The organism is Ramlibacter rhizophilus (assembly GCF_004681965.1).
GTDB lineage: Bacteria > Pseudomonadota > Gammaproteobacteria > Burkholderiales > Burkholderiaceae_C > Ramlibacter > Ramlibacter rhizophilus.
Genome location: NZ_SMLL01000007.1, coordinates 279,849 through 375,012 on the forward strand (window position 1 = coordinate 279,849; position 95,164 = coordinate 375,012).

91 protein-coding genes and 3 tRNA genes (1 of these 94 running past the window's edge) are annotated in these 95,164 nt (G+C 69.4%); 46 read left to right on the forward strand and 48 right to left on the reverse strand.

What is annotated here, in order from left to right:
* Both EZ242_RS18225 and EZ242_RS18230 read right to left on the reverse strand, forming a co-directional pair.
* A protein-coding gene (locus EZ242_RS18225) for a response regulator (RefSeq protein WP_135286625.1) crosses the window boundary here: on the reverse strand, positions 1 to 303 show its start. The gene continues 381 nt to the left of window position 1, outside the view; only the first 303 of its 684 coding nucleotides appear in the window; the start codon lies at positions 301 to 303; its stop codon lies off the left edge, out of view.
* Between the two features lie 55 nt (positions 304 to 358).
* Positions 359 to 1,045, reverse strand: a complete 687-nt coding sequence (locus EZ242_RS18230) for an alpha/beta hydrolase family protein (protein WP_135286626.1) — start codon at positions 1,043 to 1,045, stop codon at positions 359 to 361.
* Positions 1,046 to 1,228: 183 nt separating this feature from the next.
* On the opposite strand from EZ242_RS18230, the gene nadE reads away from it, so the two are divergent.
* Entirely contained in the window at positions 1,229 to 2,062 is an 834-nt protein-coding gene (gene nadE, locus EZ242_RS18235) for an ammonia-dependent NAD(+) synthetase (RefSeq protein WP_135286627.1), read from the forward strand.
* 5 nt (positions 2,063 to 2,067) lie between these two features.
* A complete protein-coding gene (locus tag EZ242_RS18240; protein ID WP_135286628.1) occupies positions 2,068 to 4,533 on the forward strand; it encodes a vitamin K epoxide reductase family protein in 2,466 nt (821 codons plus the stop codon).
* Here EZ242_RS18240 and EZ242_RS18245 read toward each other — a convergent pair whose 3' ends face one another.
* The gene (locus tag EZ242_RS18245; RefSeq protein ID WP_135286629.1) at positions 4,534 to 4,752 is read right to left on the reverse strand and encodes a hypervirulence associated TUDOR domain-containing protein; all 219 of its coding nucleotides are present in this window, start codon (positions 4,750 to 4,752) and stop codon (positions 4,534 to 4,536) included.
* A 198-nt stretch (positions 4,753 to 4,950) separates the two neighbouring features.
* Here EZ242_RS18245 and EZ242_RS18250 point away from each other — a divergent pair, with 198 nt between their 5' ends.
* On the forward strand, positions 4,951 to 5,925 hold the full coding sequence (locus EZ242_RS18250) for a Bug family tripartite tricarboxylate transporter substrate binding protein (RefSeq protein WP_135286630.1): 975 nt from the start codon (positions 4,951 to 4,953) through the stop codon (positions 5,923 to 5,925).
* Positions 5,922 to 6,473, forward strand: a complete 552-nt coding sequence (locus EZ242_RS18255; RefSeq protein WP_240787149.1) for a cupin domain-containing protein — start codon at positions 5,922 to 5,924, stop codon at positions 6,471 to 6,473. The genes EZ242_RS18250 and EZ242_RS18255 overlap by 4 nt, the downstream gene beginning before the upstream one ends.
* A gap of 38 nt (positions 6,474 to 6,511) precedes the next feature.
* Here the strand turns inward: EZ242_RS18255 and EZ242_RS18260 are convergent, their stop codons facing one another.
* A complete protein-coding gene (locus EZ242_RS18260) occupies positions 6,512 to 7,258 on the reverse strand; it encodes a ZIP family metal transporter (RefSeq protein WP_135286631.1) in 747 nt (248 codons plus the stop codon).
* 234 nt (positions 7,259 to 7,492) lie between these two features.
* Positions 7,493 to 9,133 carry an adenylate/guanylate cyclase domain-containing protein gene (locus EZ242_RS18265; RefSeq protein WP_240787150.1) on the reverse strand — a complete coding sequence of 547 codons (1,641 nt, stop codon included), beginning with the start codon at positions 9,131 to 9,133 and terminating at the stop codon, positions 7,493 to 7,495.
* A gap of 2 nt (positions 9,134 to 9,135) precedes the next feature.
* On the opposite strand from EZ242_RS18265, the gene EZ242_RS18270 reads away from it, so the two are divergent.
* The 4 genes from EZ242_RS18270 to EZ242_RS18285 all read left to right on the forward strand — a co-directional run bounded on the left by EZ242_RS18270 (position 9,136) and on the right by EZ242_RS18285 (position 11,901).
* Positions 9,136 to 9,840, forward strand: a complete 705-nt coding sequence (locus EZ242_RS18270; RefSeq protein ID WP_135286633.1) for a Crp/Fnr family transcriptional regulator — start codon at positions 9,136 to 9,138, stop codon at positions 9,838 to 9,840.
* 117 nt (positions 9,841 to 9,957) lie between these two features.
* Complete coding sequence (locus EZ242_RS18275) at positions 9,958 to 10,317, forward strand: DUF4148 domain-containing protein (RefSeq protein ID WP_135286634.1); 360 nt, start codon at positions 9,958 to 9,960, stop codon at positions 10,315 to 10,317.
* A 104-nt stretch (positions 10,318 to 10,421) separates the two neighbouring features.
* Positions 10,422 to 11,030, forward strand: a complete 609-nt coding sequence (locus tag EZ242_RS18280) for a YceI family protein (RefSeq protein WP_167784847.1) — start codon at positions 10,422 to 10,424, stop codon at positions 11,028 to 11,030.
* Positions 11,031 to 11,046: 16 nt separating this feature from the next.
* Complete coding sequence (locus EZ242_RS18285; RefSeq protein ID WP_135286636.1) at positions 11,047 to 11,901, forward strand: hypothetical protein; 855 nt, start codon at positions 11,047 to 11,049, stop codon at positions 11,899 to 11,901.
* 727 nt (positions 11,902 to 12,628) lie between these two features.
* Here EZ242_RS18285 and EZ242_RS18290 read toward each other — a convergent pair.
* The 9 genes from EZ242_RS18290 to EZ242_RS18330 all read right to left on the reverse strand — a co-directional run bounded on the left by EZ242_RS18290 (position 12,629) and on the right by EZ242_RS18330 (position 23,154).
* Entirely contained in the window at positions 12,629 to 13,108 is a 480-nt protein-coding gene (locus EZ242_RS18290; RefSeq protein ID WP_240787157.1) for a MarR family winged helix-turn-helix transcriptional regulator, read from the reverse strand.
* A 212-nt stretch (positions 13,109 to 13,320) separates the two neighbouring features.
* A complete protein-coding gene (locus EZ242_RS18295; RefSeq protein ID WP_135286638.1) occupies positions 13,321 to 14,133 on the reverse strand; it encodes an alpha/beta fold hydrolase in 813 nt (270 codons plus the stop codon).
* Positions 14,130 to 14,903, reverse strand: a complete 774-nt coding sequence (locus EZ242_RS18300) for a maleate cis-trans isomerase family protein (RefSeq protein WP_135286639.1) — start codon at positions 14,901 to 14,903, stop codon at positions 14,130 to 14,132. Before EZ242_RS18300 ends, EZ242_RS18295 begins: the two co-directional genes overlap by 4 nt.
* Positions 14,904 to 14,952: 49 nt before the next feature.
* Positions 14,953 to 16,722 (reverse strand): TRAP transporter large permease, encoded by a 1,770-nt coding sequence (locus EZ242_RS18305; RefSeq protein ID WP_135286640.1) that lies wholly within the window; start codon positions 16,720 to 16,722, stop codon positions 14,953 to 14,955.
* The gene (locus tag EZ242_RS18310; protein WP_135286641.1) at positions 16,722 to 17,357 is read right to left on the reverse strand and encodes a TRAP transporter small permease subunit; all 636 of its coding nucleotides are present in this window, start codon (positions 17,355 to 17,357) and stop codon (positions 16,722 to 16,724) included. Before EZ242_RS18310 ends, EZ242_RS18305 begins: the two co-directional genes overlap by 1 nt.
* Positions 17,358 to 17,486: 129 nt before the next feature.
* Complete coding sequence (locus EZ242_RS18315; RefSeq protein WP_135286642.1) at positions 17,487 to 18,782, reverse strand: xanthine dehydrogenase family Fe-S subunit; 1,296 nt, start codon at positions 18,780 to 18,782, stop codon at positions 17,487 to 17,489.
* Positions 18,779 to 19,639, reverse strand: coding sequence for an FAD binding domain-containing protein (locus EZ242_RS18320; protein WP_135286643.1), 861 nt, complete (start codon positions 19,637 to 19,639; stop codon positions 18,779 to 18,781). Before EZ242_RS18320 ends, EZ242_RS18315 begins: the two co-directional genes overlap by 4 nt.
* Positions 19,636 to 22,017: a xanthine dehydrogenase family protein molybdopterin-binding subunit gene (locus tag EZ242_RS18325; protein ID WP_135286644.1), complete on the reverse strand. Its 2,382-nt coding sequence runs from the start codon at positions 22,015 to 22,017 to the stop codon at positions 19,636 to 19,638. The genes EZ242_RS18320 and EZ242_RS18325 overlap by 4 nt, the downstream gene beginning before the upstream one ends.
* Positions 22,018 to 22,044: 27 nt before the next feature.
* A complete protein-coding gene (locus EZ242_RS18330) occupies positions 22,045 to 23,154 on the reverse strand; it encodes a TRAP transporter substrate-binding protein (RefSeq protein WP_135286645.1) in 1,110 nt (369 codons plus the stop codon).
* Positions 23,155 to 23,550: 396 nt separating this feature from the next.
* Between EZ242_RS18330 and EZ242_RS18335 the strand changes: the two genes are divergently transcribed.
* From EZ242_RS18335 to EZ242_RS18385, 11 genes are read left to right on the forward strand one after another with little or no spacing between them, the layout of a single operon-like run.
* The gene (locus EZ242_RS18335) at positions 23,551 to 23,868 is read left to right on the forward strand and encodes a non-heme iron oxygenase ferredoxin subunit (protein WP_135286646.1); all 318 of its coding nucleotides are present in this window, start codon (positions 23,551 to 23,553) and stop codon (positions 23,866 to 23,868) included.
* The gene (locus EZ242_RS18340) at positions 23,865 to 25,121 is read left to right on the forward strand and encodes an NAD(P)/FAD-dependent oxidoreductase (protein WP_135286647.1); all 1,257 of its coding nucleotides are present in this window, start codon (positions 23,865 to 23,867) and stop codon (positions 25,119 to 25,121) included. The genes EZ242_RS18335 and EZ242_RS18340 overlap by 4 nt, the downstream gene beginning before the upstream one ends.
* A gap of 27 nt (positions 25,122 to 25,148) precedes the next feature.
* Positions 25,149 to 26,459 (forward strand): aromatic ring-hydroxylating dioxygenase subunit alpha, encoded by a 1,311-nt coding sequence (locus EZ242_RS18345; RefSeq protein WP_135286648.1) that lies wholly within the window; start codon positions 25,149 to 25,151, stop codon positions 26,457 to 26,459.
* Complete coding sequence (locus EZ242_RS18350; protein WP_135286649.1) at positions 26,456 to 26,971, forward strand: aromatic-ring-hydroxylating dioxygenase subunit beta; 516 nt, start codon at positions 26,456 to 26,458, stop codon at positions 26,969 to 26,971. The genes EZ242_RS18345 and EZ242_RS18350 overlap by 4 nt, the downstream gene beginning before the upstream one ends.
* Before the next feature lie 19 nt (positions 26,972 to 26,990).
* Positions 26,991 to 27,968: an amidohydrolase family protein gene (locus tag EZ242_RS18355; RefSeq protein WP_135286650.1), complete on the forward strand. Its 978-nt coding sequence runs from the start codon at positions 26,991 to 26,993 to the stop codon at positions 27,966 to 27,968.
* A 42-nt stretch (positions 27,969 to 28,010) separates the two neighbouring features.
* Entirely contained in the window at positions 28,011 to 29,054 is a 1,044-nt protein-coding gene (locus tag EZ242_RS18360) for a 2,5-dihydroxypyridine 5,6-dioxygenase NicX family protein (RefSeq protein ID WP_135286651.1), read from the forward strand.
* The gene (locus EZ242_RS18365) at positions 29,051 to 29,692 is read left to right on the forward strand and encodes an isochorismatase family protein (protein WP_135286652.1); all 642 of its coding nucleotides are present in this window, start codon (positions 29,051 to 29,053) and stop codon (positions 29,690 to 29,692) included. Before EZ242_RS18360 ends, EZ242_RS18365 begins: the two co-directional genes overlap by 4 nt.
* Positions 29,693 to 29,738: 46 nt before the next feature.
* Positions 29,739 to 30,764, forward strand: coding sequence for an ABC transporter substrate-binding protein (locus tag EZ242_RS18370; RefSeq protein WP_135286653.1), 1,026 nt, complete (start codon positions 29,739 to 29,741; stop codon positions 30,762 to 30,764).
* Entirely contained in the window at positions 30,761 to 31,567 is an 807-nt protein-coding gene (locus tag EZ242_RS18375) for an ABC transporter ATP-binding protein (RefSeq protein WP_135286654.1), read from the forward strand. Before EZ242_RS18370 ends, EZ242_RS18375 begins: the two co-directional genes overlap by 4 nt.
* Positions 31,564 to 32,331, forward strand: coding sequence for an ABC transporter permease (locus EZ242_RS18380; RefSeq protein WP_135286655.1), 768 nt, complete (start codon positions 31,564 to 31,566; stop codon positions 32,329 to 32,331). Before EZ242_RS18375 ends, EZ242_RS18380 begins: the two co-directional genes overlap by 4 nt.
* Positions 32,332 to 32,367: 36 nt before the next feature.
* Complete coding sequence (locus tag EZ242_RS18385) at positions 32,368 to 33,069, forward strand: SDR family oxidoreductase (protein WP_135286656.1); 702 nt, start codon at positions 32,368 to 32,370, stop codon at positions 33,067 to 33,069.
* 45 nt (positions 33,070 to 33,114) lie between these two features.
* On the opposite strand, the gene EZ242_RS18390 is transcribed toward EZ242_RS18385, so the two are convergent.
* Positions 33,115 to 33,540 (reverse strand): MarR family winged helix-turn-helix transcriptional regulator, encoded by a 426-nt coding sequence (locus EZ242_RS18390; RefSeq protein ID WP_240787158.1) that lies wholly within the window; start codon positions 33,538 to 33,540, stop codon positions 33,115 to 33,117.
* Positions 33,541 to 33,917: 377 nt separating this feature from the next.
* On the opposite strand from EZ242_RS18390, the gene EZ242_RS18395 reads away from it, so the two are divergent.
* The 3 genes from EZ242_RS18395 to EZ242_RS18405 are packed head-to-tail and all read left to right on the forward strand — an operon-like array spanning position 33,918 to position 37,224.
* The gene (locus EZ242_RS18395) at positions 33,918 to 35,003 is read left to right on the forward strand and encodes a dihydroorotate dehydrogenase (protein ID WP_135286658.1); all 1,086 of its coding nucleotides are present in this window, start codon (positions 33,918 to 33,920) and stop codon (positions 35,001 to 35,003) included.
* On the forward strand, positions 35,000 to 35,983 hold the full coding sequence (locus EZ242_RS18400; RefSeq protein WP_135286659.1) for a Bug family tripartite tricarboxylate transporter substrate binding protein: 984 nt from the start codon (positions 35,000 to 35,002) through the stop codon (positions 35,981 to 35,983). Before EZ242_RS18395 ends, EZ242_RS18400 begins: the two co-directional genes overlap by 4 nt.
* Positions 35,984 to 36,033: 50 nt before the next feature.
* A complete protein-coding gene (locus tag EZ242_RS18405) occupies positions 36,034 to 37,224 on the forward strand; it encodes an MFS transporter (RefSeq protein WP_135286660.1) in 1,191 nt (396 codons plus the stop codon).
* A 343-nt stretch (positions 37,225 to 37,567) separates the two neighbouring features.
* On the opposite strand, the gene EZ242_RS18410 is transcribed toward EZ242_RS18405, so the two are convergent.
* From EZ242_RS18410 to EZ242_RS18425, 4 genes are all read right to left on the reverse strand, one after another.
* Positions 37,568 to 37,900, reverse strand: coding sequence for a substrate-binding domain-containing protein (locus EZ242_RS18410; RefSeq protein WP_135286661.1), 333 nt, complete (start codon positions 37,898 to 37,900; stop codon positions 37,568 to 37,570).
* 5 nt (positions 37,901 to 37,905) lie between these two features.
* Entirely contained in the window at positions 37,906 to 38,088 is a 183-nt protein-coding gene (locus EZ242_RS18415; RefSeq protein ID WP_167784851.1) for a hypothetical protein, read from the reverse strand.
* A 280-nt stretch (positions 38,089 to 38,368) separates the two neighbouring features.
* Positions 38,369 to 38,445 (reverse strand) — tRNA-Met (locus EZ242_RS18420).
* A gap of 44 nt (positions 38,446 to 38,489) precedes the next feature.
* Entirely contained in the window at positions 38,490 to 39,269 is a 780-nt protein-coding gene (locus EZ242_RS18425) for an enoyl-CoA hydratase (RefSeq protein WP_135286663.1), read from the reverse strand.
* A 373-nt stretch (positions 39,270 to 39,642) separates the two neighbouring features.
* On the opposite strand from EZ242_RS18425, the gene EZ242_RS18430 reads away from it, so the two are divergent.
* From EZ242_RS18430 to paaK, 3 genes are read left to right on the forward strand one after another with little or no spacing between them, the layout of a single operon-like run.
* A complete protein-coding gene (locus EZ242_RS18430) occupies positions 39,643 to 40,446 on the forward strand; it encodes an enoyl-CoA hydratase-related protein (protein WP_135286664.1) in 804 nt (267 codons plus the stop codon).
* The gene (paaI, locus tag EZ242_RS18435; protein WP_135286665.1) at positions 40,446 to 40,889 is read left to right on the forward strand and encodes a hydroxyphenylacetyl-CoA thioesterase PaaI; all 444 of its coding nucleotides are present in this window, start codon (positions 40,446 to 40,448) and stop codon (positions 40,887 to 40,889) included. The genes EZ242_RS18430 and paaI overlap by 1 nt, the downstream gene beginning before the upstream one ends.
* On the forward strand, positions 40,886 to 42,181 hold the full coding sequence (gene paaK / locus EZ242_RS18440) for a phenylacetate--CoA ligase PaaK (RefSeq protein WP_135286666.1): 1,296 nt from the start codon (positions 40,886 to 40,888) through the stop codon (positions 42,179 to 42,181). Before paaI ends, paaK begins: the two co-directional genes overlap by 4 nt.
* 16 nt (positions 42,182 to 42,197) lie before the next feature.
* Here the strand turns inward: paaK and EZ242_RS18445 are convergent, their stop codons facing one another.
* From EZ242_RS18445 to EZ242_RS18460, 4 genes are read right to left on the reverse strand one after another with little or no spacing between them, the layout of a single operon-like run.
* Positions 42,198 to 43,460 carry a DUF3108 domain-containing protein gene (locus tag EZ242_RS18445; RefSeq protein ID WP_135286667.1) on the reverse strand — a complete coding sequence of 421 codons (1,263 nt, stop codon included), beginning with the start codon at positions 43,458 to 43,460 and terminating at the stop codon, positions 42,198 to 42,200.
* The gene (locus tag EZ242_RS18450) at positions 43,433 to 45,190 is read right to left on the reverse strand and encodes a M61 family metallopeptidase (protein ID WP_240787151.1); all 1,758 of its coding nucleotides are present in this window, start codon (positions 45,188 to 45,190) and stop codon (positions 43,433 to 43,435) included. The genes EZ242_RS18445 and EZ242_RS18450 overlap by 28 nt, the downstream gene beginning before the upstream one ends.
* Positions 45,187 to 45,912: a DsbC family protein gene (locus EZ242_RS18455; RefSeq protein WP_135286668.1), complete on the reverse strand. Its 726-nt coding sequence runs from the start codon at positions 45,910 to 45,912 to the stop codon at positions 45,187 to 45,189. The genes EZ242_RS18450 and EZ242_RS18455 overlap by 4 nt, the downstream gene beginning before the upstream one ends.
* Positions 45,913 to 45,937: 25 nt before the next feature.
* Entirely contained in the window at positions 45,938 to 47,035 is a 1,098-nt protein-coding gene (locus tag EZ242_RS18460; RefSeq protein WP_135286669.1) for an FAD-dependent monooxygenase, read from the reverse strand.
* A 65-nt stretch (positions 47,036 to 47,100) separates the two neighbouring features.
* Here EZ242_RS18460 and EZ242_RS18465 point away from each other — a divergent pair, with 65 nt between their 5' ends.
* Positions 47,101 to 47,973 carry an MOSC domain-containing protein gene (locus EZ242_RS18465; protein ID WP_135286670.1) on the forward strand — a complete coding sequence of 291 codons (873 nt, stop codon included), beginning with the start codon at positions 47,101 to 47,103 and terminating at the stop codon, positions 47,971 to 47,973.
* A gap of 160 nt (positions 47,974 to 48,133) precedes the next feature.
* Here EZ242_RS18465 and EZ242_RS18470 read toward each other — a convergent pair whose 3' ends face one another.
* The gene (locus EZ242_RS18470) at positions 48,134 to 49,555 is read right to left on the reverse strand and encodes a hypothetical protein (RefSeq protein WP_135286671.1); all 1,422 of its coding nucleotides are present in this window, start codon (positions 49,553 to 49,555) and stop codon (positions 48,134 to 48,136) included.
* Positions 49,556 to 49,710: 155 nt separating this feature from the next.
* On the opposite strand from EZ242_RS18470, the gene EZ242_RS18475 reads away from it, so the two are divergent.
* Positions 49,711 to 50,538, forward strand: coding sequence for a GNAT family N-acetyltransferase (locus EZ242_RS18475; RefSeq protein ID WP_135286672.1), 828 nt, complete (start codon positions 49,711 to 49,713; stop codon positions 50,536 to 50,538).
* A 15-nt stretch (positions 50,539 to 50,553) separates the two neighbouring features.
* On the opposite strand, the gene EZ242_RS18480 is transcribed toward EZ242_RS18475, so the two are convergent.
* Together EZ242_RS18480 and EZ242_RS18485 are read right to left on the reverse strand one after the other, a co-directional pair.
* Positions 50,554 to 51,480, reverse strand: a complete 927-nt coding sequence (locus EZ242_RS18480; protein ID WP_135286673.1) for a ketopantoate reductase family protein — start codon at positions 51,478 to 51,480, stop codon at positions 50,554 to 50,556.
* 24 nt (positions 51,481 to 51,504) lie between these two features.
* Complete coding sequence (locus EZ242_RS18485) at positions 51,505 to 52,491, reverse strand: Bug family tripartite tricarboxylate transporter substrate binding protein (RefSeq protein WP_167784853.1); 987 nt, start codon at positions 52,489 to 52,491, stop codon at positions 51,505 to 51,507.
* Positions 52,492 to 52,705: 214 nt separating this feature from the next.
* Here EZ242_RS18485 and EZ242_RS18490 point away from each other — a divergent pair, with 214 nt between their 5' ends.
* The 3 genes from EZ242_RS18490 to EZ242_RS18500 are packed head-to-tail and all read left to right on the forward strand — an operon-like array spanning position 52,706 to position 53,969.
* Positions 52,706 to 52,978: a hypothetical protein gene (locus EZ242_RS18490; protein ID WP_135286675.1), complete on the forward strand. Its 273-nt coding sequence runs from the start codon at positions 52,706 to 52,708 to the stop codon at positions 52,976 to 52,978.
* A 54-nt stretch (positions 52,979 to 53,032) separates the two neighbouring features.
* Positions 53,033 to 53,461 carry a hypothetical protein gene (locus tag EZ242_RS18495; protein ID WP_135286676.1) on the forward strand — a complete coding sequence of 143 codons (429 nt, stop codon included), beginning with the start codon at positions 53,033 to 53,035 and terminating at the stop codon, positions 53,459 to 53,461.
* A gap of 37 nt (positions 53,462 to 53,498) precedes the next feature.
* A complete protein-coding gene (locus tag EZ242_RS18500) occupies positions 53,499 to 53,969 on the forward strand; it encodes an AAC(3)-I family aminoglycoside N-acetyltransferase (RefSeq protein ID WP_135286677.1) in 471 nt (156 codons plus the stop codon).
* Positions 53,970 to 53,987: 18 nt separating this feature from the next.
* Here the strand turns inward: EZ242_RS18500 and EZ242_RS18505 are convergent, their stop codons facing one another.
* Positions 53,988 to 55,217, reverse strand: a complete 1,230-nt coding sequence (locus tag EZ242_RS18505) for a response regulator (RefSeq protein WP_167784855.1) — start codon at positions 55,215 to 55,217, stop codon at positions 53,988 to 53,990.
* A 173-nt stretch (positions 55,218 to 55,390) separates the two neighbouring features.
* Between EZ242_RS18505 and EZ242_RS18510 the strand changes: the two genes are divergently transcribed.
* Positions 55,391 to 55,466, forward strand: a tRNA-Lys gene (locus EZ242_RS18510).
* 309 nt (positions 55,467 to 55,775) lie between these two features.
* Positions 55,776 to 55,970, forward strand: coding sequence for an ATP-binding domain-containing protein (locus EZ242_RS22680; protein WP_205960680.1), 195 nt, complete (start codon positions 55,776 to 55,778; stop codon positions 55,968 to 55,970).
* A gap of 150 nt (positions 55,971 to 56,120) precedes the next feature.
* Here EZ242_RS22680 and EZ242_RS18520 read toward each other — a convergent pair whose 3' ends face one another.
* The gene (locus EZ242_RS18520; protein ID WP_135286679.1) at positions 56,121 to 56,492 is read right to left on the reverse strand and encodes a YybH family protein; all 372 of its coding nucleotides are present in this window, start codon (positions 56,490 to 56,492) and stop codon (positions 56,121 to 56,123) included.
* 1,934 nt (positions 56,493 to 58,426) lie between these two features.
* On the opposite strand from EZ242_RS18520, the gene EZ242_RS18525 reads away from it, so the two are divergent.
* Positions 58,427 to 58,819 carry a response regulator gene (locus EZ242_RS18525; protein WP_135286680.1) on the forward strand — a complete coding sequence of 131 codons (393 nt, stop codon included), beginning with the start codon at positions 58,427 to 58,429 and terminating at the stop codon, positions 58,817 to 58,819.
* A gap of 12 nt (positions 58,820 to 58,831) precedes the next feature.
* Here the strand turns inward: EZ242_RS18525 and EZ242_RS18530 are convergent, their stop codons facing one another.
* Positions 58,832 to 59,248, reverse strand: coding sequence for a response regulator (locus EZ242_RS18530; protein ID WP_135286681.1), 417 nt, complete (start codon positions 59,246 to 59,248; stop codon positions 58,832 to 58,834).
* A gap of 466 nt (positions 59,249 to 59,714) precedes the next feature.
* Here EZ242_RS18530 and EZ242_RS18535 point away from each other — a divergent pair, with 466 nt between their 5' ends.
* Positions 59,715 to 59,906: a hypothetical protein gene (locus tag EZ242_RS18535; protein WP_135286682.1), complete on the forward strand. Its 192-nt coding sequence runs from the start codon at positions 59,715 to 59,717 to the stop codon at positions 59,904 to 59,906.
* Positions 59,907 to 60,042: 136 nt separating this feature from the next.
* Positions 60,043 to 60,116 (forward strand) — tRNA-His (locus EZ242_RS18540).
* Positions 60,117 to 60,205: 89 nt separating this feature from the next.
* Here the strand turns inward: EZ242_RS18540 and EZ242_RS18545 are convergent.
* The 4 genes from EZ242_RS18545 to EZ242_RS18560 all read right to left on the reverse strand — a co-directional run bounded on the left by EZ242_RS18545 (position 60,206) and on the right by EZ242_RS18560 (position 62,062).
* Positions 60,206 to 60,613 (reverse strand): hypothetical protein, encoded by a 408-nt coding sequence (locus EZ242_RS18545; RefSeq protein WP_135286683.1) that lies wholly within the window; start codon positions 60,611 to 60,613, stop codon positions 60,206 to 60,208.
* On the reverse strand, positions 60,610 to 60,825 hold the full coding sequence (locus EZ242_RS18550; protein ID WP_135286684.1) for a hypothetical protein: 216 nt from the start codon (positions 60,823 to 60,825) through the stop codon (positions 60,610 to 60,612). Before EZ242_RS18550 ends, EZ242_RS18545 begins: the two co-directional genes overlap by 4 nt.
* Positions 60,825 to 61,571 carry a coiled-coil domain-containing protein gene (locus tag EZ242_RS18555; protein ID WP_135286685.1) on the reverse strand — a complete coding sequence of 249 codons (747 nt, stop codon included), beginning with the start codon at positions 61,569 to 61,571 and terminating at the stop codon, positions 60,825 to 60,827. The genes EZ242_RS18550 and EZ242_RS18555 overlap by 1 nt, the downstream gene beginning before the upstream one ends.
* A gap of 221 nt (positions 61,572 to 61,792) precedes the next feature.
* Positions 61,793 to 62,062, reverse strand: coding sequence for a DUF4242 domain-containing protein (locus tag EZ242_RS18560; protein ID WP_135286686.1), 270 nt, complete (start codon positions 62,060 to 62,062; stop codon positions 61,793 to 61,795).
* A gap of 264 nt (positions 62,063 to 62,326) precedes the next feature.
* On the opposite strand from EZ242_RS18560, the gene EZ242_RS18565 reads away from it, so the two are divergent.
* The gene (locus tag EZ242_RS18565; RefSeq protein WP_135286687.1) at positions 62,327 to 63,028 is read left to right on the forward strand and encodes a class I SAM-dependent methyltransferase; all 702 of its coding nucleotides are present in this window, start codon (positions 62,327 to 62,329) and stop codon (positions 63,026 to 63,028) included.
* Here EZ242_RS18565 and EZ242_RS18570 read toward each other — a convergent pair.
* From EZ242_RS18570 to EZ242_RS18590, 5 genes are all read right to left on the reverse strand, one after another.
* On the reverse strand, positions 63,006 to 63,974 hold the full coding sequence (locus EZ242_RS18570; RefSeq protein WP_167784856.1) for a polyprenyl synthetase family protein: 969 nt from the start codon (positions 63,972 to 63,974) through the stop codon (positions 63,006 to 63,008). The genes EZ242_RS18565 and EZ242_RS18570 overlap by 23 nt on opposite strands.
* The gene (locus tag EZ242_RS18575) at positions 63,971 to 64,594 is read right to left on the reverse strand and encodes a hypothetical protein (RefSeq protein WP_205960681.1); all 624 of its coding nucleotides are present in this window, start codon (positions 64,592 to 64,594) and stop codon (positions 63,971 to 63,973) included. The genes EZ242_RS18570 and EZ242_RS18575 overlap by 4 nt, the downstream gene beginning before the upstream one ends.
* A gap of 198 nt (positions 64,595 to 64,792) precedes the next feature.
* Positions 64,793 to 65,050, reverse strand: a complete 258-nt coding sequence (locus tag EZ242_RS18580; protein ID WP_135286690.1) for a DUF5985 family protein — start codon at positions 65,048 to 65,050, stop codon at positions 64,793 to 64,795.
* A 4-nt stretch (positions 65,051 to 65,054) separates the two neighbouring features.
* Positions 65,055 to 65,312: a DUF5985 family protein gene (locus EZ242_RS18585; protein ID WP_135286691.1), complete on the reverse strand. Its 258-nt coding sequence runs from the start codon at positions 65,310 to 65,312 to the stop codon at positions 65,055 to 65,057.
* Positions 65,312 to 65,641 (reverse strand): hypothetical protein, encoded by a 330-nt coding sequence (locus EZ242_RS18590; RefSeq protein WP_240787152.1) that lies wholly within the window; start codon positions 65,639 to 65,641, stop codon positions 65,312 to 65,314. Before EZ242_RS18590 ends, EZ242_RS18585 begins: the two co-directional genes overlap by 1 nt.
* Before the next feature lie 682 nt (positions 65,642 to 66,323).
* On the opposite strand from EZ242_RS18590, the gene EZ242_RS18595 reads away from it, so the two are divergent.
* Positions 66,324 to 72,623: a HAMP domain-containing protein gene (locus tag EZ242_RS18595; RefSeq protein ID WP_476705494.1), complete on the forward strand. Its 6,300-nt coding sequence runs from the start codon at positions 66,324 to 66,326 to the stop codon at positions 72,621 to 72,623.
* Positions 72,624 to 72,628: 5 nt separating this feature from the next.
* Positions 72,629 to 73,975, forward strand: coding sequence for a hybrid sensor histidine kinase/response regulator (locus EZ242_RS18600; protein WP_135286694.1), 1,347 nt, complete (start codon positions 72,629 to 72,631; stop codon positions 73,973 to 73,975).
* Here EZ242_RS18600 and EZ242_RS18605 read toward each other — a convergent pair.
* The 3 genes from EZ242_RS18605 to EZ242_RS18615 all read right to left on the reverse strand — a co-directional run bounded on the left by EZ242_RS18605 (position 73,902) and on the right by EZ242_RS18615 (position 76,720).
* Complete coding sequence (locus EZ242_RS18605) at positions 73,902 to 74,252, reverse strand: DUF3147 family protein (protein ID WP_135286695.1); 351 nt, start codon at positions 74,250 to 74,252, stop codon at positions 73,902 to 73,904. The genes EZ242_RS18600 and EZ242_RS18605 overlap by 74 nt on opposite strands.
* A 20-nt stretch (positions 74,253 to 74,272) precedes the next feature.
* Positions 74,273 to 75,463, reverse strand: coding sequence for an MFS transporter (locus EZ242_RS18610; RefSeq protein WP_135286696.1), 1,191 nt, complete (start codon positions 75,461 to 75,463; stop codon positions 74,273 to 74,275).
* A gap of 348 nt (positions 75,464 to 75,811) precedes the next feature.
* Positions 75,812 to 76,720: a LysR family transcriptional regulator gene (locus EZ242_RS18615; protein WP_167784858.1), complete on the reverse strand. Its 909-nt coding sequence runs from the start codon at positions 76,718 to 76,720 to the stop codon at positions 75,812 to 75,814.
* Positions 76,721 to 76,812: 92 nt separating this feature from the next.
* Between EZ242_RS18615 and EZ242_RS18620 the strand changes: the two genes are divergently transcribed.
* Together EZ242_RS18620 and ychF are read left to right on the forward strand one after the other, a co-directional pair.
* Positions 76,813 to 77,676, forward strand: a complete 864-nt coding sequence (locus EZ242_RS18620; protein ID WP_135286698.1) for a class I SAM-dependent methyltransferase — start codon at positions 76,813 to 76,815, stop codon at positions 77,674 to 77,676.
* Between the two features lie 126 nt (positions 77,677 to 77,802).
* Positions 77,803 to 78,897: a redox-regulated ATPase YchF gene (gene ychF, locus EZ242_RS18625; protein WP_135286699.1), complete on the forward strand. Its 1,095-nt coding sequence runs from the start codon at positions 77,803 to 77,805 to the stop codon at positions 78,895 to 78,897.
* Positions 78,898 to 79,250: 353 nt separating this feature from the next.
* Here ychF and EZ242_RS18630 read toward each other — a convergent pair whose 3' ends face one another.
* A complete protein-coding gene (locus EZ242_RS18630; RefSeq protein WP_135286700.1) occupies positions 79,251 to 80,177 on the reverse strand; it encodes an isopenicillin N synthase family dioxygenase in 927 nt (308 codons plus the stop codon).
* A gap of 117 nt (positions 80,178 to 80,294) precedes the next feature.
* Between EZ242_RS18630 and EZ242_RS18635 the strand changes: the two genes are divergently transcribed.
* Both EZ242_RS18635 and EZ242_RS18640 read left to right on the forward strand, forming a co-directional pair.
* On the forward strand, positions 80,295 to 81,275 hold the full coding sequence (locus EZ242_RS18635; protein ID WP_135286701.1) for a ribokinase: 981 nt from the start codon (positions 80,295 to 80,297) through the stop codon (positions 81,273 to 81,275).
* Positions 81,262 to 83,673 carry a glycoside hydrolase family 65 protein gene (locus tag EZ242_RS18640; RefSeq protein ID WP_135286702.1) on the forward strand — a complete coding sequence of 804 codons (2,412 nt, stop codon included), beginning with the start codon at positions 81,262 to 81,264 and terminating at the stop codon, positions 83,671 to 83,673. Before EZ242_RS18635 ends, EZ242_RS18640 begins: the two co-directional genes overlap by 14 nt.
* 164 nt (positions 83,674 to 83,837) lie before the next feature.
* On the opposite strand, the gene EZ242_RS18645 is transcribed toward EZ242_RS18640, so the two are convergent.
* Positions 83,838 to 84,110 (reverse strand): YkvA family protein, encoded by a 273-nt coding sequence (locus EZ242_RS18645; RefSeq protein ID WP_135286703.1) that lies wholly within the window; start codon positions 84,108 to 84,110, stop codon positions 83,838 to 83,840.
* A gap of 161 nt (positions 84,111 to 84,271) precedes the next feature.
* Between EZ242_RS18645 and EZ242_RS18650 the strand changes: the two genes are divergently transcribed.
* Positions 84,272 to 85,990 carry a long-chain fatty acid--CoA ligase gene (locus EZ242_RS18650; protein ID WP_135286731.1) on the forward strand — a complete coding sequence of 573 codons (1,719 nt, stop codon included), beginning with the start codon at positions 84,272 to 84,274 and terminating at the stop codon, positions 85,988 to 85,990.
* Entirely contained in the window at positions 85,987 to 87,537 is a 1,551-nt protein-coding gene (locus tag EZ242_RS18655) for a class I adenylate-forming enzyme family protein (RefSeq protein ID WP_135286704.1), read from the forward strand. The genes EZ242_RS18650 and EZ242_RS18655 overlap by 4 nt, the downstream gene beginning before the upstream one ends.
* A 100-nt stretch (positions 87,538 to 87,637) precedes the next feature.
* On the opposite strand, the gene EZ242_RS18660 is transcribed toward EZ242_RS18655, so the two are convergent.
* Genes EZ242_RS18660 through EZ242_RS18670 form a run of 3 tightly spaced genes read right to left on the reverse strand, consistent with a single transcriptional unit; the run spans position 87,638 to position 91,148 of the window.
* Positions 87,638 to 88,267: an ATP-binding cassette domain-containing protein gene (locus EZ242_RS18660; RefSeq protein WP_135286705.1), complete on the reverse strand. Its 630-nt coding sequence runs from the start codon at positions 88,265 to 88,267 to the stop codon at positions 87,638 to 87,640.
* Entirely contained in the window at positions 88,264 to 89,934 is a 1,671-nt protein-coding gene (locus tag EZ242_RS18665) for an ABC transporter permease family protein (protein WP_205960682.1), read from the reverse strand. The genes EZ242_RS18660 and EZ242_RS18665 overlap by 4 nt, the downstream gene beginning before the upstream one ends.
* Positions 89,931 to 91,148 (reverse strand): ABC transporter substrate-binding protein, encoded by a 1,218-nt coding sequence (locus EZ242_RS18670; protein ID WP_135286706.1) that lies wholly within the window; start codon positions 91,146 to 91,148, stop codon positions 89,931 to 89,933. The genes EZ242_RS18665 and EZ242_RS18670 overlap by 4 nt, the downstream gene beginning before the upstream one ends.
* Positions 91,149 to 91,260: 112 nt before the next feature.
* On the opposite strand from EZ242_RS18670, the gene EZ242_RS18675 reads away from it, so the two are divergent.
* A complete protein-coding gene (locus EZ242_RS18675; RefSeq protein WP_135286707.1) occupies positions 91,261 to 91,824 on the forward strand; it encodes a sigma-70 family RNA polymerase sigma factor in 564 nt (187 codons plus the stop codon).
* 43 nt (positions 91,825 to 91,867) lie between these two features.
* Here EZ242_RS18675 and EZ242_RS18680 read toward each other — a convergent pair whose 3' ends face one another.
* Complete coding sequence (locus EZ242_RS18680) at positions 91,868 to 93,061, reverse strand: aromatic ring-hydroxylating dioxygenase subunit alpha (RefSeq protein ID WP_135286708.1); 1,194 nt, start codon at positions 93,059 to 93,061, stop codon at positions 91,868 to 91,870.
* Positions 93,058 to 94,041, reverse strand: coding sequence for a Bug family tripartite tricarboxylate transporter substrate binding protein (locus EZ242_RS18685; RefSeq protein ID WP_135286709.1), 984 nt, complete (start codon positions 94,039 to 94,041; stop codon positions 93,058 to 93,060). The genes EZ242_RS18680 and EZ242_RS18685 overlap by 4 nt, the downstream gene beginning before the upstream one ends.
* Positions 94,042 to 94,131: 90 nt before the next feature.
* On the opposite strand from EZ242_RS18685, the gene EZ242_RS18690 reads away from it, so the two are divergent.
* Positions 94,132 to 95,052 carry a LysR family transcriptional regulator gene (locus EZ242_RS18690; RefSeq protein ID WP_135286710.1) on the forward strand — a complete coding sequence of 307 codons (921 nt, stop codon included), beginning with the start codon at positions 94,132 to 94,134 and terminating at the stop codon, positions 95,050 to 95,052.
* Positions 95,053 to 95,164 lie beyond the last annotated feature (112 nt).

Below are 95,164 nucleotides of genomic sequence, written 5' to 3' on the forward strand. Positions count from 1 at the left end.
CTTGACCAGGTAGTCGTCGGCGCCGCCGTCCAGGCCCGTGATGCGGTCGTCCAGCCCGTCGCGGGCGGTCAGCACCAGCACCGGCGTGCGGTCGCCCTTCTCGCGCGCGATGCGCAGGAACTCGATGCCGTCGCGCTTGGGCAGGCCCAGGTCGAGCAGCACGCAGGCGTAGTCGCCGTCGGCCAGCGCGCTCTGGGCGAGCAGGCCATCCTTGACCCAGTCCACCGACCAGCCGTTGGCGGCCAGGGCCGGTTTGAGGCTCTGGCCGATCATCTCGTCGTCTTCAACCAGCAGGACTCTCATGGCATCGCAAGGGGCGTGGGCGTGGAGGGGGTGCGGCCATCTTAGAGCGCGTGTCTTAGGCCGGCGTTAGCGCCTGCATCCATCGCGCCGCTTGCGCGGCCAGCCCCTCGAGCACCTGCGCGTCCGTGCGCCCGGAGCGCACCGGCACGTGGAAGGCATGGTCGGCGCCCTCGGTCTCCTGCAGCGTGGCAAGCGGACCCAGCCGGCGCGCGACCTGCCGCATCAGGTCCTGCTGGGCCAGCGCGTCACGGGTGCCCTGGAGGAAGAGCATGGGCAGGTGCACGGCGGCCAGGTGATCGGCGCGCTGGGTCCCCGGCTTTCCGGCCGGGTGCAGCGGGAACCCGAAGAAGACCAGGCCGTGCACGCCTACGAGCGGCTGCTGCGCCTGCGCCTGCGAACCCATGCGGGCGCCGAAGGACTTGCCGCCGCAGAAGAGGGGAAGCTCGGGCCACAGGGCCTGGGCCTGCGCCACGGCAGCGCGCACGGCGGCCTGCGCGACAGCCGGGGCGTCGGGCCGGCGCGAGCCCGTTTCCATGAAGGGGAACTGGAAGCGCAGCGTGGCGATGCCCTGCGCGGCGAGCGCTGTCGCGAGCGCCTCCATGAAGGGGTGCTGCATGCCCGCGCCGGCGCCGTGGGCCAGGACCAGCGCGGCGGTGCAGCGCGTGGGCCGCATCGCGAGTGCGGACACCGAGGCTGCACCTGCCAGTGCGATGCGAAGCGGCGTGGACGGGGCGGGCTGCATGCAGGGGGAGTCTGCCAAAGAAGAGCGCGGGCGGCCGCCACCCCAGCCCTCGACCGGAGGGGGAGGGGGCGCCTACAACCCGACACGGGAGTGTCCGACCACCTGCAGGCCGTGCCCGAGCTAGCGTGACCTGCAGCCGGCCGGACCACGCGGGCCCGGCTTTCGTCCAGACCCAAGCCCGACATGCCCCACGACTTCAATGCCGAAACGATCGCCGCCGAGCTGCTGGTGTCGCCTCAGTTCGACGCCGCCACGGAGGCGCAGCGGCGCATCGACTTCCTCTCTTCCTACCTCGCGACGGCCGGCATGGACAGCCTGGTGCTGGGCATCAGCGGCGGCGTCGATTCGACCACGGCCGGGCGGCTGTGCCAGCTCGCGGTGGAGCGCCTGCGCTCGCAGGGCCGAAGCGCGCGCTTCATCGCCATGCGGCTGCCCTACGGCGAGCAGCGCGACGAGGACGATGCGCAGCTCGCCCTGCAGTTCATCCAGCCCGACGAGACGCTGTTCGTGGACATCCTGCCGGCGGTCCAGGGCCTCGCCGCCGGGCTGCGCGCCGGGCCGCTGGCCTTCGACAGCCCCGCGCAGGAAGACTTCGTCATGGGCAACATCAAGGCGCGCCAGCGCATGGTGGCTCAGTACGCGGTGGCCGGGGCGCGCCGCGGGCTGGTGGTCGGCACCGACCACGCGGCCGAGGCGGTAATGGGCTTTTTCACCAAGTACGGCGACGGCGCCTGCGACGTGGCACCGCTCACCGGGCTCAACAAGCGGCGGGTGCGCGCCATCGCCGCGCACCTGGGCGCACCGCAGGGCCTGGTCGAGAAGGTCCCCACGGCCGACCTGGAGGAGCTGCGCCCGCAGCTGCCCGACGAGGCGGCCTACGGCATCAGCTACGGGCAGATCGACGACTTCCTGGAAGGCAAGCCGGTCCCGCAGAACGTGGTGGACGTGATCCGACGCTTCTACATGGCCAGCCGCCACAAGCGAGCCCTGCCGGCGCATCCGCCGGCGCAGTCCTGAGCGGCATGGACGCCGCAGCCAAGCCCCTCGTCCTGATCACCGGCGCGGCCGGTGACATCGGCTCCACGCTGGCCGAGGCGCTGGGCCAGGACTACACCGTGGTCGGGCTGGACCGCGCCGGCAAGAGCGCCGCCGTCCCGCTGTTCGAGGTGGACCTGGGCTCCGAGGCCTCCGTGCGCGAGGCGCTGCGGCAGCTGCGCGAGCGCCATGGAAGCCGCATCGCCAGCGTGATCCACCTGGCGGCTTACTTCGATTTCACGGGCGAGGACAAGCCGCTGTACGACAAGGTCAACGTGCAGGGCACGCGGGCCCTGCTGCGGGCGCTGCAGGACTTCGAGGTCGAGCAGTTCATCTATGCCGGCACCATGCTGGTCCACGAGGCCACCTCGCCCGGCGAGCGCATCGACGAGAGCCAGCCCATCGCGCCGCGCTGGGCCTATCCCCGGTCCAAGGCCGCCGCCGAGGAGGTGATCCGCCAGGAGCGCGGCCGCATCCCCGTCGTCCTGTTCCACCTCGCCGGCGTGTACGACGAGGCGCGCTGCGTGCCCACGCTGGCCTTCCAGATCGAGCAGATCTACACCCGCGGCTTCCAGAGCCACCTGTACTCGGGCGATCCGCGCGTGGGCCAGTCGCTGCTGCACAAGGAGGACATGGCCGACGCCTTCCGGCGCGCGGTGGACCGGCGCGCCTCGCTGGGCGAGGAGACGGTGCTGCTGATCGGCGAGCCCGATCCCATGGGCTACGACGAGCTGCAGGACGCCATCGGACAGCTGGTGCACGGCGACAAGGAGTGGACGACGCTGCGCATCCCCAAGCCCGCGGCGAAGCTCGGCGCGGCGCTGCAGCAGTCGCTGGAGCCGGTGATCCCCGACGCGGTGGACCATGGCAGGAAGCCCTTCATCCGGCCCTTCATGATCACGCTGTCCGACGACCACTACGCGCTGGACATCGGCCGCGCCCGGGCGCTCCTGGGCTGGGAGCCGCGCCACCGCATCCGCCGGACGCTGCCGCGCCTGATCGCCACGCTCAAGCGCGACCCGCCGGGCTGGATCAAGGCCCACGGCCTGGAGCCGCCCGAGTGGCTGGAGGACGCCGAGGAGGTGGGCCTCGCGCCCGACGCGCTGCGCAGCGAACACGAGGCGCTGGTTCGCGAGCAGCACGGCCGCTACCTCTGGACGCACTTCTTCAACATCGGCCTGGGCTTCTGGCTGCTCACCGGGCCGCCGGCCCTGGGCCTGCAGTCGCTCCCCCTGGCGGTGAGCGACGCGGTCGCGGGCGTGCTGCTGGTGGTGTTCGCTTCCTTGTCCCTGTCCTGGCGCCTGGGCTGGGCCCGCTACGTGTGCGCCTTCATCGGGCTGTGGCTGCTCGCGGCGCCGCTGGTCTTCTGGGCGCCCACCGCGGCGGGCTACCTCAACGACACGCTGGTCGGCATGCTCGTCATGGGCTTCGCCGTGCTCGGCCTGCCGACGCCCGGGGTGTCGCCGGTGGCCCAGCTGCGCGGGCCGGACACGCCGCCGGGCTGGAGCTTCAATCCCTCCAGCTGGACGCAGCGCCTGCCGATCATCGGGCTGGCGCTGGTGGGCCTGCTCATCTCGCGCTATCTCACCGCCTACCAGCTTGGGCACATCGACTCGGTGTGGGACCCCTTCTTCGCCGGCGGGCCCGACCCGAAGAACGGCACCGAGGAAATCATCACCTCCAGCGTCTCCGAGGCCTGGCCCGTGCCGGACGCGGGTCTCGGGGCGCTCACCTACGCGCTGGAGATCCTCACCGGGGTCATCGGCGCGCGCCACCGCTGGCGCAGCATGCCCTGGCTGGTGCTGCTGTTCGGGATGATGATCGTGCCGCTGGGGGCGGTCTCGATCTTCTTCATCATCATCCAGCCGATCTGGATCGGCACCTGGTGCACGCTGTGCCTGATCGGCGCCGCGGCCATGGTGGTGCAGATCCCGTATTCGCTCGACGAGATCGTGGCGACGCTGCAGTTCCTCAGGCGGCGTCGCCGCGCGGGCAAGAGCGTGCTGCTGGTGCTGCTGCGCGGCGACACGGACGAGGGCAGCGCGCCCGTCGAGGCGCCGCGCGAATTCGAGCGCTCGCCGCGCGAGGTCGTGTACGACATGCTGCATGGCGGCGCGGGCCTGCCCTGGTCGCTGGCCGCCTGCATCGCCATCGGCGCCTGGCTCATGTTCAGCCGCGTCGCGCTGGGTGCGGACGGCATGCAGGCGAATGCGGACCACCTGGTCGGCGCCCTGGTCATCACCTTCGCCGTGACGGCCTGCGCCGAGGTCGCGCGGCCGGTGCGCTGGGTCAACGCCGTGCTCGGCATCGCCCTGGTGGGCAGCGGCATCGCCTGGGGCGAGACGACGGCGCAGCTCGCCTCCTCGGTCATCTGCGGCCTCGCGCTGGTGGCGCTGAGCGCGCCGCGCGGGCCGGTGCGGGAGCGCTACGGCGGCTTCCCGGGCACCGCCTGATCAGGACGTCTTTTTCTTCTTGAGCGCCTGGGGCTTGTGCGCGGCCTGCGCGCCGGTCTTGTCGCTTTGCACCAGGTACTGCGGATCGTCGGCGCTGGCCGCCACGTGGTGGGTCTTGATGTCGGTCGGGTGGGTGAGCTTCTTCTTCACCGTGCCGGAGGTGCGGCCCTGGGAGGTGTTCCAGCTGACCTTGTCGCCGCTCTTGAAGGGATCGGGCATGGCTCGTGTTCCTTTGCGTCGGGAAGGCGCGATTGTGGCCAGCCGTGGCGGTTCCCCGGCGTCAGCGGGTTCGCCGCCAGGGCGTCAGGTCGGCCTGACGTGCAGGCCTGCCAACCGCCCGATGGGGTAAGGTGCGGCGTGGCCCGCGGGAGAACCCACCGCAGCGGCCACCACACCAACAAAGGAGACTGCATTCCCATGTCACAGAAGTCTTTCGCGCGCCGCTTTTCGCGCGCCTCCTCCGCCGTCCTGCTCGCCGGCGGCCTCGTTTCCGGCGCGCTCGCGCAGGACGCTTATCCGAACAAGCCCGTCGAAGTGATCGTGCCGTACGCGGCCGGTGGCGGCGTGGACGCCATGGCCCGCGCCTTCGCACGCGAGGCCGGGCAGCGCACGGGCCAGTCCTGGACGGTGGTCAACCGCGACGGCGGCGGCGGCCTCGTCGGCTTCTCGGCCCTGGCGAACGCCGCACCCGACGGCTACAAGGTCATGTTCTCGCCGGCCTCTGCGCTGACCAACGCACCCTTCGTCACGAAGGCCATGCCGTTCAAGGCCGAGCAGATCGAGCCGGTGTGCCAGGTGTTCGAGAACGTGTTTGCGATCGCGGTGCGCCAGGACTCCCCCATCCGCTCGCTGCAGGACCTCGTGGCGCGCGCCAAGGCCGAACCCGGCAAGCTCTCGTACGGCCATGCCGGGCCGGCCTCGGTACCGCACCTGGCGGTCGCCGCGATGGAGAAGGCGCAGGGCCTTCGCTTCAACGCCATCCCCTACCGCGGCGACGGTGCCATGCTGCCCCAGCTCCTGGGCGGGCAGATCGACTTCGGCGCCCCGGCCATCTCCTCCATCGGCGGCAAGGGGCTGCGCGTCCTGGCCGTGCTCTCGGACAAGCGCCATCCCGCGCTGGCCGATGCACCGGCACTGACGGAGGCGGGCTTCCCGGCCGTGACCCCTGGGCTGAACGGCGTCTACGTCCCCGCGGGAACGCCCAAGCCCGTGGTGGACAAGCTGCAGGGCCTGTGCAAGCAGGTGCTGGAGTCCGAGGACTTCAAGAAGGCGGCGCAGACCCTGCAGCAGATCCCGACCTACCTGCCGGCCGATGCCTTCAAGCAGCGGATCGATCGCACCTACAAGATGCACGCCGACCTGGTGCCCGACCTGAACCTGGAGAAGAAGTGAGCACCGCCGCCGGCATGCCCCCCATCCGCCGCGTGCTCACGGCCGACGATGCCGAGGGCCGTTCCTTCATCGCCGAGGACGGTGCATCCCCCGCCGTGCGGGTGGTGCCCGAGCGGCCCGGCTATCGCGTCACCAACCTCTGGCGCACGGCCGGCGGCTCGGCGGTCGATGCACCCGACAGCATCGCCGCGCACCAGGGCGTCTCGCCCCCCGAGGGTGGCACGGTGCTGCGCATCATCGACTTTCCGCCGGAGCCCGCGGACCCCAAGGAACTCGAGCGCATGCTGCAGGCCACCTTCGGCAGCATGTATCGCGACGCGCAGCATCAGCCCAGGCCCGGCGAGCACCCCGGCATGCACCGCACGCGCACGGTGGACTACGCCCTCATGCTGGAAGGCGAGCTGGTCGCCATCCTGGACCGGCAGGAGACCGTGCTGCGCGCCGGCGACGTGCTGATCCAGCGCGGCACCAACCACGCCTGGGCCAACCGCTCGGGCCGGCCGGCGCGCATCGCCTTCGTGCTGGTGGACGCGCGCGCCGCCGCTTGAGCGGCTTGCGGCGGCCAGCCCGAAGGCCTGCTGGCCGGCTACCCGCCGAACTTCAGCGCGATGATGGCGAAGAAGATGAAGCCGATGGCGAAGCCGGAGGTGGTCCACACCCGCCGCGCGGCAGGCTCGTCGGCCTCCGGCACCAGGTCTTCGATGGTGGCCAGCAGCAGCATGCCGGCCACGAAGGCCAGGGCGGTGTTCTGCCAGGCCGTCCCCTGGTCGCGCAGCAGCCAGTAGCCGGCGAGCGCGCCCACCAGCGTGGGCAGGATCAGCGAGGCCGAAGCGGCGATGCGGACGGCGCGCCGCACCTTCTTGTCGCGCAGGTTGGCGATGGTCACCACGCCGCCCGGTATGTTGGCCACGACCTGGCTGAGCGCCAGCATCAGGCCCACGCCGCTGGAGACGGCCGAGCCGATGCCGACCATGAGGCCGTCGCCGAACAGGTCCACGGCCACGGGCAGGTACACGCCCCAGGCGCCCGTCGAGCCCAGCTTCAGCGTTCTCAGCGTGCGGTGCAGCGCCTTGACCATGAGGATGGAGGCGGCCGCGCCGAGCGCGAACCCGGCCACGAGCTGCCAGAGCGCGATGTCATCCAGGATGCGCGGCATCATCTCGATGCTGACCACCGCCACGGCGACGCCGGCGGCGCCGTGCAGCACGGCGCCCAGGGCGGCCGGGGGCAGCCTCCAGAATTCCGCGAGGATGGAGCCGATGACCATGCCCACGGCCGGCAGCAGCGCCAGGCCGACCAGGCGCGTCATTCCGGAATCGAAGAGTGCCTCCATGGCGTCCTTTCAGGGCAGCGGCGGCAGAGTAGGAATGCGGTGCACCGCCTCGCCGCTGGCTTCGGCCATTCTTCCAGAGGCTTCCCTGGCGCGGGGCTCAGGAGACGGCAATCGAGGGGCGGGCGCAAAGACGAGCGTCTGGGGAGGCCGAAACGACAAACCCCTCGTGAGGCGGGGCTCACAAGGGGTTCTGATGGGTGGCGCTTCACGGAGTCCTTGGGGCCATGAGTCCCGTTACTCGCGGCGGGGTGTGCACGCCGGCAGTTCGCCAGGCGAGCCGATGGCATACACGCCCAGCGGCTCCGCCCGGCCGCGGATGTCCACCGCGCGTGCGAGGCTTGGGTCCAGTTGCAGCCCGGCCGTGCGGATAACGAGTTCGGACGCGACGAGCCGAACCGCGAACACCTTGCAGAGTTCCTGCAGCCGCGCGGCGGTATTGACGGTGTCACCCACCGCGGTGAAGGTCCGTGTCTCGCGCCAGCCCACCTCGCCCACCGCGGCAAGCCCCATGTGCAGACCGATACCAAAATCAAGCGTGGCCCCGAACTCGTGCCGCATGCGGTCCCGATGCCGCTGAATTTCGGACTCGATGGCTTGCGTCGCTGCTATCGCCTGCCGGCATGCCGTCGGCACGTCCTGTTCGAGACCGAACAGAGCCATCACGCTGTCGCCGATGAACTGGTTGGGCACGCCGCCGGCGGAGCGGACTGCGGTTCCGACCACCTCGAAAAACTGGTCGAGCACGTACGCGAGGTCGTGCGGCAGATGGCGTTCTGACAGGGTGGTCCAGCGCCGCAAGTCGATGAAGAGCACGACTACTTCGCGTTCCGAACCCAGCGTCGGCACCTCCCTGTCCCGGGCCTGGAGGACCGGTGAGATGCCGATGTCGGCGATGGGCCGCAACTGGCACGCCAGGCGCACGTCGGAGGCGGCCCGAACGCGCCGCAAGGTGCGCAGCTCCGCTTCTGTCGGAAGCGGAAGCGCGGCGGGGTCGCCGGACACGCGGACGCGGCACGTCGAGCACCGTGCCCGGCCGCCGCACAGCGAAAGGTGCGGGATGCCGTGGGCGCGGCTCGCCTCCAGCACCGACCATCCGAGCGGCACGTCGACTGTGCGCTGCGGATACGCGAGGCGCACCAGCCGACCCAGGCGCCGTTCGCGTTGCAGCCGGCCCGCGCGCAGCAGCAGCGCGATCGAGACCAGCCCGAGGAATGCCGCCACGATCCAGTTCGAAAGGAAGCCGAGGTGTTCGGCGTCGGCACCTGAGGGTGGCGCGGCGATTGCGCCGGCCGCCTCGATCGCATCGATCTCGCGCGCCATGTTGACGAAGCCGAGCGCCGCGAGCAGCGGCAGCAGCACCATCGCCGCGAAGGAAACGTAGAACCACTCGCGATAGCACCTGCGGTGGCGCAGGACAAAATGGATTCCGAGGCAGCCGTGCAGCCACGCCAGCACGAGCAGCGCGAGTTGGCGCATGGTGCCGCCGGTGTCCCAGATCGCCGGCACCACGCGGGCGTAGCGATCGTCCACCCCGTATAGTTCGTGCGCCAGCCTGCTGCCGGTGAAGTGCACCGCCAGCAGCACCGGGATGCACAGGCCCACGACGATCCGAACCGCTTCCAGCCAGGGCATGCGAAACGTGTGCCGCTCATGCAATGCCATCAGCGCGAGGCCGACGTGGACGAGAAGGGCGCCGTAGAAGGCGATCGTGGCCGGTCCGTTGCGCCACAAGGCCAAGAAGAGCAGGCGGGCATGCTCCGCCGCCTGCAATGACACCAAGCCGAGCGCATGGTTGAGCAGATGGGTGGTAACGAACAGGAACAGGATCAGGCCTGTCGCGAGCCGAAGGCGGCGCGTCAAGAGCGAGGACGTCAACGATGTCGGAGATGGAGCCATCCAGCCTCGGGTTGCGCAGGATCGATCTGCTGCAAGGCCTGTCCGTTCAACGGCTGAACGAGATCAGCAAGCAATGCGCATGGCGGAATTATCGAGCGGGGCAGCGCCTCGTCTCCCGCGAGGCCGCCGACCGCGACCTGCACATGATCGTGGCGGGCACGGTGCGCGTGACCAGCTATTCGGCGGCAGGCCGCGAGACCAGTTTCCGCGACCTCGAGGCGGGCACCTCGTACGGGGAGCTTTCGGCGCTCGATGGATGCCCGCGTTCGGTGGACGTGGTCGCGATCGATTCCGCGCTGATCGCGTCGCTGTCGCCGGCGGACTTCAAGGCCCTGCTGCGCGAGGAGTGGGTCGTCAACGAGCGCGTGCTGTTGCGCCTCACGGACCTGGTGCGCCGCCTCACCGACCGCGTGCTGGACCTGAGCACGCTCACCGTGCAGCAACGCATCTGCCGTGAACTGCTGCGGCTGGCCGCCAAGGATCACGAGGGCGGTGCTGTCGGACGCATCGACCCGGCACCCAAGCACGCCGAACTGGCCAGCCTGGTCAGCACCTACCGCGAGCAGATCACGCGCGAGATCTCCGCGCTGGTGAAGATGGGCGTGCTCTCGAAGGATGGCAACGCCCTGGTCGTCAACGACGTGGTGCGGCTCGAGCGCATTGCCGGCAGCGACCCCGCGGCCTGACCTGCGGTTTCCGGTGCGTTTGCGCACTTCGCAAGGGAGGGGCGATCTCCAGAATTCACTCTGTCGACGGCGCGAAACAGCAGACGCCGACGCCCCACCAACCTTCTGGAGATCCCTATGAACCGCTACGCGCTCGCTATCGCTTTCGCCACCCTCGCCGCCGCCGGCCAGTCGTTCGCCGACGACATCACCATCGACGACCAGCCCTTCGTCTCCAGCGCCAGCCGCGCGCAGGTGCAGCAGGAGCTGGCGCAGTTCAAGGATCTCGGCGTGGACCCCTGGGCGCTCGACTACAACCCGCTCGTGGAGTTCCGCAGCACGACCAGCCGCGCCAGCGTGGTCGCGGAGTACATCGCCTCGCGCGACGCCGTCGCGGCCTTCAGCGGCGAGGACAGCGGCTCGTCCTTCCTGGCCGCCGGCCAAAGCGATGATTCCCGCGCGTCCACGGTCGCGGGCCAGCCGTCCGCCGCCCTCTGAGGCCGGTGCGTCCTTTCTTCCGCTGCATGTGCGTAAACGCACAGGCAGCGGAAATGCCGCTTCCTAGCATCGCGGCTTCCTTCACTCCAACCCCAATTCCCCCGATGACCGCTTTCGTCCTGACGTCCCGCGTCCGCACCTTCGCCGCCCTTGCCACCTTCGGCCTCGCGACTTCCGCTTTCGCGAGCACGCCGCCCGCGCCGGCGGCCGGCACCTACAAGATCGATCCCGCCCATTCGGGCACCTTCTTCGAAGTGGGCCACCTCGGTGGCGTGAGCCGGTTCATGGGCCGCTTCCGCGACATGTCCGGCGAGCTGGTCGTCGATGCGCCGGAAAAAAGCCGCGTGAAGGTCGAAGTGAAGACCGACAGCGTCGACAGCAACCACGACGGCCTGGACAAGCACCTCAAGAGCCCGGACTTCTTCAGCGCCGTCCAGTTTCCCACCATGTCCTTCACGTCCACCGGCGTCACCCTCAACCCGGCGGGCGAGGGCACCCTGGCGGGCAACCTCACGCTGCGCGGCGTGACCAGGCCGGTCACGTTCAAGCTGCGCCACGTCGGGACGGGCAAGGGCATGCGCGGCGAGCAACGGGTCGGCTACGTGGCCACCGGCACGATCAAGCGCACGGACTTCGGCGTGAACTTCGGCGCGCCCAACGCGGCCACCGACGAAGTCGACCTGCGCATCAACATCGAAGCGGTCAAGCAGTAAGCGGACGCGGACTGCCATGCCTGACACCTCGTTGCTGCTTGCGCTGCTCGTGCAGAGCGTGCTGGTCCCCTTTGCCGCAGCCGGCGCGTTGGCGTGGACGCTGCGCCACGCGGCCTGTGCTCCCGCCGCCATGGCCTTGGCCGTAGCGGCAGGTTTCCTGGCTTCTTACATGGCCCTGGTGCCGGGCGCGTGGCCCTGGCCGCCGCAAAGTGCGATGGACTGGCAGCCCTGGGTCGTGCTGGCTTCTTGCGCCGGTGCACTGGTGATTGACGCTGAAAAGCGACGCGGGCCTCGCCAGTTTGTCGCTCGCGCGGTGCTCGGCAGCGTTCTCGGTCTCCTGCTGGTGTGGCCTGCCGTGGGGAGCCTGGGCGTCGCGAAGGCCGGGACGGCAGCGCTCGTCGCGGGGGTGCTCATGGCGGGTGTCTGGTCGCTGCGCACCAATGCGCGTTTCCCCGCCGGCACGCACCCGCTGAGGCTGGCAGCCGTTGCCGGGGGGGCCGGCATTGCGCTGATGCTGGATTCCAGCCAGACGGCTGGCCAGCTGTCCGGAGCCCTCGCGATGGCCCTCGTGGCTTGCGCGGTGATCGGCCAGCTTCGGGCCACGTTGGCCTCTCCGGCGGTGGGCACGGTCGTTCTGGTCCTGGGAACCTTGCTGCTCCAGGCGCACGTGTATGCGGGGTTTCCGCTTGGGTACGTGGCGCTACTGCTCGCCGGGACCGTTGCCGACGTCGTGCCGGCCCTGCTGATTCGACCAGGTCGCGCCTCCAGCGAGCGGGGCGCGAGAGTCACCTCCGCGCTCCTCACGCTGGTCCCGGTGGTCGCGGTCATCGGAATGGCCATCAAGACGCTGCAAGAGTCCGGCGGCTACTGACAACGCAAGGGGCCGGTGGGTTTCCCAATGCTGGGTTGTCGCGCGACCACGGTTGCCGCCAGAAAACCCTTGTGCGTCAATCACTTGGCGGATCTTCCGGGTAAACCGATCCGCCGGGAAATGGACCCCTCAACTTGAGCAACTTCGAAATGGCGGCACCGGTTAAATACCCCAACCCCCGCAGAGCCTCTAGCATCGCCCCTGCACGTGGCTCACCATCCCGCAATTGCCGCATCCCATTGACCAGTAGGCTCTGCCTCTGCGGGTTGTACGCTGCTCGAATATTGCCCGGCTCATGCCGGGTGCCGCACTGGGTGCAGCAGTTCGTCATTGTCGGGGCATCATGCTGGTGGCTGTCCGCCGTGTCCTCCGTCTCCTGACTAGCACGCCCCACAAGTCGAAGGCTGGCGGGCTGGCGGGCATGCTGGCGAAAACTTGCCGCCTTTGGGCGCAAATGCGACCGGCGGGTCTCGGCCGAGATCTCGCGTAGAACCCGCGCCGGTCGGGAGCCTGCTCGGGGGACTGCCGACGCGAAGTATGCCGAGGACGTCAAACGCATCGAAAACCGCATTGGCGAGCCATTGGCCAATCCGTACCTTTACCTCGCCGCGCAGCCTCAAGAATGAGCAAGCGGATTGAGCGACAAGCAAGCAAAGTTCATGAAGCTTCTTCATTGCAACTCCCGTGGTGCCGGTCTGTGCAGGAACGCGTCAAAGGGCGTCCCGATTCAAGTTTCGTCGTCCTGATCGACATTTTCGTGGGCCTCGACTAAGAGCCAGAGCAGTTTCGAAAAGGCAATGCGATTCAAGTCGGAAAGCGGCGCGAGCAGGTCCTCCTGCGCCGTTTGCATGCCCTCGCTGAGGTTCTGGAGGGTTTTCAGGCCGGCCTTGGTGATGACCGACAAGCGGGAACGCCGGTCGTCCGGGTTGACGCGGCGCTCGATGAGGCCTTTTTCTTCCAGGCGCTTCAGGACGTCGGCCGTGGTGGTGCGGTCCAGCGCGAGCTCGTGCCCGATCGCCTTCTGGTCCAGCCACGGGTTCATCGACAGCGCGGTGAGGATGCCGAACTGCACCGGCGTGATGTTGTGCGTCTGGCACTCGCGGAAGAACAGCGCGTCGTGGATCTGGTGCAGGCGCCGGACCAGGAATCCCGGCCGCGCCCAGAGCACCTGCTTGAGGGGATTGAAGCCGCCGCGGGCGGAGCCGATGCCCCCGCGGCTCGAACCGGAGCCGTTGCGCGATCCCGCGCGGGCGCGGCTTCGGGCCGGCGGGGCCGCCGATGTCGTCACCGGCTCCTCGCCAGGCGGCGGCGCGCCCGCGGGGCGCGGCACGGCCTTTCGGCGCGGCGCCCCGGATCCGTCCGGGGACTTCGACCTGGCTTGAGCCGCCGCCCCTCCCGCCTTGGCGTTGCTCAACGCCTTCATACGGTGTCGAAGCTGCAGCCGAGGTACTGCCCGAGCAGCGCGAAGAAGCCCTCTTCGTCGTCCCACGGGATCATGTGCCCGGCGTTGTCGGCCGTGCACTGCACGAGGCCGGGGGCGAGCCGCGCGATCTCGGCGAGGTCCTCGGGCAGGATCACGCCGCCGCGGCCGGCCGCCATCAGCAGCCCCGGCGTGCGCAGGCGCGGGAGGTCGGCATGGATATCGTCCTGGTGGAAGCCGTTGTAGGCCTGCACGATGGCCGCCTCGTCGCAGGTGTGCAGCCATTCGGCCCGCAGGCGCAGCTGCTCCTCGGTCCAGGTCGGCGAGAAGGCGCGCAGGCCGTCGGCGTCCGTGCCCTGGGTCGCCAGCCGGATCGAATCGACATACCAGGACAGCGGCGCCGGATAGCTGCGCCGCCCCGGGCCGGTGACGGGCGGGTCGATCAGCAGCAGCCGGCCCATGCGCTGCGCCTGCTGCGCCGCCGCCCGGATGGCCACGCGGGCGCCCATGGAATGCCCGAGCACCCAGGTGTCCTGCCAGCCCTGCGCCTCCAGCAGTGCGATCACGTCGGCGGCCATTGCGTCCAGGCTCGCATCGAGGCCCGGGCCCGACTGCGACAGACCGCGCCCGCGGAAGTCGAGGACGTGCACGTCGTAGTGGCGCGCCAGCCGCTGCGCGACGAACCCCCAGGTGATCGCCGGACTGGTGATCCCGGGCAGCAGGAGCATGGTCGGTCCGCTGCCGCCGTAGCGCAGCAGGTGGAGCCGCACGCCATTGGCGCGGACGTGGTAGCCGTACGGGAGCGCGCTCATTTGGCGGAGGCCCCCACGCGCGCGTACTCCCCCGACAGCAGGGCGCCGGCGTTCGGCACGACCGGGTCCAGCGAGAGGCTTCGCAGCATGCTGTGCACCGTGCAGACGGCGGCCGAGACCACCGGCAGGCCGATTCGGTCCTGCACCGGCTGGATCGAGGGCAGCGAGGGCATCTGGACGCAGGCCGACAGCACCACGGCGTCGCAGTTGGCGGTGTTGAGTTTCTTCGACAGCTCGATGGGCGCGTGGGGGTCGCGCGCGCCGACGGCCAGGTTGTTGGCGATCTCCAGCGACACGGCGTCGAGCACCTCGATGCCCTCGTGTTCGATGTAGTCGACCACCAACGCCGTCAGCGGCTTCATGTAGGGCGTGAGCACCGCGACCTTGCGCGCGCCCAGCGCCTGCAAGCCCTCGATCAGCGCGCCGGCGCTGGTGACGACGGGGGCAGGGTGCCCGTTCTCGACCGTCAGCGCATGCAGCTTCTGCTCGGAGGTGCGGTGATAGCCGCGGCCCATGCTCATGATCGCGACCAGGCACGCATAGCCCAGCACGTCGACATTGGCGTCCGACAGCTCCAGCGCGCAGCGGCCGGAGTCGCCGTCCATCTTGGCGAGTTCTTCCTTGGTCACGTTCTTCATGCGCATGCGCGCCGAATGGAAGCTGAAGCGCTCGGGGGCGATCGCTTCGCGGGCGCGCAGCATCGCGGGGATCTCGGTCTCCATGGTGGTGTTGGAGCTGGGCACGATCTGCCCGATTCGATAGGTCTTCATGTCTGGCTTCCTCGATAAAAAGCGCCCTGTCGGATGATGCGACAGGCGGCTACTGCGTGGGAGCCGGCGCTGCGGGCAAGGCGGGCGCCAACTCGTAAGGATTGCCTCCCGCGGGCGCGTCCTGCCGCCCGCCCGGGGAGTCGCTTGGGCGGCCAGCGGGCGCCGGGCCACCCGGATAGCTGATCCCGTAGGGATCGCCTTTGCCGCCACCGCCCTGCACCTCGATGCGCACCTTGGACGGGTCGATCTTCGGGACGTCGTCCTTGTAGTGCAGAACGATGCCGGGGAAGCTCATCACGACGATCACCATGACCAGCTGGATCACGATGAACGGAATGGAGCCCCAGTAGATCTGCCCGGTTGTCACCCTCGGGATCATCTTCCGGGTGACCGGATCGAGGTAGTCCTGGTTGGCCGCCACGGAGCGCAGGTAGAACAGCGCGAGGCCGAACGGCGGGTGCATGAACGACGTCTGCATGTTCACGGCAATCAGGATGCCGAACCAGATGAGGTCGATGCCCATCTTGTCGGCCACCGGCCCGAGCAGCGGCACCACGATGAAGGCCAGCTCGAAGAAGTCCAGGAAGAACGCGGCGACGAAGATGAAGATGCTGGCGAAGATCAGGAAGCCCAGCTGCCCGCCCGGAAGGCTGGACAGCAGGTGTTCGACCCAGAGGTCACCGTTGACGGCGCGGAAGGTGAGCGCGAACACGGTCGAGCCGACCAGGATGAACAGCGCAAAGCAGGTCAGCCGCGTGGTCGATTCCATCGCCTGCCGCAGCAGCGTGAGGCTCATGCGCCGGCGCACCAGTGACAGGATCAGCGCGCCGGCGGCGCCCATCGCACCGCCTTCGGTCGGCGTGGCGATGCCGATGAAGATGGTCCCGAGCACCAGGAACACCAGGAACAGGGGCGGGAACATGACGAAGGTGACGCGCTCGGCGGCCTTGGACAGAAGCCCCAGCCGGAGCACGCGGTTCAGGCCGGCCACGACGAAAGCCACCAGGCCCCAGGTCAGCATCCCCGCCACGAACTTCTCGTCCACGGCGGCCTGGCTGCCGACGACGGCCTCATTGGCGGCGACCGCGACGGCGAGGCTGAGCGACATCAGCACCAGCAGTGAGGAGACGCCGCTGGAGCCGTCGGGCTCGCGCAGCTGCCGCGCTTCCGGCGGCAGCGCCGGCAGCTGGTTGGGTCGCATCCAGGCCAGCATGCCCACGTACAGCACATACATGCCCGTGAGCAGCAGGCCGGGCACCAGGGCCCCGCGGTACATGTCGCCCACGGACCGTCCGAGCTGGTCGGCCAGGATGATCAGCGTCAGTGACGGCGGGATGATCTGCGAGAGCGTTCCGGACGCTGCGATGACGCCGGTGGCGATGCGTCGGTCGTAGCCGTAGCGCAGCATGATGGGCAGCGAGATCAGGCCCATGGAGATCACCGAGGCCGAGACGACGCCGGTGGTGGCGGCCAGCAGGGCGCCCACGCCCACCACCGCGAACGCGAGGCCGCCGCGCACCGGGCCGAACAGCTGGCCCACCGTGTCGAGCAGGTCCTCCGCCATTCCCGAGCGCTCCAGGATCAGCCCCATGAACGTGAAGAAGGGCAAGGCCAGCAAGGTGTCGTTGGTCATGATGCCGAAGACACGAAGCGGCAAGGCCTGGAACAGCGCAGGCGTCAGCAGGTCGAGCTGCATGCCGATCAGGGCGAACAGGATGCCGTTGGCGGCCAGCGCGAATGCGACGGGGTAGCCGAGAAGCAGCATCGCGATCAGGGCCGCGAACATGACGGGAGCCAGGTTTTGCGCCAGGAATTCCATCAGCGGCGCTCCCCTTTGTCGGTCAGCGGGGTGCTGGCGACATTGGCCGTTTCGGCCTCGGCACGGGCACGCAGTTCAGCCGCGAGCTGCTCCTCCTCGGTCGGCGCTGCGGCGCCGGGCACCGGGTCCGGCCCTTGCCCGCGCAGGAAGGCGATGCACTTGATCAGGTGCGACAGGGCCGCCGCGAGCAGGAGGCAGAACCCGATCGGCACCAGCAGCTTGGCCGGCCAGCGGATCAGCCCGCCGGAGTTCGACGAGACCTCCTTCGAACTCCAGGACTCCCAGAACATGGGCCAGCCCAGCACCATGATCAACACGGCGGCCGGCAGCAGGAAGAAGAGCGTGCCGAAGATATCGATGCCGACCTGCGTGCGACGCGGCAGCCTGGTGGACAGCACATCGACGCGGACATGCCCGTTCTTCAGCAGGGTGTAGCCGGACGAGAGCAGGAAGATCGCGCCGAACAGGTACCACTGCAGTTCGAGCCAGGCGTTGGAGCCACTGCCGAAGAACTTGCGCGCGATGGCGTTGCCGGCGCTCACGATCACGGCCGCCAGGACCGCCCAGGCCACCCACCGGCCGATGCGCTCGTTCACTCGGTCGATGAGGCTTGAAAGCTTCAATAGGAAATGCATCGTCGATGTGTCAGCAGGGCCGGGCGGTTGGAGTCGAAGTCGGCGCAGGAAGGGTGGCTCGCCGGCTTGCGGCCAGGCCCGGTGGGCATGCGCCGGCGAAGCGGGCAGGGGGCGGCACGGCGGCGGGCGCTACCGGCGGCCGCCGAACAAGGACCGCACCCGGCCCCACAGCAGGTCCCAGACCATGCGCGCCATGGGGATCGGGCGCGGCGGCTCGGCAGCGGCGCTGCCGCCGCGCATCCGCACCGTCACCTGCTGGCCGAAGTCGGCCACCATCCGGCGGACGAAATCCTTCACCAGGCCCGATCGGGAGAACTGCGCCAGCGGCCCTTGCAGCGAATACACCATGTCCACGTGCACGCGGGTGCTGTCGGCCGAGGTGCCTTCGAGTCGGTAGGCGATGTCACCTTGGGCGCGTGACTGGCTGAGCGTGTCCTGCCCGGCGCCCTTGAGGACGGCCTCCTTGGTCGCGTCGTTGCGCTCGAGCCGGGCGGCTCCGGCAAAGGCGGCCGCCATCGGGCCGAACTTGACCGCGATGCGCCCCTTCACCTTGTCGCCGTCCTGCGATTCGATGGCCGCGCCCGGCAGGCACGAGGCCACGGCCGGCAGGTCGCCCATGAAGCGCCACACCTCGTCCAGCGGAAACGGCACGTCGAAGGCAGCCTCGATCTGATTGCCCTTGGGCTTCGCACCGGAAGCCGCACCGGAAGCCGCACCAGCCGCTGCACCCGCACCCGCAGGGGCGGCGGGCGCCGTGGCCGCGGTCTTTCCGACCATCTGGTGCGCGGCGCCCGTGGCGGACGTGGCGATCGGAATACCGACCGATGCCGCCGAAGCCGGGACCTGCTGCGCTGCGACGGCACCCGCCGCGTCGGCACGGGCCACGACGCGTGCGCGTGGCCCCGCTTTGCGGTCCGAGCGCAGGTTCTCGCGCAGCTGGAGCACTTCGGCGTCCGGCTCGTCGCGCTGCTGCTGGAGAACGTCCAGCACGGCGTTCACGATTCCCAGGTAGCCGGTGCAACGGCACAGGTTGCCGGACAGCTCCAGACGCACGCGGGCCTCGTCGGCCTGCGGTAGGCGCAGCACGATGTCGCGCGCAGTGGCGAGCATGCCGGGTGTGCAGAAGCCGCATTGGAGCGCATGGTGGCGCGTGAAGGCGGCGCGCAGCAACTGCATCAGCCGATCGTTGTCATAGCCCTCGACGGTGGTGACTTCGCGGCCCTCGCAGGCGACCGCGAAGGTGATGCAGGAGCGCACCGGCTGGCCGTCGACGAGGACGGTGCAGGCGCCGCAGACGCCATGTTCGCAACCCAGGTGCGTCCCCGTCAGGCGCAGCTCGTCGCGCAGGAAGTCACCCAGGTGGGTTCTCGGCTCCGCTTCGGCGCTGATCTCGCGGCCGTTGACGTGCAGGCTGACGGTATTCAAGTCGGGGCTCCAGTGGCTTGGGTGCGGGCGACCACGCCCGCGTGCTCCAGCGCGCGCTCCAGGCACGCCGTGAACATCTTGAGGTCGATGGGATCGCGCTCCGGCAGCGCGGCGGCGACCGCCGCGCGCAGCTGTGCGCGCGAGGCTGCCGAGGCGCCGTCGCGCGCAACGGCCGAGGCGAGTGCATCCAGCAGCAGCGGCGGGCCGTCTACCGCACCCAGCACGATGCGCGAGACGCCAGCGGCCTCGTCCAGGTAGATCGCCGCACTGGCTTCCGCGAATTCGCCGGGCTTTCGGCACAGCTTGTGGTATCCCCAGCGCGTGCTGGGCGTATGCCGCGGCACGATCACCGCGGTCACGAGTTCGTCGGGCTCTAGCACCGTGGTGTAGGCGCCGAGCATGAACCCGGCGGCCTCGACCGTGCGTTCCCCGCGCGGCGAGCGCAACCTGACCCGCGCGCCGAGGGCGGGCAGCACGACCACCCAGTCAGCCGCCGGATCCGCATGGGCCAGGCTGCCGCCAACCGTGCCGCGATTGCGCACGGCGCGGTAGGCGATCCCGGCCGCCACACCCTGCATGGGATGGCCGACCAGGGGCGCGTGGTGTCCGTCCTCGATCTCGGAGTGCGTGACGCCGGCGCCGATCTCGATGCCTTCCGCAACGGCCTTCACCTGCCGCAGCAAAGGCAGGCCCGCGATGTCGATCACCTGCGGCGGCCGCGCAAGGCGCAGGTTCAGCATGGGGCCGAGCGACTGGCCCCCGCTCATGGCCTTGGCCGCCCCCTCGCTGCGTGCCAGCGCCTGCAGCGCCTCGTCCAGTTCCAGGACGCTCATGTATCCGAAGCTCGCAGCCTTCACTTGGCGACTTCCTCTGGCAAGGTGGCACTCTCCAGCGCCTTGAGCAGGCGCCGCGGCGTGAGCGGGGTGAGGAGCACCTCGGCGGCGCCGGTGCCGCGAAGCGCGTCGTTCACGGCGTTGAAGATCACCGCCGGCGGAGCGATGGCGCCGCCTTCCCCCATGCCCTTGGCGCCGAACTCGGTGTTGGGCGAGGGCGTCTCGAAATGCTCGATGCGGATGCGCGGCACCTCGGTGGCGCCCGGCAGGATGTAGTCGGCCAGCGTGGACGCCAGAGGCTGGCCCTGGTCGTCGTACGGCGTCTCTTCGTACATTGCGGTGCCGATGCCCTGGGCGATGCCGCCGATGGTCTGGCCCTCGACGATCATGGGATTGACGATCGTGCCGCAGTCCTCGACCACCACGTAGTCGAGGATCTCGACTTCCCCCGTCTCCGTATCGACCGCGACCACCGCGGCCTGGCTCGCATAGGTGAAGGCGCCCGTATCGACCTTGGGCTTGTACGCCCGGGACACCTCGAGTCCGCCGAGGTTGACGTTGTCCGGCAGGTCCTGCGGGCTGAGGTACCAGGCGTGCCCGACCTCGGCCAGGGTGACCGATTTCTCGGCGGCCCAGGCGCGGCCTTCGAGCAGCGCGACCGCCTGCGGCTCCACGCCCATCAGGTGGGCGGCGATCGCCTGCACGCGCGGCAGCAGCTCCTTGCAGGCGACGGCCACGGCGCCGCCGGACATCACGGTGGCGCGCGAGGCATAGGTGCCCGTGGAGAAAGGCGTCTGCCCCGTGTCGCCGTGGATGACGCGTATCCGGTTCACCGGCACGCCGAGCACGTCGTGCGCGATCTGCGAGAAGCTGGTCTCCATGCCCTGGCCGTGCGAGTGCACGCCGACACGCACTTCGAGCCCGCCGTCGGCCGTGAGCTTGACCATGGCCTGGTCATAGCCGGGAACGACCGGCAGCCCCCAGGTGGCGAACACGGAGGTGCCGTGGGCCGACTGCTCGGTGTAGGTGGCGGTGCCGACGCCGATGCGCCGGCCGTCGGGCTCGCCGCGGGCCTGCCGCTCGCGCACGGCTTCCAGCCCGATCATCTCGACCGCCCGCTTGAGGCTGGCCGGGAAGTCGCCGCTGTCGAAGTGCTTGTTGGCGACGTTCACGTAGGGCATCTGCTCGCCCTTGACCAGGTTGTCCATGCGGACCTGCCAGGGCTCGCGGCCGACTTCGCGCGCCAGCGCGTCCATCAGCAGCTCCATGGCGAAGCACACGCCCGTGCGCGCGACGCCGCGGTACGGCATGAAGCCGGGCTTGTTGGTGCCGACGCAGCGCGTCTCGCAGCGATAGCCGCGGAAGGCATACGGACCGGGCAGGTTGCCCACCGCCTGCCCCGGCTCGAGGCCGATGTTGAACGGCCAGCACGAATACGCGCCGCCGTCGATGGTGATCACGGCGTCCAGCGCGAGCAGCTTGCCGCTGCGGTCGGCATAGGCGGTGAGCTGGTAGTGGTGCTGGCGCGTGTTGGCGCCCACGATCAGGTGCTCGCGCCGGTCTTCCAGGTAGCGGAACGGGCGTTTGTGGGTCTTGGCGAGCCAGGCGATGCACAGCTCTTCGGGGTGCATGACGCACTTGTAGCCGAAGGCACCTCCGACGTCGGGCGAGACGACGCGGACGTTCTCCTCGCCCATGCCAAGGTGCTGCGCGATCCCCGCGCGCAGCAGGTGCGGCACCTGCGTGGCGCTGACGACGACCAGCTGGTGCGACTGGAAGTCCCAGTAAGCCATCACGGCCTTGCCTTCCATCGGCACCATGCACTGGCGGGAGAGCTCGATCGTGCGCGTCACCTTGACCTCGGCCTGGGCGGCCAGCTGATCGAAGTCGCGATCGGCCCGCAAGGTCATGAACAGGTTGTCCTTCCAGCCCGGGTGGAGAAGCTCCTCCTTGGCCGCGAGAGCCGACCACGAGTCGTGGAAGACCGGCAGCTCGTCGAAGGAGATCTGCACCTGCTCCAGCAGGTCCTCGGCGATCGCCCGCGTGGGGGCGTAGGCCATGGCCACGGCCTCGCCGACGAAGCGGACCTTGCCGCTCGCGAGCGGCGGCTGCGTCGAGTTCTGGTAGGTGGGCAGGGAAGACGGCGAGACGATGTCGGCAGCGTCGGCCATCATCTCGCGCAGGACCACGCGGCCGGCGAGTTCTTCCGGGATGTCGGCCCCGGTGATGCGTGCGTGCGCCAGCGGACTGCGCAGGAAGGCGACCTCCTGCAGGCCCGGCATCACCATGTCGCCGACGAAATTTCCCTTGCCGGCCAGGTGCCGCGCATCTTCCTTGCGCGGCACCCGGGCCCCGATGCCCTCCGGCTTCAGAACCCGTGACGGGGTTTCAACCTGATTCATGCTTTTTGTCTGCCGCTGCTGCTTTGCTTACTTATTGCCAGCAGTGGCCTGGACGGCGTTGAAGGTGTAGCCGTCCAGCGCCGTCTCGGCCACCCGGAACCAGCTCACCTGCCGCGCCTGGAAGGGCTGCCAGTCCTTGTAGATCGTCGCGAAGTCGGGGTTCTTCTGGCTCAGCTCGGCCCACAGCTGCTGCGACGCCTTGTACGCGGCGTCCATCACGTCGCGCGGGAAGTACGACACCTTGGCGCCGCTGGCGATCAGCTGCAGCAGGGCGTTCGGGTTGGTGGCGTCGTAGCGGGCCAGCATGAGCATGGCCTGCTCGTTCGCCGCGGTCTCGAACGCAGCCTTGAATTCCGGCGGCAGCGCGTTCCAGGCGTTCAGATTCACATGGCTGGTCACCGAGGCGCTGCCTTCCCACCAGCCGGGGGTGTAGTAGTAGGGTGCCACCTTGTTCAGGCCAAGCTTCTGGTCATCGTAGGGGCCGATCCACTCGGCCGCGTCGAGGGCGCCCTTCTCGAGCGCCGGGTAGATGTCCCCGGGCGGGATCTGCTGGGGCTGGGCGCCGAGCTTGGCCAGCACCATGCCGCCGATGCCGCCGATGCGCATCTTCAGGCCCTCCAGATCCTTGACCGACTTGATCTCCTTGCGGAAGAAACCGCCCATCTGCACGCCGACGTTGCCGACCTGGAAGTTGATGATGTTGTACTTCTTGTACAGCTGGCGCAGGTGCTCCATGCCGCCGCCGCTGTAGAGCCATGCGTTGTGCTGGCGCGCGTTCAGCCCGAACGCCAGGCCGGCGTCGAAGGCGACCGCGCTGTTCTTGCCGATGAAGAACGAGCTCAGCACGTGGTTGCATTCCATCGTGCCGTTGCTCACCGCGTCCATGAGCTGAGGCGCCGGCACGATCTCGCCGTTGGGGAACGCCCGGATCTCGAACCGGCCGCCCGTGAGCTCGCCCACGCGCTTGCAGAGGTTCTCGGCCGAGCCGTACATGTTGTCCAGGCTCTTCGGCCATGCCGTGGCCATGCGCCAGCGAACGGTCGTCTGCGCTTGCGCATGAACCGCCGGCGCGGCAAGCGCTGCGACGCCCACCCCTCCAGCTACCGCCATCTTGTCCAGGAATCCGCGACGTCGCATTGAAAGCTCCTACGTGTGGTGAAGAACGTGATCCGGCGTGGAAACACCGGCCGACCGACCTGCCTGTCGCAACTTCGATGCCAACCCTCCCATGAGGTCGAAAGGCATGTCCGGGGCCGCGATTGGGCAGTGTACTGATCGATTATGGAAGCATGGGCCGGCCACTGGAAGCCCCCCTTGGCTAGTACAAACCCGAACCCCAAGATGGTGCCCCGGAAATCCCGCGCTCCCTGTGGCGGTGCTGCTGGGGTGGGTTTGGTTCTGCACGGTCGGGCAGCGCAGGACTCTCGAAAACCCGGAGGGGCGACCCCCTTGAACGTCAGTGCGATCTGGCGGTAATATGGACGTGTACTGACTAATCTACTTCGCGCGGCATCGCCGCGACTGGATGAGCCGATGGAATGGATCAAGGTTGCCGGCGCGCAAGAGCTCGGCGATGACGAAGTGAAGGCGGTGAACGTGGCGGGGCACCGCATCGCGCTGTATCGCTGCGACGGCGAGTTCTTTGCGACCGACAACATGTGCACGCATGCCGAGGCGCTGCTGTCGGAGGGCTATGTCGAGGACGGTTGCATCGAGTGCCCGCTGCACCAGGGGCGGTTCGACATCCGCACCGGCAAGGCGATGTGCGCGCCCGTCACCGTCGACGTGCGCACGCACGCCGTCAAGCAGGAAGGCGACGACATCTACGTCCGTTCGCCAGACAGCCAGTGACCACCGGGCGCGTCGTCATCGTGGGGGCCGGCCAGTCGGCGGCCGTCGCCGCGCATGCCTTGCGTGAGGGCGGCCACGGCGGCGCCATCGTCATGGCGGGGCGCGAGCTGCACCGGCCCTACGAGCGACCGCCCTTGTCCAAGGCGGTGCTGGTCGGGGCCGAGGAGCCGCGCCTGGACGTCCTGGCCGAGGAGGCCTGGCTGCGCTGCAACGTGGAGTTGCTCAGCGGCGCCGACGTCGTGCGAATGGAGCCCGCGCAGCGGCGGCTGCACCTCGCGAACGGCCAGGCCATCGATTACGACCAGTGCCTGCTGGCCACCGGCGGCGAGCCGCGCCTGCTTGCCTGGGCGCCCTGCGGCGGCGAGCGCATCCACTACCTGCGCACGCTGGACGACGCGCGGCGGCTGCGCCTGTCGCTACAGGCGCGGCCCCGGATCGCGATCGTGGGGGGCGGCTTCCTCGGCCTGGAGGTCGCGCACTCGGCGCTGGCGGCCGGCGCCTCGGTGACGGTCATCGAGAGCGCGCCCGCGCTGCTGACGCGCTTCCTGCCGGCAGAGGTCTCGGCCTGGCTAGAAGCCACGCTGCGCAGTGAAGGCGCGCAGCTGCGGCTGGGAGCGTCCGTGAGCTGCGCCGAAACCACTGGCGAGGGCCCGCTGCTGCTGCTCACGCAGGGCGGTGAGCGACTGGAAGTGGACGAGCTGCTGGTCTGCATCGGCATGTCGCCCAACGATGCGCTGGCCCGTGAGGCCGGCCTCGCCATCGCGCCCGGTGGCGGCGTTCTGGTGGACGCCTTCTGCCGCACCAGCGATGCGCACGTCTATGCCTGCGGCGACTGCGCGAGCCAGCTGCGGCCCGGGCAGCAGCAGCCCACGCGCATGGAGTCCTGGCAGAACGCGAACGAGCAGGCCCGCATCGCCGCTGCCGCCATGCTCGGCTCGGCGCCGCCGGTGCCGCCCTATCCCTGGTTCTGGACCGAGCAGGGACGGCACAACCTGCAGATGCTGGGACTGCCCGCCGCCGACCTCGTCTACGTTCGCCGGGGCGACCCCGCCAGCGGCAAGGCCCTCTGGATCGGCCATCGCGGCGGCGTGCCCGTGCACGGCGTGGCGCTCAATGCCGGCGGCGAGCTTCGCGCCCTGCGTCCCCTGTTCGACCGCGCCCGGCCGGTGCCCATGCACGAGTTCGGCCAGGACAACCTCAACCTGCGTGCCTGGGCCAAGCAGTCGCTGGCCGACGCCGCGGCCACCCCCTAACTTCACCGCGACCCAACGGGAGCCTCCATGTACCAATCGCAGTCTGTCATCGGCGTGACCGATGCCGCAAAGAACCCGCCGCTCGACCAATGCATCTGGCCCGCCGATGCCCTGCACACCATTCCCGACTGGGTCTATACGAGCCAGGACCTGTACGACCGCGAGATGGACCGCATCTTCCGGGGCGAGACCTGGAGCTTCGTGGCGCTGGAGGCCGAGATTCCCAATCCGGGCGATTACAAGCGCGGCTACGTCGGTTCGGTGCCGGTGGTCATCGCCCGCGCCGAAGACAACGCCATCTCCGTGTTCGAGAACCGCTGCGCCCACCGGGGGGCGGAGTTCTGCCGCAGCAACCAGGGCAACGCCAAGGAGTTCGTTTGCCCCTACCACCAGTGGTCCTATGACCTCAAGGGCAATCTCCAGGGCGTGCCCTTCAAGCGCGGAGTCAACAAGCAGGGCGGCATGCCCAAGGATTTCCAGAACGCCGAGCACGGCGCCCGCCAGCTGCGCGTGACCACGCGCAACGGGGTGGTGTTCGCCACCTATTCGGACAAGACGCCACCGCTGGAGGAGTACCTCACGCAGGACATCGTCGACGAGTTCGACGTCACCTTCACGGGCAAGAAGCTCAAGATCCTGGGCTACTACCGCAACGAGCTTCCGTGCAACTGGAAGATGTACCACGAGAACCTCAAGGACCCGTACCACGCGACCCTGCTGCACTCGTTCCTGGTGGTGTTCGGCCTGCTGGTGGCCGGCAACAAGTCGATCATGCTCGCCGACAAGGCGCATGGCCGCCATGCCTACATGGGATCCGCCAAGCCGGAGGACAAGTACGCCGCCGTGTCGGCCGAGACCAAGGCCGAGATGCGCTCCTTCCACGACAAGCTGCGCCTGCGCGACGAGCGCTTCCTGGAGTTCGTGCGCGAATTCGACTCGCCCTGGTCGGTGACCATGATGACCATCTGGCCCAACCTCGTGGTGCAGCGCGAGATGAACACGCTCGGCGTGCGGCAGATCATCCCCAACGGTCCCCACAGCATGATCATGCAGTGGACGATGTTCGGCTACGAGGACGACACCCCCGAGATGACGCGCCACCGCCTGCGCCAGGGCAACCTGATGGGCCCTGCCGGGTTCCTGGGCCTGGAGGACAACGAGGCCATGAAGTTCGTCCAGGAAGGCTTGCGCCGTTCCAGCACGGACGTCAACATCCTCAAGCTCGACTCCGGCAACGTCGGCACCTCCAACGGGCTGATCTCGGAGTCGTGCATCCGCTCGCTGTACGAGCATTACCGCGGGGTCATGGGCATCCCCGTCGCAGGAGCCGCCCAATGAAGGAAAGACTCGCCTACCGCCCCGCCACCGTCTCGCCGCAGCGCGCCGCCGTGCTGCGGGCCGAGATCGAGGCCTTCAACGCCGAGTACTGCGCGGCGCTGGACGCCAACGATGTCGAGCGCTGGCCGGACTTCTTTTCTGAGGACGCCACGTACCGCGTGACCTCGCGCGAGAACGCGCTGCTGGACATGCCGGTCGGCCTCGTGTACTGCGAAGGCGCCGACATGATCCGTGACCGCGCGCTGGCGGTGGCGCACTCGCAGATGTTCGCGCCGCGGCACATGCTGCACATGCTGGGCACCACGCGCGTGGTCGATGAAGCCGACGGGGTGATCGAGGCGCAGACGCCGTTCATCCTGGTGCAGACGCTGATCGAGGGGCCCTCCACCGTGCACCTGGCCGGCACGTTCTACGACCGCTTCGTGCGCCGTGGCGAGCAGCTGCTGCTGGCGGACCGCCAGGTGGTCCATGACACCGAGGTGCTCGCGACCGCGCTGGCCTACCCCGTCTGAGTGCATCGAGGGAACCCGCATGAACCGCACACCCAAGATCGCGCTGGAGGAGCACTTCTCCGCGCCCGGCTTCGCCGAGTACTCCGTCGGCTTCACCCAGCTGCTCACCCCCGAGGTGCGCGCCGACCTCGGCGCCCGGCTCACCGACTTCGATTCGCAGCGCATCGGGGAGATGGACGCGGGCAACATCGAATACGTGGTCCTGTCGCAGACCGCCCCGGGTGTGCAGGCCGAGGCCGACGCGGCGCTGGCGATCCGCCGCGCGCGCGAGAACAACGAGTTCCTGGCCGAGCGCGTCGCCCGGCATCCGACGCGCTACGGCGCCTTCGCCCATGTGGCGCTGCAGGACCCCAAGGCGGCCGCCGACGAGCTGGAGCGCACCGTGCGCGAGCACGGCTTCAAGGGCGCGATGGTCAACGGCCACACCCTGGGCCGCTACTACGAGGGCACCGCCTTCGACGTGTTCTGGGAGCGGGCGCAGGCGCTGGACGTCCCCATCTACCTGCACCCCGCCAGCTTCAGCCAGGTGCCGGCGCTGCTCGAGGGCATGCCCGTGCTGCATGGCGCCACCTGGGGCTGGGGTGTCGAGACCGCGGGCCATGCGCTGCGGCTGCTTTTCGGCGGGGTGTTCGATCGCTTTCCCCGGCTGCTGCTGCTGCTGGGTCACATGGGCGAGTTCCTGCCGTTCCAGCGCTGGCGCATGGACAGCCGCTTCGCCGCGTATCCAATGGGCGTCGAGCTGGCCCGCAAGCCCAGCGAATACTTCGGCAGCAACATCCTGATCACGACCTCGGGCGTGTGCTCGGCGCCCTCGCTGGTCGGCGCCATCGGCGAAATGGGCGCCGAAGGCGTGCTGTTCTCCGTGGACTACCCCTACGAATCGACAGCGCAGGCCTGCGAGTTCATCGAGCAGGCCCCGCTGGATGACCGCACCCGCGCCCTGGTCTGCCACGGCAACGCGCGGCGGATCTTCAAGCTGGCCGGCGGCGACCGCTGACCGTTTTCCCCTCCCTGGTCCTCAACGCAGAAAGGACGAACCATGCCCGTCAGTGACCACCAGATGATCAGCGCCTGGGACGAAGTGCTCAGGCTCAGCCAAGTCAAGGCGGGCCAGACCGTCTCGATCCTGTGCGGCCCGCACACGCACCCGCTGACGCTGCGCGCGGCCACCGTCTCCGCGCAGCGTGCCGGGGCCATCGTCACCAAGATCGAGCTGCCGCCGATCAATGCCGAGAAGGCCACCAGCCGCGACCTGCTCAACTATCTCGGCGAGACCCCGCTCACCGGCAACAAGGCCGCCATCGCGGCCTTGAAGAACAGCGACATCGTGCTGGACCTGATGCTGCTGCTGTTCTCGCCCGAGCAGATGGACATTTTGGAATCGGGCACCAAGATCCTGCTGGCCGTCGAGCCGCCGGAGGTGCTCGTGCGCACGGTGCCCACCGAGGCCGACCGCCAGCGCGTGCTGGCCGCCTCGCAGTTGCTCAAGCGCGCCAAAACCATGCACGTCACCTCGCCCGCGGGCACCGACGTCACCTTCAAGATCGGCGACTTCCCCACCGTCTGTGAATACGCGTTCTGCGAGGAACCCGGGCGCTGGGACCACTGGCCCAGCGGCTTCCTGTTCACCTTCGCCAACGAGGGCGGCAGCGACGGCACCATCGTGATCGACAAGGGCGACATCCTGCTGCCGCAGAAGACCTACGCCTCGGACAAGATCACTCTGAAGGTCAGCGAAGGCTTCGTTCGCAGCATCGAGGGCGGCATCGACGCCGACCTCATGCGGGAGTTCATGGAGGCCTACAAGGACCCGGAGGCCTATGCCATGTCGCACATCGGCTGGGGCATGCAGCCGCGCTGCCACTGGCACACGCTGTCGCTCTACGACCGCGAGCAGACCATCGCGATGGACGCGCGCTCGTTCGAGGGCAACTTCATGTTCTCGCTCGGCCCCAACAACGAGGTCGGCGGGCAGCGCAAGACAGCCTGCCACCTGGACATTCCGCTGCGCAACTGCACGGTACGCGTGGACGACACGGTGGTGGTGCGCGACGGCAAGGTTCTCGACGAGGCGTTCCAATGAGAAGCGACGAAGCCACCTACCGCAACCAGGGCTTTGGCGCCAGGATGGAGCCCAAGCCGCCCTATGGTCTGCTCATCGTCGACTTCGTCAACGGCTTCGCCGACCCGGGAAGTTTTGGCGGCGGCAACATCGGCACGGCCATCGAGACCACCCGCACGCTGCTCGCCCAGGCGCGGGCACGGCAGTGGCCGGTCGCGCACACGCGCATCGTCTACCAGGACGACGGCGCCGACGGCAACATCTTCACCCTCAAGGTGCCCACGCTGCTGGCCCTGCACGAGGACAGCCCCGGCAGCCAGATCGTCCCGCAGTTGCAGCCGGTGGCCGGTGAGTTGGTGGTGCGCAAGACCAACCCGTCCGGCTTCTTTGGCACGCCACTTGCAAGCTGGCTGGCCAGCCGCGGCGTGCAGACCCTGCTGGTCGCCGGCTGCACCACCAGCGGATGCGTGCGGGCCAGCGTGGTCGACGCCATGTGCCACGGCTTTCGGCCGCTGGTCGTCACGGATTGCGTGGGCGACCGCTCGCTGCAGGCCCACGACGCCAACCTGTTCGACATGGACCAGAAGTACGCCACGTTGATGACCTGCGACGCCGCGCTGGAGGCCACGGCTCCGGATGCGCGCGCCCTCGGTGCCTGAGGCGCCCACCGCTTCCTTTTCCAACCCCGCTTTCCGGAGACCGAACATGACCCTCTCCCTCAGCCGATTCCTCGTGTGGGTGTTCGCTACCTGTGCGGCCCTGACTTTCGCCGCCGCCGCATCGGCGCAGGCGCCCGAGAAGATCAAGGTGCGCCTGGACTGGACACCCTGGGGCGCGCACGCGGCCATGCACCTGGCCCAGCAGAAGGGCTGGTACAAGGCGGCGGGGCTCGACGTCGAGATCGAGGATGGCAACGGCTCGGTGACCACGGTCCAGATCGTCGGCAGCAGTGACCAGTTCGACCTGGGCCACGCGGCCCTCGGCCCGATGATGATCGCCCGCGACAAGGGCCTGCCGGTGAAGGCGGTGGCGGTGTTCGCACGCACCAGCGACCTGGGCATGCTGGTGCCCGTGGATTCGGGGATCAAGGGTCCGGCGGACCTCAAGGGCAAGAAGGTGGCCTACACGGCCGGTTCGCTGGAAGCGCCTTTCATCGATGCCTTTCTCGCCGCCGGCGGTCTGAAGCGCAGCGACCTGGAACTGGTGAACGTGGACGCCGCCGCCAAGGCGGGCACTTACGTCTCCGGCCGCACCGACGCGGTCTTCTCGACCATTCCCTTCTTCGAGGCGATCGTCGCGCAGCCGCGCCCGTCCAACAGCATCCGCTTCGCCGACTACAAGCTGCCGATGCCCAGCTTCGGCCTGTTCACCTCGGAGAGCAAGCTGGCCAGCAGGCGCGAAGCCATCGCGAAGTTCGCCAGTGTCACTGCCGCCGCCTGGCAATACATCTACAACGGCCATGAGGACGAGGCGGTCGATGCGATCGTCGCCCAGCGGCCGCAGGCCAAGCTGGACAAGAAGATCCTGCGCGGACAGATCGAGTCGCTGCGCAGCTTCTTCAACCTGCCCGTGGCCGCCGGCCAGACGCTGGGCGCGCCTGTTGCCACCGACTGGAACGACGCGGTCAAGACGCTCACGGACGCCAACCTGATCAAGTCGATCCGCAACGGCGCGGACTTCGTGGCGCCCGGGATGGTTCGCCCCATGCCGGCGATCAGCGGCGCCAAGTGAGCGCCAGCGCGATCCAGGCGCGCGGCGTCGGCAAGGTCTACGCGGGGGAGCGCGCGCTCACCGCGCTGGAGGAGGTCTCGCTGGATGTGAAGCCGGGCGAGTTCGTGAGCATCCTCGGCCCGAGCGGCTGCGGCAAGAGCACCTTCCTGCGCTGCATCGCGGGGCTCGAGCGCATCACGGGGGGCGAGCTGGAGGTGGACGGGCGGGTGGTCGATGGGCCGCCCGACCACATCGGAATGGTGTTCCAGCGCGACGCGTTGCTGGAGTGGCGCAACATCGAACGCAACATCCTGCTGCCGGTGGAGTTCGCCCGCAAGCCGGTGCGGGACTACCGGGATCGCGTGGCCGGCCTGCTGGCGCTCACCGGCCTGAGCGAGTTCGCCGACCGCTATCCCCGCGAGTTGTCCGGGGGCATGCGCCAGCGCGCGGCGATCTGCCGCGCGCTCGTCGACGATCCGCGCCTCTTGCTGATGGACGAGCCCTTCGGCGCACTCGATGCCCTGACGCGCGACCAGATGAACGTCGAGCTGCAACGCATCTGGCTGGAGACGCGCAACACGGTGGTGTTCGTCACGCACGGCATCGCCGAGGCCGTGTTCCTGGCGGACCGCGTGGTGGTCTTCTCGCCGCGGCCGGGCCGGGTGGCCGACATCATCGAAGTCGATCTGCCACGACCGCGCCGTCTGGGCGACCGCGAGACGGACAAGTTCGGCGCGTACACGGCGCGCATCCGCGCCCTCTTCAACGACATGGGCCTCATCAAGGAGCCGCCCGCGACCGCAGGCGAGGTGAACGCCGCATGAGCACTTCCCTCGACAAAGCCCGCCGCGCCGTGGTGGGAGGAACCGCCCTCGTGGTGCTGCTGGTGCTGTGGGAAGTGGCCGTGCACGTGCTGAAGGTGCGGCCGATCACCCTGCCGCCGCCGTCGACAGTGCTGCTGGAGCTCGCACGCGAGTGGCGCTGGTACCTCGACCACTGCTACTACACCCTGATCACGACGCTCGGCGGGTTCGCGCTGGCCGTGCTGGTCGGCGTCGGCCTGGCCATGCTGCTGGTGGCCTCGCGCAATTTCACCGACGCGGTCTATCCGATGATCGTGGCCCTGAACAGCGTGCCCAAGGTCGCGATCGCACCCCTGTTCGTGATCTGGATGGGAACGGGCTACGAGCCGAAGATCGCGATGGCATTCCTCATCTCCGTGTTCGCGGTGCTGGTGGACGCGGTCCACGGCCTGCGCTCCGTCCCCCAGGACGTGCTGGACCTCGGGCGCGTGCTCAAGGGCTCGCCGCTCGACTTCTTCCTCAAGGTACGCCTGCCCGGCGCGCTGCCCTCGATCCTGACCGGCATGAAGGTCGCCATCGCCTTGTCGCTGGTCGGCGCCATCGTCGGGGAGTTCGTCGCCTCGCAGCGGGGGCTGGGCTATGTGATCCTCAGCGCGCAGGGCACCTTCGACACGGCGCGTGTCTTTGCCGCCGTGTTCCTGCTCGCCATCATGGGCATGCTCCTGTATGGGGCGGTGGTCTGGATGGAGCGCAGGGCCACGCCCTGGCGGGTGGTCCATGACTGAGCGGCTCGCTTCCATTTCCCGCAACCAAGGACAGACGTGAAAGAAGAAAAAGTTGCCGTCGTGACCGCTGCCGGTCGCGGCATAGGCGCCGCCATCGCCCGGGAACTGGCCGCCCGCGGGTTTCGGGTCGCGCTCATGTCCACGAGCAATGCCGTCGAGGTGGCGCGCGAACTGGGCGGCGTCGGGATGCAAGGTTCCGTGACGCGCTCGGAAGACCTCGACGCACTCGTGGAGCTGGCCATGCGCAGCTATGGCCGCATCGACGCGGTGGTGAACAACACCGGGCATCCACCCAAGGGTGATCTGCTCGCGCTGGACGATGCCAGCTGGCAGGCGGGCCTGGACATGCTGCTCCTGAACGTGATCCGCACCATGCGCAAGGTCACGCCCATCATGCAGCGCCAGGGGGGAGGGGCGGTGGTCAACATCTCCAGCTACGCCGCCGCCATGCCGGAGCAGTCGATGCCCGTCTCCTCCGTGTTCCGCGCCGCACTCAGCTCGTTCACGCGGCTGTACGCCGAGCGCCATGCGGTGGACGGGATCCGCATGAATTCCGTCCTTCCGGGCTTCGTCGACAGCTGGCCCGAAACGCCCGAGGTGGTGGCGAGAATCCCGATGCAGCGGTTTGGTACGACGCAGGAGATCGCGCAGACCGTGGTGTTCCTGCTGTCCGACGCCAGTGGCTACATCACCGGACAGAATCTTCGCGTCGATGGCGGGATCGTGAAGTCGGTCTAGGTCCGAGGCGGCGCAGCAAGTCTCACGACGACGGCGCGGCGACCATCACGCGCTGTCCATGTCTTCGTGCGCTTGCACGACTTTCGCCGCGAGCTTCATGAACACGGTCTTCTCCGCTTCGGACAGCGGGCTGAGCAGCCTGGCTTGCGACTGCCACATGCTGTCCTGAAGCGCGCGCATGATGTTCAGCCCGGCCTTGGTGATCACGGAAAGCCGCGAACGCCGGTCATCGGGGTTGACGCGCACCTCGACCAGCCCCTTGTCCACCAGCCGGCTCAGCACCTGGGCCGTGGTGGTCCGGTCGAGCGCCAGCTCCCGCCCGATCGCCTTCTGATCGAGCCACGGGTTCGTGGACAGGGCCGTGAGGATGCCGAACTGCACCGGCGTGATGTTCTCCTTGCACTCCTCGAAGTACAGCGCATCGTTGATCTGATGCAGCCGCCGGATCAGGAACCCCGGCCGGGACCACATCACCTGCCGCAGTGCGGACGAGGTTTCGGATGGCGGCGCGCTGGGCGGCTGCGAAGCCTTTGTTCTCTTGCCGGAAGCGCGGCTCGTGGTCATCGCTGGAGCATCTCGTTGTTGTGCCGCGGGGAGTGTACCGGCCGCTGCACCGCATGAGGCACGCGCTCGGTACCGCTTGCGCAGGTGAATAGATACTCAGCACACATGCGTATATGGATGATGCGGATCCGTTCGACAAAGACGAGCATGAACCTTGCTTTTTCCACTGTCGAGATGCGCAGTAAGGGTTTACCTCAAGATCGAAGTCGCTTGTGATTCACGGGATCCAGAACTAGACTTTACTCAGTGCACTGGCATAGTTTTCAACCTAGGAGGGTTATCGCATGAGCACAGACAAGCTGCGCATCCGCGCGGGTGGGCTGGATCTGAAGAATCCGGTGATCGCCGGGTCGGGTGAGGCGACGATGACGGCCGACGGAATCCGTGCTGCCCTTCGCGCGGGGGTGGGGGCGGTGATCGCGAAGTCCGCGAACGAATCCCAGGGCGCCCGGGACCAGCTCAATCACACGGACTACCTTCTTTTCGACAGCCGCTGGAATCCGCTTCCCTGGAACGACAAGCCGCCGCCCGACGCGCAGCTGTTCTGCCGTTCGGGCCTGCAGCCGCAGCCCTTCGACCAATGGGTCGAGACGCTGGCGACCGTGGACCGCGAAGCGCGCGCCATGGGCAGCTACGTCGTGGGCAGCCTCATCCTCAACAACGTGGACGAATGCATTCGCATGGCGCGTGAGATGGAGCAGGCCGGCCTGCCCGCGATCGACGTGCTCGTGGCGGCCGTGCACGGCGAGCAGGCGGCGCGTGGCGCCATCGCGATGGTGCGTGACACGCAAGGCGTTACCGACGTCGTGTCCAAGCTTCGCGCCGCCGTGAAGATCCCGCTGTGGATCAAGTTGCCCGGCCAGGTGGAGGACGTCTCGCGCCTCGCCGAGGCAGCGACCAGTGCGGGCGCGGACGCGGTGAACTTCATCGACCGGACGCTCGCCATGGTTCCCGATATCGAAACCCGCGCACCCTTCCTGGGCACCATCGCTGCCATCGGGGGCTCCTGGTCACTGGCCGTGACCTGCCGCTGGCTGGCGTACACGCGCAAGAGACTGGGAGCCGACTGTCATGTGATCGGCACGAATGGCTGCCGCGACGGCTACGACGTGGTCCGGATGCTGCTTGCCGGTGCCCGGGCAGCCGAAATGACGAGCGCGGTGATGGTGCAGGGGCCGCAGATCCTGCGCCAGAGCATCGAGGAGCTCTCTGGCTACCTGGACCGCCACGGAGTGACCGTCGAGCAGATCGTCGGTGAAGCCGCCGACAAGCTCACCGCCTACACGGACCAGCCATCGCGCCCCGGCTATTGGCAGAACTTTATCCACCCTGAATCCCGCAGCCCGTCAACCCCAGGAGTCAATTCATGAAACTCATGTTCCGTCGCAGACTTCTCGCCGCCCTCGGCGGCCTCGCCGTGATCGGCCTTTCGGCACCGGTGCAAGCACAGGATGCGTACCCCACGAAACCCGTGCGCGTGCTGGTCGGTTTCGCCCCCGGGGGTGGTACCGACCTGGCGGGCCGCCTCATGGCGGATGCCCTGACGAAGGCGCTCGGCGGCAACTTCGTCGTCGAGAACAAACCCGGCGTGGGGGGGCTGCTCGCCCTGGAGGAGGTGGCCAATGCGGCGCCGGACGGCTACACCATCGGCGTGGGTGGCTCGGGGCCGCTCACCGTGAGTCCGTACGTGTATGCGTCTCGCAACTTCGACCCCATGGACAAGCTCGAACCGGTGGTCTGGTTCCTGAATCAGCCTGGCGTGATCGTCGTCGCGCCGACGCTGAAGGTCAAGAGCGTCCCCGAATTGCTGAAGGCGTCCAAGGACAGCAAGTCTGGCTTGAACATGGCTTCTGCTGGAACCGGCAGCATGATTCAGATGATGGGCGAGCACTTCCAGAGCCAGGAGGGCGTCAAGTGGCAACACGTGCCCTACAAGGGAAGCGGCCCTGCGCTCACCGACCTCGCCGCGGGCCGTGTGGACGTGATGATCGACGTGGTGACCAGCGCTGCGCCGCAGGTCAAGGGAGGCCGGATCAACGCCTTGGCCGTTACTTCGGAGAAGCGCTCGTCCATGCTCCCCGACGTCCCCACCTTGCGCGAGCTCGGCGTGGGCGACTACGACATGGGGTCGTGGATGGGCCTGGTGGTTCCGAAGGGTACGCCGCAAAGCGTGATCACGCGCATCAACACGGCGCTCAACGACGCGCTGAAATCGCCCGAGTTCGTTGCCAGGATGGCGAGTGTCGGTGAGCCGGTGGGTGGTTCGCCCGAACGCTTCCGTCAGCGCATCGATGCGGAACGCGCGCGCTGGTCGAAGATCGTCAAGAGCGAGAACATCAAGCCGCAGTGACGACAGGCAGCCGGTGCAGGAGTCCCGCGGAGCAAGGCAAGGGACGCTGAATGGACGTGCGCTGGCGCGCCCTTGCATTGCTCACGCTTGCCCGGATCTCGATGGGGGTCCAGTTCCAGTCGCTGCCGTCCGTCTCGTCGGGCGTGATGCACGACTTGTCGCTGGGCTACGCTGAGCTTGGATTCCTCATCGGGCTGTACTTCCTCCCGGGTGTCGCGTTCGCGCTGCCCGCCGGCGCTGCCGGGCACCGGCTGGGTGACAAGCGGGTCGTGCTGTTCGGCCTGGTATTGATGGTGCTGGGCGGATTGCTCGCTGCCAGCGCCAGCTCAGTGGGCGTTCTCACGGCGGGGCGCGCACTGTCCGGGGTGGGTGCGGTGCTGCTCAACGTGCTCATGTCGAAGATGGTCACCGACTGGTTCGCCGGGCGCGAACTGTCGCTGGCCATGTCCATCTTCAGCAATTCCTTTCCCATTGGCATGGGCCTAGCGCTGCTCGTGTTCGGCCGCCTGTCCGGCGTGGTCGGATGGCAGGCCTGCCTGCTGGTCGCCGCGCTGGTTCCGGCGGCGGCACTTCTGTTGCTTTCAATGCGGTACGTGCCGCATCCGAACGATCGAGCGTCGGCACGGCAGCAGGCACAGTCCGCCGGTCTGGACCGGCGCGCCCTGATTCTGGTGTGCATCGCGGGTGCCATGTGGGGCACCTTCAATGGCGCCCTGGCCACGATGACGTCCTTCTCGCCGCAGTACCTCGCTGCGGCTGGAATGGATACTGCGACGGCCGCATCGGCCGTGGCTGCGGCGACCTGGGCCGTCGTCGTGTCCGTGCAGCTCGGCGGCGTTCTGGCGCACAAGCTGAACGCGCCAACGGCATTGTTCTCGGTCGGCTGCATCGGGTGGGCCGGGTGCACCTTGCTGGCTGCAACGGTCCCAGAGCTGGCGGGACCGGCGACGGTGGCTGCAGGCTTCGTCCTCGGACTGCCGGTCGGACTGATCCTCTCGCTGCCTGGCCAGGTGCTTCAGCCTTCGACACGCGCGGCCGGAATGGCCGTGTTCTTCTTGTGGCTATATGCGGGCCACGGACTGGTTCCTGGTCTTGCCGGGCTGGTGCAGGACTGGTCCGGTGTGGCCGCTGCGCCGCTGTTGCTGACGAGCACTTTGGCGATCGGCATTCTTGTTCTCTATGCCCTGTTCAGAAGCGTTGCCGGGACGCGGAGTGGGGCGCGACCCCTTCGGGCAGAGTAGAGCTTAGCTGCCTCCAACGATGCGCCGTTCTGCGACATCGCCCCGGCGGGGGCAGTAACTTCACGCCGGTGAACAGCCGCGAGCCGGCGCCGTTCCGACGTGTAATCACAGACAAAGTTTGACGCAATGCTTGGCCCGGCTTCGCGCGGAGGCGCACCGCGACTGAGACTTTGCCACGCGCGTCGCGGGCTCCTGGAGTTGACGCCCGAGTGGCGCCGTGATCCTGCCCGCGTGGATGCGCCGCTGCGTGTCGTTTCCACCAGGCTTCTGCAGCAGCGTGCTGAGCCAGGCTAACTCAGGTTAGGTGGCACTCGCAGTCCGGGGCGCGTATCTCTGCACGCACTCAGGGCAGGTTCTCACGAAGCACGATGTTCAGGCGTAGCGAGTCGATGCCCGCACCGGGCTCACGGCGCGCCGCAAAGTTGCAGAACACGCGCAAGGCGTTGCCGACAACCGTCTGCGGGCTTTGTGTAATCACCGCGTCCATGGTGCCCTCGAGCAGCATCGTGCGCGTATCGGGTGTGAGGCCATGCCCGATGAGGACGACCTTGTCGCCGCAGCCGGCCTGCTGCAATGCACGTCCCACGCCGTCGGACGCGCCACCGATGTTGTAGATGGCGGACAGCTGCGGATACTGCTCCAGCAGCGCGATCGGACTCGCGCTAGCGGGCGGCATTGGCGCTATGGGCGCTGCGCTGCGGCAGCTGTCCCGGTTTTCGCAATGTGCTCGGCAATGGCTTTTTCCACGGCGGGCGAAGCGCGCATGAGCTCGAGCATCCGCCGCAGGTCGTCGTCGGATCCGATGCGGATGCCCGGCAGGGTCAGGCCGGGGGTGCTTGCGGCGTTGGCGAGGAAATCGGTCACGGTCGTCGCTCTCAGTTCAATGGGCGTGCGCTCGAGAAGCGCATTCAAATGTGAGCTGATGCTACGAGCCGTGCTCGCGTCCTTCGTCCCAAGCGAGCGGCGAAGCTCCGCTCGGGAATGGCCGTTTCCTGAATTCGCTAAGAGGACGCGAACGCAGAAAACGCCCGAAGATTTCCGACATAAGCGCGCCGGCCTGCTGGTTCCCAAGTGGACCCCCGAAATGGACCCCCGGAAACGGAAAACCCCTTGCAAGTCATTGACTTACAAGGGGTCTAGGTGTTGGTGGCGCTTCACGGACTCGAACCGCGGACCTGTGGATTATGATTCCATCGCTCTAACCGACTGAGCTAAAGCGCCGAGAAGACCGAGATTATAGCCAACAGAAAAGCGGTTCCCGCGGCTTAGCGGTTCTTGAAGCTGGGCTTGCGTTTGTTCACGAAGGCGTCCATGCCTTCCTTCTGGTCCGCCGTGGCGAAGAGCGCGTGGAAGAGCCGGCGCTCGAACATCACACCGTCGGACAGGCCGCTTTCGAAGGCGCGGTTGACCGACTCCTTGGCGGCCATGGTCGCGATCTGCGAGAACTCGCAGATCGTGAGGGCCGCGCCCAGGGTTTCCTCCATGAGCTTGTCCACGGCCACGACGCGGCTGACCAGGCCGGCGCGCTCGGCTTCCTGGGCGTCCATCATGCGGGCGGTGAGCGCCATGTCCATGGCCTTGGACTTACCCACCGCACGCGGCAGGCGCTGCGTGCCGCCGGCGCCGGGGATGATGCCCAGCTTGATCTCCGGCTGGCCGAACTTCGCGTTGTCGGCGGCGATGATGAAGTCGCACATCATCGCCAGCTCGCAGCCGCCACCCAGGGCGAAGCCGCTCACCGCCGCGATGACTGGCTTGCGGATGCTGCGGATGGTTTCCCAGTTGCGCGTGATGTAGTCGCGGCCGTAGGCGTCGGCGAAGCTGTACTGCGCCATGGCCCCGATGTCGGCGCCGGCCGCAAAGGCTTTTTCGCTACCGGTGACGATCATGCAGCCGATGGCCTCGTCGGCGTCGAAGGCCTTGAGCGCCGCACCCAGTTCGTCCATCAGCGCCTCGTTCAGCGCATTGAGCTGCTTGGGGCGGTTCAGGCGCACGATGCCGACCTTGCCTGCTTCCGTGCTCACCTCGATGAGTTCGTATGCCATCGCGATTCCTTGGCTAGTGGGACCAGCCGGCGACTGTAACCCAAGGGAAAACGTTCACCGACCGCGCGGTCGGGAAATGCTAGAGTGCGCCGCGGAGACCTAGTCCAGTGAAACAGAGAAACAGCACCCCCCGTGAGCGCCAGAAAGCCCGCAGGCTAGGCGCGAATCGGAGCCAGGTTGGACACCTGGCGCGGATTCGTAACGACGCCTGCGGGCTTTCTGGCGCTCACCCGAAGGGCCGGGGCGAGAAGGGGTGCAGGAGGTCGTTGCGGCCCTTGCCCAGGCGCCCAGCCTGGGCTGCGGTCCGCGCCTACTCCTGCACCCCTTTTCGCCCCGGCGGGGGGTGCAGTTTCTCTGTTTCACTGGACTTGCCATGACCGAAGAAGACGTCCTCTTGGAAACGCGCGGCGCCGTCGCGCTGATCACGCTCAACCGGCCCCAGTCCCTCAACAGTTTCACCTGGCGCATGCATGCCCAGTTGCAGGCCGTGCTGGACCGCGTGGAGGCCGACCCGGGCCTGCGCGCGGCCGTGATCACCGGCGCCGGCCGGGGCTTTTGCGCCGGGGCCGACCTGTCGGAGTTCGACTTCGAGCCCGGGCCCGACCTGGTCCAGCGCGCCGACCCCGGACCGGTGATCGACAAGGCCTTCAACCCCACGGTGCGCCGCCTGGTCGCGCTGCGCGTGCCGACGGTGGCGGCCGTCAACGGGGTGGCCGCCGGCGCGGGCGCGTCCCTCGCCATGACCTGCGACCTGGCCGTGGCGGCGCCGAACGCCAGCTTCATCCAGGCCTTCAGCCGCATCGGCCTCATCCCCGACGCCGGCGGCAGCTGGTTCCTTGCGCACAAGCTGGGCCTGGCCCGTGCCATGGGCTGCGCCCTGCTGGGCGACAAGCTCTCGGCCCGCGAGGCCAAGGAATGGGGGCTGCTCTGGGACGTGGCGCCCGAGGGTCAGGACTGCGTCGAGACCGCCGTGGCGCTGGCGCAGCGCCTGGCCGAGCTGCCCACGAAGGCGCTGGTGCAGACCCGCCACCTGCTGCGCGCCGCCCTGCGCAACGACCTGGACAAGCAGCTCGACCTGGAGCGCGACACGCAGTCGGCCCTGGGCCGCACGCACGACTACATCGAAGGCGTGATGGCCTTTCGCGAAAAGCGCCCGGCGCGCTTCAAGGGGGAGTGATGGCGGCACAGGACACCGAACTGGCCGCCCGCGTCGGCGAGGCCATGTTCGCGGGCGACATCGCCTCGAAGGACACCATGGGCATGAGCCTGCTCGAATGCGCACCCGGCCGCGCGCTCATGCGCATGGAGGTGCGCGAGCTGCACCTGAACGGCCACCGCATCTGCCATGGCGGCTTCATCTTCACGCTGGCCGATTCCACCTTCGCCTTCGCCTGCAACAGCCGCAACCGCGTCACCGTGGCCGGCGGCGCCAGCATCGAGTTCCTCAAGCCTGGGCAGCTCGGCGACGTGCTCACCTGCGAGGGCGTGGAGCGGGTGTTGCAGGGGCGGCACGGTGTGTACGACATGACGGTGCGCAACCAGCGCGGCGAAGTGGTGGCGATGTTCCGCGGCAAGAGCACGCAGATCCAGGGGACGGTCATCCCGGAGGAGCAGGCATGAAGACATTTCCCTTGGAGCCCATCGAGAAGGCCAGCATCGACGAGCTGCGCGCGCTGCAGCTGCAGCGCCTGAAGCAGACGCTGTCGCACGCCTACGAGAACTCCCCCGTGTACCGGGCCAAGTTCGACGCGGCGGGCGTGCATCCCCAGGACTGCCGCAGCCTGGAAGACCTGGCGAAGTTTCCCTTCACCACCAAGCAGGACCTGCGGGACAACTACCCCTTCGGCATGTTCGCCGTCCCGCGCGAGCAGTGCGTGCGCATTCACGCCTCCAGCGGCACCACCGGCAAGCCCACGGTGGTGGGCTACACCCGCAAGGACATCGACACCTGGGCACAGGTCATGGCCCGCAGCCTGCGCGCGAGCGGCGCGCGGCCCGGCGACATGGTGCACGTGAGCTATGGCTACGGCCTGTTCACCGGCGGCCTGGGCGCGCACTACGGCGCCGAGCACCTGGGCCTGACGGTAGTGCCCTTCGGTGGCGGCCAGACCGAGCGGCAGGTGCAGCTCATCAACGATTTCCGCCCGGACATCATCATGGTCACGCCCAGCTACATGCTGGCCATCGCCGACGAGTTCGAGCGCCAGGGGCTGGATCCGCGCGAGAGCAGCCTGCGCCTGGGCATCTTCGGGGCCGAGCCCTGGACGCACGACATGCGCGCGAGCATCGAGCGGCGCCTGTCGCTGCAGGCGGTGGACATCTACGGCCTCTCGGAAGTGATGGGCCCGGGCGTGGCCAACGAGTGCATCGAGACCCAGGACGGCCCGACCATCTGGGAAGACCATTTCTATCCCGAGATCGTCGATCCCGAAACCGGCCAGCCGGTGCCTGAGGGCGAGATGGGCGAGCTGGTCTTCACCAGCCTGACCAAGGAGGCGCTGCCGGTCATCCGCTACCGCACGCGCGACCTCACGCGCCTGCTGCCGGGCACGGCGAGGACGATGCGTCGCATGGAGAAGATCACCGGCCGCAGCGACGACATGATGATCGTGCGCGGCGTCAACGTCTTCCCCACGCAGATCGAGGAGCTGATCCTGCGCCAGGGCGAACTCGCGCCGCACTACCAGTGCGTGCTCACGCGCGAAGGCCCGCTGGACTGCCTCACGGTGGTGGTGGAAGTGCGCTCCGGGCTGGAGACCGCCTCGCCAGCGGCGCAGGAGGCGGCGCAGCGCCTCGCGCACGACATCAAGGCCTACGTGGGCGCGACCGCGAAGGTGGAGCTGCGCGACGCAGGCGGCGTGGAGCGCAGCGTGGGCAAGGCGCGGCGCGTGGTGGACCTGCGGGGGAAGTGAACGGCGCGGGCGGCCTTCAGCGCTGCTCGATGGTCTCCACCATCAGGTCCACGAAGTCCTCCTCGCCCACGTTCACGCGGATGCGCACGGGCAGGTACTGCAGCGTGGGTGCGATCCAGATCTCCGCGGTGATGTTGCCGCGCGGCTTGGACAGCGGACGGGGCTTGAGGCGGAAGGCCTCCACCTCGCCGTGCGCCCGCGTGGTGAGGCGCTCGCTTTCCACCACGTCGTAGGTCCACAGGTCCACGCCGCCCGGGCGGGCGAGCCAGACCTCGGCCGTCCCGCCCACGCGCAGCGCCTCGCGCCCGCTCGCGAAGCGGTGGCCCAGTTCCACGAACTGGCTGGCCGTGTCCTGCACGCCGGGCGGCATCTCGGCGCTGCTGCCGTCGGTGAACAGCACCCGGCCGTCCTGCAGGCGCACCGAGCGCCGCTTGCCGCGCCAGGTCTCCTCGTACACGCGCGGCTCCAGGCCTTCGGGCCGCACCAGGCCCTGGCTGGTGAGCACGCGACTGCCCACCAGGTTGATGTGGATGCTCACGCGCACCTGGTAGAGCACGCCCTGGCGCTGCCACTGCACCTGGGCGCTGCCGTGCAGCGGCCCGCCCCGGTATTGGCCGGTGAGTTCGTAGCCCAGGCGCGAGTCGCCGGGCCAGCGGTCCGGGCTGGCCGTGTCCGTGCCGCCTGCAGCTTGCGGGTCCGGCGCGGCCTCGGCCTGCGCGGGCGCGGGCGCAGGCGCGGGCTCGGTGCCTGCCGCGTCGGCGCGCGGCGCTTCCTCGGACGAGGCCGTCGCCGTGTCGGGCGCCGGCGGCTGCGCGGCCTCCTGCGCGGGCAGCGGCGGCTCGACCGCGGCCCCGGCGTCCGCCCGCGGCTCGGGCGCTTCTTCGGCGGGGGGAGCCTCCTGCTGCTGCTGCGCGGCGGCGACCGACTCCGGCTCCGGCTCCGGCTCCCGCGCGGGCGGCGCGGGAGGTTCCGGTGCGGGCGCCGGCGGGGACGGTGCGGGCACCGGCGGCGCCTCGGGCGGCAGCGCGGTGATCGTCGGCCGCTCCACCCGTGCCAGCGCGGGCGCGGGCGTGCCGGGGGCTGGCGGTGGTGGTGCCGCGGGTGCGAGCAGGCGCGTGAAGAGGGGCTCCGCAATCTGCGAAAGGGCACTCGGCGGCTGCAGGTGCCGTCGGGCCAGCCATTCCAGCGCAGCCAGGTGCAGCAGCAGCACGGCCACCACCAGCAGCACGGCGGGCCGGACGCGCGCCGGCCTCAGGCGTGGGGCTTGGCGGCGAGCCATGGCTGCGCCAGTACGGCGTCGCGCAGCGCCAGTCGCCAGGTGGTCGCACCGGCAGGCAGTTGAAGGTCCAGCCGCAGCAGGCGACGGTCGCGGGCGACCAGGGCCGTCACGCGGCGGTGGCTGCCGGCATAGAGCAGCAGGTCATCCAGCTTGGCAAGGCGCCAGCCTTGGCCGGCCACCTCCACGCCCAGCCACTCGTCGCCCGGGGCCAGGCCCGCCTGCTCGGCGGCGCCGCCGCGCAGCACGGTCTTGACCTGCACGCTGCCGGCGCTGTCCTGCGTGCGCAGGCCCAGGCGCTGCTGAAGGGGCGCGGGGTCCTGGTGCACCTCGATGCCGCGCGTGGCCAGCAGCTCCGCCAGCGGCAGCTCGCGCGTGCCGTGCACCCAGGCGCCCAGCTCGCGGGAATAACTGCGCCCACCCACCTCGCGCAGCACGGCGGCGAAGTCGGCCTCGGTCATGGGGCCGCCCGTGCAGCGGTTCCACAGCGCCCGCATGGCCTCGTCCAGCGAGCCCGCGCCCTCGGCCCGCAGGCTCAGGTCGAAGCACAGCGCCACCAGTGCGCCCTTGGTGTAGTAGCTGATGGTGGCGTTGGGCGTGTTCTCGTCCTGCCGGTAGTACTTCACCCAGGCATCGAAGCTCGCCTGCGCCACCGACTGCAGCTCGCGGCCCGGCGCCTGCTGCACCTGGTTGATGGTCTTGGACAGCAGGCGCAGGTAGGTGGTCTCGTCGATCAGGCCGCAGCGGCGCAGCAGCAGGTCGTCGTAGTAGCTGGTGAAGCCCTCGAAGAACCACAGCAGCTCGGTGTAGTTCTCGCTCGCGTAGTCGTAGCGGGCGAACTCCGCCGGGCGCAGGCTCTTGACGTTCCAGGTGTGGAAGTACTCGTGGCTGATGAGGCCCAGCAGGGTCACGTAGCCCTCGTGCTGGCGCGCGTCGCCCAGGCGCGGCAGGTCGCGGCGCGAGGCGATGAGCGCGGTGGAGTTGCGGTGCTCCAGGCCGCCGTAGTTGTCATCGACAACGTTCAGCAGGAAGGTGTAGCCCTTGAAGGGGGGCTTGCCGCGTTCGTGCCAGAAGCGGATGGCCGCCTCGCAGATCTTCTGCGTGTCGGCCACGAGGCGCTCGCCGTCGAAGCTCTCGGGCGCGCCGGCCACCACGAAGCGGTGGGCGATGCCACCGGCCTTGAACTCGGCGCTCCAGAAGCGGCCCATCTCCACCGGGCAGTCCACCAGCTCGTCGTAGCTGGCGGCCCAGAAGGTGCCGAAGCCGTGCCGGTCCACCTTCTGCGGCTCCAGGCCGGTGGCGAGCTGCCACTGCGGATCGGGCGGGGCCACCTCCAGCGTGTGCGGCTGCGATTCCTGGCCGTGCACCCGCAGGCACAGGCTGGTGCCGTTGAAGAAGCCGCGCTGCGCGTCCAGCCAGGCCGTGCGCACCGAGGCGTCGTAGGCATAGACCTCGTAGCTGAGCGTGAGCGCGCTGCTGGCCATGCAGTCCACCGTCCAGGTGGCCTTGTCCAGCTGCTGCATGGGCAGGACGCGGCCGTCCTGGCGGGCGGTGAGGCGCTGCAGGTGCTTGCTGAATTCGCGCAGCAGGTAGCTGCCGGGGATCCAGGCGGGAAGGGACAGCTTCTGCGGGGCCGCGGGCCGCTCGACCACGAGGGTGACGCGCCACAGGTGCGCGTGGAGGTCCGCCGCCTCCACCCGGAAGTGGATGGCCGCGCTGCGCGCCGGGCTCACTTGCCGGCGTCGGCCAGGTGCTGCTCCACCTGCGCCGCGGCAATGGCCCCGGGAACGCGCGATCCGTCGGCGAAGATCAGCGTCGGCGTGCCGGTGATCTTGTACTTGCGGCCGAACTCCACGTTGCGCGCCAGGGCGCCGGTGTCGCAGGAGGCGGCCTCGGGCGGCGGCTGGTCGCGCACCATCCAGTCGGCCCAGGTCTTGCCCTTGTCCTTGGCGCACCAGATGCTGCGCGACTTGGCCGTGCTGTCCGGACCGAGGATGGGGTAGAGGAACATGTGGATGGTGACGTTGTCCACCTTCTGCAGGTCGCGCTCGAAGCGCTTGCAGTAGCCGCAGTTCGGGTCCTGGAAGACGGCCATCTTGCGCTTGCCGTTGCCGCGCACGATGGTGAAGGCGTCCTTGAGCGGCAGCGCGGAGAAGTCGATGGCCATCAGCTTGTCCACGCGCTCCTCGGTCAGGTTGCGGCGGGCCTTGGTGTCCAGCAGCGCGCCCTGGATCAGGAACTGGCCGTCCGCGTCGGTGTAGAGGATGTCGGTGCCCACGCGCACCTCCCACAGCCCCGCCATCGGCGTCTTGCTGATCTCGTCGATCTTCCCCAGCTGCGGCACGCGCTCGGCCAGGTTCTTGCGGATGGTGGCCTCGGGCGACTGGGCCAGGGCCGCGCCCGCCAGGCCGGCGGCGGCCAGCAAGGCCAGCAGGACGCGTTTGCTCGTGTTCATTCGTGTGATCCGTTCCAGAAAATCTTCAAAGCCGACCGGCCGCCTGCCGCGCGACCCAGGTCTTGAGCGGGCCGCTGTGCTCGAAGCCGCGCATACCCCAGTTGCGCAGCCAGCCGACGGGGCGGGCGTCCTGCGCGAACAGTTGCTGCAAGCCGTCGGTGGCCCATTGCATGGCCATGACCTGCGCCTTGCGCGCGCGTTCGTAGCGGCGCAACAGCTTCTCGTCGCCCAGCGGCCGCCAGTACTCGCGCGCATGCAGCACGCGGGCCAGCTCGTGCGCGTCCGCCAGGCCCAGGTTCAGGCCCTGGCCGGCCAGCGGGTGCACGGTGTGCGCGGCGTCGCCGGCCAGCACCCAGCCGGGTCCGCACCAGCGCGAGGCCTTGGACAGTTGCAGCGGCCAGCGCGTGCGCTCCGTGGTGAGCGTCATCGCGCCCAGGCTGCCGCGACAGCCCTCGGCCAGGCGCTGCTCGAAGGTGGGCGCATCCAGCGCCATCAGTTCCGAGGCGCGCTCCTGGCCCACGGACCAGACCAGCGCCACCTCGTGGCCCAGGGGCCCGGCCAGGGGCAGCAGGGCGAGGATGTCGCCGTCCATGAACCATTGCCGCGCGACCTGGTCGTGCGGCTTCTCGCAGCGAAGGCGCGCCGCGATGGCATGTTGCGCGTAGTGGCGCACCTCGTACTCCACGCCGAAGTCGGCGCGCGTGCGGCTGTCCTTGCCTTCGCAGACCACCGTGAGCGCCGCGGGGCGCGGCTCGGACAGCAGTTCCACGAAGGGCTGGAAGCGCAGGGCCTCGCCCAGGCGCTCGGTGAGGGCCGCGGCGCCGGCGATCCAGGCCAGGGCCTCGGCGTGCTGCTGCTCGGCGCGGAAATGGACCAGCCCGCCGTTGTCGCCATGCACGTCCATGCGCAGCACCGGCGTGGCATGCGCCTCGTCGGGCCAGGCGCGCAGCGACCCGAGCAGCTCGCGCGAGGCGGCGTTCATCGCGTAGGCGCGGATGTCCGCGGAAGGTGCGTCGGGGGACTGGACCAGGCCCACGCGGTGGCGGTCGCGGGCCAGCAGCAGGGCGAGCGTGCGGCCGACCACGCCGTCGCCACGGATACAGACGTCAAGGGGCGCAGCCATGGCGCATTGTAGGAGCCGGCACAATCCCGACGGCCCCAACGCCCGTGCTGAAGGAAAAGCATTACATGAGCCGTTCCCCCGTTGAAACCGCCGAGGTGCAAGCCCGCATCGCGCGCCTGTTCGTCTACCCGGTCAAGTCCTGCGCCGGCGTGGAAGTGAGTGAAGCCCTCCTGACCGACACCGGCCTGGACCTGGACCGCGCCTGGATGGTCGTGGACCGGGAGGGCGAGTTCGTGTCGCAACGCGAGCTGCCCCGCATGGCGCTGGTGAAGGTTCAGCTCAAGTCCTCCGAAGTGGTGCTGCGCGCGCCCGGCATGCTGGCGCTGCACCTGCAGGTGGACACGGTGGAGGAACCCACGCGCGTGCGGGTCTGGGACGACGAGGTGCCCGCCTACGACATGGGCGCGGTCGCGGCCCAGTGGTTCACCGACTTCCTCGGCCGGCCCTTGCGGCTGGTGCGCTTCGACCCCGAGCACCGGCGCCTGTCCAGCCTGCAATGGACCGGCGGCGCCGAGGCGCCCAACCAGTTCGCCGACGCCTTCCCGCTGCTCGTGGCCTCCGAGGCCTCGCTGCAGGAGCTCAATGCGCGCCTCGAAGCCGCTGGCCATGGCGCCATCGGCATCGAGCGCTTCCGGCCCAACATCGTGCTGTCCGGCCTGCAGGCGCAGGACGAGGACCGGCTGGGCGTGCTGCGGGTGGCGGCCGACGAGCCGGTCGAACTCGACCCCGTCAAGCCCTGCGCGCGCTGCAGCATTCCCGACGTGGACCCGGCCACGGCCGAGACCGGCACGGCGGTGGGCGACACCCTGCAGGCCTACCGCCGCAACGAGCGCCTGGGCGGCGCGGTGTGCTTCGGCATGAACGCCATCGTGCGTGCCGGCGCGGGGCAGGTGCTGCGCGTGGGGCAGGCTGTGGGAGCCGATTGGCGTTTTGACTGATCCCCGGCGCGCGCCGGGCGGCAGGGAAGGGGCGAGTGTTTCTCCCTCCCCCTCTGGGGGAGGGTGGGGGTGGGGGCTGCGCGCGCCGACGAGCCGCTTCTGGCGCAGCCCCCATCCCAGCCTTCCCCCAGAGGGGAAAGGGGCGAGAGAAACCCCGCGCTCAGCGCCGGCCGGGCGCGGCCGCTTCCGCGATCAGCCTTGGCAGGTTCTGCGCCGCCGTCGGTCCGAAGCGCTTCATCTGCTCCAGCGCTTCCGCCATCCGCGGGTCCTCGCGTTGCCAACCGATGCCGCCCAGCGGATTCAGCCGCGTCTGCCGCGCCCATTCAGCAACGCCCGGGCAGCTGGCACGGGCCTGCTGCGAACGCAGCATCGCGGCGAAGGCGCCCAGGTAATCGGCGGGCTCGTCCCAGTAGTGGATGGGCGGGAACAGCCGGTTCTTCTCGTCAACGTCATCCAGCAGCGATTCGACCACGCCAATCAAGGCGAACTGGAAGCATGCGAAGCCCCAGAAGCCGGGCTGCACGGTGACCCGGTCCGCCTCGAACACCGGACGCAGCGGCGGGCGGGCCAGGCCCTCGGCGGCGCAGTGGAGGTAGAGCGTGTCCGCCTCGGCCGCGATGCTGTGCGCGTCGAACACCACGCGGTCGCGTTCGACGCGCTGCACATGCCCCAGGCGCACCACGTCCGTGATCCGTCGCAGCAGGGCCAGCTCGGCCTCGCTCAGCACGGCCCCGCGCATCATCTGCGGCTCCACGGCGGTGTCGACCCGCAGCAGCAGCCCCTGGGCCTCCAGGCGCTCGAAGACCTCGTGCGGCGCCGCCGCCTGGGCCATCGCCTCCAGCTGCATGGCTATGCCGCGGCAGAACTCGGGCAGCAGCGTGCCGGGCTGGTGGAAGCGCCGGTTCAGCCACCAGCTCTCACGCGGCTTGATCCAGCGGATCGCCTCGGGCGCCACGCCGTTCGACAGCAGCCACACGCAGGTGTCCAGGGCCGTCTTGCCCGCGCCCACGACGGCGAAGCGACGCGCTGCGCCCGCCTCGAGCCGCGCCACCTCGCCGGCGGGCACGCAGCGCACGCCCTCGCCGAGCGCGAAGGGCGGCGCGCTCGTGGCCGGCATGCGCCCTTCCAGGTAGCTCGTGTCCACCAGCTTGCGGCGCACGCGCACTTCATGGGTCTGGCCCGTGAGCCGCGAAGTGAGGCGGTGCAGGCCCTGCTCGCCGCCTTGCCAGTCGCACAGCGGCAAATGCTGCACGCGCCCCGTGGGCAGGAAGTGCTGCTGCATGACGCGGGCGTAGTAGGCCCGCAGCTCGTCGGCGCCGGCCAGTTCATAGAAGCCTTCGTTCAGGCCGGAGCGGTCGATCTCCTCCTGGCCCAGCGGCACCGAGGCCACGCCGTAGAAGGTGGAGGGCTGGTGCAGCCGCACGAAGGGGTAGGCGTCGTGCCAGTGCCCGCCCGGGGCATGCCGCCGGTCCGCCATGAGCACGCGCGCCGCCGGTGCATGCGTGAGCAGCGCGTCCGTGAAGGCCATGCCCGCGGCGCCGGTGCCGATGACGAGGTAGTCGCATTCGAGGGGCTGGCTCATGGGGCACTCCTGGCGCGTCGAGAAAGCGCGAGAGGCCCATTGGACGGGCATTGCGGTGCGCGGTAAAGGGCTGCGTGCGCCGGCCGCCCCTTGACGGGCGGCCCCCGTCCCAGCCTGCCCGGCCACCGGCTGAGCCGCGTGCGCATACTCGGCGCATGCCTGAGTTCCAGATCATCGGCGCCCGCGACGTCGAACCCGCCTCGCTGCATGCGGCCTTCACCGCCGCCTTCGCCGACTATCTGATCGGCCCCTTCGAGACCTCGCTCGACCAATGGCCGCAGTTCCTGGCGCGCCAGTGCATCGACCTGGACCTCAGTCGCGTGGCCCTGCAGCAGGGCCGCCCCCTCGCGTTCTGCCTGAGTGCCCCGCGAACCGACCTGGGCCGCTGGCGCCTGGGCACCATGGGGGCGCTGCCGGCGGCCCGTGGCAGCGGCGCCGCGCCCGCCCTGCTGGACGACTGGCTCGCGCGCGCCCGCGACGCGGGCATGGACGCGGTGGAGCTCGAATGCTTCGCGCAGAACACGCGGGCGCTGCGGCTCTACCAGGGGCGGGGCTTCGAGGTGATTGACGAACTGCACGGTTACGCGGGCCGCTTGACGACCGCGGCGGCCACGGCGCCGGACGCAGTGGCGCTGCCGCAGGCCTATGCCTGGCTCGACGCCCAGGCGGCGCAGCTGCCGCTGCAGGTGAGCCCGCCGTCCCTGCGCGCGCTGCCGGTGCGCCTGCAGGCCTGGCGCGGACCGCAGGCGCAGCTCGTGTTCTCCGAAGGGCCCGGTCCGCGGATCACCGTGCACAGCCTGGTCGATGTCGGGCGGGAGCAAGGCGGTGCCCGCGATCTTGTCGCGTCCTTGCAGGCGCGCTATGCGGACCACGAGCTCCACGTGCCGCCGCTGCAGCGGCCCGGCCTGGGAGGCGCTGCGCTGCTGCAGCTCGGCCTGAAGCGCCTGCCGCTGCACCAGCTGTGGATGCGACGCACGCTCTGAGCGCCGCGCGCAGGCTCAGGCAAGGGCGTCGGCCGGGGCTGCCCCGCGCCCGTTCGCGCTCTTTTCCTCCAGCAGCTTCACCAGCGCCACGAGCATGCGGTTGGCCGGCGTCGGCACGCCCAGCGCGGCGCCGCGCCGGACGACGTAGCCGTTGAGATGGTCGATCTCGGTGCGGCGGCCGCGGGCCAGGTCCTGCGCCATGGACGAGGACTGGCCCAGCTGCCGACCGGTGCGTTGCAGCGCGTCCCAGGGGTCTGCCGTGAGCTGCACGCCGGCCGCCTCGGCCACGGCGAGGCACTCGCGCGTCAGGTCGGCCATCACGTCGCGGACGCCTTCGCCCTGCAGCAGCGGGCCATAGGGCAGCTGCGGTATGGCCGAGAGCGCGTTGAAGGCGCAGTTGACGATCAGCTTGTCCCACTGCGCGCCGCTCAGGTTGGGGGTGGTGCGCACGGGGATGCCGGCGCCCCGCAGGCGCGCGGCGAGTGCTTCGTCGCGCGGGTCCTCGGCGATCACGAGCTCGCCCCGGCCGCGGTGGCGGATGCAGCCGGGTGCCACCACCTCGACCGCCACGTACACCACCGCGGGAACCACGCGCTGCGGCAGCAGCGCCTGCAGCGTGGGTGCGTTCTCGATGCCGTTCTGCAGGCTCAGCACGAGGGCATCGGGCGCCAGGTGCGGGCGCAGCTCGGCCGCCGTGGCGGCCGTGTCCGTGGACTTGACGCAGCACAGCACGAGCTGCGCCCCGGCGACCGCCGATGCCTGCGTGTCGGCGCGCAGCTGCACGTGCTCGCGGAAGTCCACGGCATCGAGCAGCAGTCCATGCTGGCGGATGGCCTGGACATGCGCGGCGCGGGCGACCAGCGTGACCTCATGCCCGGCGCGCGCCAGCATCGCGCCGAAGTAGCTGCCGACGGCGCCGGCGCCCAGGACCGCGACATGCATGGTCTGGCGGCCTTCCAGTGGAGGTCAGTTGTCCTTGATGCCCGCGTCGCGGATCACCTTGCGGTACTTGTCGTACTCGCTTCGGATGAAGGACGCGAACTCGGCGCGCGGCTCGGCCGAGACGGTCATTCCCGCCTTTTCGATGTTGGCGCGGATGGCGGGCGTGGAGAAGATGTCCACGCTCTCCCGGTGCAGCCGGTCGAGCACGGCGGACGGGGTCCCGGCGGGGGCGAAGAGGCCGACCCACACCGGGAAGTCGTACTTCTCCTGTCCCGGCGTTTCCGCCAGCGACGGCACATCGGGCGCGACCGGCAGGCGCTCCTTGGTCGTCAGGGCGATGGCGTTGAGCTTGCCGGCCTGCACGTGCGGCATGGCCGGCGGAAAGCCCGCGAACATCATGGGCACCTGGTTGCTCAGGACGTCGGTCAGCGCCGGCATCACGCCCTTGTAGGGGATGTGCCGCAGCTCGATGCCTGCGCTGCGGGTGAACATCTCCATGGCCAGGTGCTGCACGGAACCGTTGCCGCCGGTGGCATAGGTGTACTGGTTCGGGCTCTTGCGGGCCAGCTCCACGATCTCGCGCGCGCTCCTGGCCGGAAAGGACGGGTTGGTCACGAGGATGAAGGGAAAGCGCACGGCCATCGCGACCGGCTCCAGGTCCTTCTCCGGCCGGTAGGCCATCTTGTCGTGCATGTGCGGGGTGAACACGATCTCCGCCATCGCGCCCATGAGCAGCGTGTGGCCGTCGGCGGCCGCCTTGGCCACGTGGTTGGCACCGATCATTCCCGAGGCCCCGACGCGGTTCTCCACCGTGACCGGCTGGCCCACGCGCTTGGACAGCTCGGTCGCCAGCACGCGGGCCATCTGGTCGGCGACCCCGCCGGCCGGATAGGCCGCGACGATGGTGATCGGCTTGCTGGGCCAGGCCTGGGCCTGCACCGCGTGGGGCAGGAGCGCGGTGGCGGCGGCCGCGCCGAAAGCGAGGACGGCCAGTCGGCGACGATGCGTCATGGAGACTCCTGGTGGACGCATGAAGATGCATGCATGCACCGATGCTAGGCAGGCGAGGCGTCGTGCGCGTCAGAGTCTGGGCAAGGCGGGCTTGCCATGTGGCGTAGGCCACGCGCGTGCCTCGCGAACGCAGGCAGGCCCATGGGACGGGTGTCCGAGTGCGCGGCAAGGCCCGGCGCCGATACCATGCACGTTGGCGTGCAGGAGCAAGGGCATGAAGCGCATTGGCAGATCGATCCTCCAGGTGGCCGCCGGCGCGGCGCTGCTCCTCCTCGTGCCCTGGGCGGCCATGCAGCTCAGCGACGAGGTGCGCTGGGGGCCGGGCGACTTCGTGCTGGCCTGGGGGCTGCTGTTCGCGGCCGGGTGCGGGGTCGTGCTCGCCGCGGCGGGCATCGAGCGGCCGGCGGTGCGGTCCGGTGTGGTGGCGGGGATCGTCCTGCTCGCGGCCGTGGTGTGGGCAGAGCTGGCCGTCGGGCTGTTCCACTGAAGCGAGCCCTCTAGAATCCGGCGCTTCGTCCTCGAATCCAGAGCAGTCCTTCCCATGATCCGTCTCCTGTCCATCGCCATGCTCCTCGTCGTGCTGGCGGCACCGCTCACGGCCCGCGCCGAGTTCACCCGACATGCGCTCACCCTGGCCATGGTCCAGAAGCACCAGGCGGCCACCCGCGAGCTGGAAAAGACCGTGGCGAAGAAGGACGAGGACGAAGACGACGAGAAGGACGGAATGACCGTGGACGAGCTGGCGCGCGAGCTCGACGCCACGCCCGGCGTCAAGCCGGTGCTGGCGCGGCACGGCCTGACCAGCCGCAGCTATGCGCTCACCACCTTGGCGCTTTTCGAAGCGGGCTTCCACCTGATGATGGAGCCCTCGATGAGCGGCAAGGCCGGACAGGCGCTGGCCTCGTATCCGCCCGAGATGCGCGCCAACATCGAGCTGCTGCGCAAGAACCCGCAGTTGCTCGGCCGGTAGCGCGGCCGCGCGCCGTCGGTCGCACGCACGCACGCGCATGCCACACCCGGCCGCCCCCGAGGTCCTGCTGCTGTCGCCCGGCGACGCGGCGCTGATGGAAGCGCTGCTGGATGTCTTCGGCGAGGCCTTCGAGGACACCAGGACCTATGGCGCCCATCGTCCCTCGCGGGCCTACCTCCAGGAGCTGCTGGCCGGCGATGCCTTCATCGCCGTGGTTGCGCGCAAGGCCGGCGAGGTGGTCGGCGGCCTTGCAGCCTACGAGCTGAAGAAGTTCGAGCAGGAACGCAGTGAGATCTACATCTACGACCTGGCCGTGTCGCAGGCGCATCGGCGCGAAGGCATCGCGACGGCCCTGATCCGCGAGTTGCAGCACGTGGCAGCGCGTCGCGGTGCGTGGGTGATCTTCGTGCAGGCGGATCCGCCCGATGCACCGGCCGTGGCGCTCTACGACAAGCTGGGGCAGCGCGAGGACGTGCTGCATTTCGACATTCCGGTGCCACGCGCCTGACGCGCGCCTCCTGCCTCGTCAGGCGGGCGTGCGGCTTCCTGGCGCCCAGTGCGCCAGCGCGCTCCACAGCTTGCCCGCATCCACCGGCTTGCTCAGGAAGTCGCTCGCCCCCGCGGCCCAGCAGTCTGCGCGGTCCTTCTCCAGCACGTTGCCGGTGAGCGCGATCACCGGCAGGGCCGCCCAGCGCGCGTCGGCGCGGATGCGGCGCGTGGCCTCCAGGCCGTCCATCACCGGCATCTGGATGTCCATGAGCACGAGGTCGCATCCGGCGGGGTCGGCCTGCAGCGCGGCCAGGGCTTCGGCGCCGTGGGCGGCCGCGCGGACCCGCACCTGCGCCAGTTCCAGCAGCTGCGTGAGCACCTCGCGTGCGAGCAGGTCGTCCTCCACCACCAGCACCCGCAGGCCGGCGATGGCCTCGGGCGGTCCGTCGAACTCGGCCACCTCGGCGCCGGCGGCCGCGGCCAGGCGCAGCCGCGCGGTGAACCAGAGCGCCGTCCCCTCGCCGGCTTCGCTGTCGATGCCGAGTTCGCCCCCCATGAGCGCCGCGAGCTGGCCGCACAGCGCCAGGCCGAAGCCCACGTCGCGCTGCGGCGGCAGGGCCCCCGGTCCGGGCCCTTGCAGCAGGCGGGCGATCTCCCGGGCCGGCAGCAGCACGCCGGCGCGGCGCAGCTCGAACACCAGCAGCAGGTCGTCCGCGCTGCGGCTGGCCATGCGCACGCCGAGCTCCACCCGGTCATCCTCGCCCGCGAGCTGCGCCATGAGCGCGGCGCCGTTCAGGAGCATCTGGCCCAGCCGTGCGGCGTCGCCCACCAGGGACTTCGGCAGCTCCGGGGCGACCTGCACGAACAGGTCCAGGCCGTGCGAGCGGCACATCTGCCGGATCACGTCCACGGAGGCCTCCAGGGACGGGCGCAGCTTGAAGTCGGCCTGGTGCAGCTGGAGCGTGCCGGCCTGCGCATGGGTGAAGTCGAGCACGTCCTCCATCAGCATGGCCAGGTGGCTGCTGGCCCGCTGGATCTTCTGCAGGTGCTCGCGCGTGGCGGGCGGCATGTCGTCGTTGAGCGCCAGCTGCGCGAGGCCGACGATGGCATTGAGGGGCGTGCGGATCTCGTGACTCATGCTGGCCGCGAAATGCGTGAGCGACAGCGCAGGCGGCTGCTGGGGGCGCTGCGCGGTCTGCGGCGCCAGCGCCGGCTGCGGCGCGTGGAGCGGGCTCGCGCAAATGGGTGCCTTGGAATTATTCTTCACCCTGCGCATGTTGCCAGACGACCTCATTGCAGCTCAATGGAAAGCTGCTTCTGAAGCATTCTTGACTAGCGCGACCGGAGAACTTGTTCTCGCGGCGGGCGCAAAGGAAAGGGCCGGTCGGGCGCGGTGCTATCATTCGCGCCCTGTTCGCCCCCCAGTCATGGGCGCGGCGCGGGTTCTTAGCTCAGTTGGTAGAGCAGCGGACTCTTAATCCGTAGGTCGTAGGTTCGAATCCTACAGGACCCACCACTCTTAAGCGCGCCAGCGTTAGTGCTGGCGCTCTCATTTCTGCAGCAGCTGGCGAGTGGCCGGCCTGCTAATGAGACGGTTTATGTGACGCGTCACATATCCAGTGCGCAGTCGCTAGGCAGAGCCGCAAGGCCCCTCTGTCGTCCTCCCCTGGTTCCGCATCGCCTCGATGCTGTCCGCACTACTGGGACAAGCCTCTGCTAGGCCGTCCTGTCGCTCAATCGTCCGAATCTCGACGCCTGCTACCAACAGGACGGTAGACACGTCGCGGATTGGCTTGAGCAGGAACCTGGCCGTGCTGGCGCAGTAGTGCTCGATACGGTTCAACGGTTCAAGGGTCTGGAGTCGCCGGTTGTCATCCTCTGGGGCATCGATGGGGTGGCAGCGCAAGGGCGCCAGGAGTTGCTTTACGTCGGGATGAGTCGAGCTAAATCGATCTTGCTTGTGGTCGGGTCCGCAGTGACTTGCGCCTTGGTCGGCGAGACTTCCGCGAAGCCGCGCTGACTGGTTGCAATTAAAGCGGCTCGCTCCTGCCCGCCCCGTCAATCAGGGAGCCAGTGGACATTGCCGCGACGCCGTTCGCTCCCCGAGCGGGGCAGGCACGTCCCTAATCGCGCGGCATCTGGTTCTGGCCGGAAGCAGACAGGAGTGTCTTCAGGAGGAGGCGTTCAGGATGTCTCGGTGAAGCTGCCAACCGTCTGACCCGCGCTTCCAGATGACGATGTACTTGCCCCGACCCTTCACAGATCCGTCGTCGCCCATGGCCTCGGAGGAGCCGCGCTCCCAAGCCGAGTCCCCGGTTCCCTCGATCTCGATGGAGGTCAGCCTGATTTCGCGAATACCTCTTGCTTCAAACGAAGCGAAAAACGCGCGAGCACCGGCTGCGCCCTCAAGCGGCTCGCGCCCCGGCAACAGAAGCAGCGCATCAGGACTGTAAAGCCGGACGAAGCTTTCCTCGTCGCGCATTCGCACAGCCGACATGAACCGCTCGTTTACGGACTCGATCTCAGAACGAAGTGAGCTCATCTAAGCCTCCCATCCGGTAGCTCTTAGGAAGTCTACGCCGCGGCCAGGAGAAAGGGGTGGGCCAACTGCATTGGTCTGGACGAAAAGACGTAGCACCAAGCGGATAAGCACGTCTGCCTCTGACCGGAAGCAGACGTGCTTATCCGCTGGCCGCCGCCGTCCGAGATAACTCGGCATGGAGCCGCGTGTGATCTGTAGCCGTTTGCAGCTGTCCTGGTGCGGAGTACGCTCCAGCTTATGAACCTACGGAAGCAGCGCAAGCGCCGGCCGGTGCGGATCTTGGTGGGTAGCGTGGGCTGGTGGCGTGACAAGCACCAACGAGCACGCCGCCAAGTAGCGGCCGGGATTGACGGTGCGTGGTTTAAGGACGGGAACACTGCCTGCATGCGGCTTATCAACTCGCCGTACTAGCCACCCAAAGGCCTGACCCGGCTAGCAGCTCACATGTCTCATATCCAGTGACTCTTCGGGCTCCTTCCCCACGCAACGACCCAAGACTTTGGCCGTTTTATATGAGACGGGCAGCCGAGAGAAACCATTGGCTGACAGTCACTTAGCTGCGTTCCCAGCTGCGGCCTCTTAATCCGTAGGTCGTAGGTTCGAATCCTACAGGACCCACCATCTTTTCTAGCGTCAACGAAGGCTCGGCTGCTACTACAACGGTAGCAGGCTGTCACAACAGTTGATCGCGTGGACGGTTTGTGGACAGAGTCGGAGGGGCTGAGACTGGCTTTGGCCATCTCCTGGACGCAACAGGGGGTATGGGCTTTTACCTACTCCCTGTCGCTTGATCCATGTACGGCAGGACCCGGTTCTCACAGAGTTGACGGTGAGGCTGGCTGACTCTCGCCTTAGTCGCGATGACTTCGCGTGGGCGCTCGGCCTCTTGGCCGGGCTGGTCGACTACTACCCGCCAGAGATCAGGCCATGACAGCGTGGTCAAGGTTCGTTCTTGTTCCGTCCTGAGCCAGCCTGTATTACCAATGCCTTTTCGGAATGAAGAAAGCTTTCCCGCTCTTCTTTGCTCGCTGGAATTGGCTGCCGATCGGCGCTAAGCACGCAGAAGCGGGGAACGTCGGACATACAAGTCAGTATGCCATCGGGAACTGTACAGTTGCGTGACCATGAACGCTGCTCTCGGACTCCTGCTGCTGCTCCCGGCCGTCGCCGCGCACAGCGCCTCGATCTACCTGTGCAGGTCATATGGCGGCGGCACCTTCTGGGCGCAGGCCCACTGCAGTCAGCACAACGCGCTCATCGAATCCATCGTGAGCGTGCCGGACGGGATGCCCTGGGCGCAGCAGGTAGAACTTGCCGAGCAGCAGCGGCGCCCGCGGCAGGTAGCGCCGCAACCGGCCGCGTGGAGCACACGCACACGCAGACGAACGCTCACATCGCGCGCCAGACGGAATGCGCCACGCTCGACGCGCAAGTCGCGCAGCTCGATAGCCTGGCGCGGCAGCCACTCCCGGGACAGATGCACGATCGCATCCGGCACGACCGCAAGGCCGCGCGGGATCGGCAGTTCGCGCCGCGGTGTCAGTAGGGAGGGCCTTCCCTCTCAGCGCCGCTACCCGCGGCACCGTAGCGATTGAAAGTGGCTCCGACACGGAAGAGCGTTAACGCGACGCCAAACCAGATGTCGCCCGCGCGCGACAACAGACGGCTTTGCCAAGTTCTGCCACGCGAGCCCCCCTGCAGGTTGGTGAGCCAAACTGATGAGTTGGCCACATACTGTGCCGGGAGCTGGATGCCAGCAGGTCCCAACTTGGCCTGCTCCGTTCCCCTTCGGCCCGCTTCGGCGGGCCTTTTTTCGTCCGATGGCCGAGGTTTGTGACCTCAAAGTCGTCTTCGGTGTCCTAAAGGGCTTACGGTCGTTGGCCTACGCAGGGCAGAGTAGACCGTGAGCATCCTGCGTCCGGGAGGTGCGAACTTTGGAACCGGTCAACTCGACACTGCGCGTGCTGGTTGTGGACGACAACGTCGATGCAGCGGAGATGGTAGCTAGCCTGCTGAGCATGCTTGGCTACGAAACGTCAGCAGCCTACGACGGGGAATCCGCGGTGAGTACCTGGTCGGCGGGCCGGCACGACGCCGTGATCCTCGACTTGGGTATGCCAGGGATGAATGGCTATGAGGCAGCGAAGAGAATTCGGGCGCAGTGCAAGTCGTGTTTGCTGATCGCACTGTCGGCGTGGGCGCAACCAGCGGACGTTGCCCGCGGCAAGCAGGCTGGCTTCGACCACCACATCGCCAAACCAGCTTCCGTAGATCAGCTCCTTGAAGCCCTTGACCGCCGCCTGCGGGCACCGGCAGACGCGCAGTGACGCCAACGGCGGCTACGCAGCAGCGGGCGCGGTCGTATGGCTGCGGCAATCGCGAAGCGCCTGCAGCACGCGGGCGAACTCGACTGGTTTGACGAGGTACTCGTCGAAGCCCACGCGCATTGCCTCTGCACGTTGCTCGTTCCCAGCCCACCCGGTGATGGCGACGATGCAGGTGTGCCCCTTCACATGTTCCTCCCGCAAGCGCCTGCACACCTCGAACCCGTCCATGTCCGGCAGGCTGATGTCGAGGAGCACCACGTCCGGCTTCGTGCGCTTTGCGACCTCGATTGCTTCACGCCCTGAGTACGCGGTCACGGCCGTGTGCCCATCAGCTTCGATCAGGATGGTGAGCATCTCGACCGCATCAACGTTGTCGTCCACGACGAGGACAACATGCGATTCAATCTGCAGGCGCGGGCTCTGGCTCATCAGCTATAAGTTTCAATCTGACGGCACTGTAGGACAGAGGTGACCGAACAGTCTGCTTTTCCTGAATGTCCCCCTGGGCAGCAGGGGCTGGCTTCACGGTCAGGGGATGTTGCTGCGCCTCTTGAGCATTCCGATGAACACATCGACGATGGCGTCTCTGCTCAGCCGGTACTCGGGGGGGGTGCGGGGCTGGCGAGCTCTCGTCCTCTATGCGCTCGTGGAGCCGGAGAGTCGAGAAGGGCCGCCGCTGCGTGTGCTGCCGCGGCTTGCGGCATCGCCGTGATGACATCAGGGCCTGGCTCTTCGAGGAGGTCGTCGCCAAGCGCAAGGCCTGGCGTGTGTGCAGCGACCACTGGCTGAAGGTTACCAGCCGAGGTGGTCGGGGCGCGAGTAGGCGCGAGCAAGAGCGGCTAGGTGCCCCAACCAGTCATGCTCAAATCGACCCTTTCTTGAAGAGGGCGAGCCGATGGGCATGATGGAAATGGGCGCGGGGATGATTCTGGGAGGGATCATTCTCCAGGTCCTCGCATTCGCGGTGTTCATGTGGGTTCTGTATCTGGTGATCCGTTCCGGAGTCCGGGACGGGATCAACCAGTCGAAGCAGCTTGGGCAGCAGCCAGCAGACCGGCCGCGAGCGCGGAGCGAGCCGACCTTCTGACCCCCCGCTCAGCGGGAGATGCATGCGCGAGCGCACGCCCGCGTAGCCTCAGAGACAGGGCAATCCTCCCCTGCGCCATGAGCGATTCATCTGATGGCGCCGACCTGCCCGCGAAGATCACACTGTCGCTGCGTGTAGGGGAGTCGCCAAGTGGATAAGGCTCCGGGAGTGATCCGGCATGCGAGGGTTCGAGTCCTTCCTCCCCTGCCAGGAAGTCGTCCGTCCAAATTGCTCAGACGGCGGACGTCGGGGAAACCGCCCCCCTGTCGGCGGTGACAGCCGGGAAAGACCGGCGCCTCTCAGCGCCTCAGGTGCACGTACGGCGCGACGGCCCGGGCGACCTCGCCTTGAGACGCGGCATCGACCTGCGCATCGTAGAACTCGATCAGCACCTCGAACGCGGCGACTTCAAGCTTTCCGACTTTCCCCCGGGCGGCAGCAATGGCCTTCAGCGCGCGCCGAGCTGCGGCGCATACCGGCAGTGCCTCCGTTCCGACTCCGACCCTGGCAAGGCTTTCTGACGTGCCCACGATGGCCTCCAGCACCTGGATGCCGTGGCGGTCTATCCTTCCTGCGCGCACCTCTCTGAGCGTCATCAGGTTGGCGGTCTTGATCGTGGTCAGATCGGGCGGCTGGGCGGCAACGACGGCGGCCCGCACGGGGTTGGCCAGCGGGTTCCAGGCCCTGCGCCGGGTTCGTTTCTTCATTGCGGCATCTGCTGCCCGTTGTCGAAGAATCGGTGCACATCGTCGGCATCGAACACCGCCTGGCCCGTGTTCAGGCGATAGCAGCGCAGGCGGTGCCCCATGATCTCCAGCACGCCGGAGTGGGTCGCGTAGGGCAGGTTCTCGGCGCTCGGCTGCTGACCCGTTTCCCGCCAGTCCACCTGCCGCATCATCAGTTCCATCGGTGTGGCCATCAGGCGATCTCCCTCACATCGGGCATGCCGTCGATGTCCCAGCGGCCCACGATGCCGGTGAACTTGTTGATGGCCTTGATCAGCGCCTGCGCGTGCACCTGGTTCTCCTCGACGCCTCGTTCGTAGAGGTCGCGGCTCGCCTTCAGTTCGGCCACGATGTCGTCCGCGCCAGTCGGTTGGCCGATCTGGTTGGAGACGACCGTGAGCGTCTCCGCAAGGCTTTGGGCGAGGCGGGCCTGCACCCGGTCCACCTCGTCGCGCGAGCGGGCTGTTCCGAGGCTGGCCTGCTCGATGGCCCGGCTCAGGTCCGGCAGCCGCTCCAGCGCGTTCGGGTCCAGCGCGCGGGCCTGCGCCGTGTTGATGGCGAACTGCGCCTGCAGCGTGCCGATGTCCTGGCTCGCGGTGCGCTGGCCGGTCAGGCGACGAATCTCCTCGGAGACGCTGGTGATGGCCCCCTCGAAGATGCCGTAGAGGCGCTCCTGCAGACTGCGCTCGGCGTCCTGCATGGATCGGGCCTGATCGGCGGCCAGTTGCGCCGCGGTACGCAGGTCTTCCTGGCGATAAATCTGCTCCAGCAGCGCCTGGTTCGTGGAGTCGATGGCGGCGCGCTCGCGCTCGCGGATGCGCGCCAGCTTTTCCGCGTCCGAGCCGATCAGGTCCAGCAGGCGATCATCCAGGCCTGCGCGCTCGTTGGCGATCCGCTCGGCCTCCTCCGCGTACCGGCGCAGGTCTTCCTGCGCGTACACCTGGGCGAGCAGAGCCCGGTTCGTCTCATCGATGGCCGCCCACTCCCGACCACGGGCGCGCGTGAGCTTGTCCGCCTCGCTGGCCGTGAGGTCGAACAGGCGGTCCTCCAGGCTTTGCCGCTCCGTCAGCGCCTTGTTGATCCGCTGAAAGGCGGCAAGCGGTCAACGCTTCTGGTCGTGTGACACCACTGGAGGCCAACGCACCCATCAAAGCGCGCCGATCAGCTCGCGGGGCGCAAATCCATCGCTTCCACGACTCGATCAAACGGGATGGCCGCCTTTTCGTTGAGGCGCTTGACGTCTTCCGCGCTGCTGCCCTCGAACAGGCACATGCACTGGCCGCTGTCCGGCACGAAGGTGCTGCGCACGTAACGGACCGGGGTACCCTGGGCAGACATCTCGCCTGCTGTCTGGATGGCTCGCTGCTGGGCAGCCGAGAGCTGGTCCATCGAAATGCCAGGGAGGCTGCGCTCCACCAGATAGGTCTGCATGGTCGATCTCCTTGCCCGAAGGCGGTGTTCAGAGGGGCGGCGTCAATGCGCAAAGATGGCGTGCACGGCAGTGTTGCAACCCGGGTCGGACCCGCGCAATGGTCAATGCGACCGGCCTGACCGGGACAAAACGACTATCGATCGACAGGCCTGCGCCTCAAGCGCACCTGCATCCTTGCTCGATGACGGCCGGCGCCCAAGATCGACCACAATGATTCCGAGTACCCGGTCCAGCCGCTGAGCCAGCCTTTGCGAAGGATTCAGATGCGCGATGAACCCGATCCACGAGTTGCCTTGGTCGAGCGCTTCTTCCAGGGCACCGGGAGCAGCTACGACTTCATGGTCAATGCCTCGACCTTCGGCATCGACCGGCTGTGGAAGCGGCGCATCGTCAGCCTGCTTCCCACCGACTCGCGCCGTGTGGCGGATCTGGCCTGCGGCACCGGCATATTGACCCTGGCGATCGCTCGCCATCTGCCCCGGTGTCATGTGGTCGGGGTGGAACTGCGTGACGAGTACCTCTCGATCGCCCGGGCGAAGCTCGGACGATCGGGCCTTCGGAATGTCGAGCTGGTGCTGAGCAGGGCCGAGGACTACCTTGGCACCGAGCCGTTCGACTGCATCGCCTCGTCCTATCTCGCGAAGTACGCCGACCTGCCGCGGCTGGTGGACAAAGCCTGGCAGATGCTCACGCCCGGCGGGCTGCTCCTGATGCACGACTTCACGTATCCACCCAAGCCGCACCTCGTCCGGACATGGCGCGTTTACTTCTACCTCCTGCAGCGCATGGGCCGGGTGTTCCCGGCCTGGCGCGAGATCTACCACGGGCTGCCCGAACTCATCGAGCACACGCGCTGGCTGGAGGAACTGCCGGCCGCCCTGCAGGCGCATGGCTTCACCGACATCCACCGCGAAGACTTGACCCTGTACGGATCGGCCATCGTCACGGCGCGGCGGCCGGCGTAGCGCGGGCGATCTCGCGCGGTGCGGCCCTCAGCAAGCCGGCGTGCTTGCCGCTTCCCAGGAGATCGGCGGTCGCGATCGCCCGCTGCAGCCGGTGTTCGGCCGCCGCCAGCATGCGTTCGCGCAGGACGGCGCGCAGGCGCTCCAGCGCTGGCGGCCCTGGCGCGTCGAAGCGGCGCATCGGGAGGAGGTCGGCGCAGAAGTGCGACATGGCCGGGCTAAGCAGCGGCAGCTGCGCGGCATCAGGTGGGGCATCGAGCAAGTCGTGCACGTCGTCGAGGATCTGGTAGGCCTCTCCGATCAGGACGCCGTATTCGAAGGCGCGCTCTGCCGACGCCGCCGAAGCCGCTGCAGCGAGCGCTCCCAGTTGGGCGGCAGCACCGAAGAGCACGCCGGTCTTCAACGCGATCACCCGTGGGTAGAGATCGGCGGCAACGGTGCCCGCCTCCAGCGCGGGCCCGGAAGATGCAAGCGGCTCCTGGTACGCACCGGCGGCCATGGTCGCGATGGCGGTGGCCAGGACCACGCCGTCATGGGGGCCCAACTCGGCCATGCGGCGCAGCGCCGTGGCGAAGATGACGTCACCCAGCAGAATCGCCCGCCGGGGACCCTGCTCCGTCCACAGGGCCGGTCCATTGCGACGCGTCGCATCCCCATCGACGACATCGTCGTGGATCAATGAGGCTGCCTGGACGCATTCGATGGCCATGGCGCGGGGGATGGCTGCGGCCGCCGCGCCGCCCAGTGCTTCGTTCAGGAGGACGACGAGGCCTCCGCGCAGGCGCTTGCCGCCGTGGAGCACGTCCCGGACGGCGTCCCTGTGCGCGGCAGGGAGGTCCTCGAAGAACTGCGGGACACAGCGATCGAGGTCGTGGTCCAACCGCTTCCTGAGGGCCTGCCAGTGGCTGGCGAAGGCGGCCTGGTCCGGTGGATCGATGCCTTGGCTCATGCCGTCCAGCGCCATGCAGCCAAACCCAGTCCCAGGAGGATCACTGCGCAGCTCACGAACCGGAGGATCGCCTCCAGCTGCTGCATCTGGACACGGTCGCTCCCGGATGCAGAGCCGCCCGCCGTGGATCGCTTGAGGGCCTTGTAGGGCCGCGAGGCCGTGATTTCGACGAGGCTCAGCGCGCCGGCCGCAGCGGCGACGAGCAGGGCCGCGAAGCTGATGCTGTTGGTCTGCAGGACATAGCCCGCCAGCACCGGCAGCGCGCCCCAGGACAGCGCGAACCAGCCATCGGTGTGGAAGCGCCCCTCGAACCACTCGAGGTTGTAGGCCAGCAGGAAGAAGCCCTCCAGGATCGCGATCCACCAGAGCAGAGGGGCCGGCCCAAGCAGGTACGGCAGGCCGATGGCGTAGGCGGTGGCAATGGACACGAGCGCGAGCAGCCGCAGCTGCCGCTTGGAGAAGACGTCACCCCATGGCTTGATCGCGCGGCTGCCCAGTGCGTCGAGCGCGTGGGCCCCGATTCCCAATGCGAGGAAATAGATGCCCGCAAGCGCTGCCACCCGATCCCAATGGACAAGCTCGGCCAGCATGGCGCCGATGACGGTGAACGCGAGGACCATCCCCGTGTAGGGAAGGAAAAGCAGTCCCACGGCGGCGCGAAACCGCGGCGATCCAACCCTGGGGACGAACCATTCATTCAGCCTCATGCGGGGCTCCCGGAGTGCGCATCCCCGACAAGTCGTGGAGCCGCCTTCATTGTCTTCCAGCTTGCGGTCCCCAGGCCGTGACCTGCCGTCCGGCCGCCCTGTCCACTGTCCCTAGCGCTTCGGCCGGTTCTTCTGGATGATGGCCACCAGGATGAGCCCATAGGCGATCACGCGCAGCGAGTAGATCATGGGATCCAGTTCGTTCGAATTGGCCAGGAGCCCCAGCGTCAGCCGGTTGCCCGCCTCGATCCAGAAGGACAGTGCGAAGAAGAGGAAGAAGCGGTCGCCGGAACGCCGCCAGAACCTGAAGAAGAACAGGCCGACGAGGAGCGAGCCCAGGGCGATGGCGCCGATCAGTATCTGGTTCATGTCTTCACTCCTCGTCCCAGATCAGCCCGAACAGCAGCAGCGTCACCGCCGTGAGCGCCATGACCAGACGCCAGCTGCTCAGGTCGGCCGTCGGAAACAACAGCTTGTCGGCCACGAGCAGGAAGTTGTTGACCGTCATCGCGCCGAAGCACATGGCGCTCCAGAACAGCAGCCGCGCCCGGCTGGCGCGCCAGCCGCGAAAGAGGAACAGGAAGCACGCCAGCGAAGTCAGGGCGCACAGAAAGTAAATGGTTGCCGCCATTAGGAGTCCTTGCGCCAGCGGAATGCGTCCGCGAACTGTTGCGCCCGCTTGTCACCTTTTCCGTGGATCAACGTGGCCACCGTGACCACGTCGGCGGCGTAGTGGGCAGCCAGCCGGTCCAGCAGTGCAGCCAGCTCGGGCGAGACCGGTTGGTAGCGATACGCGCGTTCGGCACCTTCCGCGGCCACCGCTACGCCGTTGGCGACCGCCGATTCGAGCAGCGGAGCCGAATCCGACTCCGAGACGTAGAGCCGGCGCGCCATTTCCTGCGTCGACCAGGCGCGCTCGGGCTCGGCGCGCATCAGCAGGATGCCTTCGAGGTAAGGCACCGAGGGGATGTTCGAGACGATGTATCGCCGAAGTTCCGGCGGCAGCTCGGGCCGACTCACTTGGACGAAGCGCTTTCTGGCATAACCCGCTACTCTAGCGCGGGAAAGGTCTTCGGGCCCTGGCCCAGCAGAGGGAAGTGGGTCGATTTCGCATCCGTTTAACGCCGTGTCGGACGCGGCCCCGTGCCGATGCCGGAACCGTCCTACACCTCTGCCGTGCGCGAAGTAGGACACTACGCGCCCGCTCTTCCATGGGTTCTTGAAGAGGCCGCGAGTCGGCCGCTGGACAGGCCCTGCGCTCCACGCTGCCTGGCAGTGTGCGGAGCGCCCCCCGCAGCTATCACCACAACACGGACTTGCAATGGATCAGGCTGCGCGAACGCAGGCAAAGAAACGCTCCGCCGAGGAGGCCTCCTCCTCCGTGCCCCCGCCGGCGTCGCGAAAACGTGTCGTCGATGCCGTTCCCGGGGCCCCGGCCCACCTCGCGGAAGCCCGCTCGCGGCAGCTCCTTGCCGCCATGCGCTCGTTTGCCGACGGGGACTTCTCCGCGCGTCTGCCGAACGACTGGTCCAGCCTCGACGGCCGGATCGCCGAAGCCTTCAACCAGGCCATCGCGAATGCGCAGCGCGTCACCACCGAAGCGGCGCGGCTGAGCGATACGGTCGGTCGGGACGGCCGGCTCATGCAACGCATGTCCGCTCCCGGCGCGCAGGGCGCCTGGGCGGCGCAGGTGGACTCGCTGAACACGCTGCTGGACGACCTGGTGCGGCCGACCACCGACATCGCCCGCACGATCGGCGCCGTCGCCAAGGGGGACCTTGGCCAGTCGATGGAGCTGGAGGTCGACGGGCGGCCGCTGAAAGGCGAGTTCCTGCGTTCGGCGCGGCTGGTGAACACCATGATCGAGCAGCTGACCGTGTTCACGTCCGAGGTGACCCGCGTCGCCCGCGAGGTCGGCACCGAAGGCAAGCTGGGTGGCCAGGCCAAGGTCAAGGATGTCTCCGGCGTGTGGAAGGAGCTCACCGACTCGGTGAACCAGATGGCCGGCAACCTCACGGCCCAGGTGCGCAACATCGCGGACGTGACCATCGCCGTGGCCAACGGGGACCTGTCGAAGAAGATCACGGTGGACGTGCGCGGCGAGATCCTCCAGCTCAAGGAGGCCACGAACACGATGGTGGAGCAGCTGCGTTCGTTCGCCTCCGAGGTGACGCGCGTGGCACGCGAGGTCGGCACGGACGGCCGGCTGGGCGGCCAGGCGGTCGTGCCCGGCGTCGCCGGCACGTGGAAGGACCTGACCGACTCGGTCAATTCCATGGCCAACAACCTCACCGCACAGGTCCGCAACATCGCCACGGTGACGACCGCCGTGGCACGCGGGGACCTGTCGCGCAAGATCACGGTGGACGTCAAGGGCGAGATCCTCGAGTTGAAGGAGACGTTCAACACGATGGTCGACCAGCTCAACGGCTTCGCCTCGGAAGTGACCCGCGTGGCGCGGGAAGTGGGCACCGAAGGCAAGCTGGGCGGCCAGGCCGTCGTGCCCGGCGTCGCCGGCACCTGGAAGGACCTCACGGACTCCGTCAACTCGATGGCCTCCAACCTCACGGGCCAGGTGCGCAATATCGCGGGAGTCGCGACGGCCATCGCCAAGGGCGACCTGTCTTCCAAGATCACGGTGGAGGTCAAGGGCGAGATCCTCGCGCTGAAGGAGACCATCAACACGATGGTGGACCAGCTCAATGGCTTCGCCTCGGAAGTGACCCGGGTCGCGCGGGAGGTGGGCACCGAAGGCAAGCTGGGTGGGCAGGCGGACGTGCCCGGCGTGGCCGGCACCTGGAAGGACCTCACGGACAACGTGAACTTCATGGCGTCCAACCTCACCGGGCAGGTGCGCAACATCGCCGACGTCACGACGGCCGTGGCCAACGGCGACCTGTCCAAGAAGATCACCGTCGACGTGCGCGGCGAGATCCTGGAGTTGAAGAACACGATCAACACCATGGTCGACCAGCTCAACGGCTTCGCCTCCGAGGTGACGCGCGTGGCGCGCGAAGTGGGCACGGAGGGCAAGCTCGGCGGCCAGGCGCAGGTGCCGGGTGTCGCCGGCACCTGGAAGGACCTGACCGACTCGGTCAACTTCATGGCCTCCAACCTCACGGGTCAGGTGCGCAACATCGCCGAGGTGACCACCGCGGTCGCCCGGGGGGACCTGTCCAAGAAGATCACCGCCGACGTGCGCGGCGAGATCCTGGAGTTGAAGAACACCATCAACACCATGGTGGACCAGCTCAATGGCTTCGCCGGCGAGGTGAGCCGGGTGGCCCGCGAGGTGGGGACCGAAGGCAAGCTCGGTGGGCAGGCGCAGGTGCACGGCGTGGCCGGCACCTGGAAGGACCTCACGGACAACGTGAACTCGATGGCGTCGAACCTCACGGCCCAGGTGCGCAACATCGCCGATGTCGCCACCGCCGTGGCCAATGGCGACCTGTCCAAGAAGATCACGGTGGAAGTGAAGGGGGAGATCCTGGAGCTGAAGAACACCCTCAACACGATGGTGGATCAGCTCAACGGTTTCGCCTCCGAGGTGACGCGCGTGGCGCGGGAGGTGGGCACCGAGGGCAAGCTGGGCGGCCAGGCGCAGGTGCGCGGCGTGGCCGGCACCTGGAAGGACCTCACGGACAACGTGAACTCCATGGCCTCCAACCTTACGGCCCAGGTGCGCAACATCGCGGACGTGACCACGGCCGTGGCCAGCGGCGACCTGTCCCGCAAGATCACGGTGGACGTGCGCGGCGAGATCCTGGAGCTGAAGAACACCATCAACACCATGGTCGACCAGCTCAACGGCTTCGCCTCCGAGGTGACCCGCGTGGCGCGCGAGGTCGGCACCGAGGGCAAGCTGGGCGGCCAGGCGGCGGTTCCCGGCGTGGCCGGCACCTGGAAGGACCTCACGGACAACGTGAACTCCATGGCCAACAACCTCACGGGCCAGGTGCGCAACATCGCCGACGTGGCCACCGCCATCGCCCGCGGCGACCTGGGCCGGAAGATCACGGTGGACGTCAAGGGCGAGATCCTGCAGCTGAAGGAAACCATGAACACCATGGTGGACCAGCTGAACGCGTTCGCCGGCGAGGTGAGCCGGGTCGCGCGCGAGGTCGGCACCGAAGGCAAGCTGGGGGGCCAGGCGACCGTGCCGGGCGTGGGCGGCACCTGGAAGGACCTCACGGACAACGTGAACTCCATGGCGTCCAACCTCACCGGGCAGGTGCGGAACATCGCGGAGGTGACGATCGCCGTGGCCAACGGCGACCTGTCCAAGAAGATCACCGTGGACGTTCGCGGCGAGATCCTTCAGCTGAAGGAGACGATCAACACGATGGTCGAGCAGCTTCGCTCCTTCGCCTCGGAGGTGACCCGGGTGGCGCGCGAGGTGGGCACGGAGGGACGCCTGGGCGTGCAGGCCGTGGTCCCGGGCGTGGCCGGCACCTGGAAAGACCTCACCGACTCGGTGAACACCATGGGCGCCAACCTCACCTCCCAGGTGCGCAACATCGCCGAGGTGACCACGGCCGTGGCGCGCGGCGACCTGAACCGCAAGATCACGGTGGACGTGAAGGGCGAGATCCTGGAGCTGAAGAACACCATCAACACCATGGTGGACCAGCTCAACGGCTTCGCGTCCGAAGTGACGCGCGTGGCCCGCGAGGTCGGCACCGAAGGCAAGCTGGGGGGCCAGGCGGCCGTGCCCGGCGTGGCCGGCACCTGGAAGGACCTGACCGACAACGTCAACTTCATGGCCTCCAACCTCACCGAGCAGGTGCGCGGGATCGTGAAGGTGGTGACCGCGGTGGCCAACGGCAACCTCACCCAGCGCCTGACGGTGCAGGCCAAGGGCGAGGTGGCGGCCCTGGCCGACACCATCAACAACATGACCGACACGCTGGCCATCTTCGCCGACCAGGTGACCAACGTCGCCCGGGAGGTGGGGGTGGATGGACGCCTGGGCGGCCAGGCCAACGTGCCGGGCGCGGCGGGCACCTGGAAGGACCTGACCGGCAACGTGAACCTGCTGGCGGCCAACCTCACGACGCAGGTCCGCGCGATCGCCGAAGTGGCGACCGCCGTGACCAAGGGCGACCTCACGCGCTCGATCCAGGTGGTTGCCAAGGGCGAGGTGGCCGAGCTCAAGGACAACATCAACACCATGATCTCCAACCTGCGGGAGACCACGGAACGCAACCGGGAGCAGGACTGGCTCAAGACCAACCTGGCGCGCTTTTCCAGCATGCTGCAGGGGCAGCGGAACCTGTTCACCGTGGGGCGCATGCTGCTGTCCGAGCTCGCGCCGCTGGTCAACGCGCACCAGGGCGCCATCTACCACTGCGGCTCGGAACCCGGCGGCGCCGAGGAGCTTCGCCTCCTTTCCAGCTTCGCGCACCCCTCCGGGACGCGGCTGCCCGAGCGCATCGCCCTGGGCGACGGGCTGGTGGGCCAGTGCGCCATCGAGCGGCGGCGCATCGTGCTCTCGAACGTCCCGGGCGATTTCTTCTCCATCTCGTCCAGCATGGGCACGGCGCAGCAGCTCAGCGTGGTGGTGCTCCCCGTGACGTACGAAGACCAGACCAAGGCCGTGATCGAGCTGGCGTCGCTGCACCCCTTCACCGGGGTCAACATCAACTTCCTCGACCAGCTCGCGGTGGGGATGGGCGCGGTGTTCAACACGATCGAGGCCACCATGAGGACCGAGGGCCTCCTCACGCAGTCGCAGCAGCTCACCTCCGAGCTGCAGCGCCGCCAGATCGAGCTGCAGCAGACCAACGAGGAGCTCGGCACCAAGGCGCGGCTGCTGGCCGAGCAGAACGCGGAAGTCGAACGCAAGAACCACGAGGTGGAACAGGCCCGCGGCGCGCTGGAGGAGAAGGCCTCCGAGCTGGCGCTCACCTCGAAGTACAAGTCGGACTTCCTCGCCAACATGTCGCACGAGCTGCGCACGCCCCTGAACTCGATCCTGATCCTGAGCCAGCAGCTCGCGGAGAACGCGGCGGGCAACCTCACGGCCAAGCAGATCGAGTACTCGCGCAACATCAATTCGTCCGGCAGCGACCTGCTCAACCTGATCAACGACATCCTCGATCTGTCCAAGATCGAGTCGGGCACCGTGTCGGTGGAGGTGGAGAACATCTCCTTCAACGGCGTGCGCGAGAGCATCGAACGCAACTTCCGTCACGTCGCCGAGGCCAAGAGCCTGCCGCTGCGCGTGCGGTTCGCGGACGACCTGCCGCGCTACATGGAAAGCGATCCCAAGCGCCTGCAGCAGATCCTGAAGAACCTGCTGTCGAACGCGGTCAAGTTCACCACGAACGGGCACGTCGAAGTGCGGGTGGCGCTGGCGAGCAAGGGCTGGAGTCCCGACCATCCGGTGCTCGGGCAGTCGCCCCAGGTGGTCGCATTCACCGTCGAGGACACGGGCATCGGCGTGGCCCCCGAAAAGCAGCGCCTGATCTTCGAGGCGTTCCAGCAGGCGGACGCGGGGACCTCGCGCAAGTTCGGCGGGACCGGCCTGGGCCTGGCGATCAGCCGGGAGCTGGCGGTGCTGCTGGGGGGCGAGATCAAGCTGACCAGTGTGCCGGGCCAGGGGAGCACCTTCACGCTGTACCTGCCGCTGCGTTACGCCGGGCCCGACGCTTCGACCGTGGCCCGTGCGCTGGCCGCGCGCGTGGAAGACGGCCGCATGGAGGTTCTCGCCTTGCCCGCGGCCCGCGAGGAGCATATTCCGGACGACCGCCATGCCATCGAACCCGGCGACCCCGTGCTGCTGGTCATCGAGGACGACCCCCACTACGCGCGCATCCTCCTGGGACTCGCGCGCGACAAGGGGTTCAAGGGCATCGTGGCGACCAAGGGAAGCCTGGGCCTGTCGCTCGCACGGCAGTACCGTCCCAGCGCGATCTCCCTGGACATCTTCCTTCCCGACATGCTGGGATGGACGGTGCTGAACCAGCTGAAGCTGGACCCGCAGCTGCGCCACGTGCCGGTGCAGATCGTCACCCTGGAAGAAGAGCGGCAGCACGGCCTGTCACGCGGTGCCTTCGCCTACCTGGTCAAGGAGCCCACGACGGCGGGCCTGGAGCTGGCCTTCGACCGCATCCGCGAGTTCACGAAACCGCGCACGCGCCGCCTTCTCATCGTGGAGGACCACCCCGCGGAACGAGCGGCGGTGACCGAGCTGCTGGGCCACGACGACATCGAGATCGTCGCCGTCGGTCGCGGTGAGGCGGCGCTCGACGAACTGCGCACCCGGCCCTTCGATTGCGTGGTGCTGGACCTGCGCCTGCCGGACATGAGCGGGTTCGAGCTGCTGGAACGCCTGCAGGCCGATCCCGCCCTGGCGGGCGTGCCCGTGGTCGTGTTCACAGGCAAGGACCTCACGCGCGACGAACAGGAGCGCCTCAATGCGATGGCCAAGAGCATCGTGCTCAAGGACGTGCAGTCGCCCGAGCGCCTGCTGGACGAGACGGCGCTCTTCCTGCACCGCGTGGTGACCGACCTGCCGCCGCCCAAGCAGGCGATGCTGGAGCGGCTGCACAACTCCTCGGAGGCGCTGCGGGGGCGCAAGGTGCTGGTGGTGGACGACGACGCCCGCAACATCTTCGCCCTGACCACCGTCCTGGAAAATCACGACGTGGAGGTGCTGAGCGCCACCAACGGCCGCCAGGCGATCGAGATCATCCAGGGGACTGCGGACCTCTCGATGGTCCTGATGGACATCATGATGCCGGAGATGGACGGCTACGAAACCATCCGCGAGATCCGCAGGCACACGCAGTTCCGCACGCTACCCATCCTGGCCTTGACCGCCAAGGCGATGAAAGGCGACCGTGAAAAGTGCCTGAACGCCGGCGCCAGCGACTACATCTCCAAACCCGTGAACACGGACCAGCTGCTCTCGCTCATGCGCGTGTGGTTGTTCCGCTGAAAACCATGCCCTCCCATTGCGACGACACGAACAAGGCCGCCGCGATCGAGCCGGTGGACGCCAGGCCCGTCAACATCCTCATCGTCGACGACGAGCCGCGGAACCTGACGGTGCTCGAGTCGATCCTCGACCAGCCCGACTACCGGCTGGTGCGCGCCAACTCGGGCGACGAAGCGCTGCTCGCCCTGATGGCCGATCAGTTCGCGGTGCTGGTGCTCGATATCCGGATGCCGGGCATGTCGGGGTTCGAGCTGGCCCAGATGGTGAAGGAGCGCCGGCGCACCGCGCGCGTGCCGATCATCTTCCTGACCGCCTACTACAACGAAGACCAGCACATGCTGGAGGGATACGGCAGCGGCGCGGTGGACTACCTGCACAAGCCGGTGAACCCGGCCGTGCTCCGCTCGAAGGTCGCCGTGTTCGCCGAGCTGTACCGCCAGGGGCGCGAGCTGGAGCAGATCAACCGACGGCTGGAAGAGGAGGTGGCCGAGCGCAGGCGCACCGAAATGCGCCTGCAGGAATTGAACGAGACCCTCGACCGGCGCGTCACCGAGCGCACCCGGGCCCTGAACGACAGCGAGGCGCAGCTGCGCCAGGCCAGCCGGCGCAAGGACGAATTCCTGGCCACGCTGGCCCACGAGCTGCGCAACCCGCTGGCGCCGGTACGCAGCGCCCTGCACCTGTTGCGGCTCACGTCCTCCGGTGACGCTCGACAGGTGCGGGCGACGCAGGTCATGGAGCGGCAGGTGCAGCTCATGACGCGCCTCATCGATGACCTGATGGACGTCGGCCGGATCACCCAGGGGAAGATCGAGCTGCAGCAGGAAATGCTCGAGATCGGCACCGTGATCCAGGACGCGATCGAGATGGTGCAGCCGCTCATCACCGAGCTCGAACATGAACTGGTCGTGCGCCGGCCGCCCGAGGCCGTGCTGCTGAAGGTGGACCGCACCCGTATGGCGCAGGTGCTGCTCAACCTGCTCCACAACGCGGCCAAGTACATGGACCCTCGCGGACTGATCGACCTGACGGTCTCGCTCCAGGAAGCCTCCGTCCAGCTCAGCGTCCGCGACCGGGGCGTGGGGATCCCACCGGATCGCCTGGGCGAGGTGTTCGAACTCTTCTCGCAGGTCGAGTCGACCCTGTCACGCGCGCGCGGCGGCCTGGGGATCGGTCTGGCCCTCACCCAGCGGCTCGTGGCATTGCACGGTGGATCGATCGAGGCCTTTAGCGAGGGCAGCGGCCATGGCAGCGAGTTCGTCGTGCGGCTGCCGCTTTCTAGCGTGCCATCCCCAGCCGATCCAGCACCAGCACCACACCCCCGTAGGCCAGCGCCGTTGCCAGGCAGCTGAGCCCCAGGCTGCTCCAGAACGACCAGCCGGCGCGCAGCAGCAGCGGCAGCAGGACGAACAGCAGCAGCGAGGGAATCACCAGCCACAGGATGCTGGTGGACAGGCTCGCGATGCGCTCCATCTCGACGCCGTCCACCCACATCCAGACGAAGGCCAGCACGGAGGTCAGCGGCAGGGCGGCCAGCGCCGCCGCCCACAAGGTGTTGCGCTTGGCGATCTCCGACACGGCCACCACCAGCAGCGCGGTGAGCGCGATCTTGACGGCGTAGGACAGCATGGCGGGTCCTCCCCGGCTGGCTAGGCGCCCCGCAGCGCCAGCCGGCGGCACGCCAGCAGGCCCAGCGCCGGGCCGATGGCCACCGGCAGGAACCACCAGGCCACGGGCAGGCGGGGCGCAACCCAGGCCATCACCTGCAGGCTGACCACGCTGATCGCGAAGCCGATGCAGTTGGCGATGGTGAGCGCCGATCCCACGTAGGCGCGTGGCGCGGTGGCGGCGTTCATGGCGGAGAACTGCGGCGAGTCGCCCGCCACCGTGATGCCCCACAGCAGCATGAAGCCCAGGAAGAGGGGCGGGGGCAAGGCGAAGGCGAGGGGCGAGGTGAGGCAGCACAGGCCCGAGATGCTCAGTTGCCCGAAGGCCACGCGCGCGCTGCCGACATGGCGCGAGAGCTGGCCGCCCACCACGCAGCCGATGGCCCCTGCGCCGATGACGGCGAAGGACCAGAGCGACACGTCCAGCGCCACGCCGTGCCGCGCCGCGTACGCGGCGAGCAGCAGCGGGGTGAAGGCCAGCAGGGTGTAGAGCTCCCACATGTGCCCGAAGTAGCCGAAGGCGCTGGCGCGGAAGTCCGCATTGGCGAAGGCCTGGGTGACCGCGCGCGGCTCGAAGCGCGGCGCCCGCGCGAGGTAGGGCCCTTCGCCCACCGTCTGGTGAAGCAGCACGCCGCCGGCCACCGCGAGCACGGACACCGACACGGCCACCGCCTGCCACGCACCGCCCGGCAGTGCGCCGCGCAGCAGGTGGGGCAGCGCCGTGCCCAGCACCAGTGCGCCGATCAGCCACCCCAGCGCGCCGCCCAGCCCCTCGCGCCACCAGCTCGCCGCGATCTTCATGCCCACGGGATAGATGCCGGCCAGGAAGAATCCGGTGAGAAAGCGCAGGGTGAGCAGGAGGGCATAACGGCCCCCGTCCAGCTGCGGCAGCACCACGATGGCCGCATTGGCCAGCGCGCCGAGCAGCGCGCAGGCAAGGAACACGTCGCGCGGGCGCCAGCGGTCGGCGATGTTCAGCAGCGCGAACACCAGCGTGCCGCTGATGAAGCCCAGCTGCACCGCCGAGGTGATGGCGGCGAGCGCCCGGTCGTCCAGCGCCAGGGCGCGCTCCAGCTCGGGCAGCACGGCGTTGCCGGAAAACCAGAGCGAGGTGCCCGCGAACTGGGCGAGCACGATGACGGGCAGGATGTGGCGGGGCCGGTCGGAGGGCATGCGGATTCGGGCGTGTCCCCGCGCAGCATGCCAGAGCTCGCGACGGGCTGGAGTGTGATGGCACCGCGCGTGCTCGGGGGGAGGGGGCTTCGACAAGCTCAGCCCGAACGGGTCCACCTCCGTTCGCCCTGAGCCTGTCGAAGGGCACGCGCGGGGAGGGGCTTCGACGGGGCTGGCTCAGCCCGAACGGGTCCACCTCCGTTCGCCCTGAGCCTGTCGCAGGGCATGCGCGGGTAGGGGCTTCGACAGGCTCAGCCCGAACGGGTCCACTTCCGTTCGCCCTGAGCCCGTCGAAGGGCACGCTCGCGGAAGGGCTTCGAAGGGCCTCAGCCCGACCGGAGCTCCGTCTCACCCAGTGAAGATCGGCCGCAGCTGCGGCAGCTCGTCGAGCATGAAGTCGAAGAAGGCCGCCACGGCCGGCGTGCGACGCATGTCGCGGTGGGCGAGGATGCGCCAGATGCGGGTCAGCTCCGGCACCGGGCCGAGCACGCGCACCAGCTGCGGCTCGGCATCGCCCAGCGCCGTGGGAAGCGGCGCGATGCCGATGCCCGACTTCACCGCGTACAGCAGCCCCAGCACGCTGTTGTTGCGCGCCACCACCTGCCCCGCGGGCGCGACCTGCCGCAGCCACACGGCAGCGCGGTGGCTCGCCATGCTGTCGTCCAGCGACACCAGCGCGTGGCCGGCCAGCGCCTGCACCGATTCCGGCCGGCCCTGCCGCGCCACGTAGTCGCGGCTGGCATACACGGCCCAGAGCGAGTCCGCGATCTTGCGGCCCACGACGTCCGCCTCCTCGGTGTCGCCCGAGCGCAGCGCCACGTCCACGTCGCCGCGGGCCAACGAGAGGTAGCGGTCGCTCACGACGAACTCCACGCGGATGGCCGGGTGCCGCGCATGGAAGCGGTCCAGCAAGCCGGACTGGGTCAGGCGCGGCACCATGGGCTCGGGGCAGGTCAGGCGCACCACGCCGGCCAGGCTGCGCGCCCAGGCGCCCAGGTGCTGCGTGACGGCCTGGGCGGCCTGCTCGACCTGCTCGGCGCAGGGCAGCAGCGAGCGGCCCAGTTCGGTCAGCGTGTAGCCGCTCGGCTCGCGCCGGAACAGCACGGCCTGCAGGCGCTTTTCCAGCTCGCGCACGCGCCGGTTCACGGTGGAAGGATCGACGCCCAGCACCGGCGCGGCGGCCAGCGTGCTGCCGTGGCGGGCCACGGCCAGGAAGTGGCGCAGGTCGTCCCAGTCGTAATCGGGCGGGCTATGCATGGATGCAGACCCCTTGTGCGCGAATGCGTGTTCCCCCGCGGGCCGCCGGTGACGACCATGGGCTGCACATGCCATCACGCCAGGAGACCGCCATGGAACACGCCCGTCCTTTCGATGCGAACGCCTTCAAGGAGGCCCAGCGCCGGCAGTGGGACGCCGCCGCGCAGGGCTGGAACGACTATACGCCCGCGCTTCGCGCCTGGCTCTCGCAGGCCACGGCGGCCATGGTCGAGATGGCCGGCGTGCGCGCCGGGCAGCGGGTGCTCGACCTCGCGGCCGGCGCGGGCGACCAGACGCTGGCGCTGGCCGGGAAGGTCGGCCCGTCCGGGGAGGTCGTGGCCACGGACATCTCCGAACGCATCCTCGCGTACGCCCGGGCGCGTGCAGAAGGCGCCGGCTTCGCCAATGTCCACACGCGGGCCGCCGATGGCGAGGCCTTGCCGGGCGACCTGGGGCATTTCGATGCGGCCGTGTGCCGGCTGGGGCTGATGCTGTTCCCGCAGCCGCTGCAGGCGCTGCGCGGGCTGCATGCCGTCCTGCGGCCCGGCGCGGGCTTCTGCGCCATGGTCTTCTCACGGCCCGAGGCGAACCCCTGCGTCACGACGGTCATGGCCACGGCCTTGCGCCACGCCGGCCTGCCGCCGCGCGACCCCGCCCAGCCCGGTGGCCTGCTGAGCCTGGGCGCCCCGGGACGGCTGGACGCGCTCATGCGCGAGGCCGGTTTCTCCCAGGTCGCCAGCACGACGCTGGCCGCGCCCTTCGAGCTGCCCAGCGCCGCGCATTACGTGGGCTTCCTGCGCGCCTCGGCCAGCCCCATCCAGCTGATCCTCTCGCGCCTGAACGCCGCGGCCGCCGAAGCCGCCTGGGCCGACATCGAGGCCCAGCTGCACCGTTTCGACACCCCGCGGGGCTGGAGCGGCCCCAACGAGCTGCTGCTCGCCGCCGGCCGCGCCTGAGGACCGAGGGGGCGGGAGGGGGCGGCCGATACAATCCGCCCATCCCCACCCGACCCCGCGCCGCGTCCCGGCGCCCGGCTCGCGCGCTGCCGCCGGGGCGGTCGAGCAACCTTCGAGTCACCCTCCATGAGCCTCAAATGCGGCATCGTCGGCCTGCCCAACGTCGGCAAGTCCACCCTCTTCAACGCCCTGACCAAGGCCGGCATCGCGGCCGAGAACTATCCCTTCTGCACCATCGAGCCCAACACGGGCGTGGTGGAGGTGCCTGACCCCCGCCTCGCGCAGCTGGCCGCCATCGTCAAGCCCGAGCGCGTGGTGCCGGCCATCGTCGAGTTCGTGGACATCGCGGGGCTCGTGGCCGGCGCCAGCCAGGGCGAGGGCCTGGGCAACCAGTTCCTCGCGCACATCCGCGAGACCGACGCCATCGTCAACGTGGTGCGCTGCTTCGAGGACCCCAACGTCATCCACGTGGCCGGCAAGGTCGATCCCGTGGCCGACATCGAGGTCATCCAGACCGAGCTGTGCCTGGCCGACCTGGGCACGGTGGACAAGGGCCTGCAGCGCGCCACCAAGGCGGCCAAGAGCGGCAACGACAAGGAAGCGGCCAAGCTGGTCACCCTGCTGGGCCGCGTGCAGGCCGCGCTGAACGAAGGCCAGCCCGCGCGCACGCTGTCGCTGTCGGCCGAGGAGCAGGCACTCCTCAAGCCGCTGTGCCTCATCACCGCCAAGCCCGCCATGTTCGTGGGCAACGTGGCCGAGGACGGCTTCGAGAACAACCCGCTGCTCGACCGGCTGCAGGCCTACGCCGCCACGCAGAACGCGCCCGTGGTGGCCATCTGCGCCAAGATGGAAGCCGACATGGCCGACATGAGCGAGGAGGACAAGGCGCTCTTCCTGGCCGAGATCGGCCAGACCGAGCCCGGCCTGGACCGCCTCATCCGCGCGGGCTTCCGCCTGCTGGGCCTGCAGACCTACTTCACCGCCGGCGAGAAGGAAGTGCGCGCCTGGACCATCCACGTCGGCGACACCGCGCCGCAGGCCGCCGGCGCCATCCACGGCGACTTCGAGCGCGGCTTCATCCGCGCGCAGACCATCGCCTTCGACGACTACGTCCGCCTGGGCGGCGAGCAGGCCGCCAAGGACGCCGGCAAGATGCGCAGCGAAGGCAAGGAGTACGTCGTCAAGGATGGCGACGTGATGAACTTCCTGTTCAACGTCTGAGGCTCGCGCTGGGGCTTCGACAAGCTCAGCCCGGACGGGTGGAGGAGCGACGGGAATCCGTTCGCTTAGGCGTTTGTTCACCGCGGCCGAGGCCCCGGTGAAAGACACTTCCGATCAAACACACCCGTTCGCCCTGAGCCTGTCGAAGGGCCCGCGTGGAGGGTCTCGCGCGATGGGCTTCGACAGGCTCAGCCCGAACGGTTGGGGTCCACCGGGTCCGTAGATGCGCCGTTTGCTGGAGGGTTCTGATCACCACGGCCGAGGCCCCGGTGAAAGACACTTCCGAGCAAACACATCCGTTCGCCCTGTCGAAGGGCTCGCGCGCTTGTCTCGCGCAGGACTCCCGTGCCGGTTCAGCCCGCACCGGCCGCTTTCCCGTACGTCGCCGCGAAGCGCTGGCGCAGGTACTCCCCCGCCGTGACCGGCGCATGCCGCGGCGCCTCGCCCGCCGGCACGCAGGACGGGATGGCGCTCACCAGCGCGTCGGGGTTGGGGTCCAGGAAGAAGGCGATGGAGTAGCGCTCGCGCGCGGGCGGAAGCACCCGGTGCGGCGTGGAGACGTACACGTCGTTGGACCAGCGCATGAGGCAGTCGCCGATGTTGCACACGAAGGCGCCGGGCAGCGGCGGCACGTCGATCCAGCCGCCGCCGCGGCGCTGCACCTGCAGGCCGCCCACGCCGTCGGTCGCCAGCAGGGTGACGTTGCCGTAGTCGGTGTGCGTGCCCGCGCCGGCCCGGCCTTGCGGCGCACCGGCGCCGAACTCGGCCGGGTAGTGCAGCAGGCGCAGCGTGGCCTGCGGCGCGTCGAGCTTGTCGGCGAAGAAATCGGGCGCGAGGCCCAGGTCCATCGCGAAGCCCTCGTGCAGCCGGCGGCCCACCGCCAGCACGGCGTCGAAGTAGGCCTGCATGCGCCCCTGCCAGCCCTCGATGGGCGGCCACACGTTGGGCGGGCGGCTGCGTTCGTCGGTCCAGACCAGGTTGAAGGCTTCCTTGAGGTCGGGCGCCGCCTTCTCGTCCAGCGACTCCACGCCCAGCGCCACGTAGCCGCGGTTGTGCCCGTGGCGGGCGATGGCCAGCGCCTGCTTCCGTGCCGACGGCAGCGCGAACACCTCGCGCGCGGCGTCGAAGGCGTCCTCGATGAGCCCGGGTCCGATGCCGTGCCCGGTGATGGCGAAAAAGCCCGTGTCGCGGCAGGCGTGGCCGATGGCGGCGGCGACTGTGGCGCGCGCGGGGGTGTCGTCGGAGGACAGGGCGGCGATGTCGATGAGGGGAATGTCCATGACGCCGACTGTAGGGCCGCGGAAAACGTAACCGCAGCCCAGCGTCTCGTTGCAGTGGCCCCAGCGCCGCGCCCGCGGCCACTACAGTGGGCCGGACGACCTCGACAGGGAGCCTTCATGCACAGCCGATCGCAGCCCTCCGCGGCGGGGGTGGTGCTGTCCGTGGGCAGCATCAACGCCGATTTCCAGTTCCGCGTGGAACGACGGCCCGAGATCAGCGAAACGCTGGTGGGCCACGACTTCGTCCGCCTGGGGGGCGGCAAGGCGGCCAACGTCGCGCTGCTGGCGGCGCGGCTGGGGCGGGTGGCGCGCCTGTTCGGGCATGTGGGCGACGACGAACTGGCCGAGCAGGCACTGGCGCCGCTGCGGTCGGAGGGCGTGGACCTCGCCGGCGTGCGCCGCGTGCCCGGCCAGGCCACGGGCGTGGCCATGATCACCGTGCCGCCGGACGGTGCCAAGGGGATCGTGCTGTCGCTCAACGCCAATGACGCGGTGTGGAACGAGGCGGATCGCGAGACGCTGTCGCACGCCATCGCCGCGGCCCCGGCGCACTCGGTGCTGGTGGCCGACGGCGAGATGGACGCCGACGGCCTGCAGCTGGCGCTGTCCAAGGCGCGGGCCGCGGGCATTCGCACCGTGCTGGACCCCTCGCCCGCCGAACGCATCGACGACCGTGCGCTGGCCCTGGCCGACTACGTGGTTCCCAACCCCGGCGAGGCCGGCAGGCTCACGGACGTCGAGGTCGAGGGCGTGGACAGCGCCATCGCTGCCGGCCGCCGCCTGCTCGCGCGCGGCGCGGGCGCGGCCTGCATGAAGCTGTCCGACGGGGGCTGCGTGCTGGTGCGAGGCGAGGGCGTCACCTGCATCGAGCCGCTGGGCGTGGAGGTGGTGGATACCACCGGCGCGGGCGACGCCTTCGCCGGCGGCCTGGCCGTGGGCCTGGCGCGGGGCGAGACCGAGGCCGACGCGCTGCGCCTGGCCGTGGCCGCCTCGCAGTGCGCCGTCACCGGCTACGGCTCGCAGCCCGCCTATCCCCGCTGGGACGCCCTCGTGGCACTCGCCCGCCGGCTCACGCTTGGCCCGCATGTGGAACGCTGAGGACAAGGCGTCCGCCGGCTCGGCCTGGCAGCTCGCCTACGAGCAATTCGACCCCGATGACGAGGGGCGTCGCGAAGCCCTGCTCGCCCTGGGCAACGGCATGCTGGTGCTGCGCGCCGCGACGGTCCACGCCGCGCAGCAGGGGCCGCACTATCCCGGCACCTACCGCGCCGGCTGCTACGAACGGCTGCGCGGGCAGGTGGGGGGCGAGCCCGACGAGACCGACACCCTCGTCAACCTGCCCAACCCCCTGCGCATCGACCTGCGGCTTCCCGGCGAGCGCGAGTGCTTCCGCCTGGCCGACGCGCAATTGCTCGCCTACCGGCACGAGCTGGACCTGCGGGCCGGCACCTCCCGCCGCAGCTTCACCTGGCGTGACACTCGCGGCCGCACGACGCGCGCCGTGGAGCACCGGCTGGTGAGCATGGCGCGGCCGCAGCTCGTTTCCGTGCGGCTGGAGCTCACGGCGCTCGACTGGGAGGGGCCCGTCGAACTGTGCGCCTGGCTCGACGGCGAGGTGGTCAACGACAACGTCGCGCGCTATGCGGACTACCCGCACGAGCACCTGCACGGGCACCGTACCGAGCTGCTCGGTGCGGGCGAGGTGGCCTTGCAGGCCCGCACGCGGGGCAGCGGCGTCGCGCTCGCGCTGGTGCAGCGCACGCGCGCGGAGGGCCCGGCGGAGGGCGAGCCGCAGGTGGAGCGCACGCCGCGGCGCATCGCCACGCGGCTCGTCCTCGCACTGCACGCCCAGGCGACGCGGGCGGTGGAAAAGCAGGTGGCCGTGTGCACCTCGCTCGACCCGGGCGCCGGGCAGCCCTTGGCCGCCGCGCGCGCGCTGCTCGCGGGCGCGCCGGACCATGCCGGCCTGCTGGCCGAACACGCCGAGGGCTGGAAGCGCCTCTGGGAGCGTGCCGGGCTCGAAGTGGCCGACCCCTCGACCGGCCCGCCCGCGCACCTGCACCTGTTCCACCTGCTGCAGACCGCCTCGCCCTGCTCGGTCCCGCTGGACGCCGGCATCCCCGCGCGCGGCTGGCACGGCGAGGCCTACCACGGCCACATCTTCTGGGACGAGGCCTTCGTGCTGCCCTTCCTGGGCTTTCGCTTTCCCGAGGTCTCGCGCGCCTGCCTCATGTACCGCTGGCGGCGCCTGGACGCGGCGCGCGCGCGCGCGCGCCGCGCCGGCCTGGCCGGGGCCATGTTCCCCTGGCGCAGCGCGCGCGACGGCCACGAGGTCACGCCGCGCTTCCAGAAGAACATGATCAGCGGCGACTGGATGCGTGACCACACGCACCTGCAGCGGCACGTGGGCGCGGCCGTGGCCTGGAGCACCTGGCAGTACGGCCTGGCCAGCGGCGACCTCGCTTTCCTCGCGCGCGAGGGCGGCGAGATGATCCTGGAGATCGCCCGCTTCTGGGCCAGCCTGGCCCGGCTGGAGCCGGCGAGCGGCCGCTACGGGATCCGCGGCGTCATCGGCCCGGACGAATTCCACAACAGCTATCCCGGCCGCGCGGAGCCCGGCCTGGACAACAACGCCTACACCAATGTCATGGCGGTGTGGACCCTCTGCTGCGCCTTCGAGCTGCTGGAGCGGCTGCCGCCCGAGGCCGGCGCCGCGTTGCGCGAACGCCTGCGGCTGGAGGATGCCGAGCTGGCGCACTGGGACACGGTGTCGCGCCGCATGGTCGTGCCTTTCTTCGGCGACAAGCTCATCGCGCAGTACGAGGGCTTCGAGCGCCTCGCCGAGTTCGACGCCGAGCTCTTGCCGCCCGAACTGCGCGACCAGCGCCTGGACTGGGCGCTGCACGCCATCGGCCGCAGCACCGACGCCTACCAGGTCACCAAGCAGGCCGACGCGCTCACGCTCTTCTACCTGCTCTCGGAGGACCTGGTCGCCGGCCTGCTCGCCCGCCTGGGCTACGCCTTCGACCGGGGGGCGCTGCTGCGCACCGCGCGCTACTACATGCCCCGCACCACCCACCGCTCCAGCCTCTCGCGCGTGGTCTATGCCGGCGCGCTGGCGCAGGTGGCGCCCGAGGAATCCTGGGACCTGTTCCAGCATGCGCTGCGCACCGACCTGGAGACGCTCAAGGGCGAGAGCGTGGCCGAGGGCATCCACCTGGCCGCCATGGGCGGAACGCTGGACACGCTGCAGCGTCGCTACCTGGGCGTCAGCTGCGACTGGGACGGCCTGTGCCTGCACCCGGCGCTGCCGCCGCAGCTGGGGCCCGTGCGCCTGACGCTGTCCTTCCGGGGGCAGCGGCTGCAGGTGGAAAGCGAGGGGGGCGCGGTGCGCGTGCGATCGGATGCGGGCAACCGCGCGGGCGTGCCGCTGCGGCATGCGCAGGGGCGGCTCATGCTGGGGCCGGGGCAGGTGTTCGAGTTGGCGGCAGCCTAAACGACAAGCTTGGCGGACGTACAGACACCGTTCGGGCTGAGCTTGTCGAAGCCTCTGCGCGCTCGCAGCCCTTCGACAAGCTCAGGGCGAACGGCTGGTACGGGGGCGAACGGGCGCACCACCCGTTCGGGCTGAGCCTGTCGAAGCCCGGGCCCCCGGAACTGCTACCCCCTGCGCCGCAGCGTCTCCTGCGCGATGTGCGGGGGCAGCCGCTGCAGCAGCCAGCGCACCGCGAGGGGCACCAGCACCAGGTCGTCCACCACGCCGATGAAGGGCAGCACGTCGGGAATCAGGTCGGCCGGGGACAGCAGGTACAGCGCGATGCCGAGCGCGCCCAGCTTGAGCCAGCCCGGCGCGTCGGGGTGGCGCAGCGCGAACCACAGCTGGCGCGCGTCGCCGCGCACCAGGGTCCAGAGCAGGGAGAAGCGTTTCAACATGGGAGCAGGATTCCTTTCTGCGAGCCGACCACAGTGGGGTGCCGTGGCGTCCGTTGCAAGGGTCGACGCGTAACAGCCTGTGCGCCGGCCGGCCGCGTGCGTGACAGCCGGTCCGTGCGCGCCGCGCCAGAATGGCACTGCCGCCCACCACCGACATGCCCATGCCTTCGCCGGTTCCTTCCCCCTCGCCGGAAACCCGCCACCTGCCGCACTGGCCGCCGGGCCAGTCGCAGCACCTGACGCTGCCCGAGACGCACCTGTTCCACGCCGCCGAGGTCTCCGCGGCGCGCTTTCCGCACAAGCCCTTCATCGTCTTCTACGACCAGGTCCTCAGCTTTTCGCAGTTCAAGGCCCAGGCCGAGGCCATCGCCGGCTGGCTGCAGCACGACGGCGGCGTGCGCCCCGGCGACCGCGTGCTGCTGGACATGCAGAACAGCCCGCAGTGGGTGCTGGCCTACTACGGCATCCTGCGCGCCGACGCGGTCGTGGTGCCCGTCAACCCCATGAACAAGCGCGAGGAGCTGCGGCACTACATGCAGGACGCCGGTGCCCGCGTGGCCTTCGTCGCCCAGGACCTGCTCGGCGAGATGCAGCCGCTCCTGGGCGAAGGCCTGGATCACCTCGTCGTCGCCACCTACTCGGACTACCTCGGCCCCACGAGCGAGCTGCCCGTGCCGCCCCTGGTTTCCGCGCCGCGCGAGCCCCTGCCCGCGGCCGCCGGCCTGGTCGCCTGGGCCCACGTGCTGGCCGCCGCGCGGACGCCCCAGCCCATGCGCGCCGGCCCCGGCGACCTGGCGGTCATGCCCTACACCTCCGGCACCACCGGCAAGCCCAAGGGCTGCATGCACACGCACCGCAGCGTGCTCAGCACGGCGGTGGGCGGCGTGCAGTGGTTCGGCCGGACGCAGGACTGGGTCATGCTGGCCACGCTGCCCTTCTTCCACGTCACCGGCATGTCCGGCAGCATGAACGGCCCGCTCTACGCCGGCGGCACCCTCGTGCTGCTGCCCCGATGGGACCGCGAGGCCGCGGCGCGCTGCATCGAGCGCCACCGCGTCACCACCTGGCAGGCGATCTCCACCATGGTGATCGACTTCGTCGCCAACCCCGCCATCGGCCAGCACGACCTGTCCTCGCTGGTGTGCATCCGTGGCGGCGGCGCGGCCATGCCGCAGGCCGTGGCCGAGAAGCTCAAGGCGCTCACCGGGCTGGACTTCGTCGAGGGCTACGGCATGTCCGAGACCATGGCCGCCACGCACATCAACCCCACGCACCGCCCCAAGCCGCAGTGCCTGGGCATCCCGGTGTACGACGTCGATGCGCGCCTGGTCGATCCCGAGACCTTGGCCGGCGTCGCGCCCGGCGAGGTCGGCGAGATCGTGGTGAACGCGCCGCAGGTCATGCAGGGCTACTGGCGCAACGAAGCGGCCACGCGCGAGGCCTTCATCGACATCGAGGGTCGCCCCTTCCTGCGCACCGGCGACCTCGCGCGGGTGGACGAGGACGGCTACTTCTTCATGGCCGACCGCCTGAAGCGCATGATCAACGCCAGCGGCTTCAAGGTCTGGCCGGCGGAGGTGGAGGCGCTCATGTACCACCACCCGGCCATCCAGGAGGCCTGCGTCATCGCCGCGCGCGACGCGCGGCGGGGCGAGACCGTCAAGGCGCTGGTGGTGCTCAAGCCCGGCCTGGCCGATGCGCCCGACGCCGCTGCCGTCAGCGCCTGGTGCCACGAGCGTATGGCCGCCTACAAGGTGCCGCGCGTCGTGGAGTTCGTGCCCGCGCTGCCGCGCAGCGGCAGCGGCAAGGTCATGTGGCGCGAGCTGCAGGAGCAGCAGGACGCGCGCGATGCCGCCGCCGCGAAGGAGCCGCCGCGATGAGCGTCGCCCCCGACCTCTCCAGCTTCCGCCCCATCGGCGAGCTGCTGCGCGAGCAGGCCGCCGCGCACCCCCACCAGCCCGCGCTGGTGCAGGACGGCGAGCGTCTCAGCTGGGGCGCGCTGGATGCGCTCATGGACCGCGTCGCCGCCAGCCTGCAGCGCGACGGGGTTCGTCCCGGCGAGGTGATCGCGCTGTGCGCCGCCACCAGCGTGCTGCAGGCCGCCATCTTCCTGGGTGCGCTGCGCGCCGGCGTGGTCGTCGCGCCGCTGGCGGCCAGCGTCACGCCGGAGAGCTTCGCCTCCATGGTCCGCGACGCGGCGCCCCGGCGGCTCTTCGTCGATGCGCAGGCGGTCCCGCTGCTGCGGCCCGGCGAGCACCCGGCGCTCGTCTCGCTCGACGGCCTCGCGCCGGGCCAGGCCTTTGGCGAATGGCTGGCGCCCGAAGGCAGCCGGCCCGAGCCGGTGCGCATCGCACCCGAGGACGCCTTCAACATCATCTATTCCTCCGGCACCACCGGCACGCCCAAGGGCATCGTGCAGCCGCACGGCATGCGCTTCTCGCACATCCAGCGGGGCCTGGCCTATGGCTGGACGCCCGAGAGCGTGGCGCTGGTGTCCACGCCGCTGTACTCCAACACCACGCTGGTGGTGTTCTTCCCGGCGCTCGCCTTCGGCGGCACGGTGCACCTGATGGCCAAGTTCGACGCCGGCCGCTGGCTGGAGATCGCCGAGCGCGAGCGCGTCACGCACGCCATGCTGGTGCCGGTGCAGTACCGGCGCCTGCTCTCGCACCCGGACTTCGGCGCGCGCGACCTGTCGGCCTTCCGCATGAAGTTCAGCACCAGCGCGCCCTTCGACGCGGCCCTCAAGGCCGAGGCCCTGCGCCGCTGGCCGGGCGGGCTGGTGGAGTTCTACGGCATGACCGAAGGCGGCGGCACCTGCCTGCTGGAGGCGCACCTGCACCCGGACAAGCTGCACACGGTCGGCCGACCCGCCGCGGGCCACGACATCCGCCTCATCGACGACGCCGGCCGCGAGGTGGCGCCCGGCGAGGCGGGCGAGGTCGTGGGCCGTTCGCCCGGCATGATGAGCGGCTACCACGGCCAGCCGGAGAAGACGCGCGAGGCCGAGTGGTACTCGCCCGAGGGCCTGCGCTTCATCCGCACCGGCGACATCGGCCGCTTCGACGCCGACGGCTTCCTGGTGCTGTCCGACCGCAAGAAGGACATGATCATCTCGGGCGGCTTCAACATCTACCCGAGCGATCTGGAGGCGCAGCTGCGCGAGCACCTGGCCGTGCACGAGGTGGCCGTGGTCGGCGTGCCCAGCCTCGAGTGGGGCGAGACGCCGGTGGCCTTCGTCGAGCGGCGGGCGGGCGACCCGACCTCGGCCGCCGAGCTGCGCGAGTGGCTCAACGCGCGGGTGGGAAAGACGCAGAGGTTGGCGGACTTGCGCTTCGTCGATGAGCTTCCGCGCAGCGCGATCGGGAAGGTGCTGAAGCGGGAGTTGCGCGAGGGGTATGGGCCACCGGCGATTCCCTCGCGATGACGAGGCCCTTCGACAGGCTCAGGGCGAACGGTGGGTGGGGCGGTGCGAGCACCCTCCGTTCGGGCTGAGCCTGTCGAAGCCCAGCGCGCGCCCAGCCCTTTCACCGCTCGCCCAGCCGCGTCACCCGCCCCCCATCGGCCACGTCCTGCAGATCGTGCGTGACCAGCAGCGCCGGCACGCCGTGCGCGCGCAAAGTGCCGAACACCAGCTCCCGCATGCGCCCGCGCAAGGCCGCGTCCAGGCGGGCGAAGGGCTCGTCCAGCAGCAGCGCGCGCGGTCGCGCCAGCAGCGCGCGGGCCAGCGCCACGCGGGCGCGCTGGCCGCCCGACAGCGTGGCCGGATCGGCCGATTCGTACCCGTCCAGTTCGACTTCCCCGAGCGCCTGACGCACCGCCGCCTCGCGTCCGGCGCGCGGGCCGGCGGGCACGGCAAAGAGCAGGTTCTCCCGCACCGTCATGTGCGCGAACAGCAGGTCGTCCTGGAACAGGATGCCGATGCCCCGGCGCCGCGTGGGCAGTCCGTCCACGCGCTCGCCGTCCAGGTGGATGCTGCCCTCGAAGCGCACGGCCTCGGGCGCGGTGCCGCACACCACGGCGAGCAGGCTGGACTTGCCGCAGCCGCTCGGGCCCATGAGCGTGTGCACGGCGCCCGGCGGCACCTCGATGGCGAGCCCCGCCATCAGCGGCTGGCCGGCGACCGTGAGCGATCGGACCTCCACCCGCAGGCTCATGGCGCGGCACCTCGCAGGGGGGGCACCGGCGCGAAGCGGCGCGGCCGCCCCAGTGCCGCCGCCAGTGCGAAGACCCCCGCCGGCAGCAGCCACTGCAGCCAGGCATAGGCGGCCAGCAGCGAGCGCTGGCCGCCGCTGGCCAGGGCCACGGCTTCGGTGGTCACGGTGGCGAAGCGGCCCGCGCCGACGAAGAGCGTGGGCAGGTACTGCGCGATGCTCACCGCGAAGCCCACCGCGAAGGCAGCCGCGAGCGCAGCGCGCAGCAGCGGCCACTTGACGCGCAGCAGGAAGGCCGCGTGGCTTCGGCCCAGGCTGGCCGCGAGCTGCGCATGGCGCGCATCGAAGCCCTGGTAGGCCGGGCTGAGCGCGATCAGCACATAGGGCAGCGCCGCCAGCGCGTGCGCCAGCCACAGCCCCGCCCAGCGCGCCTCCAGCCCCCAGGCCAGCGAGAGCCGGTGCAGCCCGATCACCCACACGATGGCCGGCAGCAGCAGCGGCAGGTAGGCCAGGCGCCGCAGGGCCGCGTCCCAGCGCGGCGGCGCCGCTTCCAGCCAGGCCATGGACCAGGCGAGGGCGGCCGCTGCGGCTGCCAGCGCCAGGCCCAGCGAGGTCCAGAGCGTGCCGGCGCTGGCGGCCACGGACTGCCAGCCGGACGCCCTCAGCGTGCGCGGCCAGACGTCCGGGAAGGGCCACACGCCCGCGACGCTGCCCACGGCCAGGACGGCGAGCACGGCCAGGTACGCGACCGGCAGGGCCAGCACGGCCAGCCAGCCCGCGGCGGCGCCGGCATCGCGCCCGCCGCGTTCGCCATCGACCCGCCGGCGGCCGCGCGCCAGCACCGGCCGCAGCGGGCGGGGCAGCAGCGCCAGCAGGGCCACGCAGCCGGCCAGCAGCCAGGCCAGCGCGGCGCCGCGTGCGTTGGCCGCCGGGTCCGCGTCGCGCAGCCACTCCCAGGCCAGCACCGCCGCCGTGGGCGGGGCCGTGGGGCCGATGACCAGGGCCATGTCCACCACCGTGAGGCTGTAGGCCAGCACGGCCGCGAGCGGCGCGCCCAGGCGCGGCCACAGCTGCGGCCAGACCACGCGCCACCAGGCCCGCGAGCGACCGTAGCCCCAGGTCTGCGCGAGCTGCAGTTCGCGCGCCCAGCGCGCGCCGGCATCGGGCCGCTGCAGCTGGGCCACCGCCACCCACAGCAGGAAGGGCACTTCCTTGCCCACCAGGGCCAGCACCAGCGCCAGGCCCCAGGGGTCCTGGGTGGTGCTCCAGGGCGGCGGCAGCGCAAAGCCCGTCGCCCAGGGCGACAGCGCGCGCAGGATCCAGCCGCTGGGCGCGATGAGGAAGGCCACGCCGATCGCGAAGGCCGCGTGCGGCGTGGCCAGCAGCGGCGCCAGCATGCGCGTGAGCAGGCCCCAGGGCCGGGCGGCGAAGCCGAGCGAGAGCAGCCAGGCCGTCGCCAGCAGCGACAGGGCGGTGGCCGCCAGCCCGGTGAAGAGCGACAGCCCCAGGGCGCGCGGCAGCTGCGGCGCCTGCGCCAGGGACAGCCAGGCCGCGGGCGCCAGCCCCGCGCCGACCGCCGACAGCGCCGTCCAGCCCAGCGGCAGCACGACCAGAGCGGCCAGCACGAGGGCCAGCGGGCGGTGCCCCGGGGCCGCCGCCGCAGCGTTCACGCCGCGTAGCGCCTGAGCCACTCGCGTTCCAGCGGATCGACCCAGCTGCCGTGCGGCTCCAGGATGACGGGGGCGGGCCGCTGCACCTGCCCGGGCGCGGGCGGGCGGGCGAACAGTGCCCGCTCGGGCTCGGGCAGGCGACCCACGGCCAGCACCGTGCCGTCGCCCCAGACCGCGATGTCGGCCTTGCGGGCCTGCGCGGCGGGCGAGAGCATGAAGTCGATCACCACCTGCGCCGCCTCGGGCGCGCTGGCGTTGAAGGGAATGGCCAGGAAGTGCGTGTTGCCCACGCTGCCCGCCTCGTTCTGCCAGCTGACCACGGTGGCCGGCAGGCGACCGGCGGCGATCTCGTTGGCGGCTTCGTTGGGGTTGAAGGTCAGGGCGATGTGCAGCTCGCCGTCGGCCATCATCTGGCGGATGGCCGCGGCGTTCTGCGGGAACTGCCGTCCGCCGCGCCACAGCTGCGGATGCAGCGCATCCAGGTAGTCCCACAGCGGCGCCGTGGCGGGCGCGAAGGCGGCTTCGGTGTACGGGCGGTACAAGGGTGCGCGGTCGCGCACCGCTTCCAGCAGGGCTTGCTTGAGGAAGGTGGTGCCGTGGAAATTGGGCGGCCTCGGATAGCTCACGCGGCCGGGGTGGGCGCGCGCGAAGGCCAGCAGGGCGGCCATGCTGCGCGGCGGTTCGGGCACGCGGGCGCGGTCGGCGAAGAAGGTGAACTGCGCCATGCCCCAGGGGGCCTCCATGCCCGCGACGGGTTCGGAAAAGTCGATGCGCGTGGTGGGCTTGCCTTCGGTGTCCACCCAGCGGTAGCTGGGCAGGCGCTCGGCGAAGGGGCCGAAGAGCAGGCCCTCGCGCTTCATGGTGAGGAAGTTCTCGCCGTTGATCCAGAGCATGTCCACGCTGCCGCCGCGCTCGCGCCCGGCCTGCTTCTCGCCGCGCACGCGGCGCACGGCCTCGGCCGTGTCGGTGATCTTGACGTGCTGCAGCGTGATGCCGTGGCGCCGGGATACTTCCCCGGCCGCCCACTGCAGGTAGGCATTGGTGCGCTCGCTGCCGCCCCAGGCGTTGAAGAAGACCTTCTGGCCGCGGGCGCGGGCCAGGATGTCGGGCCAGGGCGGGGTCTGCGCGTGAATTCCGGTGCCCAGCAGCGTGGCGGCGCCGGCGGCGAAGGCCTGCAGGGTCTGGCGGCGTGAGATGGGGCGGCGATGGCTCATGGGGCGAGTGTGTCCGAGTCGGGGAGCGGATGTGTCCGCATAGTCGACGGGGACGCGGGGACGGTTACAGCACCGGCACAATGGGGCGGACTTCACCCCGGAGGCGTCCCGGATGGACTGGCAGGAGCAAGCGCGAAGGACCGAAGAGCGGCTGCACGGCCAGTTCGTGCAGGCGCTGGACGGTGACGCGGCGGCCTACCAGCGCTTCCTGCAGGCGCTCGGTGGCCACCTGCGCGCCTACTTCCGCCGGCGGCTCTTCCAGCTGCCGGACGAGGTCGAGGACCTGGTGCAGGAGACCCTGCTGGCCATCCACACCCACCGCCACACCTACCGGCGCGACCAGCCGCTCACCGCCTGGGTCCACACCATCGCACGCTACAAGCTGGTGGACCTGCTGCGCGCGCGCGAGCGGCGCGAGAAGCTCAACGACCCGCTGGACGACGAGGCGGGCTTCTTCGCCCGCAGCGACACCGAGGCGGCCGAGGCCCGGCGCGACCTCGCCACCATGCTGGACGGCCTGGGCGAGCGGCAGCGCCGCGCACTGGTCATGACCAAGATCGAGGGGGCGTCGGTCGCCGAGACGGCCGCCGCGCTGGGCATGTCCGAGGTGGCGGTGAAGGTGGGCGTGCACAGGAGCCTCAAGGCCCTGGCGGCGCGCTGGGGCGGCAGCCGCTGAGCCGCAAAAGGAATCGGCGGCGCGACGTCCTCCCCGCGGGACCTCACTCCTCGATGAAGTTGCCCGCCGAGAAGCGCACCGGCGGCGCCTCGGGGTCGAAGCTCACCCCGGCCGGGTCGCCGCCCGCGGCCACCTTCTCCAGCTGCTGCTGCAAGAGGCGCCGCAGCATCACGATGCCGCGGTCCGTGCTGGCCAGGTGCTCCTCGGAATGCCGGGCAATGGGCCCCTGGCTCACCATGGCCTCGTAGTCGCCCGGGTAGCGGCGGTGCTCGTCCTCGCTGAGTTCTTCCCACAGGCGCTTGCCGTCCGGGCGCGAGCGCATGCGCACCAGCTCGCCGGCCTCGCGCACGCGGCCGACCACGTAGATGCGGAAGTGGTGGTCGTCGATGGGTAGCACCCAGCCGAGCGACTCCACCGGCCCCCAGCGGCCCACGCGCGGGCTGGGGATCACGCGCAGCGTGGGCAGCCCGGCCTCTGAAATGCGGCGGAAGGTCCTGCCGTCCGGCAGCTGGCGGATGGACGTGGTGCGCACGCTGTGCGCGTGCACGTCCCAGCTCACCTGCGGCATGAGCGCCATCTGCTCGACGAACTGCGTGCCGCTGAAGGACGAGTGCAGCACGACCACGTGGAAGGGATCGACCAGGTTCTCGTAGTGCTGCAGCCAGTTGCAGGGGATCACCTGCGGGCCACCGCCGCCGATGCTGTTGTCGTCGGTCTCCAGGAATTCGCCCGGCTCCAGCTGCTCCAGGCACTCGTAGCGCGGCAGCACCGGCTTGCGCTCGGGGGGGCCGAGGTAGGCCCACACCAGGCCGTACAGCTCCTGCACCGGGTACCAGGGCTGGCGCACCTTGTCGCGAAAGCGCCCGCCTTCAGGCTCGCAGGGCTGCTCCACGCAGCGCCCCTGCACGTCGAAGAGCCAGCCGTGGTAGCAGCAGCGGATGCCGCGCTCCTCCACCTTGCCGTAGTAGAGCGACGTGCCGCGGTGCGCGCAGTTCGGCAGCACCAGCCCGGGCCGGCCGGCGCCGTCTCGAAAGAGGATGAGGTCCTCCCCCAGCACCCGCACCTGGCGCGGCGTCTCGCTGGCGTCGCGCGACAGGCCGACGGGGTGCCAGTAGCGGCGCAGCAGCTCGCCCATGGGCGTGCCCGGCCCGACCTCGGTCAGCTCGCGCCGGTGGGTGGGCGCGGGGCGGCCGTAGCCGGTGCCCTGGTCAGGCGCCGGGGACAGGACAGCCTTCATTGCGGCGTCACCCCCGCGGCCTTGATCAGTTCGGCCGTGCGCGGGAAGTCGGCCTGGTAGCGCTCCAGGAACTGTGGCGGCGTGTTGCCCAGCGGCTCGAAGCCGAAGGCCACCAGCCGCGCGGCGATGTCGGGCATGGCGGTGATCTCGCGCAGCGCCGTGACCCAGGCGTCCACCACCGGCGCGGGCGTGCCGGCCGGTGCATAGACGCCGATCCAGCTGTCCAGGTCGAAGCCCTTGAAGCCCTGCTCGGCGAAGGTCGGCACCTGCGGCATGGCCGACACGCGCCGGGTGCCGGCGATGCCCAGCACCTTCATCTTGCCGCCCTGGCTCTGGTTGCGTGCCGTGGACGGGTTGGCCCAGGCGAAGTCCAGCACCTTGCCGAACATGTCCGTGTGCGCAGCCGCCTCGGACTTGTAGGCCGCGTGGATCAGGTTGGCGCCGCTCTGGCGCTTGAGCAGCTCGCCGAACAGGTGCGCCGTGGAGCCGTTGCCCCAGGTGCCGTAGGTCATGCCGCGCGGCTGCTTCTTCGCGTACTCGACGAACTCCTGCACGGTGGAGTAGGGCGCATCGGCCGGGGCGACCAGCATGGGGCCACCCGTGGCCAGCATGGACAGCGGCTGGAAGTCCTTCACCGGGTCGTAGGGCAGCTTGGGCTGCAGGATCACGTTGTTCACATGGGTCAGCGGCAGCGTGAACAGCACGGTGTGCCCGTCCGCCGGCGCCTTGGCCACGTAGTCGGCCGCGATGGTGCCGCTCGCGCCGGGCTTGGCGTCCACCACCACCGGCTGGCCCCAGCGGGCCTGCAGCTTGTCCGCGTAGGCGCGCGCCAGGCTGTCGATGGGACCCCCCGCGGTACCGAAGGGCACCATGCGGACCGGCCGGCTGGGAAAGCCGGCCTGCGCGAACGCCGGGCCGCCTGCCACGCCGAACGCGGCGGCGGCCAGCGCCATGGAAAAGCTTCGTCTGTCCAGATGCATGCCTTGTCTCCTGATCGTTGCTTTGAGGGGAAGCCGACAATGATGGCCCGCCGCCCCTGGCGCGGCAATTCGAAGCTTTGGATATGAGATATGAACGCGCGTGATATCCGTTCGCTGGACGTCGGCATGCTGCGCACCTTCGACGCGCTCATGCGCGAGCGCAGCGTCTCGCGTGCGGCGCAGCGCCTGTTCCTGAGCCAGCCGGCGGTCAGCGCCTCGCTCACGCGTTTGCGCGAAGTCTTCGGTGACCCCCTGTTCACCCGCATGCCGCACGGCGTGGCACCCACCGCCCGCGCGGAGGCGCTCGCGCCGCAGGTGGAGCAGCTCCTCGCCGGCATGGCGCGCCTGCTGGAGCCGCAGCAGGATTTCGATCCGGCCACCAGCAACCGCATCTTCCGCGTCGCCGGTTCGGACTTCGCCAGCCGCTGGCTGCTCGCGCCGCTGTCGCGCGAGCTGGTGGAGGCCGGCTCGGCCATCCGCATCCTGTGGGAGCCCACCCAGACCGGCTCCATCGCCGAGCGCCTGCGCAAGGGCGAGATCGACCTGGCCGTCATCGCCCGCATCCACCGCCCGCAGGACATGCAGACCGAGGTGCTCTACGAGGACCACTACGTCTACGTCACCCGCCGCGACCATCCGCAGGCCGGCGAGCCGGTGACGCTGGAGTCCTTCTGCGCGGTGCCGCAGGTCTTCCTGGGCTACGGCACCTCCACGCTGGACGACCTCATCGACGAGGAACTCGCCCGCCGCGGCATGCGCCGCCACGCCCAGCTCGCGGTGAGCAGCTTCGGGCAGATCCTGCACCAGCTGCGCTGCAGCGACCATGCGGCGGTGCTGGGGCGGCGGGTGGCGCAGGCCTTCGCGTCCGAGCTTGCGATCCGGGCGCTGCCCTTGGAGTTGCCGAGGTACCAGTCGATGGTGTGCTGGGACGGGGGGTCTTCGGGGGATGTGGGGGTGGAGTGGTTGAGGGGGGGGGTGGTGGGGATATCCGTGTCTGGTGCCCTGGCTTAGGAGCTTTTGCGTTGGCGTGGGGTGTTTTCTTTCGCGGCTTGCCGGGTCTCGCCCCGGCGGGCGACCTACTTTCTTTTGCTTCGCCAAAAGAAAGTAGGCAAAGAAAAGGCGA

Bases quoted from the DNA above. Each gene is read 5' to 3' on its own strand.
- EZ242_RS18460 (WP_135286669.1), bottom strand. From the start codon at position 47,035: ATGGCTGCGCCCCTTGACGTCTGTATCCGTGGCGACGGCGTGGTCGGC.
- nadE (WP_135286627.1), top strand. From the start codon at position 1,229: ATGCCCCACGACTTCAATGCCGAAACGATCGCCGCCGAGCTGCTGGTG.
- EZ242_RS18475 (WP_135286672.1), top strand. From the start codon at position 49,711: ATGCCTGAGTTCCAGATCATCGGCGCCCGCGACGTCGAACCCGCCTCG.
- EZ242_RS18500 (WP_135286677.1), top strand. From the start codon at position 53,499: ATGCCACACCCGGCCGCCCCCGAGGTCCTGCTGCTGTCGCCCGGCGAC.
- EZ242_RS18240 (WP_135286628.1), top strand. From the start codon at position 2,068: ATGGACGCCGCAGCCAAGCCCCTCGTCCTGATCACCGGCGCGGCCGGT.
- EZ242_RS18535 (WP_135286682.1), top strand. From the start codon at position 59,715: ATGGGCATGATGGAAATGGGCGCGGGGATGATTCTGGGAGGGATCATT.
- EZ242_RS18365 (WP_135286652.1), top strand. From the start codon at position 29,051: ATGAGAAGCGACGAAGCCACCTACCGCAACCAGGGCTTTGGCGCCAGG.
- EZ242_RS18660 (WP_135286705.1), bottom strand. From the start codon at position 88,267: ATGAGCCTGCGGGTGGAGGTCCGATCGCTCACGGTCGCCGGCCAGCCG.
- EZ242_RS18325 (WP_135286644.1), bottom strand. From the start codon at position 22,017: ATGAATCAGGTTGAAACCCCGTCACGGGTTCTGAAGCCGGAGGGCATC.
- EZ242_RS18405 (WP_135286660.1), top strand. From the start codon at position 36,034: ATGGACGTGCGCTGGCGCGCCCTTGCATTGCTCACGCTTGCCCGGATC.
- EZ242_RS18470 (WP_135286671.1), bottom strand. From the start codon at position 49,555: ATGAGCCAGCCCCTCGAATGCGACTACCTCGTCATCGGCACCGGCGCC.
- EZ242_RS18350 (WP_135286649.1), top strand. From the start codon at position 26,456: ATGAAGGAAAGACTCGCCTACCGCCCCGCCACCGTCTCGCCGCAGCGC.
- EZ242_RS18360 (WP_135286651.1), top strand. From the start codon at position 28,011: ATGCCCGTCAGTGACCACCAGATGATCAGCGCCTGGGACGAAGTGCTC.
- EZ242_RS18570 (WP_167784856.1), bottom strand. From the start codon at position 63,974: ATGAGCCAAGGCATCGATCCACCGGACCAGGCCGCCTTCGCCAGCCAC.
- EZ242_RS18530 (WP_135286681.1), bottom strand. From the start codon at position 59,248: ATGAGCCAGAGCCCGCGCCTGCAGATTGAATCGCATGTTGTCCTCGTC.
- paaK (WP_135286666.1), top strand. From the start codon at position 40,886: ATGAAGACATTTCCCTTGGAGCCCATCGAGAAGGCCAGCATCGACGAG.
- EZ242_RS18580 (WP_135286690.1), bottom strand. From the start codon at position 65,050: ATGAACCAGATACTGATCGGCGCCATCGCCCTGGGCTCGCTCCTCGTC.
- EZ242_RS18270 (WP_135286633.1), top strand. From the start codon at position 9,136: ATGTCGGAGATGGAGCCATCCAGCCTCGGGTTGCGCAGGATCGATCTG.
- EZ242_RS18585 (WP_135286691.1), bottom strand. From the start codon at position 65,312: ATGGCGGCAACCATTTACTTTCTGTGCGCCCTGACTTCGCTGGCGTGC.
- EZ242_RS18425 (WP_135286663.1), bottom strand. From the start codon at position 39,269: ATGGCATACGAACTCATCGAGGTGAGCACGGAAGCAGGCAAGGTCGGC.
- EZ242_RS18575 (WP_205960681.1), bottom strand. From the start codon at position 64,594: ATGGTCCTCGCGTTCACCGTCATCGGCGCCATGCTGGCCGAGCTTGTC.
- EZ242_RS18395 (WP_135286658.1), top strand. From the start codon at position 33,918: ATGAGCACAGACAAGCTGCGCATCCGCGCGGGTGGGCTGGATCTGAAG.
- EZ242_RS18260 (WP_135286631.1), bottom strand. From the start codon at position 7,258: ATGGAGGCACTCTTCGATTCCGGAATGACGCGCCTGGTCGGCCTGGCG.
- EZ242_RS18295 (WP_135286638.1), bottom strand. From the start codon at position 14,133: ATGAGCGCGCTCCCGTACGGCTACCACGTCCGCGCCAATGGCGTGCGG.
- EZ242_RS18280 (WP_167784847.1), top strand. From the start codon at position 10,422: ATGACCGCTTTCGTCCTGACGTCCCGCGTCCGCACCTTCGCCGCCCTT.
- EZ242_RS18490 (WP_135286675.1), top strand. From the start codon at position 52,706: ATGAAGCGCATTGGCAGATCGATCCTCCAGGTGGCCGCCGGCGCGGCG.
- EZ242_RS18330 (WP_135286645.1), bottom strand. From the start codon at position 23,154: ATGCGACGTCGCGGATTCCTGGACAAGATGGCGGTAGCTGGAGGGGTG.
- EZ242_RS18445 (WP_135286667.1), bottom strand. From the start codon at position 43,460: ATGGCTCGCCGCCAAGCCCCACGCCTGAGGCCGGCGCGCGTCCGGCCC.
- EZ242_RS18565 (WP_135286687.1), top strand. From the start codon at position 62,327: ATGCGCGATGAACCCGATCCACGAGTTGCCTTGGTCGAGCGCTTCTTC.
- EZ242_RS18615 (WP_167784858.1), bottom strand. From the start codon at position 76,720: ATGCATAGCCCGCCCGATTACGACTGGGACGACCTGCGCCACTTCCTG.
- EZ242_RS18485 (WP_167784853.1), bottom strand. From the start codon at position 52,491: ATGACGCATCGTCGCCGACTGGCCGTCCTCGCTTTCGGCGCGGCCGCC.
- EZ242_RS18620 (WP_135286698.1), top strand. From the start codon at position 76,813: ATGGAACACGCCCGTCCTTTCGATGCGAACGCCTTCAAGGAGGCCCAG.
- EZ242_RS18675 (WP_135286707.1), top strand. From the start codon at position 91,261: ATGGACTGGCAGGAGCAAGCGCGAAGGACCGAAGAGCGGCTGCACGGC.
- EZ242_RS18685 (WP_135286709.1), bottom strand. From the start codon at position 94,041: ATGCATCTGGACAGACGAAGCTTTTCCATGGCGCTGGCCGCCGCCGCG.
- paaI (WP_135286665.1), top strand. From the start codon at position 40,446: ATGGCGGCACAGGACACCGAACTGGCCGCCCGCGTCGGCGAGGCCATG.
- ychF (WP_135286699.1), top strand. From the start codon at position 77,803: ATGAGCCTCAAATGCGGCATCGTCGGCCTGCCCAACGTCGGCAAGTCC.
- EZ242_RS18550 (WP_135286684.1), bottom strand. From the start codon at position 60,825: ATGGCCACACCGATGGAACTGATGATGCGGCAGGTGGACTGGCGGGAA.
- EZ242_RS18390 (WP_240787158.1), bottom strand. From the start codon at position 33,540: ATGTGGTCCCGGCCGGGGTTCCTGATCCGGCGGCTGCATCAGATCAAC.
- EZ242_RS18370 (WP_135286653.1), top strand. From the start codon at position 29,739: ATGACCCTCTCCCTCAGCCGATTCCTCGTGTGGGTGTTCGCTACCTGT.
- EZ242_RS18645 (WP_135286703.1), bottom strand. From the start codon at position 84,110: ATGTTGAAACGCTTCTCCCTGCTCTGGACCCTGGTGCGCGGCGACGCG.
- EZ242_RS18560 (WP_135286686.1), bottom strand. From the start codon at position 62,062: ATGCAGACCTATCTGGTGGAGCGCAGCCTCCCTGGCATTTCGATGGAC.
- EZ242_RS18545 (WP_135286683.1), bottom strand. From the start codon at position 60,613: ATGAAGAAACGAACCCGGCGCAGGGCCTGGAACCCGCTGGCCAACCCC.
- EZ242_RS18455 (WP_135286668.1), bottom strand. From the start codon at position 45,912: ATGAACACGAGCAAACGCGTCCTGCTGGCCTTGCTGGCCGCCGCCGGC.
- EZ242_RS18245 (WP_135286629.1), bottom strand. From the start codon at position 4,752: ATGCCCGATCCCTTCAAGAGCGGCGACAAGGTCAGCTGGAACACCTCC.
- EZ242_RS18635 (WP_135286701.1), top strand. From the start codon at position 80,295: ATGCACAGCCGATCGCAGCCCTCCGCGGCGGGGGTGGTGCTGTCCGTG.
- EZ242_RS18600 (WP_135286694.1), top strand. From the start codon at position 72,629: ATGCCCTCCCATTGCGACGACACGAACAAGGCCGCCGCGATCGAGCCG.
- EZ242_RS18410 (WP_135286661.1), bottom strand. From the start codon at position 37,900: ATGCCGCCCGCTAGCGCGAGTCCGATCGCGCTGCTGGAGCAGTATCCG.
- EZ242_RS18680 (WP_135286708.1), bottom strand. From the start codon at position 93,061: ATGAAGGCTGTCCTGTCCCCGGCGCCTGACCAGGGCACCGGCTACGGC.
- EZ242_RS18380 (WP_135286655.1), top strand. From the start codon at position 31,564: ATGAGCACTTCCCTCGACAAAGCCCGCCGCGCCGTGGTGGGAGGAACC.
- EZ242_RS18285 (WP_135286636.1), top strand. From the start codon at position 11,047: ATGCCTGACACCTCGTTGCTGCTTGCGCTGCTCGTGCAGAGCGTGCTG.
- EZ242_RS18345 (WP_135286648.1), top strand. From the start codon at position 25,149: ATGTACCAATCGCAGTCTGTCATCGGCGTGACCGATGCCGCAAAGAAC.
- EZ242_RS18430 (WP_135286664.1), top strand. From the start codon at position 39,643: ATGACCGAAGAAGACGTCCTCTTGGAAACGCGCGGCGCCGTCGCGCTG.
- EZ242_RS18310 (WP_135286641.1), bottom strand. From the start codon at position 17,357: ATGCATTTCCTATTGAAGCTTTCAAGCCTCATCGACCGAGTGAACGAG.
- EZ242_RS18630 (WP_135286700.1), bottom strand. From the start codon at position 80,177: ATGGACATTCCCCTCATCGACATCGCCGCCCTGTCCTCCGACGACACC.
- EZ242_RS18670 (WP_135286706.1), bottom strand. From the start codon at position 91,148: ATGAGCCATCGCCGCCCCATCTCACGCCGCCAGACCCTGCAGGCCTTC.
- EZ242_RS18480 (WP_135286673.1), bottom strand. From the start codon at position 51,480: ATGCATGTCGCGGTCCTGGGCGCCGGCGCCGTCGGCAGCTACTTCGGC.
- EZ242_RS18355 (WP_135286650.1), top strand. From the start codon at position 26,991: ATGAACCGCACACCCAAGATCGCGCTGGAGGAGCACTTCTCCGCGCCC.
- EZ242_RS18300 (WP_135286639.1), bottom strand. From the start codon at position 14,903: ATGAAGACCTATCGAATCGGGCAGATCGTGCCCAGCTCCAACACCACC.
- EZ242_RS18520 (WP_135286679.1), bottom strand. From the start codon at position 56,492: ATGAGCTCACTTCGTTCTGAGATCGAGTCCGTAAACGAGCGGTTCATG.
- EZ242_RS18305 (WP_135286640.1), bottom strand. From the start codon at position 16,722: ATGGAATTCCTGGCGCAAAACCTGGCTCCCGTCATGTTCGCGGCCCTG.
- EZ242_RS18610 (WP_135286696.1), bottom strand. From the start codon at position 75,463: ATGCCCTCCGACCGGCCCCGCCACATCCTGCCCGTCATCGTGCTCGCC.
- EZ242_RS18495 (WP_135286676.1), top strand. From the start codon at position 53,033: ATGATCCGTCTCCTGTCCATCGCCATGCTCCTCGTCGTGCTGGCGGCA.
- EZ242_RS18275 (WP_135286634.1), top strand. From the start codon at position 9,958: ATGAACCGCTACGCGCTCGCTATCGCTTTCGCCACCCTCGCCGCCGCC.
- EZ242_RS18650 (WP_135286731.1), top strand. From the start codon at position 84,272: ATGCCTTCGCCGGTTCCTTCCCCCTCGCCGGAAACCCGCCACCTGCCG.
- EZ242_RS18400 (WP_135286659.1), top strand. From the start codon at position 35,000: ATGAAACTCATGTTCCGTCGCAGACTTCTCGCCGCCCTCGGCGGCCTC.
- EZ242_RS18640 (WP_135286702.1), top strand. From the start codon at position 81,262: ATGTGGAACGCTGAGGACAAGGCGTCCGCCGGCTCGGCCTGGCAGCTC.
- EZ242_RS18655 (WP_135286704.1), top strand. From the start codon at position 85,987: ATGAGCGTCGCCCCCGACCTCTCCAGCTTCCGCCCCATCGGCGAGCTG.
- EZ242_RS18335 (WP_135286646.1), top strand. From the start codon at position 23,551: ATGGAATGGATCAAGGTTGCCGGCGCGCAAGAGCTCGGCGATGACGAA.
- EZ242_RS18605 (WP_135286695.1), bottom strand. From the start codon at position 74,252: ATGCTGTCCTACGCCGTCAAGATCGCGCTCACCGCGCTGCTGGTGGTG.
- EZ242_RS18465 (WP_135286670.1), top strand. From the start codon at position 47,101: ATGAGCCGTTCCCCCGTTGAAACCGCCGAGGTGCAAGCCCGCATCGCG.
- EZ242_RS18595 (WP_476705494.1), top strand. From the start codon at position 66,324: ATGCAACGCATGTCCGCTCCCGGCGCGCAGGGCGCCTGGGCGGCGCAG.
- EZ242_RS18230 (WP_135286626.1), bottom strand. From the start codon at position 1,045: ATGCAGCCCGCCCCGTCCACGCCGCTTCGCATCGCACTGGCAGGTGCA.
- EZ242_RS18690 (WP_135286710.1), top strand. From the start codon at position 94,132: ATGAACGCGCGTGATATCCGTTCGCTGGACGTCGGCATGCTGCGCACC.
- EZ242_RS18250 (WP_135286630.1), top strand. From the start codon at position 4,951: ATGTCACAGAAGTCTTTCGCGCGCCGCTTTTCGCGCGCCTCCTCCGCC.